Origin of the sequence: Lysinibacillus sp. UGB7 (assembly GCF_049058285.1) — a bacterium.
GTDB classification, from domain to species: Bacteria; Bacillota; Bacilli; order Bacillales_A; family Planococcaceae; genus Lysinibacillus; species Lysinibacillus sphaericus_B.
The window spans coordinates 1-85,544 of sequence record NZ_JBMGUV010000024.1; the positions used below are offsets into that span (position 1 = coordinate 1).

78 protein-coding genes, 4 pseudogenes and 3 riboswitches are annotated in these 85,544 nt (G+C 37.5%); of the genes and pseudogenes, 49 read left to right on the plus strand and 33 right to left on the minus strand.

Features of this window, described 5'->3' with window-relative positions; translation table 11 throughout:
• Positions 1-92: 92 nt before the first annotated feature.
• Entirely contained in the window at positions 93-1,298 is a 1,206-nt protein-coding gene (locus ACOMCU_RS19115; RefSeq protein ID WP_421051074.1) for a CynX/NimT family MFS transporter, read from the minus strand.
• Positions 1,299-1,477: 179 nt separating this feature from the next.
• Positions 1,478-1,654: riboswitch (Lysine riboswitch) on the plus strand.
• A gap of 229 nt (positions 1,655-1,883) precedes the next feature.
• On the opposite strand from ACOMCU_RS19115, the gene ACOMCU_RS19120 reads away from it, so the two are divergent.
• The 5 genes from ACOMCU_RS19120 (at position 1,884) to ACOMCU_RS19140 (ending at position 6,902) form a co-directional block, all read left to right on the plus strand.
• Positions 1,884-3,347 carry an amino acid permease gene (locus ACOMCU_RS19120; RefSeq protein ID WP_010857634.1) on the plus strand — a complete coding sequence of 488 codons (1,464 nt, stop codon included), beginning with the start codon at positions 1,884-1,886 and terminating at the stop codon, positions 3,345-3,347.
• A 182-nt stretch (positions 3,348-3,529) separates the two neighbouring features.
• Positions 3,530-4,222, plus strand: a complete 693-nt coding sequence (locus ACOMCU_RS19125; RefSeq protein WP_010857635.1) for a response regulator transcription factor — start codon at positions 3,530-3,532, stop codon at positions 4,220-4,222.
• 4 nt (positions 4,223-4,226) lie between these two features.
• The gene (locus ACOMCU_RS19130) at positions 4,227-5,162 is read left to right on the plus strand and encodes a sensor histidine kinase (RefSeq protein ID WP_010857636.1); all 936 of its coding nucleotides are present in this window, start codon (positions 4,227-4,229) and stop codon (positions 5,160-5,162) included.
• Positions 5,163-5,296: 134 nt separating this feature from the next.
• Positions 5,297-6,220: an ABC transporter ATP-binding protein gene (locus tag ACOMCU_RS19135; RefSeq protein WP_421051076.1), complete on the plus strand. Its 924-nt coding sequence runs from the start codon at positions 5,297-5,299 to the stop codon at positions 6,218-6,220.
• The gene (locus ACOMCU_RS19140) at positions 6,213-6,902 is read left to right on the plus strand and encodes an ABC transporter permease (protein WP_010857638.1); all 690 of its coding nucleotides are present in this window, start codon (positions 6,213-6,215) and stop codon (positions 6,900-6,902) included. Before ACOMCU_RS19135 ends, ACOMCU_RS19140 begins: the two co-directional genes overlap by 8 nt.
• Positions 6,903-7,013: 111 nt before the next feature.
• Here ACOMCU_RS19140 and ACOMCU_RS19145 read toward each other — a convergent pair whose 3' ends face one another.
• On the minus strand, positions 7,014-8,279 hold the full coding sequence (locus ACOMCU_RS19145; RefSeq protein WP_421051077.1) for an Nramp family divalent metal transporter: 1,266 nt from the start codon (positions 8,277-8,279) through the stop codon (positions 7,014-7,016).
• 254 nt (positions 8,280-8,533) lie between these two features.
• On the opposite strand from ACOMCU_RS19145, the gene ACOMCU_RS19150 reads away from it, so the two are divergent.
• From ACOMCU_RS19150 to ACOMCU_RS19190, 9 genes are all read left to right on the plus strand, one after another.
• A complete protein-coding gene (locus tag ACOMCU_RS19150) occupies positions 8,534-9,229 on the plus strand; it encodes a response regulator transcription factor (RefSeq protein WP_010857640.1) in 696 nt (231 codons plus the stop codon).
• Positions 9,219-10,514, plus strand: coding sequence for a HAMP domain-containing sensor histidine kinase (locus ACOMCU_RS19155; protein ID WP_010857641.1), 1,296 nt, complete (start codon positions 9,219-9,221; stop codon positions 10,512-10,514). Before ACOMCU_RS19150 ends, ACOMCU_RS19155 begins: the two co-directional genes overlap by 11 nt.
• The gene (locus tag ACOMCU_RS19160) at positions 10,511-11,185 is read left to right on the plus strand and encodes a PepSY domain-containing protein (protein WP_010857642.1); all 675 of its coding nucleotides are present in this window, start codon (positions 10,511-10,513) and stop codon (positions 11,183-11,185) included. Before ACOMCU_RS19155 ends, ACOMCU_RS19160 begins: the two co-directional genes overlap by 4 nt.
• Positions 11,186-11,298: 113 nt before the next feature.
• Positions 11,299-11,832, plus strand: coding sequence for a PepSY domain-containing protein (locus tag ACOMCU_RS19165; protein ID WP_010857643.1), 534 nt, complete (start codon positions 11,299-11,301; stop codon positions 11,830-11,832).
• Positions 11,833-12,019: 187 nt separating this feature from the next.
• Positions 12,020-12,171: riboswitch (cyclic di-AMP (ydaO/yuaA leader) on the plus strand.
• A gap of 158 nt (positions 12,172-12,329) precedes the next feature.
• The gene (locus ACOMCU_RS19170) at positions 12,330-14,153 is read left to right on the plus strand and encodes an APC family permease (protein WP_010857644.1); all 1,824 of its coding nucleotides are present in this window, start codon (positions 12,330-12,332) and stop codon (positions 14,151-14,153) included.
• A gap of 171 nt (positions 14,154-14,324) precedes the next feature.
• Positions 14,325-14,426, plus strand: a riboswitch (purine riboswitch).
• Between the two features lie 139 nt (positions 14,427-14,565).
• Entirely contained in the window at positions 14,566-15,147 is a 582-nt protein-coding gene (locus tag ACOMCU_RS19175; protein ID WP_421051078.1) for a xanthine phosphoribosyltransferase, read from the plus strand.
• Positions 15,147-16,439: a nucleobase:cation symporter-2 family protein gene (locus ACOMCU_RS19180; protein WP_010857646.1), complete on the plus strand. Its 1,293-nt coding sequence runs from the start codon at positions 15,147-15,149 to the stop codon at positions 16,437-16,439. Before ACOMCU_RS19175 ends, ACOMCU_RS19180 begins: the two co-directional genes overlap by 1 nt.
• A 180-nt stretch (positions 16,440-16,619) precedes the next feature.
• A complete protein-coding gene (locus ACOMCU_RS19185; RefSeq protein ID WP_419185157.1) occupies positions 16,620-16,871 on the plus strand; it encodes a lyase family protein in 252 nt (83 codons plus the stop codon).
• A gap of 213 nt (positions 16,872-17,084) precedes the next feature.
• Positions 17,085-17,606, plus strand: coding sequence for a DUF2179 domain-containing protein (locus ACOMCU_RS19190; protein WP_010857647.1), 522 nt, complete (start codon positions 17,085-17,087; stop codon positions 17,604-17,606).
• 212 nt (positions 17,607-17,818) lie between these two features.
• Here ACOMCU_RS19190 and ACOMCU_RS19195 read toward each other — a convergent pair.
• Both ACOMCU_RS19195 and ACOMCU_RS19200 read right to left on the minus strand, forming a co-directional pair.
• Positions 17,819-18,127 (minus strand): annotated as a pseudogene (locus tag ACOMCU_RS19195) (IS5/IS1182 family transposase); the annotation flags it as partial.
• Between the two features lie 206 nt (positions 18,128-18,333).
• Positions 18,334-19,644, minus strand: a complete 1,311-nt coding sequence (locus ACOMCU_RS19200) for a DUF2252 domain-containing protein (protein WP_421051079.1) — start codon at positions 19,642-19,644, stop codon at positions 18,334-18,336.
• Positions 19,645-19,811: 167 nt separating this feature from the next.
• On the opposite strand from ACOMCU_RS19200, the gene ACOMCU_RS19205 reads away from it, so the two are divergent.
• On the plus strand, positions 19,812-20,387 hold the full coding sequence (locus ACOMCU_RS19205; RefSeq protein WP_010857649.1) for a YitT family protein: 576 nt from the start codon (positions 19,812-19,814) through the stop codon (positions 20,385-20,387).
• 66 nt (positions 20,388-20,453) lie between these two features.
• On the opposite strand, the gene ACOMCU_RS19210 is transcribed toward ACOMCU_RS19205, so the two are convergent.
• The 4 genes from ACOMCU_RS19210 to ACOMCU_RS19225 form a co-directional block, all read right to left on the minus strand.
• The gene (locus ACOMCU_RS19210; RefSeq protein WP_421051080.1) at positions 20,454-21,335 is read right to left on the minus strand and encodes a DMT family transporter; all 882 of its coding nucleotides are present in this window, start codon (positions 21,333-21,335) and stop codon (positions 20,454-20,456) included.
• A gap of 107 nt (positions 21,336-21,442) precedes the next feature.
• Positions 21,443-22,600: a PucR family transcriptional regulator ligand-binding domain-containing protein gene (locus ACOMCU_RS19215; RefSeq protein WP_421051081.1), complete on the minus strand. Its 1,158-nt coding sequence runs from the start codon at positions 22,598-22,600 to the stop codon at positions 21,443-21,445.
• 215 nt (positions 22,601-22,815) lie between these two features.
• A complete protein-coding gene (locus ACOMCU_RS19220; RefSeq protein ID WP_421051082.1) occupies positions 22,816-24,234 on the minus strand; it encodes an amidase in 1,419 nt (472 codons plus the stop codon).
• The gene (locus ACOMCU_RS19225; protein ID WP_010857653.1) at positions 24,224-24,409 is read right to left on the minus strand and encodes a hypothetical protein; all 186 of its coding nucleotides are present in this window, start codon (positions 24,407-24,409) and stop codon (positions 24,224-24,226) included. The genes ACOMCU_RS19220 and ACOMCU_RS19225 overlap by 11 nt, the downstream gene beginning before the upstream one ends.
• A 769-nt stretch (positions 24,410-25,178) precedes the next feature.
• On the opposite strand from ACOMCU_RS19225, the gene ACOMCU_RS19230 reads away from it, so the two are divergent.
• Positions 25,179-26,078 (plus strand): EAL domain-containing protein, encoded by a 900-nt coding sequence (locus tag ACOMCU_RS19230; protein ID WP_421051083.1) that lies wholly within the window; start codon positions 25,179-25,181, stop codon positions 26,076-26,078.
• On the plus strand, positions 26,038-26,988 hold the full coding sequence (locus ACOMCU_RS19235) for a GGDEF domain-containing protein (RefSeq protein ID WP_421051085.1): 951 nt from the start codon (positions 26,038-26,040) through the stop codon (positions 26,986-26,988). The genes ACOMCU_RS19230 and ACOMCU_RS19235 overlap by 41 nt, the downstream gene beginning before the upstream one ends.
• Before the next feature lie 229 nt (positions 26,989-27,217).
• Here the strand turns inward: ACOMCU_RS19235 and ACOMCU_RS19240 are convergent.
• The 3 genes and pseudogenes from ACOMCU_RS19240 to ACOMCU_RS19250 all read right to left on the minus strand — a co-directional run.
• A pseudogene (locus ACOMCU_RS19240) lies at positions 27,218-27,346 on the minus strand (SDR family oxidoreductase); the annotation flags it as partial.
• Positions 27,347-27,367: 21 nt separating this feature from the next.
• Complete coding sequence (locus ACOMCU_RS19245) at positions 27,368-27,511, minus strand: hypothetical protein (RefSeq protein ID WP_155242362.1); 144 nt, start codon at positions 27,509-27,511, stop codon at positions 27,368-27,370.
• A 156-nt stretch (positions 27,512-27,667) separates the two neighbouring features.
• The gene (locus tag ACOMCU_RS19250; protein WP_155242363.1) at positions 27,668-27,808 is read right to left on the minus strand and encodes an SDR family NAD(P)-dependent oxidoreductase; all 141 of its coding nucleotides are present in this window, start codon (positions 27,806-27,808) and stop codon (positions 27,668-27,670) included.
• A 189-nt stretch (positions 27,809-27,997) separates the two neighbouring features.
• On the opposite strand from ACOMCU_RS19250, the gene ACOMCU_RS19255 reads away from it, so the two are divergent.
• From ACOMCU_RS19255 to ACOMCU_RS19290, 8 genes are all read left to right on the plus strand, one after another.
• The gene (locus ACOMCU_RS19255) at positions 27,998-29,392 is read left to right on the plus strand and encodes an L-cystine transporter (protein WP_010857659.1); all 1,395 of its coding nucleotides are present in this window, start codon (positions 27,998-28,000) and stop codon (positions 29,390-29,392) included.
• A gap of 135 nt (positions 29,393-29,527) precedes the next feature.
• Positions 29,528-29,662, plus strand: a complete 135-nt coding sequence (locus tag ACOMCU_RS19260; protein WP_421051086.1) for a hypothetical protein — start codon at positions 29,528-29,530, stop codon at positions 29,660-29,662.
• A gap of 234 nt (positions 29,663-29,896) precedes the next feature.
• The gene (locus ACOMCU_RS19265) at positions 29,897-30,916 is read left to right on the plus strand and encodes a serine hydrolase domain-containing protein (protein WP_421051087.1); all 1,020 of its coding nucleotides are present in this window, start codon (positions 29,897-29,899) and stop codon (positions 30,914-30,916) included.
• Between the two features lie 16 nt (positions 30,917-30,932).
• Entirely contained in the window at positions 30,933-32,228 is a 1,296-nt protein-coding gene (locus ACOMCU_RS19270) for an ABC transporter substrate-binding protein (protein ID WP_421051088.1), read from the plus strand.
• 356 nt (positions 32,229-32,584) lie between these two features.
• Complete coding sequence (locus ACOMCU_RS19275; protein ID WP_419185158.1) at positions 32,585-33,433, plus strand: carbohydrate ABC transporter permease; 849 nt, start codon at positions 32,585-32,587, stop codon at positions 33,431-33,433.
• Positions 33,434-33,443: 10 nt separating this feature from the next.
• Positions 33,444-34,271 (plus strand): carbohydrate ABC transporter permease, encoded by an 828-nt coding sequence (locus ACOMCU_RS19280; protein ID WP_421051089.1) that lies wholly within the window; start codon positions 33,444-33,446, stop codon positions 34,269-34,271.
• Between the two features lie 128 nt (positions 34,272-34,399).
• Entirely contained in the window at positions 34,400-35,308 is a 909-nt protein-coding gene (murQ, locus tag ACOMCU_RS19285; RefSeq protein ID WP_421051090.1) for an N-acetylmuramic acid 6-phosphate etherase, read from the plus strand.
• A 151-nt stretch (positions 35,309-35,459) separates the two neighbouring features.
• Positions 35,460-36,332: a MurR/RpiR family transcriptional regulator gene (locus ACOMCU_RS19290; RefSeq protein ID WP_010857665.1), complete on the plus strand. Its 873-nt coding sequence runs from the start codon at positions 35,460-35,462 to the stop codon at positions 36,330-36,332.
• A gap of 183 nt (positions 36,333-36,515) precedes the next feature.
• Here ACOMCU_RS19290 and ACOMCU_RS19295 read toward each other — a convergent pair whose 3' ends face one another.
• Together ACOMCU_RS19295 and ACOMCU_RS19300 are read right to left on the minus strand one after the other, a co-directional pair.
• On the minus strand, positions 36,516-37,601 hold the full coding sequence (locus ACOMCU_RS19295; RefSeq protein WP_421051092.1) for an ABC transporter ATP-binding protein: 1,086 nt from the start codon (positions 37,599-37,601) through the stop codon (positions 36,516-36,518).
• Between the two features lie 108 nt (positions 37,602-37,709).
• On the minus strand, positions 37,710-38,570 hold the full coding sequence (locus tag ACOMCU_RS19300) for a PucR family transcriptional regulator (protein WP_421051093.1): 861 nt from the start codon (positions 38,568-38,570) through the stop codon (positions 37,710-37,712).
• 263 nt (positions 38,571-38,833) lie between these two features.
• On the opposite strand from ACOMCU_RS19300, the gene ACOMCU_RS19305 reads away from it, so the two are divergent.
• Complete coding sequence (locus ACOMCU_RS19305; RefSeq protein ID WP_421051094.1) at positions 38,834-40,543, plus strand: methyl-accepting chemotaxis protein; 1,710 nt, start codon at positions 38,834-38,836, stop codon at positions 40,541-40,543.
• A 297-nt stretch (positions 40,544-40,840) separates the two neighbouring features.
• Here ACOMCU_RS19305 and ACOMCU_RS19310 read toward each other — a convergent pair whose 3' ends face one another.
• The 3 genes from ACOMCU_RS19310 to ACOMCU_RS19320 form a co-directional block, all read right to left on the minus strand.
• Positions 40,841-41,155: a hypothetical protein gene (locus ACOMCU_RS19310; RefSeq protein ID WP_010857669.1), complete on the minus strand. Its 315-nt coding sequence runs from the start codon at positions 41,153-41,155 to the stop codon at positions 40,841-40,843.
• 85 nt (positions 41,156-41,240) lie between these two features.
• Positions 41,241-41,795 carry a DUF1273 domain-containing protein gene (locus ACOMCU_RS19315; protein ID WP_010857670.1) on the minus strand — a complete coding sequence of 185 codons (555 nt, stop codon included), beginning with the start codon at positions 41,793-41,795 and terminating at the stop codon, positions 41,241-41,243.
• Between the two features lie 336 nt (positions 41,796-42,131).
• A complete protein-coding gene (locus ACOMCU_RS19320; RefSeq protein WP_421051095.1) occupies positions 42,132-43,298 on the minus strand; it encodes a DUF418 domain-containing protein in 1,167 nt (388 codons plus the stop codon).
• Positions 43,299-43,402: 104 nt separating this feature from the next.
• Here ACOMCU_RS19320 and ACOMCU_RS19325 point away from each other — a divergent pair, with 104 nt between their 5' ends.
• Both ACOMCU_RS19325 and ACOMCU_RS19330 read left to right on the plus strand, forming a co-directional pair.
• Positions 43,403-44,104 (plus strand): response regulator transcription factor, encoded by a 702-nt coding sequence (locus ACOMCU_RS19325; RefSeq protein WP_421051097.1) that lies wholly within the window; start codon positions 43,403-43,405, stop codon positions 44,102-44,104.
• Positions 44,104-45,750 carry a sensor histidine kinase gene (locus tag ACOMCU_RS19330; protein WP_010857673.1) on the plus strand — a complete coding sequence of 549 codons (1,647 nt, stop codon included), beginning with the start codon at positions 44,104-44,106 and terminating at the stop codon, positions 45,748-45,750. Before ACOMCU_RS19325 ends, ACOMCU_RS19330 begins: the two co-directional genes overlap by 1 nt.
• A 240-nt stretch (positions 45,751-45,990) precedes the next feature.
• Here the strand turns inward: ACOMCU_RS19330 and ACOMCU_RS19335 are convergent, their stop codons facing one another.
• The gene (locus ACOMCU_RS19335; protein ID WP_010857674.1) at positions 45,991-46,899 is read right to left on the minus strand and encodes a TetR/AcrR family transcriptional regulator; all 909 of its coding nucleotides are present in this window, start codon (positions 46,897-46,899) and stop codon (positions 45,991-45,993) included.
• 157 nt (positions 46,900-47,056) lie between these two features.
• Between ACOMCU_RS19335 and ACOMCU_RS19340 the strand changes: the two genes are divergently transcribed.
• Positions 47,057-48,571 carry an MDR family MFS transporter gene (locus ACOMCU_RS19340; protein WP_010857675.1) on the plus strand — a complete coding sequence of 505 codons (1,515 nt, stop codon included), beginning with the start codon at positions 47,057-47,059 and terminating at the stop codon, positions 48,569-48,571.
• 191 nt (positions 48,572-48,762) lie between these two features.
• Positions 48,763-48,849 (plus strand): annotated as a pseudogene (locus ACOMCU_RS19345) (SDR family oxidoreductase); the annotation flags it as partial.
• Between the two features lie 197 nt (positions 48,850-49,046).
• Here the strand turns inward: ACOMCU_RS19345 and ACOMCU_RS19350 are convergent.
• Positions 49,047-51,233: an MMPL family transporter gene (locus ACOMCU_RS19350; RefSeq protein WP_010857676.1), complete on the minus strand. Its 2,187-nt coding sequence runs from the start codon at positions 51,231-51,233 to the stop codon at positions 49,047-49,049.
• A 125-nt stretch (positions 51,234-51,358) separates the two neighbouring features.
• On the opposite strand from ACOMCU_RS19350, the gene ACOMCU_RS19355 reads away from it, so the two are divergent.
• From ACOMCU_RS19355 to ACOMCU_RS19365, 3 genes are all read left to right on the plus strand, one after another.
• Positions 51,359-51,982 (plus strand): TetR/AcrR family transcriptional regulator, encoded by a 624-nt coding sequence (locus ACOMCU_RS19355; protein WP_421051098.1) that lies wholly within the window; start codon positions 51,359-51,361, stop codon positions 51,980-51,982.
• 458 nt (positions 51,983-52,440) lie between these two features.
• Positions 52,441-52,869, plus strand: coding sequence for a DUF1641 domain-containing protein (locus tag ACOMCU_RS19360; RefSeq protein ID WP_010857678.1), 429 nt, complete (start codon positions 52,441-52,443; stop codon positions 52,867-52,869).
• 45 nt (positions 52,870-52,914) lie between these two features.
• A complete protein-coding gene (locus tag ACOMCU_RS19365) occupies positions 52,915-54,099 on the plus strand; it encodes an NAD(P)/FAD-dependent oxidoreductase (RefSeq protein ID WP_010857679.1) in 1,185 nt (394 codons plus the stop codon).
• Positions 54,100-54,560: 461 nt separating this feature from the next.
• On the opposite strand, the gene ACOMCU_RS19370 is transcribed toward ACOMCU_RS19365, so the two are convergent.
• The 5 genes and pseudogenes from ACOMCU_RS19370 to ACOMCU_RS19390 form a co-directional block, all read right to left on the minus strand.
• Complete coding sequence (locus ACOMCU_RS19370; RefSeq protein ID WP_421051099.1) at positions 54,561-55,742, minus strand: iron-containing alcohol dehydrogenase; 1,182 nt, start codon at positions 55,740-55,742, stop codon at positions 54,561-54,563.
• A 12-nt stretch (positions 55,743-55,754) separates the two neighbouring features.
• Positions 55,755-57,176 (minus strand): aldehyde dehydrogenase family protein, encoded by a 1,422-nt coding sequence (locus ACOMCU_RS19375; RefSeq protein WP_421051101.1) that lies wholly within the window; start codon positions 57,174-57,176, stop codon positions 55,755-55,757.
• 18 nt (positions 57,177-57,194) lie between these two features.
• Positions 57,195-58,575: pseudogene (locus ACOMCU_RS19380) on the minus strand (hypothetical protein).
• A 237-nt stretch (positions 58,576-58,812) separates the two neighbouring features.
• A complete protein-coding gene (locus tag ACOMCU_RS19385) occupies positions 58,813-59,805 on the minus strand; it encodes a LacI family DNA-binding transcriptional regulator (protein WP_421051102.1) in 993 nt (330 codons plus the stop codon).
• Positions 59,806-60,055: 250 nt separating this feature from the next.
• Positions 60,056-60,676: a hypothetical protein gene (locus ACOMCU_RS19390; RefSeq protein ID WP_421051104.1), complete on the minus strand. Its 621-nt coding sequence runs from the start codon at positions 60,674-60,676 to the stop codon at positions 60,056-60,058.
• Between the two features lie 166 nt (positions 60,677-60,842).
• Between ACOMCU_RS19390 and ACOMCU_RS19395 the strand changes: the two genes are divergently transcribed.
• Complete coding sequence (locus ACOMCU_RS19395; RefSeq protein ID WP_010857685.1) at positions 60,843-60,965, plus strand: alcohol dehydrogenase catalytic domain-containing protein; 123 nt, start codon at positions 60,843-60,845, stop codon at positions 60,963-60,965.
• Positions 60,966-61,308: 343 nt separating this feature from the next.
• Here ACOMCU_RS19395 and ACOMCU_RS19400 read toward each other — a convergent pair whose 3' ends face one another.
• From ACOMCU_RS19400 to ACOMCU_RS19410, 3 genes are all read right to left on the minus strand, one after another.
• Entirely contained in the window at positions 61,309-62,583 is a 1,275-nt protein-coding gene (locus ACOMCU_RS19400) for a hypothetical protein (protein WP_421051105.1), read from the minus strand.
• A gap of 114 nt (positions 62,584-62,697) precedes the next feature.
• Positions 62,698-63,507, minus strand: a complete 810-nt coding sequence (locus tag ACOMCU_RS19405; protein WP_421051106.1) for an EcsC family protein — start codon at positions 63,505-63,507, stop codon at positions 62,698-62,700.
• A 160-nt stretch (positions 63,508-63,667) separates the two neighbouring features.
• Positions 63,668-65,029 carry a PLP-dependent aminotransferase family protein gene (locus ACOMCU_RS19410; protein ID WP_421051107.1) on the minus strand — a complete coding sequence of 454 codons (1,362 nt, stop codon included), beginning with the start codon at positions 65,027-65,029 and terminating at the stop codon, positions 63,668-63,670.
• Positions 65,030-65,124: 95 nt separating this feature from the next.
• On the opposite strand from ACOMCU_RS19410, the gene ACOMCU_RS19415 reads away from it, so the two are divergent.
• Both ACOMCU_RS19415 and ldmS read left to right on the plus strand, forming a co-directional pair.
• Positions 65,125-65,700 (plus strand): GNAT family N-acetyltransferase, encoded by a 576-nt coding sequence (locus ACOMCU_RS19415; protein ID WP_010857690.1) that lies wholly within the window; start codon positions 65,125-65,127, stop codon positions 65,698-65,700.
• Positions 65,701-65,845: 145 nt separating this feature from the next.
• Positions 65,846-67,000: an L-aspartate--L-methionine ligase LdmS gene (gene ldmS / locus ACOMCU_RS19420; protein WP_010857691.1), complete on the plus strand. Its 1,155-nt coding sequence runs from the start codon at positions 65,846-65,848 to the stop codon at positions 66,998-67,000.
• A 553-nt stretch (positions 67,001-67,553) separates the two neighbouring features.
• On the opposite strand, the gene ACOMCU_RS19425 is transcribed toward ldmS, so the two are convergent.
• From ACOMCU_RS19425 to ACOMCU_RS19440, 4 genes are all read right to left on the minus strand, one after another.
• Positions 67,554-68,261 carry an ABC transporter permease gene (locus ACOMCU_RS19425; RefSeq protein ID WP_010857692.1) on the minus strand — a complete coding sequence of 236 codons (708 nt, stop codon included), beginning with the start codon at positions 68,259-68,261 and terminating at the stop codon, positions 67,554-67,556.
• Entirely contained in the window at positions 68,258-69,106 is an 849-nt protein-coding gene (locus tag ACOMCU_RS19430; protein WP_010857693.1) for an ABC transporter ATP-binding protein, read from the minus strand. Before ACOMCU_RS19430 ends, ACOMCU_RS19425 begins: the two co-directional genes overlap by 4 nt.
• Before the next feature lie 145 nt (positions 69,107-69,251).
• On the minus strand, positions 69,252-70,208 hold the full coding sequence (locus ACOMCU_RS19435; protein ID WP_010857694.1) for a LytTR family transcriptional regulator DNA-binding domain-containing protein: 957 nt from the start codon (positions 70,206-70,208) through the stop codon (positions 69,252-69,254).
• A 27-nt stretch (positions 70,209-70,235) separates the two neighbouring features.
• Positions 70,236-70,808, minus strand: a complete 573-nt coding sequence (locus tag ACOMCU_RS19440; RefSeq protein WP_421051108.1) for a dienelactone hydrolase family protein — start codon at positions 70,806-70,808, stop codon at positions 70,236-70,238.
• Between the two features lie 386 nt (positions 70,809-71,194).
• Between ACOMCU_RS19440 and ACOMCU_RS19445 the strand changes: the two genes are divergently transcribed.
• The 5 genes from ACOMCU_RS19445 (at position 71,195) to ACOMCU_RS19465 (ending at position 75,483) form a co-directional block, all read left to right on the plus strand.
• The gene (locus ACOMCU_RS19445) at positions 71,195-72,028 is read left to right on the plus strand and encodes an alpha/beta fold hydrolase (protein WP_010857696.1); all 834 of its coding nucleotides are present in this window, start codon (positions 71,195-71,197) and stop codon (positions 72,026-72,028) included.
• A gap of 204 nt (positions 72,029-72,232) precedes the next feature.
• Complete coding sequence (locus ACOMCU_RS19450) at positions 72,233-72,949, plus strand: carboxymuconolactone decarboxylase family protein (protein WP_010857697.1); 717 nt, start codon at positions 72,233-72,235, stop codon at positions 72,947-72,949.
• 13 nt (positions 72,950-72,962) lie between these two features.
• Positions 72,963-73,649 carry a CoA transferase subunit A gene (locus tag ACOMCU_RS19455; protein WP_421051110.1) on the plus strand — a complete coding sequence of 229 codons (687 nt, stop codon included), beginning with the start codon at positions 72,963-72,965 and terminating at the stop codon, positions 73,647-73,649.
• A complete protein-coding gene (locus ACOMCU_RS19460) occupies positions 73,642-74,277 on the plus strand; it encodes a 3-oxoacid CoA-transferase subunit B (protein WP_421051112.1) in 636 nt (211 codons plus the stop codon). The genes ACOMCU_RS19455 and ACOMCU_RS19460 overlap by 8 nt, the downstream gene beginning before the upstream one ends.
• A 12-nt stretch (positions 74,278-74,289) precedes the next feature.
• Complete coding sequence (locus ACOMCU_RS19465) at positions 74,290-75,483, plus strand: thiolase family protein (RefSeq protein ID WP_421051113.1); 1,194 nt, start codon at positions 74,290-74,292, stop codon at positions 75,481-75,483.
• Positions 75,484-75,517: 34 nt separating this feature from the next.
• On the opposite strand, the gene ACOMCU_RS19470 is transcribed toward ACOMCU_RS19465, so the two are convergent.
• Positions 75,518-75,844, minus strand: a complete 327-nt coding sequence (locus tag ACOMCU_RS19470; protein ID WP_010857701.1) for a DUF3870 domain-containing protein — start codon at positions 75,842-75,844, stop codon at positions 75,518-75,520.
• A 109-nt stretch (positions 75,845-75,953) separates the two neighbouring features.
• On the opposite strand from ACOMCU_RS19470, the gene ACOMCU_RS19475 reads away from it, so the two are divergent.
• The 7 genes from ACOMCU_RS19475 to ACOMCU_RS19505 all read left to right on the plus strand — a co-directional run bounded on the left by ACOMCU_RS19475 (position 75,954) and on the right by ACOMCU_RS19505 (position 83,788).
• Positions 75,954-77,285, plus strand: coding sequence for a short-chain fatty acid transporter (locus tag ACOMCU_RS19475; RefSeq protein WP_421051114.1), 1,332 nt, complete (start codon positions 75,954-75,956; stop codon positions 77,283-77,285).
• Between the two features lie 230 nt (positions 77,286-77,515).
• On the plus strand, positions 77,516-78,145 hold the full coding sequence (locus tag ACOMCU_RS19480; protein WP_421051115.1) for a carboxymuconolactone decarboxylase family protein: 630 nt from the start codon (positions 77,516-77,518) through the stop codon (positions 78,143-78,145).
• A complete protein-coding gene (locus ACOMCU_RS19485) occupies positions 78,126-79,025 on the plus strand; it encodes a 3-hydroxyacyl-CoA dehydrogenase NAD-binding domain-containing protein (protein ID WP_421051116.1) in 900 nt (299 codons plus the stop codon). Before ACOMCU_RS19480 ends, ACOMCU_RS19485 begins: the two co-directional genes overlap by 20 nt.
• A 57-nt stretch (positions 79,026-79,082) precedes the next feature.
• Positions 79,083-80,147, plus strand: a complete 1,065-nt coding sequence (locus ACOMCU_RS19490; protein ID WP_421051122.1) for a zinc-dependent alcohol dehydrogenase — start codon at positions 79,083-79,085, stop codon at positions 80,145-80,147.
• Positions 80,148-80,828 (plus strand): cyclase family protein, encoded by a 681-nt coding sequence (locus ACOMCU_RS19495; RefSeq protein WP_421051118.1) that lies wholly within the window; start codon positions 80,148-80,150, stop codon positions 80,826-80,828. It abuts the gene before it with no gap.
• A 649-nt stretch (positions 80,829-81,477) separates the two neighbouring features.
• A complete protein-coding gene (locus tag ACOMCU_RS19500; protein WP_421051119.1) occupies positions 81,478-82,989 on the plus strand; it encodes a DEAD/DEAH box helicase in 1,512 nt (503 codons plus the stop codon).
• 19 nt (positions 82,990-83,008) lie between these two features.
• Positions 83,009-83,788 carry a YqhG family protein gene (locus ACOMCU_RS19505; protein WP_421051120.1) on the plus strand — a complete coding sequence of 260 codons (780 nt, stop codon included), beginning with the start codon at positions 83,009-83,011 and terminating at the stop codon, positions 83,786-83,788.
• A gap of 64 nt (positions 83,789-83,852) precedes the next feature.
• On the opposite strand, the gene ACOMCU_RS19510 is transcribed toward ACOMCU_RS19505, so the two are convergent.
• Together ACOMCU_RS19510 and ACOMCU_RS19515 are read right to left on the minus strand one after the other, a co-directional pair.
• Entirely contained in the window at positions 83,853-84,173 is a 321-nt protein-coding gene (locus ACOMCU_RS19510) for an ArsR/SmtB family transcription factor (protein ID WP_010857709.1), read from the minus strand.
• Entirely contained in the window at positions 84,170-84,595 is a 426-nt protein-coding gene (locus ACOMCU_RS19515) for an SRPBCC family protein (protein ID WP_421051121.1), read from the minus strand. Before ACOMCU_RS19515 ends, ACOMCU_RS19510 begins: the two co-directional genes overlap by 4 nt.
• A gap of 173 nt (positions 84,596-84,768) precedes the next feature.
• Here ACOMCU_RS19515 and ACOMCU_RS19520 point away from each other — a divergent pair, with 173 nt between their 5' ends.
• Positions 84,769-85,407 carry a LysE family translocator gene (locus ACOMCU_RS19520; protein ID WP_010857711.1) on the plus strand — a complete coding sequence of 213 codons (639 nt, stop codon included), beginning with the start codon at positions 84,769-84,771 and terminating at the stop codon, positions 85,405-85,407.
• Positions 85,408-85,544: the final 137 nt, after the last annotated feature.

The following is an 85,544-nucleotide window of genomic DNA, read 5'->3' on the forward strand; positions in this document are numbered from 1 at the left end:
CTCGCCGTAACGGAAATCAACAGTTTCATATAGAACTTTCTATTTTCAAAGAAAAAGACTGTAAACAAACTCAATTTTTTGAGTTAGATCAATTAATTTACATATTCATCTTTAGAAGCTCTCATAGAGCAGAAGAACAGTAGCGTTGCCACCACGACGAAGAGCCAGCCAGCGATGTTCCAGCCCCCTAATAAATCATGCAAATAACCAAATAGGATGGGTCCAACTGCTGCAAGTAAATAGCCAATAGATTGTGCAAAACCTGATAAATCAGCCGCCTCATATGCAGTGCGTGTACGCAGTGTGAAGAACATCATCGCTAACGCAAATGAAGCGCCCCCAGCTAATCCAATAAGTACCATCCAGAGAACTGCAAAACTTGTCCACTCCATTACCAAACCAGTAAAGCCGATTAAATAAAATACTGTAAAAATGACGACAAGTGGACGTTGGGATTTCATCTTGCTTGCAATAATAGGCACAACTAGAGCCATAGGTATTTGTGAAAACTGCATGGTTGAAAACATCCAGCCAGCACGGTCGGCAGCGAGACCTTGGGCAATATAAATTTCAGGAATCCATGCCGCTGTCGTATAAAATATGAGTGATTGTAACCCCATTGCGCCCGTAACAGCCCAAGCTACAGGTGATTTCCATAAAGGTATACGCGTTTTCATAGATGCGACAGTAGGTTCAGGTTTATTTGCTTGCAATTGTGGAATCCAAACCAAAATTGTTAAGACAACTAGAATAAGAGCTACCCCGAGAGCGCCTTGCCAATCAAGGGACGAATGGGCTACTGGATAGCTAATACCCGCACCTACACCTGCTGAAAGATTCATCGACACCGTGAAGAAAGCCATTAGTAAACCAACATGATAAGGAAATTTCAATTTCAGTAAGCCTGGAATAAGCACATTACCAAAAGAAATGGCAACGCCAATTAGTACCGTTCCGAGAACGAGTAATGTAGTTGTACCAAGGGAGCGTGTGACAATGCCACATGCTAATAAGATCGTGGATAAAAACAATGTCAATTCAATGCCTAATTTGCGTGCAACAACTGGTGCAAACGGTGATACTATCGCAAAAGCTAGTAATGGAATTGTTGTCAAAAAGCCAGCGAGTACGTTGGAAATGCCAAGACTTTCACGAATGAAAGAAATAATGGGACCAACGACAGTTAGTGGCATCCGTAATGTAGAAGCTATAAAAATAACACCGATGACAAGTAACAGAGTTTTTCCCTTCCAGCTAATTTTTTTGCTAGGATAAGTAGAATGTTCATTAGTTGTCAAAATAAATCCTCCTTGAATTAAAACATTAATAATTCGAACAACTATACCACTTTACCATACTATTAAAAATGGTAGAAAATTCACAAAATATTGAACATTACTATTGTTATTGAAATGTCAAAGGTCGTATGATAGACTGAATAACATCATAAATTTAATAATTACATGCCTCATGTTTGTATTGAGGTAGAGGTCGCGGTATTTATAAGTACGCTAATGGAAATGACAAGCATTAAAGATGTTAGCTGAAAGGAAATACCGCCGAAGTGTGAGGGGACTTGAAAACCTCATGCTGGGGCTGTTTCCGAAAGGAACAGAACTGTCACGTTGGAATGACGTGTTGCGCTATCATTTGAAAGAACTGGGGATTAACTTAGCCATCACAACGTTCATGTGATGGCGTTTTTTATTTCTATTCGGTAGGTATTTTATTACCTACTTACGTAAAAATAGTATCTCCGCTAACTGATATGTACGCATTAATTTACTGTACCTAAACGCAATGGTTATGAAGCGTAAAAACAATGGGTACAATTACGTCGAGGTGAATATGAGGACCTCTTATAAAAGGAAGGAAGCTTTAACGTGAGTGAAATAAAAGTTAATCAGCTTGGGCATAAACCGCCGAAGTTGAAAAAAGAACTAAAAAGTCGTCATATAACAATGATTTCGTTAGGCGGCACAATTGGTACTGGGCTATTTTTAGCTAGTGGTGGTGCCATTGCACAGGCGGGTCCTGGTGGCGCATTGCTTGCTTATGCCTTAATTGGCATTATGGTGTATTTTTTAATGACGAGCTTAGGAGAAATGGCTGCCTATATGCCTTCATCGGGTTCGTTTAGTACGTACGCAAGTAAATTTGTAGATCCAGCACTTGGTTTTGCACTTGGTTGGAATTACTGGTATAACTGGGCTATTACGATTGCAGCGGAAATTGCAGCTGTCTCTCTAATTATGAAATACTGGTTCCCAGATAGCTCGTCAGCACTTTGGACAGTATTGTTTATTGCCATCGTACTATCATTTAATCTTTTATCGGTAAAAAGCTACGGTGAAAGTGAATATTGGTTTGCCATGATCAAGGTGGCAACCGTTATTATCTTCATTATTATCAGTATTCTGATGATATTTGGGATTTTGGGAGGGCAAGCACCCGTAGGCTTCACGAATTTCTTCATTAGCGATGGGCCATTCCATGGTGGATTCCTTGCTACATTTGGTATCTTCTTAGCAGCAGGATTCTCGTTCCAAGGGACAGAGCTTCTAGGCATTACAGCTGGGGAAACAGATGACCCAGGAAAAAATATTCCAAAAGCAGTGAAATCCGTTTTCTGGCGTATTATTTTATTCTATATTTTAGCGATTGCAGCAATTGGTATGCTCATTCCGTTTACAGATGCACGTTTACTATCTGAAGATATTGCGGTATCTCCATTTACGCTAGTATTTGATCGATTAGGAATTGCCTTTGCGGCTTCCCTGATGAATGCGATTATTTTAACAGCTATGCTTTCGGCGGGGAACTCAGGGCTATATGCGTCATCGCGTATGCTATGGCAATTAGCCGTGGATGGCCATGCACCAAAATTCTTTATGAAGTTAAGTCGCCGTGGGATTCCAATTTATGCTTTAATGGCGACATTAGCAGTAGGCAGTCTTGCATTTCTAGCATCATTTTTTGGTGACGGGGTTGTCTATATATGGCTTCTAAATGCCTCAGGTATGTCAGGCTTCATTGCATGGCTCGGTATTGCCTTTAGCCACTACCGTTTCCGTAGAGCTTTTGAGGCTCAAGGCTTAGATTCGAAATTACTACCTTATAAAGCAAAGCTATATCCATTTGGACCAATCTTTGCATTTACGGTTTGTATGATTGTTGTAGTTGGTCAAAACTACACGGCCTTTACAGGTGAAACAATTGACTGGAATGGTGTATTTGTTTCATACATTGGAATACCACTGTTTTTAGCATTATGGATTGGCTTTAAAGTGAAAAATAAAACGAAAATGATTCCGCTTAAGGACTGTGATTTGAAAGTGGAAAAATAGAACATAGCTAAAGGGCTATCCTGTAAGTCATTGTAATATGACGAACGGGATAGCTTTTTTGATTTTATATAAAAATATTACGAATTTCTTTTTTATGGTAAGGTATTATAGATATGGAAAGTTATTATAATCAAAAGGTATTTTTAATGATGAAAAGTTTCTCTTAAGAAGAGGTGCATATTATGCAAAAACATATATTACTAGTAGAAGACGATGAAGCCATTCGAGAAATGGTGGAAAATTTTTTATTGATGGAGGGATATCTCGTTACTTCTGTCTTAAATGGTGAAGAGGCTGTACAACAATGCGTAAGTACTTCGTTTGATTTAGTTATTTTGGATATTATGATACCAAAACTGGATGGATTAGAAGTTTTAAAGATTATTCGTCAAAAAGAAGCACTTCCAATTATTATCATGTCCGCAAAAGATAGTGATGTCGATAAAGCACTCGGATTAGGCTTAGGAGCCGATGATTATATTGCAAAACCTTTTTCAATGTTGGAGTTTTCAGCTAGGGTAAAAGCTGCCATAAGAAGAGCGACAAAGTATGCGCATCATATAGAAGAACAGCAAGATGTATTGATAATTGGTGATTTAACAATTGATATTATCAATTTTTCTGTAGAAAAAAATCAGCAAAAAGTCAAGCTTACCTCAAAAGAGTTTGGCATCTTAAAACTGTTTGCGACTAATTGTAATCGAGTATTTACAAAGCAGCAAATCTATCAACTGATTTGGAATGACGAATACTATGGTGATGAAAATATTATCAATGTCCATATAAGGAGACTACGAGAAAAAATTGAAGATGATCCATCCAATCCCCAATACATTAAAACATTATGGGGAATTGGCTATAAGTTAGAAGGTTGATCGTATGGTTATGTTACTATCTATTATTATTGTATTACTCATCGGAATTACTTGTTTTCAGGTGAAAGACAAGAAAAATCAAAATACAACTATTCATTACATGCGTAAAAAGCTGCAATCCATAATGACTGAACAAACAAATGAAAAAATTCTAGTTTCGACAGCTAATCATGAAACAAAGCAATTACTCAATGCTATGAATACATTACTGGATCATAATCAAAGAATATTGGCTACACATCGGAAAATGGAAGGTTCTATGAAAAAGATGCTGGCTAATATTTCACACGATCTCAAAACGCCGCTAACTGTTGTCCTTGGATATATCGAGATGCTACAACTAGACAAGCCTATAAGCGGTGAAGAGCGACAACGATTGCTCTCAGGGGTTCATGCTAAAACACTGGAAGTATTGAGCATTATCCATACATTCTTCGATCTTGCTAAAATTGAAGCAGGAGACACAGATTATCCAATAACTAAGATAAATGTGAGTGAAATCTGTAGAAAAAACATCCTGTCATTTTACGATATAGTAACGTCTATGGGACTCAAAATAGACATTGCAATACCAGAAACACCTGTTTTTGCACTCGGCAATGAAGAAGCACTGGATAGAATTTTGAACAATTTACTGTCCAATGCACTTGCATATGGCGCAGAAGGGAATGTAATTGGCCTAGTGGTTAGACATGACGACGTCGCTATATATGTTGATGTATGGGATCGTGGGAAGGGTATCGATGAATACCATGTAGATAATGTTTTTGAAAGAATGTATACGCTAGAAGATTCAAGAAATAAATCATTCCAAGGAAGTGGGCTTGGCTTAACGATAACGAAAAGACTTGTAGAAATAATGAATGGCTCCATTCACCTTTCCAGTATCCCCTATGAGAAAACGGTTTTTACTGTTTCTCTAAAAAGAATGATGTATTAAACGAATCTGCTTGTGGAGCTGATAATGCTCTACAGGCTTTTTACTTCATTTAAGAAATAAGTAAGAATCAAGTAATAAAATAGAGAGCTTTACTTTTTATAATAAAGAAAGACACATATTAGGGAGAGGTAAAGATGACTTATATTGTGAAAACAAACCAACTTACAAAAGTATATGAAGGAAAAGAAGTTGCTTCTGACGTCAATATGCATGTGAAGAAAGGGGAGATATATGGTTTTTTGGGTCCCAATGGTGCAGGGAAAACGACTGTAATGAAAATGCTAACAAACCTTACAAAGCCAACAAGTGGGGATATCGAAATCTTCGGCGAAAAATTAACGGATCAATCCTACGAAGTACTAAAAAGAATGGGGACCATTATTGAATACCCAATTTTCTATGAGAAGTTAACTGCCAGAGAAACCCTAGAACTACATTGCGAATATATGGGGTATTACGACAAAAATGAAATTAGTCATGTACTAGATTTAGTAAAGCTAACCAAAACGGATAGCAAGCGTGTAAAAGACTTTTCACTTGGCATGAAACAGCGATTGGGCATTGCACGAGCAATTATTACAAAACCAGAATTACTTATCCTAGATGAGCCGATAAACGGACTTGATCCCATTGGGATCAAAGAGCTCCGTGAGTTATTCGTTATGCTATGTAAAGAATATGGCATAACAATTATTATTTCAAGTCATATTTTAGGAGAAATCGAACTGTTGGCTGACACGATTGGTGTTATTAATAACGGGAGACTAATAACAGAGGTATCAATGGAAACTATCAATCGTAGTCAAACAGATTATATTGAAGTGATTGTGAATGATGGGAAAAAAGCTGCATTTATTTTAGAGAATAAATTAAACATAACCAACTTTAAACTAGTTGCAGAGAACTGCATTCGCATTTATGAAAATTCCACTTCACAAAAGGACATTTCAAAAACATTGATCGAACATGATATAGATATTGAAGGAATCAGCAAGAAAACAAGCTCATTAGAGGATTATTTCTTAAAATTAATTAATGGGGGTGTAGTAAGTGCTTAATTTAATGCGTTTAGAAATGAAAAAATATCAGTTAGGCTCCTATGTAAAAGGTGCTATTATTGCAAATTTCACCATATTAGGCTTTATGTTTCTGATCTTGTTTATCTCGAAAATAGAAGAAGATACTGCGATCGAAAACTACCAGACAGCACTAACGGTCATTGACTCTTTTGTAAGAGGGGTATTTATTGTCTTTGCTGGTACATTAATTGCCAAGCTAATTATTGGAGAATATAAAAATCGAACAATTACTACAGCATTTATGTATCCCATTAAAAGAAAAAATTTAATTGCCGCAAAGCTTGCAATTGTTATCATTTTTACGTTCAGTACCATTGTTATTTCGAATGTGTTTATTACGGCAATATTTTGTTTCATTAGTGCAACCTATCATTTAATTCCAGATACATTAACGAATTCTGTAGTTATGCAACAACTCCCTTCGATGCTTATGAACGCTGTTGCAGCGACAGGCATGTCACTTATTCCTTTGTACTTTGGCATGAAAAAATATTCGATTCCAGCGACAATACTTTCTTCCTTGTTAATTGTCATGGTCGTATCTTCTAATACAGGTAATTTTTCTTTAAATGATATTATAGTTATCCCAATAACATTGGCGATCATTGGGATAGGTGTTGCCTACATATCCATTAGGAATATTGAAAGAGTGGATGTTTAAGGGTGCCTGGCACGCAAACAATTTGCGAACAATTCTGAATATTGATGTTTCAGATACAAGATAATGCCAGGCACTTTAACAATGTTGAATTGTTAGAGCGCCTGGCATTTTTTAAGCAAATATAGTTTCCCATAATAGATATATATTTAACGCAACAACTATTACTACAACAATCCATCCAAGTCCTGTGGTTACGCGATGATTGACAAGGCTGCCCATAATGTCACGCTTACTTGTGAACATTACAAGGGGCACAAGAGCAAAAGCAATACCGAATGATAGAATAACTTGACTTAGCACAAGTGCGTAGGTTGCATTGACGCCAGATGCAATAATGGCAAGTGGGGGAATCATAGTAATTGCTCGGCGTAGGTACAATGGAATTTTTCTTCGAATAAATCCTTGCATAACAACATCTCCAGCTAATGTACCAACAGAAGAACTTGCAAGTCCTGCAATGAGAAGTCCAAGACCAAAGGAAACTGCTGCCATCGGACCAAGTGCATCCCGTAATCCGTTATAGGCTATATCTAGATCCTCTACCACTACACCCTGTGTATGGAACACCGCTGCTGCAATGATTAGCATACTCATATTAATGGCACCAGCAATAATCATTGCTATGACAATATCGATAAACTCAAACCGGAAAATTCGTCGTTTTTCTCCTTCATTTCGCCCAACAATGCGGCTTTGCGTTAATGAAGAATGTAAATAAATCGCGTGTGGCATAACGGTTGCTCCTAAAATCCCTGTTGCAAGTAATAGTGAATCAACACCTTCAAATTGTGGTGTGAAAATGCCTATTGCTACATCGCCCCAATTCGGTTGCGCCAAAAATGTTTGGAACGCAAATGCCAACACAACAATTAACACCATGCCAGAAATGCCTGCTTCAAATGCTCTAAAACCTCTACGTTGTAATTCTAGAATAGCGAATGAGCCGACAGCTGTAATAAGTGCGGCAGGTAGCATCGGAATGTTAAACAATAAGTAAAGGCCAAGTGCTGCCCCAATAAATTCTGCAAGATCCGTTGCGATTATGACTAATTCAGCTTGTATCCATAAAAAGATTGATGTTTTTTTAGAAAAGTTTTCACGTGCGACTTCCGGTAGATTCTTTCCTGTTGCTATACCCAATTTTGCTGATAAAGATTGAATAAGTACAGCCATTAAATTTGAAAATGCGATGACCCACAGAAGTAAATAGCCGTACTGTGAGCCAGCCGTAATATTTGTTGCAAAGTTGCCAGGATCTATATAAGCAACAGCTGCGATGAATGCTGGACCAAGGAAGGGAAGAATGCGTCGCCAGCCTTTGATGTCGCCATCTAAAACTGCTTCTGCTGTCGGCTTTATACTGCGTTTATAAACCATAATGTTCCCTCATTTCAAAAAGTATCCCAAAAGAAATAAAGTTTCCTATAGGAAAAATAATATACTACTATTCTATAGCTAGAAGTGAAAAATGTGAAGTTGTTTGCTCATTTCTTAAAAAAATATAAAATGGCAAAAAACGCATACCTGTTTTTCATTAAGCCATGATGTAACTTTTCTCATCATTTTCTAATTAGACTTTGATACCCTATGTAGTTTACGATGAAAAGAAAAACGGTGAGGAATGACACCACATGACAAATCGAATTTTAATTATAGAAGATGAAGAAAGTATTGCTCGAGTATTACAATTAGAGCTTCAATTTGAAGGCTATCAGGCAGAGATGGCTCATACGGGAACCGACGGCTTGCTAAAGTATCGTGAACAACAATGGGACTTGATTCTTCTCGATATTATGTTACCGGAGATGAGCGGGATTGATGTGTTAAAGCGTATTCGTGCAACAGAGTTACAAACACCTGTCATACTGCTTACCGCTAAAAGTGACGTTGAGGATAAAGTAAAGGGGTTGGATTTAGGGGCAAATGATTATATAACAAAACCTTTTGACATCGAAGAGTTACTCGCCCGCGTTCGAACAGCATTAAGATTTTCACAGAGATCTAAAGGTCAACAAGCATCACAAATGTACGGGCATTTATCTATTGACGAACAAACAAGAGACGTTGTTTATTACGATAAAAATGTGCAACTAACACCACGTGAGTATGACCTGCTTTTATACTTGCTGAAACATCCGAAACAAGTACTAACACGCGAACAGATTTTAGAGGCGGTATGGGGCTACGATTATTATGGCGATACGAACGTTGTGGATGTCTATATTCGCTATGTACGTCAAAAACTTGAAGTTGCTGATGATACACCAATTATCCATACAATCCGCGGTGTTGGCTATGTGTTGAAGGAGCACAAGCATGAGACTTAAAACAAAAATCCATCTACTAACAACTTTATTAATGTTGGTTATATTAGTGGCGACGAATAGTGGCATTTATTTTTTATATGAAAAGTTTGCTTATAATACGGAAGAAAAACAACTCCAGCAGCGTGCAGATGAGCTGAGTATGACACTCAGTCAACTAGATCAAAACACAAATTTGCAACAGGTTTTACGAGCCTATATGCCAACTGACGGAGCGGTTTATATATACGACGGCGAGCAATTGAAGATGAAGGTACAAACGGAACTTAATATGCCAGACGTACCTTACATTACGTTTGATATGCCTGTAATTTGGGCTGACGGTACGGTGGTGCAGGTGGAGCTAATGCAGTCAATGGAAGAAGTAGCAAAAATGATGGGACTGCTAAAAATTATTTTAGTCGTAGTGACCATTGTGGCTGTGATTCCTTTACTTTTGGCAAGCTTAGCGTTAGGTCAATTAATCTTACAGCCGCTTGAACGTTTAAGTCAAACAATGAAAAAGAGCGCTGCTACAGGGCAATATGAAAAAATTGAAATTGCCAATAAAAATAGCGATGAGCTTACTGAAATTAGCCATACATTTAATGGCATGATGGAAAAGCTTGAACAGCATTATCAAAAACAGCAGCAATTTGTGTCAAATGCTTCCCATGAGCTGAAAACACCCATTACGGTTATTGAAAGCTATGCGAAATTACTTTTACGCAGAGGCTTTGATAACAAAGAAGTAACACAAGAATCGCTTCAAGCCATTGTAAATGAATCTACACGTATGCATGAAATGGTACTGCAATTATTAGATCTAGCGAAAAACAAAGAGCATCTCGATGTGCAATGGGTACAACTGGAGCTTGATGAGTTACTGAAAAAAGTTGCCTCACAAATGCAACAAGCTTACCATCGCTCATTTCATGTAGATACAGTGCTGCCAAAATATGTGTATAGTGATGAAAAGATGCTTAAGCAACTCCTTTTCATTTTGCTTGATAATGCTCGCAAATACAGCGAAAGTGAAGTGCAGTTACGTGCAACAGAAATCTCTAGCCATGTCCTTATTACCATTCAGGATTTTGGTGTTGGTATTCCACAAGCACATATTCCACATTTGTTTGAAAGGTTTTATCGAGTAGGTGAGGATCGCAATCGGAAAACTGGTGGAACAGGATTAGGGCTAGCTATTGCACAGGAGCTTGCACAGCAGCTAAACATTACAATTGAGGTCGATAGTGTAGAAGGTGAAGGTTCGTGCTTTACACTGCGTGTACCAAAGGAGGAACAACGATGAAAAAATGGGTGATTCCAATTTTCGTAATAACCTTATTGAGCAGCTTCTTACTCTGGTTTTTACAGAATCGTTTCTTTCATGTAGAACCGCTAAGTGAAGCAGGGGCAGTCATGCGTATCGAGGAACTCTATAGTGGACATGTTGAACAAGTGAAGAAAAAGGGAGACAACTATAAGATCGTATTCTTACGAAATGGCGCTACCTATGCTGTGGAGTTGAATCAGCATACCCAGCAAGTAGCAAATTTAACAGTTAAGGATACTGCGAGTAATTTACTAAATGAAGAACAAATTCGACAACGAGCTTTAGCTCATAGCCCTGGCAAGGTAGAAAGTGTTACATTAACCGATTCAATCTATACGGTACAAGTTAAAAAAGAGGAAATAGAGAAGAAGCTTACGCTTGATGCTTATACTGGAGAAGTGCTGTCAGAGACAGATGTGCAACCGGTGACAGAGCGTGAAAACGGAACAAGTGTGATTTCTGAGCAGCAGGCCATTCAAATTGCCTTACAGCAATTAAATGGTGAGGTCGATTCAGTTGATTTTGAGGAAACAAAAGATGGCGGCTATTATTTAGTGGAGATTGAGACTGACAAGGATGAGGCTGTTTTTCAAATACATGGCGTTTCTGGTAAAGTCATGTCCGTTACTTGGGACAAAGATAATTAACTAGGTCGGAAAAGTTTGCAGAGATTTTTCTCATGAAATTCTAATCTTGCTCTTATTATCCTATCATCTTGCTTTGTTAAGCTGATTATAGATAAAACAAAGGAGAGATGGACATGAAAAAAATCATCGTTATTCCAGCATTAGTCGCTACACTAGGTGTAGGTGCTGTCATTGGTTCAACAACATTATTAACAGGTAATGCACAAGAAAAAAAGGTATTGTCAATGCAAGAAATTGAGAAAAAAGCTCTGGCTGTCGTTAATGGTACGGTGTTTGACATCGAATTCGAAGATAATCACTACCGTTCTATATATGACGTAGAGGTTCGCACAGAAACAGAAGAATATGACTTGAAATTCGATGCCATCACAGGGAAGCTGTTGAAACAAAAAAAAGAACGATTAGATTATGATGATTTTGACGATGACATAGTAGATGACATGGATGTTACATCTTCAGCCATAAAAATTACAAAAGAGCAGGCTATTGAAAAAGCGTTAACAAAAGCAAAAGGTACAGTGACAAAAATTAAACTTGATGATGGTGTTTATGAAATCGACATCAAAGATGGACAACTCGAATCCGAAATTGATATCAATGCATTAACAGGTGAAATTGTCAGTTTTGAACAAGATATAGAAGACTAGTGTGGAAAGCTATCTTAAAAGTGAGCGTATACTTTTAAGATAGCTTTTTACTTATTGAGTCGTCTAGGATTCTTGATAGACTAATGCCACTGAAAAATCATATAAAGAAAAATTTATACTTCCTACACTTTTCTCCTTTACTTTTTAAATTTACAAGCGTAATATGACATCATTATAAAAGTTTCAAATTTCTAAATCGCTGAAGCACTGAACGCGGGGGAACCAATTTTGACGGATTGTATAGGCAATCCTTGGGGTGAATCTCTTTATTATTAAAGACGTAGGGCTACTCATGGTCCGAATCCGACAGCTAACCTCGTAAGCGTTAAGAGCAGAAAAATTGAAGCTTGCAGACAAAAAAACGTCTACAAGTCGTATTTAGTGATGACTTGTAGGCGTTTTTTATCTTCATTCAGCTATCATGTACCAAAAAAAGTCTAAGCGAATATTGATTTAGAAATGAGAAACACACTCTATGAAACTAGAAGGTGTTTAGTATGGGATCTTCATTCAAACGTTATGTGATCGGTAAACCTTTGAAATCCGATGCACTCGGGGAGCAAAAGCTTAGTAAAACAAAGGCGCTTGCCATTTTATCTTCTGATGCATTGTCATCAGTAGCGTATGGACCAGAGCAAATTTTACTAGTGCTTATGACAGTAAGTACTGTGGCTTTTTGGTATTCTTTACCGATTGCGGCCGGGGTGGTAGTACTGCTTGTGGCACTCATTTTATCATATCGTCAGGTTATTTTTGCCTATCCACACGGTGGTGGAGCATATGTAGTTTCTCGGGAAAATTTAGGTGTCAATGCAGGACTTGTAGCGGGGGGTTCACTACTCGTCGATTATATATTAACCGTTGCAGTAAGCGTATCTGCAGGAACAGATGCCATTACTTCGGCCTTCCCAAGTTTGCATGCATATAACGTAGTCATTGCCGTGTTCTTTGTTATTTGCTTAACGCTGTTAAATTTACGTGGTGTTACAGAATCTGCAACAATTTTAGCTTACCCTGTATATCTATTTGTTGCAGTAATGCTTATGTTAATTGGGATAGGGGTTTATAATGTGGCAAGCGGGCAAGTACCAGCAGATTTGCATCCAAAAGTAGGTACACCAGTTGCGGGGATTAGCTTGTTTCTATTATTAAAGGCATTTGCCTCAGGCAGTTCGGCTTTGACAGGTGTAGAAGCAATCTCTAATGCCATACCGAACTTTAAAAATCCTGCTCCGAAAAATGCAGCGAAAACGTTACTAGCAATGGGAGGTATTTTAGCGGTGCTGTTCATTGGCATCGTGAGTCTTGCCTACTTCTATGGAGTGGCACCAAATGCACAGGCAACAGTCGTGTCACAAATTGCAGAGGCGAGTGTTGAGCGCAATGTATTTTACTATATTGTGCAAGGAACAACAGCAATGATATTAGTGCTTGCTGCCAACACGGGTTATTCAGCTTTTCCGTTACTTGCTGTAAATTTATCGAAGGACGGTTTTATCCCAAGAATATTCCAAATTCGTGGGGATCGACTTGGCTATTCGAATGGGATTTTGATGCTTGGTGTCGCAGCAATTGTGTTAATTATTTTGTTTGATGGGGCGACAGAGCATTTAATTCCACTTTATGCAGTGGGTGTTTTTATCCCATTTACATTAGCACAGACGGGTATGATGCGAAAATGGTGGCGCGAAAAGTCAAGTGGCTGGATTGCGAGATTTACCGTAAATACAATTGGTGCAGCCATTTCTTTTATTGTTGCAATGATGTTTTTCGTGACAAAATTAACCCAAGTATGGCCAGTATTTATCTTTTTACCGATCATTATTTGGCTGTTTCATCGTATTAAGCTACATTATGATGCAGTGGGGGAACAGCTTCGATTAGATCATGTAGCATTACCAAATGTAGAGGGCAATGTCTTCATTGTACCTGTTGCGGGTATTACAAAAGTGGTGGAAAATTCATTACACTACGCGCAGTCTTTGAAGGTCGAAAAAATTATTGCTTTCTATGTGGCGTTCAATCAAGCAGACGCAAAAGCTTTTGAAGAGAAATGGAAAGCTTGGCAACCAGATGTGCGGATTGTAACGTACTATTCACAGTATCGTAGCATTACGCAACCATTGAAAAAGTTTATCGACAAGGTGGAACATCAATATGCGAAGACTGGTTACCAAGTTACGGTTGTCATTCCGCAATTTTTACCGAAAAAAGGCTGGCATCATATGCTGCATAACCAATCGAGTCTATTAATTCGCACCTCACTGTTATTTCACAGAAATGTCGTCATTATGACAGTACCTTTCCATTTATCAAAATAATGACTAGCAAGGTCGAAAATAGTCTGATATAATCAGGACATTGATGTGAAACACGAACGTTCACTATCAAAAACAGCTGGAATACCAGTTAATTCCGAAAATTTACAATAATCCTATTATAAATATTCATACTGAATGCACGAAATGGCTATTTATAATAAGGACATTCTTACAGCTTAATACTATTTCACTCATATAATAGCGAGAATAGGGCTCGCGAGTTTCTACCGATTTACCGTAAATGAATCGACTATGGGTAGCAATATTTTAGGAAACCTCATACAAATGGTGAGCCGTTTTTCTAATTGTTTCGACGTTTTCGCGCTGAACGCTTTGCTCCACTCATAGATGAATGGAACCAAAGTATTCAGCGTTTTTTTCTATTATTATAAGAAAGAAGGATTTAAAGGAAATGAAGTTATTACATGACAAAATTATGCAAGAAGGTAAAGTTCTTTCTTCATCTGTATTAAAAGTAGATTCGTTTTTAAATCATCAAATCGACCCACAGCTTATGAAAGAAATTGGACATGAGTTTGCCAATCGCTTCTCTGACCAAATTATTACGAAAGTGCTAACGATTGAATCTTCGGGTATTGCACCATCTGTAATGCTGGGACTTGAAATTGGCGCTCCAGTTGTATTTGCTCGCAAACGTAAATCTTTAACATTATCAGATAATCTTTATTCTTCCAAAGTACACTCTTTCACAAAAAATGAAACAAACGATATTTCCGTCTCACGTAGTTTCTTAAACGCAGACGATAATGTCTTAATCGTTGATGACTTCCTTGCAAACGGTGAAGCGGTGAAAGGATTATTAGATATCGCAGCTCAAGCAGGTGCAAATGTTGTTGGCGTTGGTATTGTGATTGAAAAGGGCTTCCAAGACGGCGGAAAATTATTACGTGAACAAGGAATTCGCGTGGAATCTTTAGCAATTGTGAATTCTCTAGAGGATGGCAAAGTAACATTTGCGGAGGCTCGCGCGTAATGAATAACTTTAAAGCAACGACGCTTGCAGTTCAACACTTACTTGCGATGTATGCGGGTGCCATTTTAGTACCACTTATTATCGGTGGGGCACTTGGCTTTGATGCTAAACAAATGACGTATTTAGTGGCGATTGACATTATGATGTGTGGTATCGCAACACTTTTACAAGTTTATTCTGGTAAGTTTATCGGTATTGGTTTACCTGTAGTACTGGGTTGTACGTTTACAGCAGTTAGCCCAATTATTGCCATCGGTACAAATCCGGAGCAAGGAATTACAGATATTTATGGTTCGATTATTGCTTCTGGTTTAATTGTGGTAGTGATTGCTGGCTTCTTTGGTAAGCTAGTGAAATTCTTCCCTCCAGTGGTAACAGGTTCTGTTGTATCGATTATTGGTATCTCATTATTGCCAGTTGCATTGAACAATATGGCGGGTGGACCAGATGCACCAGATTTCGCATCAGGTTCTAATGTTGCTTTAGCGTTTATTACTTTAGTAATTATTTTAGTTGTTTATCGTTTCTCAACAGGCTTCGTCCGTGCCATTTCCATTCTAATCGGATTAGTTGCAGGAACAGTCTTAGGTATATTCATGGGTAAAGTTGACTTTAGTCCTGTTTCAGATGCAGGTGTCTTGCACATGGTACAGCCATTCTACTTTGGCATGCCAACATTCGATGCAACCGCAATCCTTACAATGACGCTCGTAGCGATGGTTTCTTTAGTAGAGTCATCAGGGGTTTATTTTGCACTTAGCGATATTTGCAATAAAAAACTAGATTCTAAAGATCTAGCACGCGGTTATCGTTCTGAAGGTCTTGCTTCTGTTATTGGAGGTATTTTCAATGCCTTCCCATATACAACATTCTCACAAAACGTAGGACTTACGCGTATGTCAGGCGTAAAAGATCGCAAAGTCATTTACCTAACAGGTGCTTTTCTTGTAGCACTTGGCTTCCTACCAAAAATCGCAGCGTTAACAACAATCATTCCAATACCCGTACTTGGTGCGGCGATGCTTGCAATGTTCGGTATGGTTATTACACAAGGTATGGGTATGTTGGTACCTGTTATGAATGAGTCAGCGGAAAATGCCATGATTGCCGCGATTGCAGTTGGTCTTGGTGTTGGTGTATCTGTTGTTCCAGATATCTTTGCATCACTGCCACCAGGCGTAGCGATTTTAACTTCAAACGGTATCGTATGTGGTTCTGTTACAGCGATTATCCTGAACATTTTATTTAACATGATTGGTCCAAAACATAAAAATGACCCGATGCAGGGGTAATTATAGCGGTAAAGAAAAAATGCCACCTCCTTTTATCTTTTTAGATATAGGGAGGTGGCATTTTTATAATCTACAATGTTTATTCTGAAACATTGCTGGCATCACTTAATGAGAGTTTTAGTTTCTGGAGCCCATTCACAAATGATGTGTTATCAAGTGCTATGAAAATGGCTTACTATCATAAATGAGTTAGAAGACACACTAGAATGGAAAGTGAATGAATTTCAAACAATAATTAAAATATCACGGACATGTTTACAGGATGCTCTTTCAATGACTTTTGGGCAACAATTCAAAGCAAACCTGATGTTTAATAAAAAGCAAAAGAGGGAATTGTTAAATCTACAACAAGATTGCTTAACTATTGTAATTGGTGCTAGCTACTGCTGTTGGCGGAGGCATCTAAAACTAATTCTACAATTCAAGAAATAGTTATCAAAAAAGGTTTATTAAGCAAAGAATCCGCATATAATCTATTAAACCCTATTAATTTAGTCAATATAAATATATAAGAGTAGAACTGATAGTAATTTTAAAAGTAAATATATGTTTTTAAGGCGTATTCACTATTAAATGCGACCTTGTCATTACTAGTTAATTATTGATAGGAAATATGTAATTTTAAAAAAATGAAAGGTTTTGAAAATGCAGAATATATTGCTGATTTTATTACTACAACTAATCTATGTGCCTTTTTTAACATTACGCACAATATTCTTAGTTAAAAATGTGACGTTACTTGCAGCGATGTTTGGAATGCTAGAAATGTTAATCTATGTGTTTGGTCTTTCGCTTGTATTTAATGGGGATCAAAGTATTTTAGCAATGATTGTTTATGCAGTTGGTTTTGGTTTGGGCATTTTTGTTGGGGCAAAAATTGAACGCAAACTTGCAATTGGCTATGTCTATACGACAATCAATACACAAAATAAAAACGAAGACCTAGTTAAATTGTTACGTAATGAAGGTTTTGCAGTAACGATTTACGTTGGAGAGGGCAGAGACAGTAATCGTTATAAATATGAAATTTTGACGAAGCGAAATCGCGAGGTAGAGCTGTTTCAATTAGTAGAACAACTTGAACCGAATGCATTTATTATTTCATACGAGCCGAAATCATTTAAAGGCGGTTTTCTGCTCGACAGAGTTAGAGCCAAAATTAAATAAGTTTCCCTATTTGGGCGGGCTAAGCACAATAATTTATAACAGTCTCATACTAGATAATGACCTCTGTCGTGTAGACAGAGGTTAAAAAATTTCACAGGACATTTATGTACATGATAACGAATTACCGTTCCATTTAAATCTTAGCAAAATCATATCGTGAAAGAGTCTTGATGTTATTTTGGTTGAATTTGCTAAAGGTTGTGCAACGTATATACATAGTAGCCATTCTCAGGTCTGTCGTACTCACCTTAATTTCTTTCATTACTTCTTTTCAAACTGCTCTGGTGAAAAAGGTTTCTTTCCATGATCCACTCGGTCTTGATTCCGCTCTTCTTGACGTTTCGCCTCAGCGCGCGTTTCCTTGCGCACGATTTTCTTTTCTAATTTCTGCTTGTTCGCACTAGCTTTCACATGTATCGAATCAATAAAGACATGGTCAGCGCTCCATAATCCTTGATGGTAATTTCATTTAAGATGCGATAGAAAATGTGTTCAAATATAGCTGAGTCTTGAAATCGACGTTCTTTTTTACCGATAGACGTACACTAGTTGATTGGAGTGCAGGCGGCGACTTCTGCGGGAACAGTTTGTTTTCAGTCTTTTTTTTCAAATAGAAGACTCTATATGAATCCGTTATTTTCCGCTATGGTGGACGCTTTTCGCCGGCATGGCTTCAGTCTCCTCATCGCTACGCCAGTTCATGCTAAAATGAGCTGTTTTGTTTCATTCACTCCGAAACTGTTACTAGATCTTCAAATTTCTCTTCTACCCAAGTTTTGAACAGTTCATAGTCTGCATAAACGATTTCCTTGTAGCGCATTGCTTGTAAAATAGTACTTTCAATAAAGACGTTGCGCTCTTTACCGATAGCGTTTAAAATTTCATGCTCACTATGGTAGGTAAAAACATCGGAATAATCGATATCAGCCCGTGCGTGAATTTTTGCTGCGATACGTCCCATAGTCGATGTTGTGACAAAATAATCCTCTAGGTCTTTGTAATTTTTAGGCTTGACCTTTTTCTTATAAGGTGAGCGCTCACGAATATAATATTCTTGCCCATCCATCGTAACATAAGATAAATGGGGGTCCTCTAGGTGATGCATGGCCTTTTGGGTACCGACAACACGTGCACCTTGATGCTCATACTTTGCCCAGAATGCCTCATTGTACGGCATGAAGTAAGCAGGAATCGCCGTACGTACTTCCTTCATTTCAAGCACTAAATCTTCTACTCCTAGAGCGTCTGTCTCACCATCTACCAAAATATAATAGCGTTTTAAACCAATGGATGCAGTCCCTGAGCCATGTTTAATGGCGATATCTTTAATCACATAGTTTGATAGCACATTAGAAATCGCAGAATGTTCATCTTCAGATACAGGCTGCACCTCTTCATTCCAGAGGAAAACACGCTGTCCGTCATCGTTAATGCTCGTTATATCCTGTAAAAAATGAGACCGTTGACGGTTCTCAAGCTTTTTTATGACCTTTTTGATTGGTCCCTTAGTGTTGTCCTTTGTAAATGTCAGTGTTAGAGGATCGTCTTGTTTACGCTGGAATCGTTTTAATTGATCCATATAGCCTTGTAGAAAATGATGCATGGACATTTTTTGAGCCGCAATATGTAAGCCTTGCTCCTCGAGATATAGGGCAATACTAACGCTCATACGAACAACATCGTATAAATAAGAGCCAACATAGCCCTCATCAAAATCGTTGACATCAAAAACGATAGCCCCTGTTTCATTTTGGAACGCACCAAAGTTGTCCATATGCATATCACCTTGAATCCACGTGGGCCTCACATCGGCTGTATGGAAGATGGACGGCATTTTCGTGACATCAAAATAAAATAAATAGGCACTTCCTCGGAAAAAACGAAATGGACTTTCTCGCATTTTACGATATTTCTCTAAACGTTGTTCCTCATTTAGTCCCATACGTTGAACATCAAACTCTTCAAATATTGTTTCTAGTTGTTCTTTTCGTAAAAATATCCGTGTGTGCTTTACTTGCTCAAGTAGGGCATGCTCCATCAAGATTCCTCTTTTCATAATATTGGTATTTTACAGTATTATACGTGCCATTATAGACGAAAGTTTCGTTGGATTAAAAGTTATTTTTGCATGTAGTAAAGTCTAAAACATGTTCAATTCCATTCTTTCATAATATAGTACATGCTCAGTGCTCGGAGGGAGGTTGTATGCTTTTTTTAAAGAAGGGCTTGGTCATCATTATCGGTAGTATTTCTTTATCGTTAGGAATCAATTTATTCTTAACCCCTTATGAAATCTTAGATGGAGGAGTTGTGGGATTAGCTTTAATTTTACACTATTTATATAAACTAAAAATTGGCTTGATGATTATCATTTTAAGTATTCCAATTTTTATCATTGCTTGGTTTAAATATAGGTCTTACTTCTATAATAGTGTGCACGGATTAATCTGCTCTTCTTTTATCATTGATTTGTTAAAGCCTGTTCGAAACCTGATTGAAATCGATGCAGTCTATAGTGCGATTTTAGGAGGGATTCTTGTTGGTTTTGGTATTGGCTTGATGCTCCGATTTCAGACAAGCACTGGTGGAACGGATCTTATAGCTCAGTTTCTATGCGATAAAACAGGCATCAATGTTGGCGTACTCATCTTCTTTATCGATTCAATTGTTATTGTATTTGGGGGGCTCCTTTTGTCCTCTAGTACATTATTACTTTCTATTATTACTGTTCTAGTAGTTGGGATTACCACGAGTATTGTTACGAGCAATAATCATCACTAGGGACTAAAAAATAGCTTCAGCAAGCTGAAACTATTTTACATCGACGTAGAAAAGTGTATTTGATTATTACCGAGAACTGTTTATCATACGCTTTTTTGGATAGGCGGGTTTAATCTCTGCGATTAGAATCGCTAGTAAAATGAGTGCTGCGCCAACAATCATACGACCGGTTAACACTTCATGTAAAAATAATACCGATAATACCATACCGAAAAAAGATTCGGTCGAAAGAATAATGGCTGCCTTTGTAGCGGTGGTATATTGATTTGCCACATTTTGAAAAAGGTAAGCAATCGTAGTTGAAAAAATGGCTAAATAGACAATTGAATAGATGGCTTCTTTTTCAAGTGTTGCTGGTATTTCACCTGTACTGATTACCACCAAAATTCCTATGAACGATGCTGTTATGAATTGAATAATTGTGAGTGCAATGGCATCTTCCTTTTGAACGAAAAGATTTGTACAAAAAATATCAAAAGCAAAGGCAACTGCGCATGCTAATGATAAAATGTCGCCGATATTCATGATCATAGATCCTTGTAATGACAAACAACCTATCCCTACGGCAGCCATAATTGAGCCAATTATTTCATAGCCATCAATACGTCGTTTATAAACTGCATAGGCAATGATAGGTACAATGATGACGTTAACAGCGGTTAAAAAGGCATTTTTAGAGGGTGTTGTATATTGTAAACCAACTGTTTGAAGAGCAAAGGCAATATACAATATGGTGCCTAATAGAACGCCTTTCCATATAACTGATTTTGTAGCCTTTTTTAATCTGTATCCAAATAAAAGCGTGAGTATAATCGAAGCTAATAAGAATCTTCCTGCCATCACTTGATACGCTGTTAAATATTCTAACGCAATGGCAGTAATGACAAATCCACTTCCCCAAACAATTGCAGTAATAAGTAGCATACCATCAGCTATGTAGTGTTTCATCTTTCTTCCTCCTGACTTAAATAAGAATAGCATGTGAAGAAAGAAAATAATTTGACTGTAATTCTAAACATTCAGGCGTTTTTTTGTACTTATTCCAAAGCTACCGTTCATTCTTCAACTTTGCTATGTAGTAAGTACAATTTAACGGCTGTCGATAAGCGTTCATAAAAAACATAATCATTTTCTAATGGTGCTATTAACTGACGTATTTTCGTCATGCGATAGCGAATGGTGTTTGGATGACAGTAGTGTGCAACGGCTACTTCTTTAATGTTGCCTTTTTTAATAACAAAGGTTATAGCTGTGTTCATTAAATCAGGGTCTACCTTACTTTCTAGTAGGGGGCCTAAGTAATTGCTTACATAATTTATAACAAAGGGTGTGTCCTTACGATACAATTCAATAAGCAGACAATCAGAAGCGAGATTTTTGTAATGACAAGTAGGAGTCATTTCAATTTCTGCCATCATACGAGAAAAGAAGGCTTCTCGAACGGCAAGATGAAGTTCTGTTTGTGTTACGTGAACGTCACTATAACCTATGGTGATACCCTCTGTTGAAATATCATACATTGTAAGCCATTCGTTCAGTAGTTTTTCAAATTGAAGCAGCTGAGAGTGATTGGTCATTAGGATAAAAATACTTTTTTTATAAGTACATACAATGCCAGATTTCAATAGGGGCTCTAAGTTAAAAAAAGGTTGCATCCATTGATTATTTGCCGTTTGCTTCATTTGAATATTTGCTACGAACACATACTTTTCAAAAGCTTTATTCATTTGTTGTAGAAAGGATTTTATTTGTTCGTCGGAGACATCTTCGTCAATTAGACGCCTCATAATTGTTGCTATAATGAATGTATAATCTTGTGTTTTTGCATAGGCCATTGTTTCTAAAATGATTTTTTCAAAAAATTCATCTCCACCAAACCGTAATATCGGGAAATGATGTTCTTCTGCCAAAGCTAGTACTTCATCGGGCAAATCTTTATAAATAACGGGTTTATAGGCTAAAGCACTAGCTTCTAGTTGGATCAGACTTTTAACCGCATTCAATAAATATTCTGGCTCTTGTTTTGCAAATAATAAACTGCTTAGAACAACGCTATTAGGTGTGAAAATCGTTTCTCTAACAGTTTGAATATCAGGTGAAAATTCAAAATCTAGAATTTCAACGTTTTGGACAGGTTTATGTAATCCATTGCTACCAGCAATAACTGTAAAATCCTTTGTAATAGGTAGTTGCAAAAAGTTTTTTACGTTCATTAGAGGATCTAGCAACCTTTCTGGTAATTGATTTGAGTTAAATAGTTTATATACTTATTATAAAATCTATTATCACTTAAATACTATGTTATATTTTTAATTCTCTAATTAATGAATTTTTTCATCTCGATGACCATTGGTAGGGATTACTGGAACTTTCCTTACAGTGAAATAAATAACCGCCCACGAATGGACGGCTACGTAGTATCTACTATTTAAATGTTAGCGAATATATTAGGCTTTCTGTTTTTCATGGGGTTCGTTTGTTCAATTGCATAACCAACGTTCAGGATACGGCCTTCTTTAAAGGCTGGTCCAATGATTTGTAGACCAACAGGCAAGTTCCCTTTGAAACCACAAGGAACAGAGAGAGCCGGTAAACCTGTTAAGTTACTTGGGCCAGTAAAACGAATAATATTGTCAATTAAATCTACTTTTTCGCCATTTAGTTCGGCAAAATCATCACCGATACTACTAGCTACAACAGGCAATGTTGGGGTAATCATGACATCAACCTGATTGAAAATTTGAGTGAATTCTTGCTTGATTTGTCTACGTACCTGTTGAGCCTGTAAATAATCAACAGCAGACGGTAATTCACCAAGTTCAAATAAAAGACGGATATCATCCCCGAAATCTTGTGGTCTCTTCAGTAAGTCTGAGTGATGGATAGCAGCTGCCTCCGAAAGGGAAGTAATGAGCTCAGCCCATTCGGCATACTGTAAGGATGGGATTTTTACAACCTCAACCCTTGCTCCTTGGTCAACTAAACTTTGAATGCTTGTACGAACAGCACGATCCACATCTGAATCTACACGATTGAAGAAATAATCCTCATTAACACCGATGACTAAATCTTTAACATTGCCTGTAAGCTGTTGCACATAATTATCAGTCGGTACATCAACGCATGTTGGGTCGCGATGATCAAAGCCTGAAATAATCTCAAGCATACCCGCAGCGTCTTTAACAGTCTTTGTCATTGGACCAATGTGATCTAAACTCCAAGCAAGCGGGTAACAGCCGTATTTACTAACACGACCGTGAGTAGGCTTTAAGCCAACAATTCCACATGCGGATGAAGGGATTCGAATCGAACCTGCTGTATCTGTACCTAATGAAGCTACGCTAGCTCCTGCCGCAACAGCCGCGCCAGAGCCTCCACTAGATCCACCAGGGATTTTATCTAAATCCCACGGGTTCCGTACAGGTCCGTAATGAGGATTATTATTTGTAATACCCCAAGCATACTCATGCATACTCAATTTTCCTGTGAAAATGACACCCGCATCACGGAGCTTTTCCACAACAGTCGCATCATAATGTGACACAAAATCCTTATGAATTTTCGAGGACATCGTTGTTATTTTATCTTTAAAGTATAGATTGTCTTTTAATGCCATTGGAATGCCATGGTACATGCCTCGATATTGGCCATTTAAAATTTCTTTTTCTGCTTCTTTAGCATTAGCTAAAGCTTCATCGTGATAAAAAGCCATGTAAGCATTAATCTTTGGCTGGCTTTCCTCAGCAAAATGTAAAATTGCCTTCGTCAGTTCGACGGGAGAGAGGGTTTTATTTTCAATTAAGGGTGCCAATTCTTCTACAGATTTCAAATGTAAATCAGTTGTCAATATGGTCACCTCCAGGTATGTTGCGAATAGCGATATCCGCGTCATCAATAGCAATGCCCTCTAAATTGCTGCGAAGTGATTGCATGCCTTCCCATCGTGTTTTAAGTAGCTCAAGGTGTTCAGATTTTGCTTCAATTCCTTTGTTCTCCAATAGTTGTTGAATAGACAAACTCATTAACATGATCCTCCCTTGATAATAATTTTTCCCGCTTTAACGGTCAGTAAGACGTCCACCATGAGAACGAGTAAACGAGGTGGTCGATCAACTGACCGTAAAAGCCCGATTGGTTCAACTACCAATCAGTGGGGATGAAGAAACCCCCACTGATTGAAGTTTCACTTTATCCCGCTTTAACGGTCAGTAAGACGTCCACCATGAGAACGAGTAAACGAGGTGGTCGATCAACTGACCGTAAAAGCCCGATTGGTTCAACTACCAATCAGTGGGGATGAAGAAACCCCCACTGATTGAAATTTCACTTTATCCCGCTTTAACGGTCAGTAAGGCGCCCACCTAAAATGACGGTGGTTGATCAACTGACCGTAAAAGCCCGATTGGTTCAACTACCAATCAGTGGTTTGAAGAAACCCCCACTGATTGAAATTTCACTTTATCTAAATAGGTTTACCCTATAAAGAACAAAATTGATGAACTATTCATGTTTTACTAGATGAAACACATATTCTTATAAAAGGTAATAAAATACTATTATTACAAGCATACACTATCCGCAAATTATATCAAATAAATAGAATGTCATAGAATGTATTTTATGTAAATTTTACTATGTATGAGGGGAGCGGATGGATTATTTTTATTGTAGCGACTGCAATGCCTTGCTTTGTTAGCAGTATGGTCACTAGCTCTTTTTACATACTATTCACAGTACGTTTACAATGAAAGCGTACAATAGCTATTAATAACCAATGTAAGAGGTGCCAGAATGGAGTCTGTTGTGAGACAAAGCATAAGAACAAGCAATTTATATTCTTATATAAAGTATTTATATGGCCAGCATCAAAATAATGCTTTATATATGAAACGATTAAAAGCATTGAAAAAGATTATCCAGAACAAGGATTTACATACGTATTTTCAACCTATTGTCGATTTACAAACAAAGCAAACGATGGGATTCGAGGCGTTAAATCGACCAGAGACTTCGGATTTGTTTAGCAGTGTCGACCAGTTTTATGAGTTTGTTGGACAAACAGACTGTGTTTTTTTATTTGAATGCTTTTGTCGTAATCTCTCATTACAGCGTTTCAAGGAACGATTGCATGGCGATATGATGGACAAAGATTTTATGATTTTCCTTAATATTCATCCAAATGTATTACTCGATAAAAAGTATCATAGTGGTGAAACATTTCAATTATTAAAGGAGCTTGGCATAAAACCGCAACAGGTTGTTTTTGAGTTGACGGAGCGTAGCGCAGTAATAGATTTCGTAGAATTTGAACGTGTATTATCAAATTACCGTTCACAGGGCTATCGAATTGCGGTGGATGATATGGGCTCTGGCTACAATAGCTTAAAAACGCTTATTTATTTAAAGCCAGAATTCATCAAGCTGGATCGTTCGCTAATTCATTTTATCGATAAGAACAGCGAACAGCAGCAGCTTGTCACATTGTTAATGAAGTATGCTGTACAAGCTGAAACAAAAATTATTGCAGAGGGCATTGAACGTCAAGAGGAGCTCGAATATTTACATCAAATGGGCATCCATTATGCACAAGGATACGCGATAGGGAAGCCCGCAAAGGACATACATTTGGGGAAAATAAGGGTGGGTGACCATGAAAATAGGGGAAGTCATAGAGAACGTTCCTTGTATTGATGAATATGTGAAAAATAAAGAGGTAGATTTGCTTTTTACAAGTAATCCGTCGTTGCGTAGTGTTGTGGTAGTGCAGGAAGGTAGACCAATTGGACATATTACACGCACACATTTCTATCAAAAAATTGGGACACGTTATGGCTATAATTTATTTATGGGTCGGCAAAATCAGCTAATTATTAAAGATGATCCACTAATTGTCGACCGTTTTACACCTATTACGGAAGTAAGTACAGAAGCGATGCGCCGACGAGCAGAAGATTTATATGACGATGTGATTGTGACAAAAGACGATTATTTCTTTGGTGTTGTCAGTATTCGAGAACTATTATTAAAGTTGGTAGAAACACAGGTAGCCATAGCAAGTTTTTTAAATCCCCTTAGTAGTTTACCTGGCAATAAATTAATTGATGACAAGTTAGAAGAGACTTTGCATTTTCAGCAATACAGTCTCATTTATTTTGATTTAGATCATTTTAAATCCTATAATGACACCTATGGTTTTAATAAGGGCGATAAAGTTCTGTGTTATTTGACGGATATCTTGAAAAAGAATATTGCAGGAGTAAACGATTTTCTAGGGCATATTGGCGGCAATGATTTTGTGGCCATTCTACCACATTATGAGGTGAAGGCGATTTGTCAAAGGATAATCGACGAATTTGATTCGCAAATTTTAGGATTTTACGACCTTGAAGATATTGTACAGTTACAAATTCCAAATAGATTAGGTAAACTAGAGCCTTTCACTTGTACTTCACTTTCTATTGCAATCATTACAAATGAACATCGGCAATTTGATTCCGTTGAACAATTATCAGATGCAGTCACACGCATAAAAAAAGAATGTAAGAAAATCTCAGGAAGCTGTTATCTTATCAATGAACAAGAAGCCTACCTCATCCATTAAAAGAGGTAGGTTTCTTGTTTTGTACTAAGCATAAAAAAGTTGAGTTGATTTTATAAAAAATCTCGTGGAATTAGTAAGCACTCCAGTCAGCATCAGCAGCTATTGCTACACCGTAGATGAGTCCAGAATCCTCAGAAGCCAGGAATAGTGCAATATTGGCGATATCTGAATCTTGTCCTGCTTTTGGCATTAAGGTTACGCCACACAGGTTGCTCCATTCCGAACGGATCTACGTTGTCATCGTTGCTGTGAGGCCTGTTGCTACGTGACCTGGCGCAACGGCATAGCAACGAATATTTTGTGGGCTGTAGTGAGAGGCGATATTTTTTGCCATGCCAACAACAGCATGTTTAGCAGTATTATAGGCTAGGCAGCACGTTCACCTGTTAAACCAGCGATTGATGGCCGTATTGACAATCATTTCGCCACCATTTTCCATAAACACTGGTAAGGCTTGGCGAATAGCACGCATCAACCCTGTAACGTTTGTCCATAATGCATTGCCAGACCATATCGTCCGCATTTGTAGCTACGTGTATATTGTCACCAACTCCTGCATTTTTGACTAAAATATCTATACGACCAAAATGAGCAACTGCATCCACCATCATTTTTGCACATCTTTTTCTGTAGCTACGTTACTTTCACACCAAAAGCTTCATAACCAGCTTCGATAATTTCAGCAACCTTTGTAAGTACTTTCATTGAAATCTGCAATGACAACTTTTGCACCTTCTTGTGCATATTTACGTGCGATTTCTTTGCCGATACCTTCACCACTATCTGAAATAATAGCTACTTTATGTTGTAATTTCCCCATGAAATTCTTCACTGGAAAAAAGTTTAGCATTAGTAAATTCATTGTATGGCGTTTTAAGGGCATAATCAAAGAAAAGAACGCCTACCAATGCGGGAATTTATTAAACTGAATAAAACATACTTGATTAATAGGTATTGTCGGTATATAATTCGATTTACAATATAATAAAACATCTTAGGGGGCTTTCAATTGTCAACTTTACAAGTCATTCTCAACGTAGCCATATTGCTTGTGTTCGTTGGAATTTTATATGTCATGAATAAAAAACACGTAAAATTTTCAAATCGTGTTTTTGCAGGTCTAGGCTTGGGTATCGCACTCGGTCTTGGACTTCAATTATTTTACGGTATTGATTCGCAAGTTTTAGCCGAAACAACACCGTGGTACAGCATCATTGGTACCGGTTATGTAAAATTGCTTCAAATGGTCGCGATGCCATTAATATTCATCTCCATTTTAATTGCCTTTACGAAAATGACTATTGGCAAAAACTTTGGGAAAATGGCAGCACTTATTTTAGCCATTTTAATTGGTACAACAGCTGTTTCAGCGGGCGTTGGTATTCTATCAGCAACCATTTTTGATCTTGATGCAACACAAATTATGCACGGTGATGCTGAAACTGAACGTGGTGCATATCTGGAAGAAAAAACAAGTGGCATGACAGCACCCGATTTACCAACACAAATTATTGAATTGTTCCCAGCGAACCCATTCCTTGATTTAACTGGTGCTCGTTCAACATCGACGATTGCTGTTGTTATATTCGCAGCATTCTTAGGTTTCGCCTATTTACGTGTAGCACGTAAAGATGAAGCAACAGGCGCTACGATTAAAAAAGGACTAGATGCAATCTATGCACTTATTATGGGTGTCGTAACAATTGTTTTACGCTTAACACCATATGGTATTTTAGCTATCATGGCTCGTACAGTTGCAACATCAGATTTCGGTGCGATTTACAATATGGGTAAATTTGTAATTGCTTCTTATGTAGCATTAATCATTATGTTACTTGTACATTTACTAATCATTTCGTTAAGTGGCTTAAATCCATTTACGTATTTAAAAAAATCAGCGGAAACATTATTATTCGCCTTCACTTCTCGTTCAAGTGCGGGTGCGTTACCGATGAATATTAAAACGCAAACAGGGCGACTTGGTGTACCAGAAGGTATTGCAAACTTCTCAGGTTCGTTTGGATTATCGATTGGTCAAAATGGCTGTGCGGGTGTTTATCCAGCTATGCTTGCGATTATGATCGCTCCAACAGTCGGCATTAATCCGCTAGATCCTGTGTTTATCATTACTGTAATTGCAGTAGTAGCAGTCAGTTCGTTTGGTGTAGCTGGTGTCGGTGGTGGGGCAACATTCGCAGCCATCCTAGTATTATCAGCACTTGATTTACCAATAGCACTTGCGGGAATCCTAATTTCAGTGGAGCCTTTAATTGATATGGGGCGAACTGCACTTAATGTAAGTGGTTCGATGACAGCAGGTGTTGCAACCGCACGTGTTACAAAAGAGTTAGATACAGAAGTTTATAATAATAAAGCTGTTAGCGCACAGGTAGCAGATCTTTAAGACATAAAGAGTTACTTCTCCATTTTTTCTGGAGAGTAGCTCTTTTTATTTGTATATAATTACAATAAAAAGTAAATTGAACCTTTTTTGTGTTCAATGCATAGTTTCTATGAATACAAAAAGGGGGGATTTTTAGTGGAGAATATTTCTCGTGAAAAAGCAACGATGTTAGTGAAAAACAAAAGCGAGCAGATTATTACTTTTGAAATTAGAGGAAATGTTCAAAGGGAAGAAATTATTCGCCTTGCAGTGTCATATGTTGAAAATTAGATTAGAGATATAAATTTAATAATTTGTTAAACAAATGAGGGTTATCTTTAAGTTCGTTGCAAAACAACTTTTGAAGGTAACCCTTTAACTTGTCATCATAACGACATTGTGAGCGAGCGTTGATTTATGCGTGAAATTCTAAAAAAATATTTTAAAATTTATGTTGTTATTTATCATTTTATTTTATATTATTAATTTACAGAAAATTTAGAATTAAATCCACGAGGTGCTAATATGATTCATGCATACATGAATAGTTTAGTTGCGGAGAGAAGAATTCCAGGTGGCGTCCTTATCGTACAACAACAAGACAAGCGACTGATGACGCAAAGCTTTGGAAACTATAATGCTACAGATTTAACGATACAAAATGTAACGACCAATACATTGTTTGATTTGGCATCGTTGACGAAAGTAGTGGCGACATTGCCTGCAACTTTGTTATTACTTAGTAGGAATGAAATAAAGCTCACAGATACAGTACAAACTTTTTTGCCAGAGTTTAAATTTCCAACAGTAAAAATTCAGCATCTTTTACAGCATAGCTCAGGATTAGCAGCTGATTTAGTTCCGCCAGTAAGAAGACACCATCAAAGGGATGTCATGAAGGAAGTATTATCATCCGGTATAAAGGACCATCCGGGCAAGCAAGTGCTATATAGTGATTTAGGCATGATTTTATTAGGGAAAATCATCGATCGGGTTACCTGCCAATCTCTTGATTATTTCGTAGAAAGAGAAATTAGTAAGCCGTGGGGGATGTATTATACACAATATAAACTAGTAAAAGAGCAACAAAAGCGAGCAGCTTCGACAGAAATGATTGCAGGTAAATTTGTACAGGGGATTGTACATGATGAAAAGGCACTGCAACTTCAAGAAGTATCCGGCAGTGCAGGTTTATTTTCATGTGCAGAAGATTTAGCGACATATGCACAATATTGGTTAGGTATTACGCAGCAGTCGGTCATACCAAACGATTGGATGACTTTAGCATATACAAAAATAATTGATAACAGAGGGCTTGGCTTTGAAGTTTGGAATGGAAACGATTCTTCATATTGTTTTGGTAGGAGGTGGACTAGGGGGTCTTTTGGTCATACAGGCTTTACGGGCACTAGTGTCTGGATGGATCCGGTGAAAAAAGCCTTCGTCATTTTATTAACAAACGCTGTTCATTATGGGAGAGACACTGGTTTTATGGAGATTAGAGAAAAAATTCATACGAAGATTTTTGAAGAACTAATTACATGAAAGGTGGATGACGGTTATGAAAAAGACGAACAGATGGTTGTTTATGATTTTTTTGTTACTAGTAGCGGCCTTAGTAGGCTGTTCTTCAAGTGAAAAATCAGCCAAAGAAACAGTGCCTGTTACAAATACGGATGACGATACAGTCGAAGAGGTTTCGTTAACAATTGGTAGTTGGCGGACAGAGGATGTTGCCAAATACGAAAAAGTTATTGCCCTGTTCAATGAAAAACATCCTGAAATTAAAGTTTCTTTTAACCCAACAAAAAATACCGAATACAATACAGTGCTTAATACAGCATTACAGGCAGGGGAAGGGCCAGATATTTTCCACTTACGTCCATACGCAGCGGGTTTAAAGCTAGCTGAGGCGGGCTTCGTTGAAAAAATTAACGATTTGCAGGGTTTAAGCACTTATCCAGAAGAGGCATTAATTGCTTCAAAAGATGCGGATGGCAATCAATATGGCGTCCCGATTAATTTGAGTTCTACACAGTTCTTCTACAACAAAAAGATTTTTGCAGATAATGGGCTTGAAGTACCAAAAACTTGGGATGAATTTATTGAATTGAATGATACATTACTAGAAAAGGGCATTACACCGATTGCAATGGGAACGAAGGAAAGTTGGTTATTATCTCTTCTACACGGTATTGTAGGGCCTGCTATCTATGAAGGGAATGATTTTTACAAGGCGGTGCTTGCAGGTGAAAAGGATTTTACTGATCCAGCCTTTATAGAATCCATTCAAGTAATGAATGATTTGAAAAAATATTTTCCTGCAAATTCAGAGGGGTTTGGTATGGATGATATTCGCACCCGCTTTGCGCTGGAAGAAGCAGCAATGTTTCCTTTAGGTAGCTGGGAGATTCCTGTCGTGTTAGAAATGAATCCAGATTTAGATTTCGGTTACTTCCCGATGCCATCAAAAGCGGGTAACAAAACTGTGACTACATGGGTGGATGGTTCATTTGCAATTAATGCAAAATCTAAAAATAAAGAGGCTGCTAAAGTATTTTTAGCATTTTTAACAACAAAAGAATTTGGTGAGCTATTCGTAAAAGAATTCTCAATGATTAGTGCAATTCCTGGTATTTCATCTGACAACGCATTGTTAAATGATTTAAGTAAATCAACGGAGAGCGAAGCAACGCCATACATGTGGGTAACCAACTTCACTGGTGGAGACCCAACAACAAAGACCGTGCTTGAAACTGAATTACAAGGTATGTATTTAGGTCAAGTGAAGCAAGAAGAGGTTGCGAAAAAAGTGCAGGACAATGCAAAAACTTGGTTCACACCATTCCAAAAATAGAAAAGACTTCAACAACAACTCACCCTTTAACTGGTACTGATAAAACGACTGCCTAATGGGGGGACTCGTCATTAGTATGTCCTGAACGTAAGAGAGTACCAAGTGAAAATGACTTTCTACTAAATAACCTTGATGGCATTATGCCTAAATAAAGTAAGAAATGTATTATAATTTTTTATTTTTAAATTTGGCCCCACTAGTACTTCAGGAGAAGTTGGTGGGGTTTTACCTTCTAGGACTTGAGAGGGGGGTGTTAGATATTGAAAACAGTGACAGTTACGCCTTCAAAAAAGAAGAAAACTTGGGCAAGGTGGACGATACATTTGTTTCCGATACCAGCATTAGTGATATACGGTATGTTTGTGTTATATCCGATTTTAGCGGCTCTTTCCTATAGTTTTTTCGAGTGGAAAGGCATGTCCAGAGGGAATTTTATAGGCTTTCAAAATTTCGTGACATTATTTACGATAGAGCCTTATGGATCTATGTTTTGGAACGCTTTTAAACATAATGTGATGTATTTTGTAATACAAATGGTCGTCATGAATGGTCTCGCTCTTTTTCTTGCTTTTATTATTTATCAAAAAATAAAAGGCGCAGCGTTTTTTAAAGCAGCATTTTTTTTACCACGCTTATTATCAGTCATTGTTGTAGGATTTTTATGGAAGTTAATTTTAAATCCCAATTTTGGTACATTGAATTTTATTTTTGAGAAAATCGGTTTGGAGAGCTTACAACGAGCGTGGCTGGGAGATCCCGATACAGCCTTAATCGCCATTATTTTAGTGAACTGTTGGTTTGGTTTGGGCTTTGGGGTTCTCATTTTCTTAGCTGGGTTCCAGAGCATTCCGGGGGAGTTAATAGAGGCGGCAAGGTTAGATGGAGCAAAGGGCTTTACACTATTACGTAAGATCTATCTGCCGTTAATGGTACCTTCAATTACGATTATGGGCGTGTTAACCTTTATTCAATCATTCGAAGCTTTTGAGCTTGTCTATGCTATGCAGGGGTCAATGGGTGAACCCTATTATTCAACGGATACACTGGCTGTATTCTTTTACCGTTTAGCATTTGGCAGCTCAACGGCATCCGGTACAACAGCGATTGGTTTAGGTTCAGCACTAGCTACAGTTTTATTTTTATTCATTTTAATTTGTACTACGGTATTTTTACGTTTTGCCAATAAAAAAGACGTACAGATGTAGGGGGGAGTAGATGAAGCAGGGCACAATCTGGACGCGTCCGTTTTATTATATTGTGGTATTTGCCGTAGCGACTATTAGTTTGTATCCGATTGTATTAATGTTGTTATCATCTTTTAAGACAAGTGTTGAAATATACAAAAATCCTTTAGGGTTACCGACCAGCTTTAGCTTAGATACTTACCGTACGTTATTGTCAAAAATTCCATTTACAACGTATTTTATGAATAGCGTCTTTGTTAGCATCGTATCAGTTGTATTGATTGTCGTAATCTGTTCATTGGCATCCTTCTATATTGCACGCTTTAAATTTTCATGGAATAATGCATTATTTTTCATCTTTTTGTTAGGAATGATGATTCCCATTAAGCTTGGTATTGTTCCTTTATTTATATTAATGCGTGACTTAGGGCTTATTAATTCATTATGGTCACTTGTCTTCATGAATATCGCTACTGGCATCCCCTTAACAATGCTAATTTTAACGGGATTTTTCAGGACAATGCCGTATGAGTTAGAAGAGGCGGCGCGTATTGATGGGGCTGGTAATTTACGCATACTTTGGCATGTAGTGCTACCTTTAATGAGGCCTGCACTTGGTACAGTAGTGATTATTAATTTTATCGCTGCTTGGAATGATTTTTTCTTCCCGCTTATTTTCATTACCGATAAATTAAAACGTACGATTCCGGTTGGGATGATGTCGTTATTTGGAGAACATTCTGCGGATTGGGGTTCGCTATTTGCAGGATTAACACTTGCGTCGTTGCCTATGATACTGTTGTTTTTCATAGCATCCAAACAGTTTATGGAAGGATTGACTGCCGGAGCAGTTAAGTGAAGCACCTCCATCGTTACGTGAACTTAGAGAAAGGAACAAGGGTATGCTCAAATATGAAATCGACATCCCTTCAAAGAAATGTAGTGTAATTCAGATAATGAGAATAAGGCAGGAGGGACCTGACTTCGATGGATCGATTGACAAAGTTGACAACAGAAGGCTGTCATCCAAAAACGACAAACTTAGATTTAATGTCTATCACTGAAATCGTACAGCTTATGAACGAAGAAGATTTGAAGATTCCGCAAGCAATTGCCAAAGTGTTACCTGAAGTTGAGCGGACGATTGAAGCAGTCATCAAAGCGATAAAAAATGGGGGGCGATTATTTTACGTAGGTGCAGGGACGAGTGGTCGTATAGGTTTATTAGACGCAGTCGAGTGTCCGCCGACGTTCAGTACATCATCGGAGCTCGTACAGGCGGTGTTAGCAGGTGGCTTAGACGCAGTCGTAGTCGCTGTCGAAGGTGCAGAGGATAATGAAGCTTTAGGGCAAGAAGCTTTACAAAATCGATTCTTACAAGCGCGGGATATTGTTATTGGTATTGCCGCAAGTGGAAGAACCCCATTTGTAAAGGGTGCGCTCGTTTATGCACAACAAATGGGTGCAACAACGGTAAGCCTCACGAGTAATCCACAATCAATAATTAGTGACTATGCACATATAGCGATAGAGGTAATGACGGGACCAGAAATTTTAACGGGATCAACAAGACTGAAGGCAGCAACTGCCCATAAGCAAATTCTTAATATGATTACGACAACAACAATGATTAAACTGGGGAAAGTGTATAAGAATTTAATGGTTGATGTTCATGCAAGTAATTTTAAATTACGTGAACGGGCTAAAAAGATTGTTAGTGATGCAACGAGTGTAACCTATAAAGAGGCTGCATGCGTATTAATGCAAACTGATTATAAAGTGAAACCCGCCATTATTATGCTTTTAATGGAGACAACGTATGAACAAGCCGAGCAATTATTGGCACAATCAGAGGGACATGTACGTGCAGCAATGGGGTTAAAGAAAAAACTGTAATTATAGTAGATGGAGCTAATTCAAATTGTTTTTGAAACAGCTCCATTCCCCTTAATAGTTTAAAGTAATACCCACAAATATAAACTGGAAACCCGCGAATAGAGAAGATAGTTAATTAGAAGTACATATTGAAAAACGGAGTTGATTGTAAATGGAGAAAATCAATGCAGGGTTAATTATGCTTGCGGAAATGGAGGAAAGGCTTCCTCCTTCAGAACGCAAGGTGGCTACCTATATTTTAGAAAATCCCACGAAGGCCATTAAAATGACTGCTGTTGAGTTAGGGGAAGCAAGTAAAACAAGCGGAGCAGCCGTGATTCGTCTCTGTAAATCGTTAAATGTTAGCGGTATACAAGAGCTGAAGTTGCGAATTGCAGGGGATTTACAGCGTGAAAAGGTAGATGATCGTGATATCGAGCCGAATGAACCCTTACAATCTATTGTAGAGAAGGTGACGACTCAAAGCAGTCAAATTTTACGGGAAACTGCAGACCTAATTGATGAGAAAGAGCTATTAAGAGCGGTAACCGCACTATCACAGGCAAAACGGATTTTCTTTTTTGGTGTTGGTGCATCAGGTATTGCGGCAATGGATGCGGGCCAGAAATTTTTGCGTATTAATAAAAATAGTATGGCGCTGATGGACCTACATTTAGGCGCTACAGCAGTTGTCAATGCTGAGGCAGGGGATGTGGTCGTGGGGATATCATTTTCAGGTGAAACGCATGAAGTGGCAAAAATTTTAGAGGTAGCAAATGAAACACCAGCGACAACCATTAGTTTGACGCGCTATGGTAACTCGCTAGTGTCTAGCCTGGCAGGTATTTGTTTATATACATCGCCAAATGTAGAAGCAACATTTAGAAGTGGTGCTACATCATCACGACTTGCACAACTACATGTTATTGATATTTTATTTATGTGCGTGGCTACTAGCTCATATGAACAAACAATCAATTATCTAGACACGACACGCTCTGTAATCGAGGATCTACATAAGAAGGTAGCAAAACGTAAAAAATGAGGCTGTCCCAAAAGTAAAAACAATATGCTTAGAGGTATCCTATTATGCTATCTTTTGATACAAAGGTAAAAATCCGCGTAGACTCCTGTGGCTCAGGTCTCGCCCACGGAAAACCAAGCCGATTTTTACCATATAATAAGATGGGCATTATTGTTTGAAGGATTTTTAGACAGCCCCAGATGATTAATAAATTCGTTCTTCTGTTTCAGGGTCAAAGAAATGAATTTTGTTGTCTTTTATCAGCATGGTTACCCTGTCATTTGGATGACATGCTGTATCGGAATTTACACGGGCAATGACAGATTGACCTGCTAATGAAGCGTAGATGAATACCTCTGCACCTAGCAATTCTGCTACATCCACCGTTGTGTCAAAAGTATAAGAAGATGTTGTAGATGTAAGTTGTAAATCCTCAGGACGAATACCGAGAACAATATCTTTTCCTAAATAGCCTTTTTCTTGTAAAGTTCGTAAATAACTTTCAGGAATAGGGAAGTTGAAAGCGCCTATTTTTACCTCATTATCAGTGAGCTGTCCATGAAATAGATTCATGGAGGGTGAGCCAATAAAGCCTGCTACAAACATATTATTCGGATGGTCATATACTTCTTTTGGTGCACCAATTTGCTGAATGAGCCCGTCTTTCATCACAACGAGACGTGTGGCCATCGTCATCGCTTCGGTTTGGTCATGTGTGACATAAATTGTTGTTGTTTGAATACGTTGGTGTAGTTTTTGGATTTCGGCACGCATTTGTACACGTAATTTCGCGTCTAAGTTGGAAAGAGGTTCATCCATTAAAAAGACTTTAGCATCACGGACAATGGCGCGCCCTAATGCAACACGCTGTCTTTGTCCGCCTGATAACGCCTTCGGTTTGCGTTTTAAGTAATCTTCTAAGCCTAAAATTTTCGCGGCTTCTATCACACGTCGGTCGATTTCCTTTTTTTCAACTTTTCTAAGCTTTAAGCTAAACGCCATATTATCGTAAACCGACATATGGGGATAGAGTGCGTAGCTTTGAAACACCATGGCAATACCGCGATCCTTTGACTCCACATCGTTCACGAGGACATCATCAATATACAATTCACCCTTTGAAATATCTTCTAAGCCTGCAATCATACGAAGTGTAGTCGTTTTCCCACACCCTGAGGGACCGACAAAAACAATAAATTCTTTATCGTGAATATGCAAATTGAAATCTGTTACAGCTTGCACATTTTTATCGTAAATCTTATAGATATGCTCCAAGCGTAATTCCGTCATGTGCCACATCCTTCCTTATAGTCGTGATACGTATAGTGTAAAAAAAGAATACGTAGCAGGATAGAGTAATCATGCACAGTTTTTTAACGTGAAACTGTGCAACGTGACTTACAAGGAATCATAAAGGGAAATAGCAAGAAACACCTCAAGCCTATGTTCAAATAGTCGAATATCTTTGTGCGTAAGGTGCTGAAACTTATCCATTCGGTTTTGTAAGGTATTGCGATGCATAAATAATTTTTTAGCTGCAAGGGAAATATTCCCTTCGCATGTAATGACTTGCTTGACAGTTTGTAATAATTCCTGGTGTTCAGCAGCGTCTTTTAAAATTGAAGTAATGAACATAGCTTTTTCCTGTGAGTCTAGCAAAAGTGTTAAATAAGGAATAAGTAATTCTTGTTGTGTAAGTACATGCTTTGGAGTATGATCCCAGATTGATGATTGTAATGATGAAAACCAGCTAAATCGTGTTTTGGTTATCTTAATATCTGGTAGTATATCTGAAACGAAAATTTTTAAATTCGCTTCTAAATCTTCTCTTAAGAGATCAATATAGTAGGTGAAGTTTAGCAGCTCGTTATCTGTAATTTGTTCGATAACTACAAATAGATGCTCATTTAAAGACATTAGTAATATTTTTTTACCAAGCAACGCCTCAAACGTTGTACGTAGGAGATTAGCGTCAGTAAAAACCTTTTCAAAGTGTAAAAACAGTAGGCGATGGTCCTGAATAAGAGCGGGTATAATATCAGTTTGATTGGTTAAATACTTATGCCAAGCTGTGTCTTGCAAGGTAGAAATAATAAGTGGACCTGAGAAAATTCGTAAAAGCTCAAGTTCATCTTTTGTAATGGCGTGCTTTGGTATTTCAAAAAGTTGGTCATCAAAGTTAAATAAGTAACCCTCTGTATGTATACCTTTAAAAGGCTTTAATAAGGGGAATCGTTGTTGAAGCTTCGATGGGTCCATGTAAACACATCCTTTCAATATCGATATATTATAAGGAATCGATGAATCGCCCAAAGCTATAAAATATGAAAAATGACGAGGAGTGAAATTTAACTTCTCCTTTTTTATGTAAAACATTGAACTTGTATCTAAAGAACCGTTTTCAAAATATTTTATTAGTACATTAGATTGATTTATTCAATTAAATTAATTTGTCGATATTCAGTTAAGAAATATCGAAAGATGTCGAAATATACATGAATTCAAAAAGGAGAGTATAAACCATGCTACGTAACTTATCCATATTTAAAAAGTTAGTCCTATTAATGTGTATATCCATTCTAACAGTTGGTATTATCCAAGTGAATGGATATATCACAATGAAATCTCTGGAGAATAATACAGAGAATATGTATATAAACCGTCTAGAACCAAGTATTGTTTTATCTGAATATCGACTTAATAACCGCATTATTGTTTCAGATATGTATCGTTCTTTTGTGTTTATAGATGAAGCAACCACTACACAAATTAATGATGAAGTGATGAATGCTTTTAAAGATAATGAAAACAATCTTCAAATACTAAAAGCAGCCAATTTGAAAGCAGAAGAGGATGCATTAATAAGTGATCTGATTCAGCTATATCCAAGTTTTAAAACAAACATGGAGCAAGTTTTTCAACTAAGTCTTGTCAATAAGAATGACGAGGCAATAAACCTCTTTAATTCAAAGGCCAAGCCTGTTTTAGATGAAATTATTTCAAAAGGTAACGCGTTGACAGATTTGAATCAAGAACATGCAAGTACTTTGAATATGGAAAGTAAAGCCCGAGCAAGCAAAGGAATCACAACCTCTTTAATCATTTCAATTGTATTAGGAATTCTGTTTGTTGCCGCCGGATTTATGGGTGTACGAAAATATCTAATTTCTCCAATTGAAAAATTAAAATTTGCTGTTCAACGAGCAGAAGCTGGGGAATTGAATTTTAATGTAGACTATGATTCTAAGGATGAACTAGGAGTCTTAACGTCTTCATTTAGCCATATGATTGCTCAATTACGGGATTTAATTGGTCAGGTGAAAGAATCTTCCGATCAGATGGCGGCATTTTCGGCTGAACTTTCGGCAAGTGCAGAACAAACAAGTGAGGCAAGTGAACATATTGCATCTGTTACATTAGAGGTGGCTAGCGGTTCGGACGATCAAATGAGAACAATTATAGAAACATCAGATGTTGTGAATCAAATGGTACAAGGTGTCCAAACAATAGCTGGAAATTCTACAATCGTTTCTGAGGCTGCTACACAAGCAGAACAACTTTCAGTGGATGGAAATGATATTATTAAAACCGCAGTTCAACAGATGAACTCTATTCAAATATCTATTGGTAGTTTAGATGATGTAATTAGTGGTTTAGGTGAGCGCTCGGCTGAGATTGGACAAATTGTTGAAGTCATTACAGGTATTGCGGCACAAACCAACCTATTGGCGTTAAATGCAGCGATTGAAGCAGCAAGAGCAGGCGAACATGGAAAAGGATTTGCAGTCGTTTCAGAAGAAGTGCGAAAATTAGCCGAAGAATCGTCTGCGTCGGCACAGAGAATCTCTGAACTAATCACAAGAATTCAAGCAGAAACGAATAAAGCGGTAGATTCAATGCAGTTCACAACGAATGAAGTGAAAACAGGTATTAACAATGTGAACGTTGCAGGTGAATCCTTTGAAAAAATTCAATATGCGATTAACGAGGTAACTGTTCAAATTCAAGAAGTGTCTACTTCCGTTCAACAGATGGTTGCAGGAGCCGATCAAATGTCCAAATCCATGGCACAAATTAATGGAATTGCCCAAAGCTCCACAGAAGGGACACAAAATATTTCAGCGGCTACAGAAGAACAGTTAGCATCTATGCAGGAGATTACTGCATCTACTTCGGCACTTTCTAAAATGGCTGAAGTTCTACAAGAAAAAACAAATACATTCAAAGTGTAAAAATTAAAAGATAGAATTAACAGAAACACATGTTCAGGGCTTCGAATTAGTCAATGACGTGCGTTTTGGTTTGTAATTTAAAATAGCATTCTTAGATGAGTGTGTCGTTATAAATCATAAGTCTTTCAAAAAAAGATAGAAATTAGAAGATATAACAAAAGCTTCACGCTTAAAAAGGGTGTCTAATCGAAAGCTGATATGTTGATGCCCCTGTTAAAGCACAACCAATCTATACATTACGAGGATAATTTTTAAAAAAGGAGACATGATGAAGTTTCATCGTGTCTCCTTCGCATGTTAAATAATTTTCACATAAAAATCCTTGCCGTTCATAATTTCAGTAATTTCAAGGTCGTATGTTGTTTTATAGTAATCATAAATATTGCGTGCCAGACCGGAGTGTCCATTTAAATATGTCCCTTGCTTAATCTCTTTTCGAGGATTATGGAAGTCAAAATACAAGCGTGAATCGTGGCACATTGTAGCTAAAATGGCTTTGAATTCTTGCTCTTCAATATGAATCCCTCGCGTATATTGACACTCTCGACGGTACGTATCATGTGAGACATTTACAGGTGAGATCTCAGAAATCATTTCGACTTTTCTATTCAAATGTCAACAGCTCCTTTCAAGATTCATGCCGTCATACGCTATTTAGTTTAGTATATAATTGTCAGAAAATTATATCAATATTTATTTACCAATCCTGTTGTTGAATTTCTTCTGCAATTACTTGTAAGTCATACGCAGTAATCATTAAAAGGGTGTAGCCGTTCGTTTCCATATATTTTTCAGCTAGCCTCTTCATATATTTTGGCGAGCCTTCGTTTTCTTCGTCATAGACAAGTAGCAGTCCGTCTGTGTTTTGAATGATAAATTTGTCCTTTTCAATAAACTGCCATGGAGCCTCGTATGGTTTTTTAGTGACACTCGTTACAAAGTCTGCTTGACTTACTATGGACAGATATTTTTCTTTTTTTATATCCTGCCAATTTTTCTCCTGCTCTAAAAATGGTGTAATCACAGCAAGTTTTAATTCGGGAAATTCTTTCTTTAACATAAGGGCAACCTCTGCGCTCCAAGTTTCTACGCCCTGTTGGCCACTAATAATAACCCATTCTAACCCCTCATCAATTAGTAGACGAAGGCGATTTTCCAATGCTTTTTTAATGATAGGAATCCCAGGATGTTTGTCATTGAAAATACCGAGCTCGTGCGGTTTGTAGCCTGTTATTATAATTCTTTGTAGCAATGAAAAGCCCCCTAAGCTGTATATTATGTACAAATAGTATACAGTAGGGGGATGTATGAAAACGACTATGATGTATTTTAGATATTTCATTACATTTAGTAGATTTTGAGTAGGCGTGGTAGAATCTACTTATCGTCGTTTGGTAAGTAGTGTTGTTGGTAGATTTATCCATTTATTTGCTGGGATCATGGAACTGAATGCTAATTTGTAGTGTTACGTATTTCCAAGAAGTTTTCTGATAGGGTAAGTTTTTAAAATGCACAAATAGTAAAAACGACGCCAACAGCTGCGCAAATTCCTAAAAACCACCATGTATCTGTGAAATCCTCTTTCGTTTCACGATTCATTTAAAGTACTTCCTTTCTGTTTCGTTTGCCCACTCCATGACCAATTCGTCCATATCCTCAGTACGGTTTCGAACGGACCGCGTTTAAATTTCTTTAAATAAGTAATACTAAAAATGCATTGTAAGCTATAGAGTACAACCCCAAATACGATGCCGCCAAATACGCCTAATTTGCTATATAAACCGAGGCCATATCCGTAAAATACTGTCGTACAAATGATTGTTTGCATTAAATAATTGGTCATCGATAACTTGCCAACACTTTCAAAAGCAGGTGAAAGAAGCTGTATAGGTCGAGTATTAAAGAGTAATGCTACTAAGCATACATAGCCTACTGCTAATAGCTGTGAACCACCCATTTGTAACATGCCGGAAAAATTATTTTCTATAAAGCTAAATGCTTTACAAGCGAGTCCTAATGGAACTAAAATTGCTCCTGAAATGTACCATTTCTGTTCTTTTTGCATATTTTCAAACGCATGTATTTTAGCGAGCCCCATACCAAATAAAAACAATGGTGCATAAAATAACGGTGCAAAAATAAAGATGATGATTATAAAAAAAGGATCGTCTAATCCAGGAGGCATAACATTTGCACGGAAATCATATATGTCTAGGTAGCTCCCGTTTGCATAAGTTGCATCTGCCTTTTCAATATAGGTAGTAAGTTCGTTCTGTTCTTTTTTTGCTATCTTCGTAGGACCGAACGTTAAAGCTGTAGTAAGTAAAAATAATACACCGCACCATATAAATAATGTTTTTGGTTTACGATTAATGAACGGAATTAAAAATAATGTCATACAGCCATAAGATAATAAAATATCGCCTTCCCATAAAAACGATGAGTGGAGCCAACCGATGACAATTAGCCCAATTGAGCGACGCAGAATGGACCATCGACTTTTATTTTTCTTTTTTCGGACTGATTCAATAAATTTAATAAGAGAAAATCCAAACAAAATGGTGAAAATCGGCATAAATGAGCCCTCAATGAAGACTTTTACAAAATATAATGCACCGTTATCTAATGTTGATAAATTTTTTAACTCATCTTTGCCATACATTCCAAATTGGAAAATAAGCAGATTAGCCATCAAAATCCCAAACAAACTCAATCCACGCATACTATCAATGAAGGTAACACGATTTGTTGTCATTTGCGTTTTATCTCCTTAATTGGTTAACTTATACATAGAGTAATAGTAAAATCTTATAGGGATATAATGACTACCTTAAAGTAATCTTAAAAGTTGGTGATAATATGAAAAATGCGAAAATTTTAGTGTTAGAAGATGAACGAGCTATAGCGGAAATGATAGACATCATTTTGCGCAAAGAAGGAATCGACAACATTACACTTTGTGGCACTGTTCAAGATGCTATGAGGGAAATAGCAAGCGGGAAATTTGATTTTTATCTGTTAGATATCATGTTGCCGGATGGCAGTGGCTTAGAAATGGCAAAGCATATACGCGAAAAAACGGATGCACCAATATTCTTTTTAACTGCAAAGAGTAGTGATGCTGATAAACTGCGAGGCTTTATGAATGGTGCAGATGACTATATTACGAAACCATTTAATCCGCTAGAGCTTGTGGCGAGGGTAAAAGTACATCTTACACGTTATATGAAGAAAAGTGAGGATGTGCAGGAGGGACATATATATACTTGTAATCGTTTTGTGTTTAATATGGATGCAGCGGAGCTCGCAGTTGATGGTAAAAAGGATATTATTAGTGGTAGGTTATTTCATTTGCTGAAATATCTATGTGAAAATACAGGGCAAGTATTATCAAAGGAACAAATTTATGAACGTGTGTGGGGAGATTATATATTCGATGATAATACGGTGATGGTTCATATTCGTAAACTACGTGAAAAGATAGAAGTAGATCCAGGTAAGCCAAGTTGTATTGTCACAGTTAGAGGAATTGGCTATAAGCTCAATGGAGATGTGCAGTGATGAAACCATCAAGGAGATTAACACTGCGCTTTGTATCGTATTTCACAGTATTTTATTTATTAATTATTTTGGGTTTTATTGTAAGTCTGTTATTTTTCGCATTTTTTATCAATAAACGCGTCGGTGATAATATTCATACCATGACTTCCTATGAAATTGTAGATGACGCAGTAATAAAGGATGGGAAATCAGTGCGAATTGCGGACTATTTAGTAGAACGTGCTGAGGAGAATCTAGGGCAGTTATATTTAATCAATCAATCAATGGACATAGTGGATTATACAGGCGATACATGCGAACTTTGCGGAATTGCTGATAGTGAAATTATGTCTCTTGAACGATCAGGTATGCATACATGGGAACTATCTAAATATTACTTATTATTTTTACCTACTTCACTTGTGCAGCCTCTTTTTGACGAGACATATAGTGTTTGGCAAAAAAATGAGGACATGCCTGCAGACTTGCTCCAGCGTTTAAATGATAATAAGGCTTCTATAGAGCTTTATAATGATCGATGGAAGCGCGTAAAAGTTATTGGCGAAAGCTATAAAAAACTGAATAAACCTGAATTATTAGAAGAAAATTATGACATTTTCGAACAGCAAGAACTTATTCAAAGTGCAACACTAGCGGATGGAACAACACTTGTTGTGCGCATGCCGAATCCAGCCTATAAACCTTTTGAAGAACCTTTTAATAAAGCGATGCTTCTTTTTGTAGCGATTTTTTTCGGAGGACATATTATCTTGTTAATTGGCGTCATATTCTTATCCATAGGGATTTCACGCCAATTTGTTCGACCGCTTGTATACGTTATTTCACGGATTGAACAACTCGCGCAATTTGATTACCGGAAATTGAGTGATAAGAAAGTTCATCACCAGAAGACAGGGAAATTGAAGCGTAAATTTAAATTATTCCAACCTGTCGATGAATCGCTCAATCATTTATCGGACCGACTTGCCTCTAATGAAAGACAAATTAAGCAATCTGAACAATTACGTGAAGAATGGATTACGGGACTATCACATGATTTAAAGACACCTCTAAGCTCTATTTACGGTTATTCAACAATGTTGGCTTCAGGTGATTATGAGTGGACGAATGATGAAATGCGTACGTTTGCGCAAACCATGCAGGAAAAAGCTACATATATGGATGCACTCATTCAAGATTTAACCTATACGTATCAATTGAAAAATAAAGCGATAAAGCTTGATAAGGTATCGCTACCACTAAATACGTGGTTACTACAGTTTGCAGACAAACAGGTGTGTGTGCATGTTCATGGGGATGTCATACTGGATGCAGATGAACTTCTTTTAAAGCGTATATTAGATAATTTAATTACAAACGCCAAGAAGTATACGCCGAATGGCACGAAGGTAAGTGTTGAGGCGCAAAATACGCAAGAAGGCGTCATGTTGACAATTGCTGACCAAGGTCCAGGAATTCCACAAACGGAACTAGATAACTTGTTTGAGCGCTACTATCGAGGAACAAATACAACGGATGATACAACGGGTACTGGTCTAGGATTAGCGATTACAAAACAATTAATTGATTTGCATAATGGGACAATTCGCGTGAATTCAGATGCAACAGGTACTATTTTTGTTGTGAAATTTTCGTGTGGACTATAACACATAAATGTTTGAAAAGAAAACATAGGGCTGTTCGAAAAGTTCTTTAAACAATAACGATTGTCTTGCTTTATGGCTGAAGTTTCACTTACGCTTTCGCCACAAATACGATTCGCAGAAATCTTCGCATGTTTTTTATATTGGAAAAAATAGTATGCCGAAGGTACTCCTAGGCATACTATTCTTTTTGGGACAGCCCTGACTTTTTTCTCACTAGCCGTTCAAAGCACTAGCGGTTTGTTATTTTTTGCTACAGCGCTCAGAAGGGTGTTCAATTTTTACGTAACGCCATAAATTATTGGCGATATCACGCGCCTCTGCAACGTGTTCGGTTCCAACGAATGCTTTTCTGAAAGGTGTAAGTAATGATTCAATAATAAAGAGCTTAGGCTTCTTTTGCTGTAATTCTTCCATTAAAAAAGTAGCAAACTCTAAACCTTCAATCGTTTCATCCTTCGATAATCCCTTCGTAAAACCTTGTAGTTGTTCGAGTACCATTTCTTTACTGACTGAACGATAATTCACGACATTTTGTATAGCATTAATCATCTCAACACTTATAATGATATCTTTTGACTCCAACATTGCGGGTATAATTACACTAATATTGCGTAATGCAACACGTACAATTGCTTCTCGATTAATATATTTGTAGTCAGAAATTAAAACTGCACGTAAGGAGAGGTTAATCATACCAAGTGTTTGTACCGCACACTCATAGCTCATCGGACTAATTTCTTCGCCAAAAACTTGTACAAGTCTATTAGCAAGCCACTCTAGCTCCTGTAAGTGATAGTTTATAATGATTTTCTTTAGTTCATTATCCCGCGAATGAAAAATGGATTCGAAAATTTGAATAAGATTGTGCTCGCGATTGACATACATGAGCACGGCAACTTGCTGTGTTAATACTTCCAAATCGGTCGGATCTTTGCCGTAAAGAAGCTCATGGCGACGATTGCTTGCTTCCTCACGCCCCTCATCTAGAATGGCAATTAAGCATTCGTTTTTTGAAGCGAAATGATTATAAAATGTGCCCTTAGATATTTTAGCTGCACTAATAATATCGTTAATGGAGGTATCCACGAATCCTTTTTCTATAAAAAGTTCACGAGCGGAAGTAAGTATTTGTCTTTTTCTTTTGTTCATAACCTCACCTTTTTTAATTTATTATACTATCATTCTATAATGAAAACGCTTATATATCAATGTTTTTAAATTTCTTAATCTAAATTGTTGAAAAAAGTAGACTACGAGTATAAAATAAGTTTTATCTTAAACAACAAGAAAGAATTGAGGGATATAAATGAATAATGACTTAACAATGAAAAAGCCCCCTTATGGCATGATTGCTATTTTATTTGTGGGTGCTTTTGTTGCTTTTCTTAACAACACATTGTTAAATGTTGCGTTGCCAACCATAATGAATGATTTTGGTATCACGTACGCAAAAGTACAATGGCTTGCAACAGGTTACATGCTTGTAAGTGGTATCCTAGTACCAGCTTCAGCATTTTTCGTAACACGCTTTAAAAATAGACATCTATTTATAACAGCGATGACAATATTTACAATTGGTACAATCATGGCTGGCTTTGCGCCGAACTTTGGCGTGCTATTAGCCGGTCGTATGGTGCAAGCAGCAGGGGCTTCAAGTATGTCACCCCTTTTAATGAATGTAATGCTGACGAGCTTCCCAAAAGAAAAACGTGGAGCAGCAATGGGGATTTTTGGTTTAGTTATGATTGCAGCACCTGCCATTGGCCCAACATTGTCAGGTTGGATTGTGGAACATCATGATTGGCGCATGCTATTCCAAATGATTATTCCATTTGCAATTATTAGTTTACTATTCGGTGTGTGGAAATTAGAAAACGTGATGGAGACACGTGAAGTTCATTTAGATTTCCCTTCCGTAATATTATCGACAGTTGCATTTGGTGGTATTCTTTATGGTTTTAGTACAGCAGGGGATAAAGGATGGTCTAGTCCTTGGGTGTACGGTACAATTTCGATTGGTTTTATTTCTTTAATTATTTTCATTTTTAAACAATTACGTATGGAAGAGCCTTTACTTGAATTACGTATTTACAAATATCCGATGTTTGCACTTAGCTCGGCTATTTCTGTGATTGTTTCGATGGCGATGTTCTCTGGGATGATTTTAACACCGGCTTATGTACAATCAATTCGTGGAATTGAACCATTTGAAGCGGGCTTAATGATGCTTCCGGGGGCACTTGTGATGGGTATTATGTCGCCAATTACAGGTAAGCTTTTTGATAAATTCGGACCGCGCGTTTTAGCGATCATTGGTTTAACAATTACAACTCTTGCAACATTCGGTTTAACTAAATTGACAATGGATTCTAGCTATACATTTATCGTATCGATGTACTCAATACGTATGTTAGGTATGTCAATGGTAATGATGCCAATTATGACAAATGGGTTAAATCAATTACCGCAAATCATGAATCCACATGGTACGGCTATCAATAATACCTTACAACAAGTAGCAGGAGCGATTGGTAGTGCAGTGTTGGTTACATTTATGAACAACCGTACGAAAGCAACGGCGGCAGACTTAATCGCAGAAGCACAAGCGAAAGCTGCTCAATCTGGTGTTGTACCATCAGCTGAGCAAATGCAACAAATGCAAGATCAGATTATGCAAACAGCCTTATTAGATGGTATTACACATTCATTCTTAATCGCGGCTGTAGTAACAGTATTAGCACTTGTGCTAGCGTTCTTCTTAAAACGCGTAAATGTTGAAAGTGCGGCAGCTACAATGGATTTGAAAAAACCAACAAATTAATAATTTTATTTAACTTTAAATCTATAATCAAAAATAACACGTTCTTAGGACGGGGTCAGACAGTAAACAAACTCAAAAAATGGAGTTTGTTTACTGTCTTTTTTCTTTTCAAATAGAAGTTTATATGAACCCGTTGATTTGCGCTACGGCGGACGCTTTTCGCGGGCAGGGCTTCAGGCTCCTCGTCGCCACGCTCTGTCTTGTTTTTAGCTAGTGATGAAGCAAGTTTTGTTAATGGGACAACCCTTCTTGTTGATGGGGGATATACAGCGCATTAATTTTAATGGGTAAATGAGTGAATTTGGGGGATAAATCGTTCATAGTTATCGATAACTTGAAGAAGTTGGTCGATAAATTGATAAATGTAGGTGAAAAAACGTTTTTTTTAAAATATAACCCGTTTTCTGTGTGCTAAAGAGCGTCACAAAAAACGGGTTACAATTATTAGTGAAACGACGTCCTTTGAAGTGAAGACTTAGGCATCCTTTTTAAATAACGGTCCTGGCCAAAATGCATATTTTCCAAGAACAGTTGTAATGGCTGGAACAAGCAGTGGACGTACAATAAATGTATCCAGTAGAACACCAATAGCAGTTACAACGCCAAATTGAACAAGTACCTGAATCGGTAGTGTTGCGAGTACAGCGAATGTACCTGCTAGAATAAGACCAGCGGATGTAATAACACTACCTGTATGAACTACGCCTTCTTCTACCGCCGTTAAATGATCTGCATTTTTGCGTTTTTTCCAAATCTCTGAAATCATGAAAATATTATAATCTTCACCGAGTGCCACTAAGAATACAAAGGCATACAGTGGCATAGCTCCTGAAATCGCTTCTGCTCCCATGACGTGGTGCAAAATAAGCCATCCTGCACCGAGTGCACCGAAATAAGAAATGATGACTGTAGCCAGTAAATACACTGTTGCTGTGACAGAACGTAAGTAGATAAATAATAAAAGGGCTATTAATGCAATCATTGTAGGCATTATGACCGATTCATCACGTTTAGTAATTTGCTGTGTATCATATTGACTTGCTGTTTCTCCGCCAATCCATACTTGCTTATCCGCATTTTTGATACCTTCGTTTTCAAGTATAGTTATAACTTCAGCTTTAAGCTCTGGAATATGTGCCAATGATTCTTTTGCATAAGGATTTGCATTAAATGAAAGTTCGTATAATTGAATGGAATCGTTTTTCTCTCCAATTTGGACATCTCCAACAGTATCGATATAAGGTAGCGAAGTGAGAGACTGTTGGATATTAATAGCTGTTCCTTTCGTATCAATTACAAGTTGAACTGGAGCAAGTTCACCCGGTGAAAAATTTTCTTCTATTAAAGTAAAACCTTCACGTGAGGGCATATCTTCTGGGAAAGAAGATAGTAAATCAAATGTATATTGAATACGTGGTACAAATGCTGCTAAACCGCCTAGTAAAAGAACAGTCACCGCAATAACGACCCAAGGTTTATGCGTGACGAAATGGCCGATTTTGCGGCTTACTTTATGAGATGGCTTATGCTGTTTTTTGCCCTTATTACGTGCCAACTCCTCTGTACGTGGTGTGAATGGGAAGAAGGCAACACGTCCAATAATAACAAGGATAGCAGGAAGTACAACTAGTGCAGCTATCCCCATTATTAAAACGCCAAAACTAAACGGCACAGCAAAGCGTTGGAATGCACCATAGTGGGCAAAACTAAGAGTGGCTAATCCGATGACCACTGTTAAAGCACTCATCATAATGGCACCGCCAGATTCTTTTACAGCAATCTTCATTGCAGTTGCCTTATCCTCAAAGTCAAACAGTATTTCACGGTATTTCGAAATTAAAAATAAACAATAGTCTGTTCCGGCACCAAATAGCAATACAGTCATAATGGACACAGCCTGTGAATCCTTCTCAATCCAGCCTTGCTCGGCAAAGAAACCAAGTGTCGGACTAATGACACCATAGGCAAGACCTACAACGATTAGTGGAATAATGGCAAGCAGTGGAGAACGATAAATTAAAATTAATAGCACTAGTACAAGCATGACAGTTGCGATTAGTAGCTTCACATCAGCCTGCGAGAATAAGCTAACAGCATCTGTTGCAATGCCGACAGGGCCAGAATAACGTACATGGAGCGAATCACTTGTTAGCTCTTCATCTAATTGAGCGTTATACTTCTCCATTGTTTTTGTTAAATTAGTTAGGCTTTCTTGTAATAAATCAGTAGCAACGTCTTTTTCAAAGAAAATAGGTGTAACAATTGTTGAACCATTTTCAGATGTAGATGCCAAAAAAGCCTGAGGTGGCATTTCATCATAAGGTGGAACAAGTGATTGGTACGCTAAAGGATTCGTTTTTAGATCTTTGTATACATTTTGAATGGCTGAGTAATCATCAGTAGTTAGACCATTTTCACGATGCCAGACAAGTAACAGGGGTGTACCGGCATCATTTGGAAATTCTTCGGCAATAATAGATGCCGCTCGCTCAGACATTTCTGATTCTGGCAGGTTTTTACCTGATTCACTTTCGATACTATTTATTTGTGGCCAAGCAAAAGATAGGACAACAACAAGTAATACCCACAGGGTGATTGCTAACAATCGACCTTTTTTGCTTGCGACCATTGCGCCCCATTGCTCGAGGGGGTGTTTTTGCATGACATGAACCTCCATTCCTTGTATGTGGTATTAATTATATATACCAGAAGGTTAATTAATCAACTGATAATTATTGATATGTTATACTATGTCTAAAAATAATACGTTATAAGGGGGCGAACTTGTTGAAACAATCACCGCGTGTTCTAGGAAGGCCTCGCCATGATGACAATGCTAAACCAACTAAAGATCTTGTACTCGAGACTGCAACAAGACTTTTTATAAAAGATGGCTATAAGAATGTTTCAATGGACGATGTAGCGAAAGCATGTAATGTTACTAAAGCAACTATTTATTACTATTACCCGACTAAAGGGGAGTTATATACCTCGGCATTAATCGAAATGATGAAAAGAATACGGCTACATATTATACAGATATTAGAGCAGCCTACATCATTTAAAGAGCGATTAGAGCAACTAGTCGAAATACATTTATCTGCAACATTGGATATTGATATGAAAAACTTTATGCGGGAAGCCACAATTAATTTAACAGAAATACAATTAAAAAAAGTTCATACCTCGGAAAATGAAATGTATAAAACTATTGAGTACGCGATGCAAAGTGAAATGGACAAGGGGACAATTCGCAAAGGAGATGCTCAATTTTTTGCACATACCTTTATGGCGATCATATCAGTTGGCTATTTTAAAGATGGAGAAGGTAAGCGACTATTTCAAACAGAAACCGAAGCTGCAAAAGAGATTGTTGATTTTTTCTGGCTGTCTGTTCAAAAGTTGTCATAAGTTTTGCTAGTTGAATGTTTTTTTGGAAAAAGTAAAATATATTACTATTGCATGTAAAATATTTATTACCGCATCGGCTAAAAAAAGAGAATTATGGATTTGTATTTTTTAACAAAATGGACAAAAAGATATCTTTATCAACAACAAATAGTTGACAAAATCAATGAATCTCGAAAATATTGTCGAAATTGTGATTTAGCTGATTGAAATAATGTACAAACAGCTTTATAATGAAGATTATAATGTCACCAAGACAAGATAAGGATGGAATTGTGATGTGCTTTTTGCAAAATGAAGTTAACATTGTAATAACTAATGATAGTAACTGCTATCCAGCCCTTGTGACTGGTGAATGTGTAAGATATCCGCTGTAACGACTGTTAAGAGATCGCTTAATGGTCTTTTTTACATGGAAGTAATATAAAAATAGTAATAGTGATGGCAAAGGAGAGTTCAAAATGTCAGAAACGAATAACCAAGCACAATCTGAACAATTAACTGTGAGTCAAGAACAACTAGATGTACTAGACCAACTATTAAAGCCTGAGGTACAAGAATCTCTAACAACTTTAGTTGAGCAACTACCAAAGTTAACTGAAATGATGACGTTACTAACAAAATCATATGAGTTTGCACAAGCAGTTGCAACAGATGAAGTTCTAAAAAATGATACTGTTGGTGCTGTTACAGAAATGGCTGGTCCAGTTGTCGATACAGCTAAAAATCTTGCAGCTACTGCAATTGAAGCGAAAGACCGTGCTGCTGAAAGCCAAGAAGTTATCGGTTTATTTGGTCTTGTAAAAATGCTAAAAGACCCTCAAGTTCAAGGTGTTTTCCGTTTTGTAAATGCTTTTTTACAAGTAAACGCTGAACGTCAATCTAAATAAGACTAGAGATACACTTAATTCGTAAGGACGGAGGATTAATTAATAATGTCAAAAGAAATCGTCATCTTAGGTGCTGGTTACGCTGGTGTTTTAACTGCATTAACTGCACGTAAGTATTTATCAGCTGATGAAGCTAAAATTACAGTAGTTAACCAATTTCCAACACATCAAATCATCACAGAGCTTCACCGTTTAGCTGGGGGAACTATTGCAGAGGGTGCTGTAGCATTACCACTTAAAAAAATCTTCAAAGGTTTAGATATTAATCTAGAGATTGCAAAAGTAACAAAATTCAACGTAGACACTAAAAAAGTAGACTTAGACACTGGTTACACATTACCTTATGATACTTTAGTAGTATCACTAGGTAGTCAAACAGGTTTCTTTGGTATTCCAGGATTAGAAGAAAACTCGATGGTTCTTAAATCAGTAAACGATGCAAACAAAATCAACAAACATATCGAAGACCGCATTAAAGCATACGCACAGTCTAAAGATGAAGCGGATGCAACAATCGTTATCGGTGGTGGCGGTTTAACAGGTGTCGAGCTCGTTGGCGAAATCGTGGACAACTTCCCTAAAATTGCAGCAAAACACGGCGTTAACTTTGCTGACCTTAAAATCAAACTTGTTGAGGCTGGTCCGAAAATCTTACCAGTACTTCCAGATGTGCTTATTGAGCGCGCTACTGAAAGCTTAACAAAACGTGGTGTTGAATTCATTACAGGTACACCAGTTACTGGCGTTGACGGTAATGTAATCTCACTTAAAGATCGCGAGCCACTCGTTGCAAACACACTTGTATGGACTGGAGGAGTAGCTCCACTTCCACTAGTAGGTGAATCAGGTCTTGCTGCTGACCGCGGTAAAGCAACTATTAACGATTTCTTACAATCTACATCACATGCTGATGTATTCGTAATCGGTGACGCATCTGTTGCATTACCAGCTGACGGTGGACGTCCACTTTACGCGCCAACTGCACAAGTTGCATGGCAAATGGGTGAATGCGCTGGTTACAACTTATTCGCACAATACAAAAACCAAGAGTTGAAGCCATTCTCAGCAGTTAACTCTGGTACACTTGCAAGCTTAGGTCGCAAAGATGCTGTAGCAACAGTGGGTGCTAACAATACGCAACTTAAAGGACTTCCTGCTACACTAATGAAAGAAGCGTCTAACATTCGCTATCTTACACATATCAAAGCTTTATTTGGCTTAGCATACTAAGATTGAGTCTTAAAAAACGCTCTCCCCAATATGGGGGGAGCGTCAGACTTTAGACAAACTCAATTTTTTGAGTTTGTCTAAAGTCTTTTTTTTTTTTGAACCCGTTGATTTCCGCTACGGTGGACGCTTTTCGCGGGCAAGGCGTGAGCCACATCAGGGCAACAGGTGTTTTATGTGCGAAAGCGAAGCGACAGCAACAGGTGTTGGTCTCGAAGGCGTTGCCACAGGACGTGACGACTTTAGTCTTCATGCCACTTAAAGAGCGAAGTTGTAGCGGAGCGTTACGGCAGTTGACCCATAAAAAAGAATCTGCCGGATTTCCGCGATAAGTAAGCAAGGCAAGAATCCTTATAGACGCTGAACGTCGAGGAGACTTGCTGCTTACGCGCAGAACACGAGCAGATTCTTATTATATTTTCACATTGTAGAAGGACTTATTAAACGGCCCCTTTATTTGTCACCTATTTCGAAGGTTCTACAATTATGCCGTCGAAAGCAGCTTTGTAAATCGTATAAATATCCTCTATTAATAAAGGCATTGGACTTCGTGCTAAAATACGACGTTGTTCAATTCCATCATTTGTTAGACTTTGTAAAGCATCTTCTGGGATGTTAAAGCCTTTTAAGGAAGAAGGGATACCCACATCTTCAACTAAACGTTTTAATTCTGCTACACATTTATAGGATGCTTCTTCCTGAGAAATATTTACTGAACTAAAGCCCATTGCATCATAAATGTCTTTCATTCGTTTTTCACAACTTTGGCGAATATAACCCATTACATAAGGAAGTAATACTGCATTGGAATCACCGTGTGCTATGTGAAATTGACCACCAAGAGGGTAAGCAAGTGCATGGACCCCAGCTACACCGGCGTTAAAGAAGGCAATCCCTGCAAGATAACTACCGTAGCTCATATCAGTTCGTGCTTGTTTATCTTGGCCATTCGCAACAGCTGTTCGAATCGAATTACTAATTAGGCGAATAGCTTGTAATGCCAAAGCATCTGAAACAGGGCTAGCATTTTTAGAAATATAAGATTCTACTGCATGTGTTAAAGCATCAACGCCAGTTGCGGCAGTTACTTTCGGTGGTAGAGAAATAGTCAGGGCAGGATCGACAATGGCAACATCAGCTAATAAGTTGTCATGCGTCACCACATCCTTTGTTGTTTCAAGAGAAAGCACAGAGATATTCGTAATTTCTGAGCCTGTTCCTGAAGTTGTGGGAATTAATATCGTAGGAATTCCTTTTTCCGTGATTTGTTTTGTACCTGTTAAATTTAAATAATCTGCGACATCGCCTTCATGTGATGCAAGTACACCAGCTAATTTTGCTAAATCCAGTGCACTACCACCGCCCACTCCAATGACTAAATCAAAAGCATTGTCACGTGTATGAGCAACTAATTTTTCCCCAATTGCTAATGGTGGTTCAGGAACAACTTCTGTATAAATTTCGATGGGGTAACCTTCAGCCTCTAACGGCTCTGTCACCTGATTTGTCAGACCTATATCCTTAAGAAAAGGATCGGTTACTATTAATATTTTACTTGCTTTAAAACGTTTTACTTCATCTAATAGATGAGATAATGAACCCCAGCCTGTATAGCTAATAGGGGCAAATGTAATTTTTTCAGACATAATAGCCACTCCTTATTGCTGATTCCAAACGACCAATTTTGTTTCTGTCATTTCATGAATTGCGTATTTTAAACCTTCCTTACCTGTACCACTTTCCTTAACACCGCCATATGGCATTTGATCGACACGGTATGTGGGAATGTCATTAATGATAACACCGCCCACTTCAAGCTGCTTGGAAGCAGTAAAGGCTGTTTGAATATCCTTTGTGAAAATGCCCGCCTGTAAGCCATAGCTCGAATCATTAATAGCTGATATAGCCTCTTCAATAGAAGAAACACGATTGATGATGATGATAGGTGCGAAAACCTCTTGGCATGAAACTTTTAATGTAGAGGCTACATTCGTTAAAATGGTTGGTAAAAATACACCATTTTCAACAGTGCCACCAGTTAGAAGTTCTGCTCCAGCTTGGGTTGCCTCTTGCACCCAGTTCATAGCACGATCTTGCTCATCAGGATGAATCATTGCAGAAATATCTGTTGAGTCTTCAAGAGGATTACCAATCTTTAATTGTTTTGTTGCAGCTGTGAATTTTTCAGTAAACGCCTCGAATAATTCATCTAATACATATACGCGCTGCAATGAAATACATACTTGACCTTGATTTGAAAAAGCCCCCATAACGCACTTAGGCACGATTTCATCTAAGTCTACATTGCGATCTATAATAAGACCTGCATTGGAGCCTAATTCTAGGGCAACCTTCTTTAGGCCTGCTTTTTCACGAATGCCAATACCAACTGCAGGACTACCTGTGAATGTAATCATTTTAACTTTGTCACTATCTACAAGTGCGTCTCCGACAGTTTTACCACTACCTGTTAAGACATTGAAAGCCCCTTTCGGTAGGGCAGTTTGATTAATTAGCTCTGCTAAAAATAGCGCAGAAAGTGGCGTTTGAGAAGCGGGCTTTAAGACAATCGTGTTACCCGCTGCAATAGCAGGGCCTACTTTATGTGCCACTAAATTTTGCGGGAAATTAAATGGCGTGATAGCACCAATAACACCTAAAGGCTGTTCAATCGTATAGGCAAATCGCCCAGCACCACCTTTTGCTGCATCCATTGGAATCATTTCACCAGTAAGACGTTTCGCTTCTTCAGCTGCAAATTTATAGGTTTCAATTGTGCGATCAATTTCGCCTAATGCATATTGCAAAGGCTTCGCTGCTTCAAGGGCGATTATTTCAGCAGCCTTCACACGATGTTCAATAAAGAGCTGTGTGATATGTTCAAGTATAGCTGCGCGCTCGTAAGCTGTTAATGCAGCCATTGCGGAATTTGCATGATAGGCACACTGAATTGCATCTTCAACATCTTCACGTGTAGCTTGAGAGATTTCGGCAATAACCTCTTTAGAGTAAGGGGAGTGCAGCTCTGCAAAATGATTTGCAGTTTTCCATTCACCATTCACATAATATTGCTTTTTCATCTAATCATCCTTCCATCATTAAGCTTCGTCTTGAGTCAACTGGTCTTTCGTAAATGTCTTGTCGACTTCACCTTTAAAGAAGTCTTTGCCATAAATCAATAAACATAAAATAATACCAACTGCGAATGCCCATGCTGCGCTTTTAATACAAAGTACAGCTGCAATAATACCCGCAATCCCTAAATCTGTTTGGCTTCTTGCCTCTAAAATTCCAACTTTTACACTGACATAACCTTGAATTAAGAGTGTTAGTGCTAGTGCGACACCTAAAATTGGTTCAACTAGACTGACAATCGGTAATAGTAGTAAACCTGTATTTGTCCCCCATCGGAAGGAGCCGATTCCACCGAAGAAAGAGTCCATTGCCTTACGCCCCTTTTTGTAGCGCTCAATCATAACAACTTGCATAGCTGACCAAGTAGGTCCACACATCGTTACCAGGACCTAAAACACTCATAAATGAATTACGTATACCAAAGATTAAATGTGCTCGACTTGGGCTATACTCAAGCTTTTCATCTGGTCGAACTGCTGACCCATCTTCTACCAATACCTTATTTTGTAAGACATCACCAAATAGTACGATATATGTTGCTAATACAGTAGGTAGGCCTGTAATAAACATCATGAATGGTGGTAAGCCTAAACCAAATACGGTGTAGTCATTCCAAAGCGTTATAAAATCTGGCGCTGAAAACCCGAATTGAATAGACGGCCAAGGTGCCTCTCTGAACAGGGGGGCAATGATAACGGCAATAAGAATAACTGGGAAAATTCCTAGCTTGGCAATAGTTGCCCATAATGCGTTTCGTTTATGGAAAATGGAGAAATGTTTTGAGAATAATAAGTAAAATCCAATGCCGATTGCAATAGAGATTGTCCATGGGAATGTCTCAAATCGTCCACCAACTTGGAAGACCGAAATAACAGCTGCAAGTCCAGCACCAAGAATAATGCCGGATTTCATTGCTGGTGGGATTAGGCGTACGACGCGTTGGGCTAAGCCAGTAGCACCTAGGAAAATGGATAACAAACCGAGTGTCATCTGAAAGGCTATGAGCGCATGAACACGTTCAGGACCTTCAGGGAATTGCTGACAATACAATGTAATAAGCGGAATTGCCGGTGTAATCCAGCCTGGTACTGCTGGATCCCCTAATAAGTGATGCGTTAAGTAAAACAAACCATTTAATACAATAATCGCTAAAGCTACTTCGAATGGCATGCCGAGTAAAGTCGTTAATAATGGAATTGCAGACAAATCAACAGCACACATTAACAACCCTTGTACATAATCTGGCCATTCAAAACGATAGTGAATAAAAGGCAAGCGGATTTTAAAAGGACCCGCTGGAATATAAGGCGATTCTTCGCCGTACTTACGATTTTTCCATTTCATAAACATTTCTCCTCCTCAATGTGAAAAATAACCCCTTTATTATAAGAAAACTATAAAACGAAACATGCCCCTTTACAATTACAATGAATACGTAACCATTTTTGAATAAAAAAAGGATGCCCTATCAATTAATGTATAAATATATGTATGCTTAACCATTTAACGTAATAAAAAAATGATATGGTTACGTATTCATTTGGTAATAAAATATAAAACAAACTTTATTGAAAGTTTGTTTTATATTTTCCGAGTAGTGCTTCTATCAAACACTTTAACAGATTCCGTAATTTTTACGCAACTATTTTTTTTATTTTCAATCATTTCAATTAATTTTTCTATTGCCATAAAACCTAGATTTTGCTCTGAAATACTACCAACTGTCGTTAGTTGAATAGCTCCGTGTTGGCTTAAGTCCACGTTATCTATTCCAATAATACTCAGGTCTTTAGGAACTACAAAATTGTTCCGCATAGCATCGTCTAATAAATTTAGTGCGAGCGAATCAGCACCAGTACATATGGCAGTAGGGGGATGTTGATGCGCCATTAAAGTTTGAAAAGCACGAGAAATATCCAATTTTGAGGTGTCTGTATTAAAGATATAGGCCTCTGCAATGTCTATAGAAGCATCTCGCATTGCTTGCAAGAAGCCAAGATAACGATTATTAAAAGTACTAACCGTTAATGGTCCACCTACCCAGGCAATCCGTTTATGACCTAGATTAATGACATGTTGCGCTGCTAAATAGCCTGCTTCAAAATTGTCAATTTCAACAAAATGTTCATTGTTTTTATGCTTGCGATTATAGGTGATAAATGGAATATTCATTCGTTTCAATTGCTCAAAAAAGGGATCTTCAATTAAAATACAGGACAAAATTATACCGTCTACTTTATGTTCAATTGCTGTAGCATAAGCTTCAGAAAGTTTTTTATCGTTAACAAACTGTACATTAACACGGTAGCCCATTTCATTCGCATAATTTACGATTGCAGTAGTTGTATCGACGAAAAAAGGATTGTGCAACGGACCAGAAAGAAGGACAATGGTACCTGTTTTATTTTGAACAAGTGAACGCGCATGTGCATTTGGAATGTAATTCAATTCTTGTATGGCGTTCATTACTTTATCGAGCGTTGGTTTTTTCACCAACTCAGGGGTGTTCAACACACGCGAAACGGTTGTTTGTGACACACCTGCATATTTTGCAACATCCTTCGATGATACCAAAAAAATACCTCCTTCGTACAATGACTATGTATACATCTAATATACAGCTAATCTTGTAAGGTGACTACTTGATAGATGCATTAGTAACTAAGAAATAAACAAATCTGTGGGGAATAGCTAGCGAAATATCTTGATTAAATCACTTGATTAGATAGATGTTGATAAAGTAAAGTTCTTTAAGTAAAAATTTTCAACAGATAAGTGAGCGGCACAGATCTTTACTTTCGTACATTACTGTTGCTGAGCTGTATCATTTTTGCATAAATATTTGTAATTCTTTTAACAGCGTCTGACAAAGCGTCATGGATGTTAGTGTATTGTTTACTAATTCTAGAGAATGGTTGGCGTTTTCTACAATTGCAAGATGGTGGGAGTTGAGCTGGTCCAATTTTTCTTTTGAGAAATGTGGATCTGCTGTACCAATTGCCAAAAAGGCATGTTTATCTTGCAAATTTTGTACGATATGGTTGAGTGCAAGAAGTGGTGTAAATAGTACATATCGAGAAGAGCATGATGTATCCTGTTGCATATAAAAATCTACGATTGGTAAAGTCCCGAGTGATTTCCCTATGTACACTGCTTCTTGATAAGGTTTGTTGTTTAAAACGAAAGTCACAATAGGATTTGTTGCACTATACACCATTTCTGAAATGGCTTTTGGCTCTTGTTCCAATTGTTGCTGTCCAAAAGAATAACAGATTTGCACGACATCATAGCCAAGCTCAAGCATTAATGCTGTGGAATAGTATAGAAGAGGTTTTTCATATGTGTAACCAGTGCCAGAAAACATGAAGCAGATTTTATCATTATTTAATTCAAAAAAGTTGTAAGTTAGGCCATTATATTTTTCTTTTCTAGGCTTTCTATTCATTCGAACTTCCCCCATATATTAAAATGTAAATGTATCCCTTTTTATTTTATAATTTAACTATAACAGGGAGGAGTGGGATTATGAAGGCTATGACTATTAATGAATTTGGGCCAACGTCTGTTTTAAGTATGTTGAATGTCCAAAACCTACTATTTCGGCAGGGGAAGTGTTAATTCGTACAACGTATACGAGTGTTAATTTTGCGGATATTAAAAATCGAACAGGGAATAAAGCCAAGGCAAATTTCCCAATGATTCTTGATTTAGATGTTGCTGGTGAGATAGAGTAAGTTTTTGATAATAGTAGTTTATTTAAAAATGGAGAGTGTGTGATTGCCTTTCCGAAAAACGGCGCATATGCAGAATATGTGGTAGCAAATGGTCTTTAAAATCCCACAGGATGTATGATAATTTTAGTGCCTGAGTCAATGATTATACAGAGGGTCATGGAATTAACAAAAACCTTAGCAATAGGTACTTGGAAATTTTCATCTTTTAATAATGAGAAAATATGCTGTGCAACGTGTTGTATGCAAAAAAAAGTCCGTTTAATAAAAGAATGTTAATTAATCTTTAAGAGGGGATAAGATGACCACGGTTAGTGCCGGAGTCATCCTATCTGTCTGTATTACATTACTTCCCATCAGTTACTGTTGGGATACCTCGTTGTAGCATACCGGCAAATCCAGCCATAGCTCTATGTGCTGCAGCCTCTCCTACGCGAGAATAGGCAATAATGACTGATGAGCCATCAGTCGCTTCAGTTTCTAAAAACACCGTTTCCCCAGCAGTTCGAACAGCCCTGTCCAGTGCTACTAAAAAAGCGGAGTCACCGTTCCAAGAAAGTGTATAAAGATAGCCCGTCGAACTATCAACATGACCAGCAAGTAACTGATCTATCTCAGTTCTAGTATAACCTAGTTCAACAACTGCAAGAATCGTATCTTCAGTTAATTTTCCACCAGTAAAATCTGCTGGTTCACTGATTTCATAAGCTTTCATGTTAGCTTGAGAATGAAAAACATTTCTATAAAAATTGTTTATTTTTTTTGAATCACACAGTAAGCGAGAATCAGGAATAGTACCAAGGTTGCCTGTATATGCAACACCATGGGCAAGCCAAGCTAACCCCATTCCTACATACGCATTATATCCTGATGAAGGGAAGAACTTGCGACCAGAATTTATTGAAAGTAAACCACCAATAGCAAGTGAAGCTTGCGTTCCAGAAGAGTCTAAAGTTGCCCATTTATCCATGACGTAAGCGCCGTAATTATAAAGTGTTTGATATTTTGGGAATGAAGAAGCTGAACTATAATTCGCTAAAAGATCTAAGTATAAGCCTAGACCCCCTACGTGAAGAATAGGGCCATTCACAGCAAAGTTAGCAAATCTTTGATTTCTCCAACAACTAACCGTATCCTCTAAAGCGTTGTAGCTTGGGTTTGAAGAACTATCCATCCAAGAGGTAATTTGATTTGCTAAAGAATCTGTGGCTAAGGCTACTCGATTTCTATTTGCTGTATCTAAATCATGATAAACACCTGTACGAGTTATGACTAAACCTGCTAAGACAATGCCACCAGAGGGAGAACCGCCTAAGTTAGCATTGCTAAGAAGGAGTGATTGACCAGCACTGTTCTTTAAATCCTCCATCGCAGTTAATGTAGCAAGAATTGCCGTTTTAACACTTTCTTTAAGGATGGACGAAGCTGTTAATTTATCATATAAACTTGCTAAGAACTGTAGCTGGTTACCCAACCTTTGAAAGCGTAAATTTGCATCTTGACCATTGGAACCAGAACGTATTGCAGAAACTTGAGAGTATCTTGAATTATAAGAACTGCCTTCGGGAAATTGTTCATTAAAAAATCGGGTAGCTTCAGATAAGGTAGACATTGTTGCCATAATATCACTCCTCGATAGTATTTTAATAATTGATAGATCACGCTATTACACTTATTTCTGGTTCAGCTAACTACTATTCATGTTCAGTTAACGATGCAAATTGTTCAAATTGTTTTAAAGATTTTCAAGTTCAGTTAATTTTTCACAGATTCGTCTTTTTCGATAGAGCATAGTACCTGCTTCAGCAACATCTTGAATCATTCCTTTATTAGCATATGCACCAAAGATGATGCCAGCAATTGGAATCATTTGAAATAGCTTTTTCCAACCCATTTGGTCACGATAGGTAAAAAATACTTCCTGCCAACCTTGCAGCTGCGAAATCATATTTTCAGATGCATTACTATCTTTATGCATAGAAGAAAGTTCTTCTAATATAGCTTCCTTTCCAACAATATCGGCAGAAGAAAATTGTAAACATTTTACAATGAAAATACGCTCAATTTTTTCATTCGGATCATAGCCATGAATAAGTGCGATCTCTTGCAGTGTTTTTAGTGACATGCCTAAGATCATAGGAATATCAATAGCCATCGTAAAGATGCCACCAATGCCAGTAGAGGCACCTTGTACTGTTGCAAGCTTGACCCGGTCATTTTGAAGCTTGTCACTCAGGGTAATCATGTCTTCTAAAGGCATTTTACCAACATCCGAAATGGTAAAAATATCTTTATAGGAAGAGGCATTGCGTATTTTTTGAAGCATTGAGTGCTCGTTAATTAAATACTTTCCACCAGATTGAATATAGTTTCCTAATTCATCGACCAATACAGCTATTTTATTTTGAATGAAAGCCGGTGTCATTTTATCTAATATTTTAAACGGTATACGCCCTAGTTTCTCCCAAAACCATAACCCCTTTTGATCTTTCTCCCATGCTTGAATGGTTTGTAACTGAATTTCTAATTCTTCTTTCTTCTCCAAATAGCCGATTCCCCTTATCTGTGCATTTATCCTACATTTCCCATTGTTTAAAGCTCACTTTAAATAGAATACGATAAATAATATAAAAGGTTTCGTTTTCTAGCATTTATGGCAATTTTAAAAGTCCGTGGAGTTTTTACTCGCAACAAATGCGTGTGAATTATTGCCATGCTTTAGCGAGCAAAGCAATCCCTTCTTCAATTTGCTGTATGCTTAAACCACCATAGCCAATAATAATCATGGCATTTTCAGAAGAGTGCTGAAAGGAAGTAGAACAAGGATATACGTTAATTCCAGTTGACTGAGCACGTTGAAGCCCTTCATATTCAGAGAGCCTCTTTGGTAATTCTATAATAATATGTAAACCAGATTTTTCCCCGATTACTTTAAACTCTTTGGAGAAATAGGTGCTAATGGCAGTTAATAATGCCTGTTGTTTTTTGCGATAAATGGTGCGCATTTTAGCAAGGTGCTTTTCGAATAATCCTTGTTCAATGAAATCAGCGAGTATGAGCTGATCTATTTTAGAGACAGTAGACCTTTGTTCTTGGTTGAAAATAGTGAATGCCTCGGCAAGTGACTTCGGTAAAATCATATAACTAATGCGCAGGGATGGAATGAGAATTCTTGAAAATGTGCCAAAATATATGACTCGCTGTAGTTGATCCAGTTTCGCAAGAGAGGGAATAGGAAGCCCCTTGTAGCGATATTCCGAATCATAATCATCTTCAATGATAAATGCCTCATTTGATGTCGCCCACTGTAAGAGGTCTGTCCGCCTTTCAATCGACATCACCATACCAAGTGGAAACTGGTGAGCCGGCGTTGTGTATAACATGTGGACTACTTCTTTCGGTACCGTGATACCTGAGTTATCAACAGGAATAGCATGAATCGGTAAACCACATTGATGCAAAGTGGCACGTACTCTTTTAAAACCAGGCTCCTCTAAGCCAACATGCGATTGTTGACCAAAAAAATGACAAAGGGCCTGTAGCTGTGTTTGTGTACCACTATACACAAACACTTGCGATGCTTCACAAATAACGCCCCTTGAACGTCCAACATACTGGGCAATTTTCTCTCGTAATATATCTTCGCCTTGCCAAGGACTGATTGATAAATTATTTGCATGGAAGTGTTTTTTCATTAATTTATGCCATGTCGAAAATGGAAAAGCCTGTTTGTCTACATGTCCATTGTGAAAATCAAATTTAATAGTATTTATAGTTGTTTTTAGGGGAGCGGGCTTTTCTTTTTTCGGTAGTTGTAGCCACTCAAACTCGAAGGAAGCAATAAAGTAACCTGAGCGCTCTTTACTATAAATATACCCTTCTGCAAGCAACTGCTCATATGCTTCTTTAATGGTATGGATACTGACATTGAGTGTATTGGCTAGCATACGTTTTGAAGGTAATTGTTCGTGTGGAGATAGCTTTTTCATGAGAATTGCTTGTTTAATTTGCTCATATATTTGTACATATTTTGGGGAATTTCCAAAGAATGATATAGAAAGTTCCATGCTATTAAACCTCCTGGTATGGTGTTGTTTTGTTAAATTGGTTATATTCATCATATCAAAATTGAAGTTAAATAATTGAAAAAGGAGTGAAAGAGATGCAATTTACAGCATTGGAAAATGCCATTGTATTATTAAAACCCATAACAAAAGAAGATGTTTCAGGGGTATTAGCTGCTGGGAGTTTTCCAGAGATTTGGTCGTATTTGTCCACAACGATTGAACAGGAGAGTGATGTGCATAACTTTGTGGACAAAGCTTTAACGGAGAAGATGAAGAAAAAAGAATTTCCATTTGCTATTGTGGAAAAACGCTCGGGAAAAATTGTAGGCTCAACGCGCTTTATGGATATTGACGACAAGCACAAACGTCTCGAAATAGGGAATACATGGATTACACCTACTTTTTGGCGCACAGCTGTCAATACAAACTGCAAGTACTTATTATTACAATATTGCTTCGAAGTGCTCGATTTACAACGTGTACAAATAAAGACAGACCTAGAAAATTTACGTTCTCAACGGGCGATTGAACGTATTGGAGCGACAAAAGAAGGTGTTCTGCGCAACCATATGATTCGCAAGGATGGTACAGCTCGTCATACAGTGATGTATAGCATCACTTTAGAAGAATGGCCCGAAGTGAAAAGACATTTGGGAGAATTAATTAAGTAAATACTAGTTTAAACAACTAAATATATGGATTAAAATGGATAATTTCTAATCGATTAAGCTAGGTTTCTCCCATTAAAGTGTGAGTACTGTGGTTTAGGGGTAGATTACTTGAAAACTATTTATGACTTGAAAGGGAGTAATCTATATGGAACCTAAATTAACATTACGACAAATTTATGGTGAGAACGCTGTTTATACGCCACGTACACCGTATAGTGATAATCCATGGATGATGGATGATGCACATAAACTAGATGCATTGACTTCAAGGGAAGTGGCCATTGCGGATATACCAGTGTTAGTCCATCGAGCAACACAGAGTGATAAAGCACAGAAGCTTCATGATTTGGCAGGTTTACCTTGGGTGGAGCAACCATATACTTATGAAACACAAGAAGAATACTTAGCCCATATCCAAACTTGGTGTGATGAAGGGAAGACGATTGTCTGTCAATATTTACATGAGATAGAGCACATGACTCGCGATTGTTATTGGATGGACGCTGAAAAATTTAATAAGTTAAATACAAAGGCCTACATTGATCATTTAATTGATAGTAAATTTGTGCCAAGTCGTTTAAATGTAGAACTTTACAAACTTTCAGATGCGATCAAAAATTGGCAGCCTCCTGTTGTGTTGAAGCCTGGAGATGATTCTCCAACCTCTGGTGGGTATGGGGTCATCATTTGCCAAAATAAAGATGAGCTAACAGAGGGTTTACGGCAATTTCGTATGACAGGTACTGACAGTATTATTATTGAAGAGCTATTGCAGGCAAAGGACAATTTTAGCTGTCAGTTTGCTTATTCAGGGGAGTTAGGTATTCAATATTTAGGGGCTTCTCAACAAATGACAGATGACAATGGTATTTATGAAGGAAATGTCATTGTGGATGAAGTACCAGAAAAAGTAATTGAAGTAGGCCGACATATTATGGAACAAGGTGTTGCAGAGGGCTTTGTGGGCGTAGCGGGCTTTGATTTGATAGTAACAGAGGCTGGGGATGTGCAGGCGATTGATTTGAATTTCCGCCAAAATGGCTCTACTTCCATGCTGATGTTCCATGAGGCACTTGGGAAGCCAATCAATAAATTCACCTCTTATGCAGCAAAAGACATTAAAGAAAATGGAGCATTCTTTCAAAAAATAGAGAACTTCGTAAATCAGGGCGTTCTATTTCCGTTATCCTTTTATGATGGAGATTATTTTGCCGAGCCAGTACAATCAAGATTTGTTGGTGTTTGGTACGCCGATACACTAGAAGAAATTGAGAAACTTGAACAACAGTTACTATATTAATAGAAAAAGAAGTATCTATATAAACCCGTTGATTTGCGCTACGGCGGACGCTTTTCGCTCATGCTATTCCCGCAGAAGTAGCCGCCTGCACTCCAATCAACTAGTGTACGTCTATCGGTAAATAGAATGTCGTTTTCAAGACTCAGTTATATTTGAACAGATTTTCTATCGCATTTTAAAGAAATTGCGGATCAAGGATTATGGAGCGCTGACCATGTCTTTATTGATTCGATACATGTGAAAGCGCGTGCGAAACGGCATAAATTTAAAAGAAAATCGTGTGCAAGGAAACGCGTGTATATGAGGCAAAACGTCAAGAAGAGCTGAATCAAGACCGGGTGGACTCATGGAAAATTGAACGTGTATTTGCTGCCTTGAATTTGAAGAAGCTAGCTAATTGGACATGGCAAAGTTCAAAAATGGCAGGAAATAGTTGCTCGTAGCGTACTACTGTCGTTAATAGGGGCTATTTGTAACTCCTATTTCTGTTAAAATGACAAAAGGTATTCGGCATGTATTTATTCCGAATACCTTTTGTCAATCTGAATGGTCATTAATCGACCATTCTTTTTTTATAGATAAATCCTGTGACAACCCAAGTTAATAGTGACCATATGACGATTGTAGCCAATGGAATTAGCACACCCATTGTTGTGTAGTTACTTTCCAAAGCTTCTCCTAGAATGACCAGTTGAGAACTTGGTAGCCACTCGGCAACTTTTAAGATTGGATAAGTAGTGGAAAACGCTAAAGCAATCGGTCCGAATGAGAAAATAAACATGACAGGTAGCACGATAATGGATGCTTCCATAATTGTTTTTGCAAATAATCCACATAGTGTTCCTAAAGCAATATAAAAAATTGTAGAAAGCACTAGTGCAATGGCTAAAATGACAACGCTAGCAGGATTATAGCCGATAAGAAAAATAGTCATGGTTACAACAATAAGAGAAACAATAAAGACAAATAAGCTTTTTCCTATTAAAATATCTGCAAGCGAGGCAGGAGATAGCATCAAACTTCTGAGCGTATTCTTCTCCTTTTCTTCAGCGATTAAGCAACATTGTACATAAGCCGTTACAACAGCAAATGTCAAATTTATTGGTAAAAAGTAGGAACTTATATCGTTTACTCCTATTTTCTTGTAAAGAAAGGCTAAAATAAGTGGTAGTAATACCATCGTCGATACTGCATAATTACGTGAAAACTCCTTGTAATCCTTCATAAAAATGGCTTGAATACGTGTCATTGAAATGTTCATACTAAATCACTCCCTGTTATTTGCATAAAAATATCACCTAATGTTGGCTCGTTTGTAAAAATGCGCACAACTTCTTCTGATTTCATCCAAGAATACAGTTTCTGTGCATCTTGTGCTCCTTTTTGAATCGTTGTACTCTCTCCATTTTGCAATTCTACTGTAATGGAATCATCCCCGAATTCTTTTTTTAATTGCTTTGGAGAACCGATAGCACGAATTTTTCCTTGATGTAAAAAGGCTACACGATCACAAAGTATCTCGGCTTCACTCATATCATGTGTTGTTAAAAAGATTGTAGTGCCCATTTCATTTAACTTGCGTAACCCATTATAAATATGTTGTGTATTTACAGGATCTAGTGCAGAAGTTGGTTCATCTAAAAATAATAATTCTGGTTTATGCATAATCGCACGGGCAAGTGTAACACGCTGAATCATCCCCTTAGATAGCTGACTGATTTTCTTTTTTCGCTCAGGATACAAATTGACAAAATCTAATGCTTCTTTTACGGCCGAACTAGAAAGTTGATATAAATTACTATAGAGTAATAAATTTTCTTCAATTGAAAGTCTCGTATAAAGTCCACTGTTATCTGTTAAAATACCAAACCGTTTTCTGTTATGACTTTGTTTCATTGCATTAGCAGGGCGACCAAATAAAGAAACATTTCCTGCGCTACTTTCAGTTTGTGCTGTCAAAATTTTAATGGTTGTCGTTTTACCGGAGCCGCTTGGTCCAAGGAATCCAAAAATTTCTCCTTTTTGAATAGAGAATGAAACATCCTGTAATGCTACTTCCTTATTAAATGATTTTTTCAAATGCTGAACATCAATCACTGTCTCCATGTTCAAACCTCCTGTGTGTTGTTGATGTCTTCACTTTAATGGATAATGCTGAACAAGACATTAAATCACAGGTGAAAGGCAGAAAAATGCCCATCAGTGGAGAAATAGCTATGTGACAGGAGTCGTTTATTTCCTGGGAAATCTACTATATTCCGAGGATATCCTTTAAATCTGCTAGCTTATTTTTCGACAAAGGTACAATCGTTTTTTCGTTACTGTTTAAAGCTAGGCTGTAGCTATTGCGAGTCCAAGTAATGATTTCACGTACTTTTTGTAAATTAACGATATAAGATCGATGGCTTCTAAAAAAGCCGAATGGTGTCAATTTCTGTTCTAAATCATTGAGCGATAATGTGCAAGGATAGGCTTCGCCCGCAACATAAACGTAAACAATACCTTCCACACTTTCAATGTAATCAATTTCAGGGGGATTAAACAAAATGATTTTGTCATTTTTCTTTGTTGGGATTTTATCAAGCCTTATGGGTGCATTTTCAATAGGGGTGGAAATTATTTCAATTTCATCCTCTTTCACATCAAGTGCATGTAAACCTAACGCATCCAATCTATATATTTCGTTACACGAAATAATTAAATCCTCCAAGTTGTTTGACAGTAAAACAATTGTCTTGTCTTGTTTTTGAAGGGCCATCAAAAGCTGAAGTACATTTTGCTTTGAAAATTCATCTAAGTTTTGAAAGGGCTCCTCGATAATTTGAATGGGTGCTGCACTGAGATATGTATGTAACAATTTCAAACGTTGTTTTTCCCCATTTTGAAGCTTATGAACCTTATTGTTTTTTTGGTCAGATAAAGAAAACAGCTTTAATGCCTCCTCTTTATTGTGCAGAGGCGCTGTAAAAAGCTTCATAGAAAAAAGTATATATTCGCTTACAGTAAGTCGTTCATATAATGCACTCTCACGTACATGTGTATATGTATCTCCTTGTTTTGTAAACCAGTGCATCAAAGTATTAATTTTCGTTACATCCGTATAAATACCGATAATCGCTCCTGTATGTAAAGGAAGTTGAAAGCTTGGATAGATGACATTTCCTGATTCAGTGTAAGGATCGATTTCTAAAAGTTGCTGTTGATTCAAAGTGATAGCCTCCACCAGATAATAGATTTATAAAAAATTTTTTATAGACATGTGTGCCTGAATAGCACTCTCGCGATGAAATGTTACGTTATGACAATCCATAAATCCATGCTCACCAGCGAATTGAATAGTTTGTACAAAATGTATGTGGTTTAGTGCGTTTTTCATGTCTTGAACATTGAAACTTTTTTCAAGACTTGGTAAAACAATGAGTGTAGGGCAGCTTGGCTGTAGGTCAAGATATTGACGAATTCGCGAGCCATAGACACAAACAACGCGATGCAGCGGCAGTGTAGAAAGTTGCCAAGCAATAGTTGCGCCTACACTAAAGCCAATTACAATTACTTTGTCATATTGTTGGATGGCGACTCTTAGTTGTTTAACCAGCTTCTCTACTGGAGTGTCGAAGCCAATTTCATTTGTGAAATACAGGTAAGCTTCTTTTTCCTGCGCATAGGAGAAACATTTTTCATCTGAGTAAAGATGGACACATTCTACTTCAGTATGCTCATCGATAAATGCAACAGCCTGTTCTTGGATAAAGTCATTCACGCCATAAATTTCGTGTAAAATAAATATTTTTCTATTTTTTCTATTCATGGAGACTCCTTTTTTGCTTTTTCAAATAGTGTAACAAAAAGTAATAGCATCGTATATTTCATCCATTAAAAGTAAATTTATGGATTTGAATGTGTTGGTTGTTTTATATGTGGATAAATAGCTTTTAATAAAATAGAATTGGGGAAATTTAATTTATGTAATCGTTGAAGTAATACATGTGGCAATTATTTTCCGTGGATTAGTAAGATAGTTAATTGGAAACTAGTTGTAATTTTAGTTATATCGAAATAATATAATTGTGTAGGGAAATATAATAATATTTATCTGGATTTATTTAAAATAAATTACTTCGGGGAAAAATTTTTTGACTTTTTTGAAATAACAATGTAAAAATAGCTTTATATTTTACGAGGAGGATGATGGAAATGAAATACCAATCGATTAATGTGAATGGTGGCGCACTACATTTTGCAGATTATCCAGGTGAGAAAGGTACAATTATTGCTGTACATGGTTTAACTGGCAATCATATGCAAATGCATTATTATGCTGAACTGTTAAAAGGCGACTATCGTTTTATTTCGGTTGACTTAAAAGGGCGTGGTAATAGTGCACCGGCACCTGCGGATACAAGTATTGAGTTACATACACAAGATATATTAGCTTTGCTTGATGCGTTAGACATTGATAGACCGATATTAATGGGTTACTCAATGGGGGCATTTATCATGGCGAATGTTGCTAGTAAACGAAAAAATGTAAAAGGGGTCATTTTACTTGATGGAGCAGCAACTTGCACAGATCATCAACGCCAAATTGTTGAGCCCTCACTAGGTCGAATTAGCAAGCCGTATGACTCAGCAGACGCATATGTCGAGGAAATAAAAGCAATTTATGGTCGTCTAGGCGTTGAATGGACAGATCATTTAGCAAGTGTTGGGCGTTATGAGATTGCAGTACAAGATGGACATTGGGAAAATAAGTCTGATGAAGAATTAATTCGTTTAGATTTCCAAAGTTTTTATGACTACAAGCCTGTAGCAGTTTTTGAAAATGTGGAATGTCCAATACTTTTAATTCATTCGACTGGTGGTATTGGAGCAATGCCCGCATTATTTTTAGCTGAATCTTATATAGAAACGCTCAAATATGCAAAAAATATTTGGAAATTCACATCAAATAGCAATCATTACACTTTGGTTTTTGAAGAAAGAAAAGATGTTAACCCAGTAATATTGCGCTTTTTAGAGAGTATCTAAAAAAAGAGTTGCAGTTTTTTAAATTTTATGCGAATAATTAAATAACAAAACTTAAATGCCTATCGAGCAGCTTTAGAAAAAAGACCTTTTTCTACTTTCCCTGCTTGACTGTTGGCTACACTTTTCTGAACATACGGTAAATGCCGTCTTTTGGGGAAGTGTGGCCTTTTTTTATTCAAATTTTCCAAAAAGGGGAGTTATTAGATGGCAACAGGACTAGCGTATTTCAAAAAAGTTTATGATGTTGTACCTGGATGGGTGCAAAAAATGCACGACTATAATCCAGCAATGTTAGACCACTATACAGCACTGCGTGGAGCAGCGATGGCACCAGGTGTTCTATCTGTGAAGGAAAAGGACATTTTGTTAGTCGGGATGAATGCTGCAAGACATTATGCACGTAGCATGGTGTACCACACGAAAGGCGCTATTGATGGTGGTGCCACACTCGAAGAATTAATCGAGTACTTACTTGTAGCATTTAATTATGGTGGGGAAAAAGCATTACAAATCGGCTTGCAGTCATTTGACTATGCTTTAGAGCTAACGAATACGAGTGCTGACAAAATTTCACATGAAGCCTCAGCAATTGATATTGTGCGCTACTACAGTACGTTTGCTTCGAAAGATAACAGTAAGACATATTTTGAGAAATTAATGAGTTTCTTTATTGCAAAAGATGAAAACGCTTTAAAACATGTATTACTTGATAGCAATGTTGTATCAACACAAATGAAATATATTTTAATGACAGGAATTTACACAACCGTATTGAAAAATGCGGAAACAGATTATTGGGCGAAACAATCACGTGAAATAGGTGTAGAAGAAGCAGAATTGGCAGAGCTAGGCTATATTTGCCTATTAACAGCTGGCATTCCTTCTTGGTTTGAAATTAGTGATGCGCTTATCCGAAAGTAATGGAGTGAATACAATGAAAATTTATGAATCCGTAGAACAGGCTTTATCTTGTGTAGAAAGTGGCCAAACGATAATGGTTGGTGGATTTGGTTTAGTAGGTGGTCCGCTCACTTTAATCGATGCACTAGTGGAATTAGATGTGAATGATTTAACAATTATTAGCAATAATTTAGGAGAAAAAGGAAAGGGCCTTGGTAAATTGCTAGAGCAAAAGAAAGTAAAAAAAGCAATTGGCTCTTACTTTACTGGGAATCGAGATGTTGGCGAGGCATTCCAACGTGGAGAACTAGAAATTGATTTATTACCCCAAGGTACATTAGCTGAATCGATTCGAGCTGGTGGTGCAGGAATTGGTGGTTATTATACGAAAACGTCAGTTGGAACAGATTTGGCGATAGGCAAAGAAACAAAAGTAATCAATGGTGAAGAATATGTATTTGAGGAAGCGTTAAAGGCGGATGTTGCAATTATTCGTGCACATAAGGCAGACAGGCTTGGGAATTTAGTGTATTACAAAACCGCTCGGAATTTTAATCCGATTATGGCAACTGCGGCAAAGACAGTCGTTGTTGAGGTAGATGAAATTGTAGAAGCGGGCGAACTAAGCAGTGATGAAATCATTACCCCGCATTTATTCATTGATCGAATGGTTGTAGCGCAAAAGATTTTAACGAAGGAAGGTGTCGTGGAACATGGCTAATCCTATTCAGGAGCTAATAGCAAAAAGAGCTGCTAAGGAAGTTGCAGATGGACAAATTATTAATTTAGGGATTGGTATTCCTACACTTGTTGCAAAGTATGTAGAAAATGACAATGTTCACTTTCATACAGAGAATGGCATGCTCGGTGTAGTAGGTGTGGATGAGGAGGATATTGATCCGAATGTAGTGAATGCCGGAAAAATGCCAGTTGGAGAAGCGATTGGATCATCCTTTTTTAATAGTGCAGAGTCATTTGGCATGATTCGAGGGGGGCATGTGGATGTAGCCATTTTAGGCGTACTACAGGTAGATGAGCAAGCACGCATCGCCAACTGGGCAGTACCAGGGAAAAATATTATTGGTGTTGGTGGTGCGATGGATTTACTAATCGGAGCACAAAAGGTGATTGTCACGATGACACATATATCAAAAGATGGGAAAAGTAAGATTTTAAAGAATTGCACTTATCCAATTACGTCAACACGTAGCGTTGATACGATTATTACTGAAATGGCGGTTTTTAACTATGTAGATGGACAGTTACATTTGGTTGAATTAATGCCTGAAGTTACATTACAACAAGTAGAGGCAAGCACCGAAGCAAGTTTTGTCAATGCACTGAAATAGGAGGGAAGTAGCATGAAAGAAGTAGTTATTGTAGAAGGCATTCGGACAGCTATAGGTAAGTTAGGTGGTTCATTAATCAATGAGACAGCAGATATTCTTGGTTCAATAGTTATTCGTGAACTCTTAAATCGGACACAGCTAGACCCCTCTCTAATTGAGGAAGTGATTTTGGGACAAGCAAAACAAAGTGCCGATCAATCCAATGTTGCGCGGCTTGCCTCTTTACGTGCTGAATTACCAATTACCGTTCCAGGTTATACTGTACATCGCCAATGTGGTTCTGGCCTACAATCCATTAATAATGCGGCACAGCAAATTGCTCTTGGCTACAGCGATATTATTATTGCAGGGGGAACAGAATCTATGAGTACAGCACCGTATTACTTAAGAAATGCTCGTTATGGTTATGGTGTTGGTAATGCTGCTATCTTAGATCCGAATACAGAAAGTCAACCAGGCTCCCAACCGTTTGAAGTTTATGGTATTTCAACGATGGGTGAAACAGCAGAAAATTTAGCAGAAAAATATTCGATTTCTCGTGAAGAACAAGATGCATTCGCACATCGTAGTCAAGAACGTACAGCACAGGCAATACAAGAAGGCTATTTTGACAAACAAATTGTACCTTACGAAGTGAAAAAACGAAAATCAGTAGAAATTTTTGAAAAAGATGAGCACCCATTTTTAACGAGTCAAGAGAAGTTGAGTACGTTAAAGCCTGTATTTCGTAAAGGTGGATTAGTAACAGCAGGCAATAGTAGTGGGCGTAATGACGGTGCAGCTGCATTATTAATAATGTCGAAAGAAAAAGCTCTAGAACTAGGTTATAAGCCCAAGGTAAAAATACTTGCTCAAGCAGCGGCAGGTGTAGATCCATCTATTATGGGAATTGGCCCAGTTCCAGCTACATTAAAAGCATTAAAACAGGCAAATTTATCGATTCAAGACATCGATATCATTGAGCTAAATGAAGCTTTTGCTGCACAATCAATCGCAGTAATCAATGAACTTGATTTAGATATAAATCGTGTGAATCCAAATGGTGGCGCAATTGCTATGGGGCATCCCATTGGGGCAACAGGTGCCATTTTAATGACGAAGCTTATTTACGAGCTTGAACGCACAGGTAAACGTTACGGTTTAGTTACATTATGCATTGCAGGGGGACTTGGTGTGACAACGATCGTTGAAAACTGCCAAGTATAAAATAACACCGAGTACATTTGACTCGGTGAAGAATTTAATTATCTTTTTGGATTTTTTCTAGGTATCTTTTTTGAGCAGATTTTAGAGCAACTACGACTGAACCACTTGATGGGGCATAATAGTGCTCATCTACACGAGCAATTAATTCATCAATATTGGCTGTAATATCAAAGCCAATCAACATACGTTTAAAGAAATCTTGTGCAAGATTAGTAATGAAAGTAAATTCTGCATCAATAATTTTATGGGTTTCTTTATCAATTTCTAACACAATACCGGCATGCTTGTACATCTCGTACATGGACGTGCCCTGGGGTGCTTTTGCATAAGCGGTCACTAAAATACTAGTTAATTTTTGCAAGGAAATGACCTCCAACATGTATAGATTGTAAGTTAATTCTATCATGTTTTACGCAATAAAGAGGTACTTCCAAAAATTAATTAGTTCAACACATCAAGGGGGAATTAGTATGGAAAAGTTGACAAATTTTTTCACAGATATAATGAAGAAGTATTTACCAGATCCATTTGTATTTGCAATTGGACTTACATTACTAACGTTTGTTTTGGCATTAGTAATTGAGGATATTGGCTTTGTGGATTTAACAAATGCTTGGGGTGGGGGATTTTGGGATTTATTAGCATTTACTACGCAAATGGCTGTTATTCTTGCAATGGGATATGTACTAGCTACAGCACCCATAACAGATAAATTGCTAGACAAAATTGCAAGTATGGTGCATACACCCAAAATGGCAATTATCGTTGCAACGCTTGTTGGGGGTATTGGTAGTTACTTAAACTGGGGATTTGGTTTAGTTATTGGTGGGATTATTGCAAAAAAATTAGCTTTAAAAGTTAAAGGGGTCCATTACCCGCTGATCATTGCAGCAGCTTATTCTGGATTTACCTTCTATGGACTAGGTTTATCGGCTTCTATCCCTATTTTAATTTCAACTCCAGGTCACTTCTTGGAAGATGCAATGGGCTTAGTTACATTATCAGAAACAATTTTTAGCTTACCTATGATTATTACAACGGTCGTGCTGTTAATTACATTGCCTTTATTTAATGCGATGTTGCATCCAAAAGATCCGAAAAACGTGGTGGAGATTGATCCAGCATTGTATGCAGACCAACCAAAAGTAAAATTAAACCTATTAGTCGATAATACGATAGCAAATAAATTGAATAATAGTCGCATTTTAGCGTACACAATTGGTGCACTAGGGCTGATTTATATTGTTATATATTTCACAAACGGTAATTCATTAAACTTAAATATTTTAAACTTTATCATTTTATTCTTAGGAATTATTTTACTAGGGACGCCTGCACGTTATGCTGAGCATTTAGCAGATGGGATTAAAACAATTTCAGGGATTGTGCTGCAATTTCCATTCTACGCGGGTATTATGGCAATCATGGCTGCTTCGGGTTTAGTGGACACCATTGCGAAAGTATTTGTTGACTTATCCAACGAGCATACTTTGCCGTTTTGGGGATTAATTAGTTCATTCTTTATTAATTTCTTTGCACCTTCAGCTGGGGGACACTGGGCAGTACAAGGTCCATTCATGATTGATGCAGCAAAAGAGTTAGGCGCATCTTTATCGGAAACATCAATGTCCGTTATGTTAGGAAATGCCTGGAACGATTTAGTACAACCATTCTGGATTCTACCAGCGCTAGCACTTTCTCGCTTGAAGTTAAAAGATATCATGGGCTTCCTGGTTATGATTATGTTCTTTGTAGGTATTATTTACATTGTGGCAATGTTAGCTTGGTCATATTTACTGTAGCCGAGAGGAATGTATTAAAACGGTAGATGCTCCAAATTAAAGAGTAATAGTATTATAGGAATTCAGCAAAAAATTCGCTAAACTTTTGTGGAAAAGCGAGCCAAGCGAGCCTCCGCAGATGCTAGCACCTGTAAGGCTTGCGGTTCGTCCGCGGAAAGAGAGCGGATTTTTTACATCAAAAATTTAAATGATATGCTCAGTCAGTCTTTTTTATAAAAGGGGGAATATGAATGTCAACGATGTATCAAGCACTCCTAACGGAAGGTACATTAACAAAAAGGGACAAAACACTGATACTTGTAGGTTTATTTGCTGCACGCCGTGAGGAAAGACAAATGCTGTATTTCGTAGAGCGGGCAGTTGAAACAGGTAATAGTGTCCTTGAAATTGCTGAACTGATTGCATCAGCTATTATCTCTAGAGGCATTCCCACTTGGTTATCGGGGATAGAAGCAATTACCTATGCAATCCAGCTTCAAGGAAACGTTGTGGTTGTTGAAGAGAGGAAAGAGATAGCTACATTTTCCTCACAGCAGGAATGTATTGATTACTATCAAGAAGAATTTGATGTCCTACCAAAATGGATTCAATATTTAGTAGATTACGCACCAGATACTTTATTAAAATATAGCAACCTCCGTACGACTTCTTTACGAAATGGCGCAGTGTCTAGGTTATTGAAGGAATTATTATTGTACGCCATTAATGTTTGTGAAGCCTATGAAAAAGGCATTCTGATTCATAAAGCAAATGCCGTTTCACTTGGTGCGAATGCCGCTGTTTTAGATGAAGTTAAAGCGCTATGTATTTATGCGGTAGGCATACAAGCAATTTGGAATGATGAGCAAGGTAAAACTTAAAGAAGGAGACGTAACAATGCAAAAAGTTCTAATAATAGGCGGGGGCTTTATGGGCTCGGCTATAGCAAAATATTTTATCCAATATAACGTGAATGTCTATTTATATGAGCCTAATATAGAAAGATTACAGCAATTGAAGCAGCAATCGGATTTACAACAAATCACTTTTTTACAGCAACTGGAACAAATTGACGGTTTAACATTTGTTTTTGAAGCTATTGTTGAAAATTTACAAGTAAAACAAGCTTTATTTGAACAACTGGATTCATTTTTTGGAAAAGAAGTTACGTTTTGTACCAATACTTCGAGTTATCTAATTAGCGATATTGCAGTAAAAATGATGCATAAAGAACGCTTAATCGGAACGCATTTCTTTTCGCCCGCACATATTACCCCTTTAATAGAAGTGGTTCCTAGCACTTATACATCACAGGAACGGGCAAATGCTACCATGCAATTTCTACAGAGTATTTGTAAAAAGCCTATCTTGTTGAAAAGGGAGATTGAGGGCTTTGTAGCAAACAGATTACAAAGTGCACTTGCTAGAGAAGCGATGTCTTTGGTTGAAAAAGGAATTGTAACGGCTGAAGAGTTAGACTTTATTGCTAAAATGAGCCTAGGCGTACGGTTAGCCAATACAGGACCACTTGAGCAACGGGATATAAATGGTTTAGATACGCATTATGCCATTGTCGATTATGTATACCCAACTTTAGAAAATGGCACGAAGGCACTTGCAATCCATCATGCAAAAATAGATGCAAAACAATATGGTATGAAATCCGATCAAGGCTTTTACGATTGGTCATCCATCGATAAGCAACAATATTTAGCACAAAAAGAAAAGACACTAATAGATATTATTAAATTGGTTCAGTAGAGGTGCCTTCTATATGATGGCGGCAATTATGAAATCAGAATAGGAGTAGATATGGTGATGGAATATCAAGCATTAGTAAAGTGTTCAACAAAGAAAAAGGATGTTCAGTTTAAAACCTATACTGTCCCGGAGTTAGATCGTAATGAATGTTTACTAAAGGTAAGTGCTGTTGGTATTTGTGGGAGCGATTTGCATATGTATGACGGGCATGGTGGCTATGACTGGGTCACTTACCCACTTGTGCTCGGCCACGAAGTAACGGGAACTGTAATAGCTATGGGAGCGGCTGACAATAAAGCACTTTTAAATAAGAGAGCGGTCATTAACCCGTATAAAAGCTGTGGTGTATGTGATTATTGTCAACGTGGCGATACGAATTGCTGTGATTTCAATGACTATAAATTGATAAAAACACCAACTGAAGCTCTTCGATATGGATTTCGTGAGGCTGGCGGAATGGCACAGTATATGGTAGCAGATGTTAATAATATTATTGTAATTGACGACGCTGTGTGTGATGAAGTGGCAGCTATTTCAGAAGCCTTAGCAGTTAGTTATACCGCAGTTTTAAAAGTAGCTGATTGCAAGAAAAAGTCCATTTTAGTAATTGGACCTGGACCAATAGGGTTAGGGGTAGCAGCTATATTAGTGGGAGCGGGTAATGAACAAACACATATGCTAGGAGTGCCACAAGATCAAAGTCGTTTGCAGTTAGCAAAAGAGATCGGTGTACAAGCAACGTTTGTTACTACGGAGGAACTAATTCACGATAAGTTTTCAGGCTATGATGCTATCATTGACTGCTCGGGTCATCCAGCTATTCCGAAAGAAGCCATTCGTTTACTTAAACGTGGTGGTCAGCTTGTATTAGTCGGCATCAATTCTGCTGAGTTTTCTGTGCCAATGGATCAAATTGTACGTGGTGAAATAATGATTAAAGGCAGTTATGGTATTACACAAGCAAATTATGAAGCGGTTTTACAAATGGCAGCGGATTCAAAATATCCATTTCATAAGTTAGTAGCCCATACGGTTCCATTTAAAGATAGTCTTCATGGTTTTGAAAGTGCGCTAAACAAAGTAAATGGAAAAGTTGTGATTCATTTTAAGGAGGAAGTATAAATGAAAATTATTGATTTAACACTAGAAATTTATGATGGCTTAGTTTCCTATACATCACATCCACCGATCGCTATACAAGAAGAATCTACTTTTGACAATTCCGGTCATCGATACGTAGCGCCATGTGAAGGATTTGAATCTCGTTTTTTACGTATGTCTGATCATAGTGGGACACATATTGATGCACCTCTTCACTTTATCAGAGGTGGGGAATCTACAGCTGAAATGGATTTAACAAAAACTTATGGGGATGCTGTCTTACTGGATGTATCCTTTTTCAAAGATCCGTTTGAACCTGTTACAGCAGAGATGCTTTCACAGGCTGAGCAAAGACAAGGGATTACTGTACAGCAAGATGATATTGTGTTAGTAAGAACACGCACTGCACAGTGGGGACAAGGGGACTTTTTTGCAGAGCATGCTTTTGCTACGTGTGCAGGTGATTGGTTATGGGAGAAGCAAGTAAAATGTATTGGTCTTGATTTAGCGAATATAGATGTTCATGACAATATGAAACGTGAAGTGCATTTAAAGCTGCTGAGTGTTCCTATCTATATAGTAGAAAACCTAGTCAATCTTGAACAGTTACCTTTAAATGATCGTTTTACTTTTATGGCACTGCCGCTTAAATTGAAAAATTCAACGGCGTCTCCAGTAAGAGCGGTAGCCTATGTGAAATAACCTGTAAATTCAATGTGAAATATACTCTTATTCAATTCTAGATTTATAAGTTCTTTCAGTAACATTGGACAATCCTCTTTGATTCCCTATATCGAGTGACTTTTCCGAAACCGATTATTATTACTGCTTATTGATTCAATTTTGCTAGTTTATCTACAGTCTGAAAGGGACTTTTAAAAGTCCCTTTTTAAATGATTATTATGAAGAGAAGGTCACAAAAGTTTTTATCTCAACATTTAGTGTGTTTAATTCTTTAATAACGTCGCTAAAATTTTGAACAAGTGAGCTTGTTCACGAATGCGATAAATTCGGAGCGACTTTGCATGCTCAAGGAAAAGTATATAACCTAGAGCTGTGGAGAGCTTCTAAACCATATTATGCCTCGTTATTACAACAAATCCTCATCATTTTTGAAACTAAAATTCCTCCAGATTCATTCGAAAAAACCATGGCATTAATAAAGCTCATAGAAAATATTAATCGAATAGAATAAAGAACAATACCTCAAAATTACTTCAAAAATTGAATTATTTGAACGGCAAGAAATCATCTAAATGTCACTTAAAATATGTATATTTTTACAAGAGCAAAATCGAACATAGCTTTTACTTTTTTGGACAACCTAACTTAGAAATAAATGCATGAGGTGATGATCATGATAATAGAAAGGTCGTCCGAATGGGAAGAAGGCTTTATAAATAGATTAGATAATCTTGAAAAATGGGATAGTTGGACATTGTACAAGATGAGCTATGATATTGTAAAAATGAATTTAATTCCCGAATTCACAGGTTTACAAGCGACGAAACATTTACCCAATTTAACGCCGCTCACTCATCAGCTAGAAGCGGCCGAAACAGTTATTGAACGCATGAATGGGAAAGCGATACTTGCTGATGAAGTGGGGCTTGGTAAAACAATTGAAGCGGGTTTGATCTTAAAGGAATACCTTATTCGTGGGCTTGTAAAAAGAGCGTTGATTTTAGCACCAGCTTCTCTTATTAATCAATGGATAGAAGAATTGAATCAAAAATTTCATATTCCAGCAATAGCTTATAAAAAAAATTGCTCAATTGATCGTTATGATATTGTGATAATGAGCATGGATACAGCAAAAAAAAGCCCACATAAAGAGCTAATTTATGCACAGGATTATGACATGATTATTATTGATGAGGCCCATAAACTGAAAAACCATAAAACGCTAATTTACGAATTTGTACAAGGCTTAAAGAAAAAGTTTTGTTTATTATTAACCGCCACACCCATTCAAAACGATGTATTTGAATTATATTATTTAATCTCTTTACTCAAACCAGGTCATCTCGGAAATTATGAAACATTCCAATCGGCATTTTCAGCTAGCAAGCATGATTTAGAGCATGACGATTATTTGAAAGAATTAGTTAATCAGGTGATGGTTAGAAATAGAAGAGAAGACACGGGCATCGAGTGGACAAAACGTCGCGTTCAAATTATCCCCATCCAATTTACTACTGAGGAAAAGGAAATTTATGATTTACTTGGAACGCTTTCTACAGGCTCATTCTCATTAATTACCTTGCAAAAGGAAATGTGCAGTAGCAAAGAAGCAACGGCTTTAACTTTATCAAAAATGCTCGAAGATAGTAAGGAAACCAAAGAGATTGAAGGGATGCTTGCCAAATTAATGGCTTTAGAAGTGAATTCCAAAGCTGAAAAAACACTAGAAATTATTGAGCAGGCAGATGATAAAGTCATTATTTTTACGGAGTATCGAGCAACCCAAATCTACTTGCAGTGGTACTTACATTCAAAAGGCATTACGAGCGTTCTTTTTAATGGCAAGTTCAATAAAAATAAGCGGGATTATATGAAGCATCTTTTTAAGGAAAAAGCGCAGGTGCTTATTGCGACTGAAGCAGGCGGGGAGGGTATTAACCTGCAATTCTGCCACCATGTCATTAACTACGATTTGCCTTGGAATCCCATGAAGCTTGAGCAACGTATTGGGCGTGTACACCGATTAGGTCAAGAACACGATGTGCATATTTATAATTTGGCAATAGAAGACACAATTGAAAAAGATATTTTGGCATTGCTCCATACGAAAATCGATGTATTTGAGAAGGTAGTCGGAGACTTAGATGCTATCTTAACAAATTTCAAAAAATCCGTTTGACATGTGAGGGGGGAGTGCCATGTTTCCACAGCAAGTTCACAGTTATTTAAGACAATTTTTCATGGAAAATGATTGCAATATTTTAGGGGGAGACGACGATTATCTCACAGTACAATTAACCATTGATATGGATAAAAGAATTATGAATCGCCCCTTCTATTGGCAATACTTAGAAGCTACGAATGGTGAACCAAATCCTGCACAAGTAACATTTATTACAGATCATACGGCGCTAACCGGTAACGTTCGCGGAGAAATAGTGAATTTTGGTTCACCAAGACTTAATCAATTGTTTCAAGCAACGAGAGAGCTTGGCAATTTTGTTCAAATGTTTGAAAAAGTTGACGCAGCGAGTGAACAGATTATGCTTACCCCTTGGCTTGGTGTGAATTATAAAGTCTCCTATTGCTGCGATCGAACAAAAGAAATGTTATATTCATGTGGCATGAACTTAATGACAGGCATGATTTTAGAGGACTTTCATGAGGCATTGAGTAAAATGGAATTGGATGCTATTCAGTCAGAGAATGTTTTTCATGTGCAATATATTATTAAGCCCATCCGTGCGCTTCAAAGATTAGACGCGGCAATCGAAGCGATAATCCAACAAGATAACCATGATTGGGCAGTGCAAGCGAAAAAAAGGTGGCAACGTGATCAGCGCGTTTTAGATTATTTTTATGAAGATGTAGAGCAAAAGCCAGAATGCTATGAGATCGAAAAGAAGGCCTTGGAAGAACAATACGATGCAAAAATTAAAGTCGAAATTATTAATGGTGGATTATTTTATATGAGATAAATGAAGAGCTGTCCGAAAGCGCGGACAGCTCTTTTATTATCTTGTATCTCTATTCTATCTTTATTTACTCTTTTTCGATAAAGTGTTGTAACTGAGCCAGTTTATTATCCCAGAACAAATCAAAATACTGTAACCAGTCTTCAATCTCTTTTAAGCGCTCGACATGTAATGAATAAATCTTTTCTCTACCCTTCTTTTGGGCAGATACTAGTTCAGCCTGCTCTAATATTTTTAAATGCTTGACGACAGCAGTACGGCTAATGGCAAAATGCTCAGAAATGAGAGTGATTGGCTTGTCACTCGCTGCAAGAAGCTGTAGAACATGACGTCTCGTTGGATCAGCAATTGCTTGGAAAACATCATACTTTTCAGCAAGTTGTGTCATTTTGTTTCAACAACCTCTTTTAATCTTTGACCGATAATCATTGTCCAGCCACCGTCCATTTTCTCTCGAACAGCTTCTGCTGACATTTGGGCTTTCGGAATAGTATGAGATGCCTCTTTCCAGCCACCATGTGTTAAGGTAAATGTTGTTTGTTCTCCAATTTGTTCAAGTTCAAATGTTACAAACCATCCATCCGTATCCCAAGCGAAACGCACAAAATGTGGTGCATCCACTTGTTCAACCTTACATGGAGAAGGTCCGAAAGGGGATTGTAACGTAAATTCATGTCCTACAATAGCTTGAAAATTATTTGGCATAAACCAAGTACCAAGTTTTTCGGCAGTAGTGACCGATTCCCACACCTTATCAATAGGCGCGTTGAGTGTAATTGTTTTGACGATATTTTGTAATTGATTAGTCATGCTGAAGTCTCCTCTTCTGAAATACAACTATAAGGTGTTATGAATATATAACACCTTATGGTTATATGTCAATAATAATGAGTCGTGAGAAGTTTCTTGGAAATTATTGTTTTCTGTATTGCTGTTCTTATGGTAAAATATTTTTAAAATTTTCAGAAATTAAGGGGGCTAAAATGGTAAACGTTTCAGTTTTTTTATTGATGTGTGTTTTGCTGGTAATTTTACCTGGTCCAGATACAGCTATTGCGACAAAAAATACGCTTACCGTGAGTAGAAAGGGAGGTATACAAACTATACTCGGCTCATGCTGTGGCTTACTGATTCATACGTGTGCTGCGGTTATAGGACTTTCTGCAATTATTGTAAAGTCAGCATATGTATTTGCAGTTTTAAAATACGTAGGTGCGGTATATTTATGTTATTTGGGTGTGAAAACATTATGGACATTGAAAACAATACGCTCGCAGCCTCCTGTGTTACATGATGAGAAGCAAATCGATCATAAATACGCACATCAATCTTGTTTCAAACAAGGATTTTTGACGAATATAACGAATCCTAAAGTTGCAGTATTTTTCTTAACGTTTTTACCACAATTCGTAGATGCCACAAGCGCCACGTTTCTGCCATTTCTAATCATGGGACTCATTTATACTGCTATAACAGTCCTTTGGTTTGTGTTTTATGTATACTTGTTGGATAAAATCAGTGCATTTATGAAAAAGCCGACAACGAAGACTGTTATTGAGGGACTGACAGGTACAATTTTAATTGGATTTGGCATTAAGCTTGCATTAGAAAAAGCCCATTAATCATGGGCTTTCAGACTGACGACAAATTCAAAAAATAGAGTTTATTTACAGTGTTTGCTCTTTTAAAAATAGAAGACTCTATATGGACCCGTTGATTTCCGCTACGGCGGACGCTTTTCGCGGGCATGGCTTCAGTC

What these genes read in the sequence shown, in the direction of transcription:
- ACOMCU_RS19125 (WP_010857635.1), top strand. Translation starts at nt 3,530, where the DNA reads ATGCAAAAACATATATTACTAGTAGAAGACGATGAAGCCATTCGAGAA.
- ACOMCU_RS19130 (WP_010857636.1), top strand. Translation starts at nt 4,227, where the DNA reads ATGGTTATGTTACTATCTATTATTATTGTATTACTCATCGGAATTACT.
- ACOMCU_RS19135 (WP_421051076.1), top strand. Translation starts at nt 5,297, where the DNA reads ATGACTTATATTGTGAAAACAAACCAACTTACAAAAGTATATGAAGGA.
- ACOMCU_RS19145 (WP_421051077.1), bottom strand. Translation starts at nt 8,279, where the DNA reads ATGGTTTATAAACGCAGTATAAAGCCGACAGCAGAAGCAGTTTTAGAT.
- ACOMCU_RS19150 (WP_010857640.1), top strand. Translation starts at nt 8,534, where the DNA reads ATGACAAATCGAATTTTAATTATAGAAGATGAAGAAAGTATTGCTCGA.
- ACOMCU_RS19155 (WP_010857641.1), top strand. Translation starts at nt 9,219, where the DNA reads ATGAGACTTAAAACAAAAATCCATCTACTAACAACTTTATTAATGTTG.
- ACOMCU_RS19160 (WP_010857642.1), top strand. Translation starts at nt 10,511, where the DNA reads ATGAAAAAATGGGTGATTCCAATTTTCGTAATAACCTTATTGAGCAGC.
- ACOMCU_RS19165 (WP_010857643.1), top strand. Translation starts at nt 11,299, where the DNA reads ATGAAAAAAATCATCGTTATTCCAGCATTAGTCGCTACACTAGGTGTA.
- ACOMCU_RS19170 (WP_010857644.1), top strand. Translation starts at nt 12,330, where the DNA reads ATGGGATCTTCATTCAAACGTTATGTGATCGGTAAACCTTTGAAATCC.
- ACOMCU_RS19175 (WP_421051078.1), top strand. Translation starts at nt 14,566, where the DNA reads ATGAAGTTATTACATGACAAAATTATGCAAGAAGGTAAAGTTCTTTCT.
- ACOMCU_RS19180 (WP_010857646.1), top strand. Translation starts at nt 15,147, where the DNA reads ATGAATAACTTTAAAGCAACGACGCTTGCAGTTCAACACTTACTTGCG.
- ACOMCU_RS19190 (WP_010857647.1), top strand. Translation starts at nt 17,085, where the DNA reads ATGCAGAATATATTGCTGATTTTATTACTACAACTAATCTATGTGCCT.
- ACOMCU_RS19200 (WP_421051079.1), bottom strand. Translation starts at nt 19,644, where the DNA reads ATGGAGCATGCCCTACTTGAGCAAGTAAAGCACACACGGATATTTTTA.
- ACOMCU_RS19205 (WP_010857649.1), top strand. Translation starts at nt 19,812, where the DNA reads ATGCTTTTTTTAAAGAAGGGCTTGGTCATCATTATCGGTAGTATTTCT.
- ACOMCU_RS19210 (WP_421051080.1), bottom strand. Translation starts at nt 21,335, where the DNA reads ATGAAACACTACATAGCTGATGGTATGCTACTTATTACTGCAATTGTT.
- ACOMCU_RS19215 (WP_421051081.1), bottom strand. Translation starts at nt 22,600, where the DNA reads ATGAACGTAAAAAACTTTTTGCAACTACCTATTACAAAGGATTTTACA.
- ACOMCU_RS19225 (WP_010857653.1), bottom strand. Translation starts at nt 24,409, where the DNA reads ATGAGTTTGTCTATTCAACAACTATTGGAGAACAAAGGAATTGAAGCA.
- ACOMCU_RS19230 (WP_421051083.1), top strand. Translation starts at nt 25,179, where the DNA reads ATGGAGTCTGTTGTGAGACAAAGCATAAGAACAAGCAATTTATATTCT.
- ACOMCU_RS19235 (WP_421051085.1), top strand. Translation starts at nt 26,038, where the DNA reads ATGAAAATAGGGGAAGTCATAGAGAACGTTCCTTGTATTGATGAATAT.
- ACOMCU_RS19245 (WP_155242362.1), bottom strand. Translation starts at nt 27,511, where the DNA reads ATGCGGACGATATGGTCTGGCAATGCATTATGGACAAACGTTACAGGG.
- ACOMCU_RS19250 (WP_155242363.1), bottom strand. Translation starts at nt 27,808, where the DNA reads ATGGGGAAATTACAACATAAAGTAGCTATTATTTCAGATAGTGGTGAA.
- ACOMCU_RS19265 (WP_421051087.1), top strand. Translation starts at nt 29,897, where the DNA reads ATGATTCATGCATACATGAATAGTTTAGTTGCGGAGAGAAGAATTCCA.
- ACOMCU_RS19270 (WP_421051088.1), top strand. Translation starts at nt 30,933, where the DNA reads ATGAAAAAGACGAACAGATGGTTGTTTATGATTTTTTTGTTACTAGTA.
- ACOMCU_RS19275 (WP_419185158.1), top strand. Translation starts at nt 32,585, where the DNA reads ATGTTTGTGTTATATCCGATTTTAGCGGCTCTTTCCTATAGTTTTTTC.
- ACOMCU_RS19280 (WP_421051089.1), top strand. Translation starts at nt 33,444, where the DNA reads ATGAAGCAGGGCACAATCTGGACGCGTCCGTTTTATTATATTGTGGTA.
- murQ (WP_421051090.1), top strand. Translation starts at nt 34,400, where the DNA reads ATGGATCGATTGACAAAGTTGACAACAGAAGGCTGTCATCCAAAAACG.
- ACOMCU_RS19290 (WP_010857665.1), top strand. Translation starts at nt 35,460, where the DNA reads ATGGAGAAAATCAATGCAGGGTTAATTATGCTTGCGGAAATGGAGGAA.
- ACOMCU_RS19295 (WP_421051092.1), bottom strand. Translation starts at nt 37,601, where the DNA reads ATGACGGAATTACGCTTGGAGCATATCTATAAGATTTACGATAAAAAT.
- ACOMCU_RS19300 (WP_421051093.1), bottom strand. Translation starts at nt 38,570, where the DNA reads ATGGACCCATCGAAGCTTCAACAACGATTCCCCTTATTAAAGCCTTTT.
- ACOMCU_RS19305 (WP_421051094.1), top strand. Translation starts at nt 38,834, where the DNA reads ATGCTACGTAACTTATCCATATTTAAAAAGTTAGTCCTATTAATGTGT.
- ACOMCU_RS19320 (WP_421051095.1), bottom strand. Translation starts at nt 43,298, where the DNA reads ATGACAACAAATCGTGTTACCTTCATTGATAGTATGCGTGGATTGAGT.
- ACOMCU_RS19325 (WP_421051097.1), top strand. Translation starts at nt 43,403, where the DNA reads ATGAAAAATGCGAAAATTTTAGTGTTAGAAGATGAACGAGCTATAGCG.
- ACOMCU_RS19330 (WP_010857673.1), top strand. Translation starts at nt 44,104, where the DNA reads ATGAAACCATCAAGGAGATTAACACTGCGCTTTGTATCGTATTTCACA.
- ACOMCU_RS19335 (WP_010857674.1), bottom strand. Translation starts at nt 46,899, where the DNA reads ATGAACAAAAGAAAAAGACAAATACTTACTTCCGCTCGTGAACTTTTT.
- ACOMCU_RS19340 (WP_010857675.1), top strand. Translation starts at nt 47,057, where the DNA reads ATGAATAATGACTTAACAATGAAAAAGCCCCCTTATGGCATGATTGCT.
- ACOMCU_RS19350 (WP_010857676.1), bottom strand. Translation starts at nt 51,233, where the DNA reads ATGCAAAAACACCCCCTCGAGCAATGGGGCGCAATGGTCGCAAGCAAA.
- ACOMCU_RS19360 (WP_010857678.1), top strand. Translation starts at nt 52,441, where the DNA reads ATGTCAGAAACGAATAACCAAGCACAATCTGAACAATTAACTGTGAGT.
- ACOMCU_RS19365 (WP_010857679.1), top strand. Translation starts at nt 52,915, where the DNA reads ATGTCAAAAGAAATCGTCATCTTAGGTGCTGGTTACGCTGGTGTTTTA.
- ACOMCU_RS19370 (WP_421051099.1), bottom strand. Translation starts at nt 55,742, where the DNA reads ATGTCTGAAAAAATTACATTTGCCCCTATTAGCTATACAGGCTGGGGT.
- ACOMCU_RS19375 (WP_421051101.1), bottom strand. Translation starts at nt 57,176, where the DNA reads ATGAAAAAGCAATATTATGTGAATGGTGAATGGAAAACTGCAAATCAT.
- ACOMCU_RS19390 (WP_421051104.1), bottom strand. Translation starts at nt 60,676, where the DNA reads ATGAATAGAAAGCCTAGAAAAGAAAAATATAATGGCCTAACTTACAAC.
- ACOMCU_RS19400 (WP_421051105.1), bottom strand. Translation starts at nt 62,583, where the DNA reads ATGGCAACAATGTCTACCTTATCTGAAGCTACCCGATTTTTTAATGAA.
- ACOMCU_RS19410 (WP_421051107.1), bottom strand. Translation starts at nt 65,029, where the DNA reads ATGGAACTTTCTATATCATTCTTTGGAAATTCCCCAAAATATGTACAA.
- ACOMCU_RS19415 (WP_010857690.1), top strand. Translation starts at nt 65,125, where the DNA reads ATGCAATTTACAGCATTGGAAAATGCCATTGTATTATTAAAACCCATA.
- ldmS (WP_010857691.1), top strand. Translation starts at nt 65,846, where the DNA reads ATGGAACCTAAATTAACATTACGACAAATTTATGGTGAGAACGCTGTT.
- ACOMCU_RS19425 (WP_010857692.1), bottom strand. Translation starts at nt 68,261, where the DNA reads ATGAACATTTCAATGACACGTATTCAAGCCATTTTTATGAAGGATTAC.
- ACOMCU_RS19430 (WP_010857693.1), bottom strand. Translation starts at nt 69,106, where the DNA reads ATGGAGACAGTGATTGATGTTCAGCATTTGAAAAAATCATTTAATAAG.
- ACOMCU_RS19440 (WP_421051108.1), bottom strand. Translation starts at nt 70,808, where the DNA reads ATGAATAGAAAAAATAGAAAAATATTTATTTTACACGAAATTTATGGC.
- ACOMCU_RS19445 (WP_010857696.1), top strand. Translation starts at nt 71,195, where the DNA reads ATGAAATACCAATCGATTAATGTGAATGGTGGCGCACTACATTTTGCA.
- ACOMCU_RS19450 (WP_010857697.1), top strand. Translation starts at nt 72,233, where the DNA reads ATGGCAACAGGACTAGCGTATTTCAAAAAAGTTTATGATGTTGTACCT.
- ACOMCU_RS19455 (WP_421051110.1), top strand. Translation starts at nt 72,963, where the DNA reads ATGAAAATTTATGAATCCGTAGAACAGGCTTTATCTTGTGTAGAAAGT.
- ACOMCU_RS19460 (WP_421051112.1), top strand. Translation starts at nt 73,642, where the DNA reads ATGGCTAATCCTATTCAGGAGCTAATAGCAAAAAGAGCTGCTAAGGAA.
- ACOMCU_RS19465 (WP_421051113.1), top strand. Translation starts at nt 74,290, where the DNA reads ATGAAAGAAGTAGTTATTGTAGAAGGCATTCGGACAGCTATAGGTAAG.
- ACOMCU_RS19475 (WP_421051114.1), top strand. Translation starts at nt 75,954, where the DNA reads ATGGAAAAGTTGACAAATTTTTTCACAGATATAATGAAGAAGTATTTA.
- ACOMCU_RS19480 (WP_421051115.1), top strand. Translation starts at nt 77,516, where the DNA reads ATGTCAACGATGTATCAAGCACTCCTAACGGAAGGTACATTAACAAAA.
- ACOMCU_RS19485 (WP_421051116.1), top strand. Translation starts at nt 78,126, where the DNA reads ATGAGCAAGGTAAAACTTAAAGAAGGAGACGTAACAATGCAAAAAGTT.
- ACOMCU_RS19490 (WP_421051122.1), top strand. Translation starts at nt 79,083, where the DNA reads ATGGAATATCAAGCATTAGTAAAGTGTTCAACAAAGAAAAAGGATGTT.
- ACOMCU_RS19495 (WP_421051118.1), top strand. Translation starts at nt 80,148, where the DNA reads ATGAAAATTATTGATTTAACACTAGAAATTTATGATGGCTTAGTTTCC.
- ACOMCU_RS19500 (WP_421051119.1), top strand. Translation starts at nt 81,478, where the DNA reads ATGATCATGATAATAGAAAGGTCGTCCGAATGGGAAGAAGGCTTTATA.
- ACOMCU_RS19505 (WP_421051120.1), top strand. Translation starts at nt 83,009, where the DNA reads ATGTTTCCACAGCAAGTTCACAGTTATTTAAGACAATTTTTCATGGAA.
- ACOMCU_RS19510 (WP_010857709.1), bottom strand. Translation starts at nt 84,173, where the DNA reads ATGACACAACTTGCTGAAAAGTATGATGTTTTCCAAGCAATTGCTGAT.
- ACOMCU_RS19515 (WP_421051121.1), bottom strand. Translation starts at nt 84,595, where the DNA reads ATGACTAATCAATTACAAAATATCGTCAAAACAATTACACTCAACGCG.
- ACOMCU_RS19520 (WP_010857711.1), top strand. Translation starts at nt 84,769, where the DNA reads ATGGTAAACGTTTCAGTTTTTTTATTGATGTGTGTTTTGCTGGTAATT.